Below are 115,343 nucleotides of genomic sequence, written 5' to 3'. Positions count from 1 at the left end.
AAGAAAGAATAAGCATCGCCGACCTGTTCGCCGGCAAGCCGGCTCCTACACAAATCCCGTAGGAGCCGGCTTGCCGGCGAACTGGCCGATAACAAGCTCAGCCTTCGAGCTCAGCCCAACGTTCGACCAGCGTATCCAGCTCGCCCTGCAGCGTCTCGAGCTTGGCCAGCACCGCTGAAGTCTCGCCGATCGGGCGCTGATAGAAGCCCGAAGCATTGATCTCTTGCTGTACCGTGGCCATCTTCTGCTCTACCGCATCGATCTGCCCAGGCAGTGCTTCCAGCTCACGCTGCAGCTTGTAGCTGAGCTTCTTCTTGCTGGCATCGGCGGCTGGCGCGGCGGCCGGCGCAGGCGCCTGCTCCTCCACTTGCTTTTCCACCACGGCGCTGTTGAGCTCGGACTTGCCGCCCTTGCTCTCGGTCACCCCCAGCAGCTTCGGCGAACCACCCTGGCGGATCCAGTCCTCGTAACCACCGACGTACTCGCGCACTCGCCCTTCACCCTCGAATACCAGGGTGCTGGTGACCACGTTGTCGAGGAAGGCACGGTCGTGGCTGACCATCAGCACCGTACCCTTGTAGTTCGACAGCACTTCCTCGAGCAGCTCGAGGGTTTCCACGTCCAGGTCGTTGGTCGGTTCGTCCAACACCAGCAAGTTGGCCGGCTTGCTGAACAGCTTGGCCAGCAACAGGCGCGCACGCTCGCCCCCCGACAGCGCCTTGACCGGCGTGCGGGCACGCTGGGGGCTGAACAGGAAGTCGCCAAGGTAGCTGAGCACGTGGCGGTTCTGGCCATCGATCTCGATGAAATCGCGACCTTCGGCCAGGTTGTCGATAACGGTCTTTTCCAGGTCGAGCTGGTGGCGCATCTGGTCGAAGTAGGCGACTTCCAGCTTGGTACCGCGCTCGACCTTGCCGGACGTCGGCTCCAGGTCACCCAGCATCAGCTTGAGCAGGGTGGTCTTGCCGGTACCGTTGGCGCCGAGCAGGCCGATACGGTCCTCGCGCTGCAGCACCATGGAGAAATCCTTGACCAGTTTCGGGCCATCCTTGTGCGCGAAACTGACATCCTCCAATACCATCACTTGCTTGCCAGACTTGTCCGCTACCTCGATCAGGATATTGGCCTTGCCCTGGCGTTCACGGCGCTCGCCGCGCTCCACGCGCAGGGCCTTCAATGCACGCACGCGGCCTTCGTTACGGGTGCGGCGAGCCTTGATGCCCTGGCGGATCCACACTTCTTCCTGGGCCAGGCGCTTGTCGAACAGCGCGTTGGCAGTCGCCTCGGCGGCCAGCTCGGCCTCCTTGTGCACCAGGAAGCTGGCGTAGTCGCCGTTCCAGTCGATCAGCCCGCCGCGATCCAGTTCGAGAATACGCGTGGCCAGGTTCTGCAGGAACGAACGGTCGTGGGTGATGAACAGCACGGCGCCGTTGAAACCGCTCAAAGCCTCTTCGAGCCAGGCAATGGCACCGATGTCCAGGTGGTTGGTTGGCTCGTCGAGCAGCAGCAGGTCGGGCTCGGACACCAGCGCCTGGGCCAGCAGCACGCGACGGCGCCAGCCACCGGACAGCTCGGCAAGGGTCTTGTCGGCGGGCAACTGCAGGCGGCTCAGGGTGCTTTCGACCACCTGCTGCAGGCGCCAACCGTCACGCGCCTCCAGCTCATGCTGGACGTGCATCAGCTTGTCGAGGTCGTCATCACTCTGAATGTTCTGGCTCAGGTGATGGTATTCGGCGAGCAGTTCACCGACGCCGTCCAGGCCGGCAGCGACCACATCGAACACACTGCGTTCGTCGGCCACCGGCAGCTCCTGCGGCAGCTCGCCGATCTTCAGGCCCGGGGCGCGCCAGATCTCGCCATCGTCAGGCTTCTGCTCGCCCTTGACCAGGCGCAGCATGCTCGACTTGCCTGTGCCATTGCGACCGATGATGCACACCCGCTCGCCACGGGCGATCTGCCAGGACACTTTGTCCAACAGCGGCATGGCGCCGAAGGCGAGGGACACATCGCTGAATTTGAGCAGGGTCATGATCATCTCCAAAAACCGGGCGCGCATTCTACCTGACTTGCCCCCTCGCGGCATCAGGCAAGTCGCCGCTGGCGGCACGACGTCGGATAACAACTCGATACAAGCACAGTGCTTTCACCCGCTGCCGGCAAACGGCTAAGCTAGGCAGTAATACCCAACAGTGCTGGCTTCGCCGTCACTCTCTTATGGTTCAACTGCCCGGACGTATCATGCGCAGCCGCCTGTTACAACTTGCTTCCTGCCTGCTGCTCGCCGCCACTACCGCGAGTGCCGCACAGGCCGTCGACATCACCCAACAGCGCCAGTACTACGACGAGGCCAAGCGCGCCCTGGCCAAGGGCGACAAAGGCCCTTACCTGCGCTATGCCCAGGCGCTGCGCGACTACCCGCTCACGCCTTACCTCACCTACGACGAGCTTACCGCCCGCCTGAAGACCGCCAGCAACGAGGAGATCGAAGGCTTCCTCGCCGCCCACGGCGACCTGCCCCAGGCCAACTGGATGAAGCTGCGCTGGTTGCGCTGGCTGGCCGAGCGCGGCGAGTGGAACACCTTCGTCAAGTACTACGACCCCAAGCTCAACTTCACCGAACTGGACTGCCTCAACGGCCAGTACCAACTGACCCACGGCCTGCGCGCGGAAGGCTTCGCCACCGCCGACAAGCTATGGAACGTCGGCAAGTCGCAACCAGCCACCTGCGACACGCTGTTCGGCATGTGGGCCGCCGAAGGCCAACTGACCGAAGCCAAGCGCTGGCAACGCTTGAAGCTCGCCGCCCAGGCGCGCAACTATGGGCTGGCCAACCAACTGGCGAAGACGCTCACCACCCTCACCTCCCAAGGCAAGCTGCTGATCGATGTGGCACAAAAGCCTGAACTGCTGAACCAGCCGTCGCGCTTCACCCCCGTCAACGAGGCCATGTCCGACGTGGTCAGCCTCGGCCTGCGCCGCCTGGCCCGCCAGGATCCGGACCAGGCCATGGCGCTGCTCGACGACTACGCCCAGCGCATGCATTTCTCCCGCGATGAGAAAGTCGCCATCGCCCGCGAAATCGGCCTGACCCTCGCGCGCCGCTACGACCCGCGCGCACTCGACCTGATGACCCGCTACGACCCCGAGCTGCGCGACAACACCGTCAGCGAATGGCGCCTGCGCCTGTTGTTGCGCCTGGGGCGCTGGGAAGATGCCTATGAGCTGACCAAGCGCCTGCCCCAGGACCTGGCCAGCAGCAACCGCTGGAAATACTGGCAGGCCCGCAGCCTGGAGCTGGCGCAACCGAACAACCCGCAGATCCCGCTGCTGTACAAGACCGTGGCTCGCGAGCGCGACTTCTATGGCTTCCTGGCCGCCGACCGGGCGCAGACACCCTACCAGCTGAACAACAAGCCGCTGGTGCTCAGCCAACAGCTGATCAACAAGGTCCGCAACACGCCCGGCGTACGCCGTGCCCTGGAGTTCCACGCCCGTGGCCAGGTAGTCGAGGGGCGCCGCGAGTGGTACCACGTCAGCCGCCACTTCAACCGCGACGAGATGGTGGCCCAGGCCCGTCTGGCCTACGAGATGCGCTGGTACTTCCCGGCTATCCGCACCATCAGCCAGGCCCAGTACTGGGATGACCTGGACATCCGTTTCCCGATGGCCCACCGCGACACCCTGGTGCGCGAAGCGAAGGTGCGCGGCCTGCATTCGAGCTGGGTGTTCGCCATCACCCGCCAGGAGAGCGCCTTCATGGAGGACGCCCGCTCCAGCGTAGGCGCCAGCGGCCTGATGCAACTGATGCCGGCTACCGCCAAAGAGACTGCGCGCAAGTTCAGCATCCCACTGGCGTCGCCGGCCCAGGTGTTCAACCCGGACAAGAACATCCAGCTCGGCGCCGCCTACCTGAGCCAGGTGCACAGCCAGTTCAACGGCAACCGCGTGTTGGCCTCGGCCGCCTACAACGCCGGCCCGGGTCGGGTACGCCAGTGGCTCAAGGGCGCCAAGCATTTGAGCTTCGACGTGTGGGTCGAGTCGATTCCGTTCGACGAGACGCGCCAGTACGTGCAGAACGTGCTGTCGTATTCGGTCATCTATGGGCAGAAGCTCAATTCACCGCAGCCGCTGGTGGATTGGCATGAGCGGTATTTCGACGATATGTGACCAGGCATGACGAGACCTCTGTAGGAGCGGCGTCAGCCGCGATCACCTGCGAAGCGGGTATCAGGCACCGCGGTGTTCGCATCGCGGCTGAAGCCGCTCCTACAGATACGACGCAGGCCTACTCGATGACCTGAACGCTCATCCCCACCTTTAGCTCACCCTCGTCGTCCACCGCCAGGTTCTGGCCGAACAGCACATCCCCTTCCCGCTCGCGGAAAGTCTTCAGAGTGGTCAAGGGTTCGCGGTCCGGGCTGCGCTCCCCGGTAGCCGGGTCCAGCGTGGTCAGGATGCAGCGCACGCTGGGCTTGAGCACACGGAAGGTCATGTCGCCGATGCGGATACGCTTCCAACCATCTTCAGCGAAAGCCTCTGCACCCTCGACAACAAGGTTCGGCCGAAAACGCAGCATTTCCATGGGCCGCCCGACGCGCCGACTCAGCTCATCGAGCGAAGCCTGGCCGATCAGCAACAGGGGAAAACCATCGGGAAAGGCTGCACGGTCGCTGTTCAAGCCGTAACCGCTAGGCAGGTAGCGTGCCCGCTGTTCGGGGCAATGCACCAGGCGCACCGGCTTGCCAAGCACCTCGCTCAACCAAGCGGCGGCGGCATCACCGGCATCGGGCACGCGCAAGGTGTCACGCCAGATCGTCACGCCACGCAAGGCGTCATCGGCAGCTGGCCGCGCCACCTGCAACGGCGCAAGCCCGGCCGTCTCGAGCCGTAACCCGCCATCCACCGCGTGAAGAGCCTTGACCTGGCCAAGCCGCGGCCAGGCGCGCTGGGTGAGGAAGCGGCCGTTTTCCGCCTCGACCACCATCCAGCGCCGATCGCCCTCCAGCCCCAGGTTGCCGACGGGTGAAACCTGCAGGCTCTGCGCCTGCGCCGACTTCACCGGATAGCGATACAACGCACTGAGAATCATCCTTGCCTGCCTTGCGCCCGTGAAAAAGCCAAGCTTATACCGGACGGCGCAGGCGTGCAGGCATCAGGCCGAGGCGTTGTCCATGCTCAAGCGCTGGCGCACCACATCCACCAGCCGGTCAGGCTGGAACTTGGAGAGGAAGTTGTCACAGCCGACTTTCTTCACCATGGACTCGTTGAAACTGCCCGACAACGAGGTGTGCAGCACCACATACAGGCCGCGCAGGCGTGGGTCGCTGCGGATCTCGGTGGTCAGGCGATAACCGTCCATCTCGGGCATTTCGGCGTCGGTGAAAATCATCAGCAGCTTTTCACAAACGTTCTCGCCCGCGTCGGCCCACCCCTTGAGCAGGCGCAAGGCCTTGAGGCCATCGCTGGCCACATGCAGCTTGACGCCCAGTTGCGACAGGGTGTCGCGCAACTGCGCCAGGGCCACGCTGGAGTCGTCCACCAGCAGCACCTCGCGGCCGCGGGCGCGTGCCAGCACCGGATCGTCCAATTTGTCACGGGAAACCTTGGCGCTGTAGGGGACGATCTCGGCCAGCACCTTTTCCACGTCGATGATTTCGACCAGCTTCTCGTCGACCTTGGTGATCGCGGTGAGGTAATGCTGACGACCGGCACTGGTCGGCGGCGGCATGATCGATTCCCAGTTCATGTTGACGATACGGTCGACCCCCCCCACCAGGAACGCCTGCACCGAGCGGTTGTACTCGGTCACGATGATGGTGCTGTCGGGGCTGGGCTGCAACGGGCGCATGCCAATGGCCTGGGAAAGATCGATCACTGGCAGGGTCTGGCCACGCAGATTGACCACGCCACAGACGAAGGAGTGCCGCTGCGGCATCAGGGTCAGCTTCGGCAGTTGCAGCACTTCCTGGACCTTGAACACGTTGATGGCGAACAGCTGACGACCCGCCAGGCGGAACATGAGGATTTCCAGGCGGTTCTCACCTACCAGTTGCGTGCGTTGGTCTACCGTGTCGAGAATGCCGGCCATGTGGACAACCCCCTGGCTTGAGTCGGGAAAAATGATTGCATCCACCTTGTATCGGCGGATACTCGCGTAGCTTGACCCCCGGTGGAAAAAGCTGCGCAGAGCGATTGATATCACTTTACCATCATGCTTTACTGCTGCCACACCTGCCGCTCTGCTACCCCCTCATCGAACGAGCCAGCCGAAACCACATCAGGGAAACCCCTAGTGGCAATCGGGTGCAACCTGATGTTCGCAATATCCATTAGCCATTAATGTGACGCCATTCTCAATGCATGAACGGAGTCAGGCTTTTGCTAGCGATCGTCTCGGTGTGGCCAACCCTTGCCCCGGCCCTGCACGCTGGAGCGTCATGATGGACAGCACGCCCCAGAACAGCACAGCCTTGCAGGACTTTTTGCTGGATGCACAGGACCTGCTCACGAAGTCCCAGGAATGCCTGCAGCACCTGGAGCTGATCGACAACGACCCGGATGCCTGCCAATGCCTGGGGGAGACGCTCGACCTCCTGGCCCGTCGAGCTGACACGCTCAGCTTGCTGGAAATCGCCCACTACACCCGCACCCTGCAACAATTGCTCGCGCCAGCGTGCAGTCAACGACACCTGCGCGGCGAAGCCCTGCCCGCACTGGATGCCTGCCTGACCCTGCTGGCGTGGCAACTGGAGCTGGTCGACCCACGCACAGGCCGGTTGGGCCTGGACATGCAAGAGCAGCACCTGCTACTCACCGAACTGGCCACCTCATTGGGGCAGCCGGCCACGCAACTGTGCGAACCGTGCCAGGAAGTCGGTCGTTTCTGCAGCCACCCACCTACGCACGAATTCGGTAGTGACGGCATCGGCGCCACATCGGATTGTGAACACTGAAGTACCGAACGAGCGACAACTTGGTGCCATCAACAACCAACTTGTAAAAGTTTCACGAGTACCCCCAAGTGTTTTTAGCAGGGCGCACGCTTAGTTGCCTTCACGGAAAGAAGCAGCAAACGGTACTGGCACTATGCTAGTTGCACCTTCGATGCCCGCACTCGGCGCCAGCCCAGAAAATCAGAGGTTTCAAGCAGTTGCACCGCCCGCGACCAAACTCGACCAAAGTGTTAACATGCGCACATTCGAACATGCGCACCTTGGATAATGGGCGATTGAACGCGTGCTCGGCGCTTGATTGAGAGCGGCACGCCAAACCTCTGGCCAGACCTGTGCAATGCCCACCAACAGCAATAATTCAGTGGCTCCCCTCTCTATGCTTCCACGCTTGAAGATCCTCCAGCGTAGCCGCTCCAGAGCTGTCCTGCTCCGATGGGCGACTTCGCTGCTGTGCGTGGTCTCGCTCATGGCGAACCTGCTGTGCTATCTCCGTGGCCAGCCACTGTCGGCCGAACTACTGCTGCTGCAATTGGCGGCAATGATCGGTGTGGGTTGGCATTTGCGTCACTGGGCACGCTCCATCAGTTTGCGCCCCGCCGAACTGGCCGACCGCATGCTCAAGGTGCAGGAAAGCGAACGGCAACGCCTGAGCCGTGAACTGCACGACGACATCGGCCAACTGCTGACCGCCGCCAAACTTCAAGTCGACTGGCTTCACCGCCGCGTGCCGGCCGAGCTGCAAGCTCACTGCGGCACCTTGCGTAGCACCTTGGACCATACGCTGAGCAACGTGCGCGACGTTTCCGCCATTCTCAACCCCCGGCAACTGGCCAGCCTGGGACTTGAGGCCAGCCTGCGCGCCCATCTGCTGCGCACCCTGGAAAACTGCGACGTGCACTGGAGCCTTGAGTGCAATCAGCGCCTGGGCGGCATCAGTGAAGACGTGGCAATGGCGGCCTTCCGCATTACACAAGAAGCCGTGACCAACATTCTGCGCCACGCCAACGCCCGCAACCTGATCATTCGCCTGCAACGCACGTCAGCCGGACTCGCCCTGACCATCCAGGACGACGGTCGCGGCTTCGTGCCTGCGCCAGACCCCGCCGAAGCCGGGCAGCGCGGCATGGCCGGGATGCTCGAGCGCGCAACCGCGCTGCAGGGCAGCCTGACTATTTCCAGCCGGCCCGACGAGGGCACCCAGATCAACGCCCTGTTCCCATGGCCGCCCCGCAGCCAGGAACGTGCCAGGACCCCCACCGTCAATGACCTGTAGATTGCTTCTGGTGGACGACCACTCCCTGATTCGAGCTGGCGTCCGCTCGCTGGTATCGGATATCCCCGGATATGCCGTGATCGGCGAGGCCGAGGATGGCAACCAGCTCCTCGACCATGTACTGCGCCTGAACCCCGATATCGTCCTGCTCGACATTTCCATGCGCTCGACCAGCGGGCTCGATGCACTTACGCAACTGCGCGCAAACGGTTGCACCTGCAAGGTCCTGATCCTGTCGATGCACACCGACCCGGATCTGATCATGCGCGCGCTTGAGAGTGGCGCCCATGGCTACCTGCTCAAGGACACCACTGGCAGCGAGTTGGAGCAGGCCCTGACGGCGCTGCGTAATGACGAGCGCTACCTCAGCCCGGCGATCGCCCACACCGTAATCAACCAGGCCCTGATACGCGCACAAAGTGGCAACGACTACCGCCAGCACCTGACCGCGCGCCAGCTGGAAATCCTGCGCCTGATCGTGCGCGGCAAGTCCACACGGGAGATCGCCGGCGGCCTGGGGCTGTCGATCAAGACGGTGGAGACCCACCGCTCGCAGATCATGAAGCGCCTGCAGATCTACGACGTGGCAGGCCTCGTGCTGTTCGCCGTGCGCGAGCGGATCATCAGCCTGGACGACTGAGCAATGGCGAGCCTGCGGGCAGATGCAGGCGCAAGGCCTTGGGCAGCGCCTCGAAGCGCAGGCTGTCGGCCTGCAGCGGCTCGCCATCGAGGTTGATATCCAACCCCTGCGAGCACTTGATTTCGACCCAGGGAAGCCGCGCCCGCACGAACAACTCCTCGCCCGCCAGCAAGCCGCGCAAGGCCCCGACCACTTCCTGTGGTGCGGGAAGAATGCCGATATCCAACAGGCCGTCATCGGCCTTGGCATCCGGGCACAGCACATGCCCGCCGCCCGCCTGCCGGCCATTGCCGATCCCCAGCGCCAGCAATGCTCCCTGCCAATGGAACCCTGGCCCCTGCAGCGTTACCGAGGCCGCCTGCAACTCACTGAAGCGCGACAGCCCCGTGAACAGGTAGGCTGCGGCCCCAAGCACCTTTTTCAGGTCTTCGGAGGTATTGGCCGTGACCTGGCTGCCAAATCCGCCGGTCGCCATGTTCAGGAACAACTGACCCCCCACCCGCCCCAGGTCGATACACTGTGCCGGCGCCTCCAGCAAGGCCAGGGCCGCGGCAGGCTCGAGCGGCACCCCGGCGGCCCTGGCGAAGTCATTGGCAGTGCCAAGCGGCAGCAGTGCCAGGCTGGCCTGGGTACGGGCAAGCCCCATGGCTTCAGCCACATCGCGCAGGGTGCCGTCGCCACCGCCGGCCACCAACCGACCATAGCCTTGCTCCAGTGCTTCATCCACCAGGCGCCGGGCATCGCCGGCTTCCCAGGTGAGGCGCACGTCCAGCCTCCAGCCACGCTCGCGCAACTCGCCGACCGCGGCGCGCACCTCGTCGTTGGTGGCCTGCTTGCCATGCAAGATCAGCATTGCCTTGCGTTCGCCCATCGTCGTGCTCCATGAAGAGGCCTGTGGTTATCTCGACCGCTGCAATTCGAGAATGACTCCTCGGTGCCGGCAAAACGATCAGGCGCCCTGCAATTGCCATTGAAAGCCTCGCGCATTGGGTGCATCATCCGACAAATATTTGGCCTTCACGGATGATGCCGCTCATAAAAGTCATTTAATTGACTTTCTGCTGCCAGATGCCTGACAGGTCGTGTTTCATTCATCGCGCTGTCCCTCAGCGCCTGATTTCGAGGCTTTGACTATGAGCGTACTGATCCCCTGCATCATCGCCGGCGGCGCCGGCACCCGATTGTGGCCAGTCTCCCGCGAGGCGATGCCCAAACCCTTCATGCGCTTGCCAGACGGCGTCAGCCTGCTGCAGAACACGTTCAACCGCGCCAGCCGCCTGCCCGGCGTGGAGCGCGTGCTTACGGTAACCAACCGAGAGGTGTTCTTCCGCACCCAGGACGAATACCGCCAGGTCAACCAACAGCGGCTCGCCCTCGACTTCATTCTCGAACCGTTCGGCCGCAACACGGCGCCAGCTATTGCCGCCGCTGCCGTGCAGTGCGCGCGCCTGTATGGCGAGGACAGCCTGCTGCTGGTGCTGCCCGCCGATCACCTGGTCGAGGACCAGGCGGCGTTCGAGGTCGCCGTCGCGCAGGCACGCAGGTTGGCCGAGCAGGGTTGGTTGACCACTTTCGGGCTACAACCAACCCGGGCCGAAACCGGTTTCGGCTACATCGAGCGAGGCCAGGCCATCGATGACGATGGTTATCAAGTCGCGCGCTTCGTCGAGAAACCCGACAGCGTCACCGCCGAAAACTACGTACAAGGCGGCCGACACCTGTGGAACGCCGGCATGTTCTGCCTGCGCGCGGGCAGCCTGCTGGACGCGCTGCATCAACATGCCCCGCACGTGCTGCAACATGTAGACGAATGCCTGGGGCAGAGCCCGTTCAAGGAAGGTGCGGGCCAATGGCAGGTGGAGCTCGACCCGGTCAGTTTCGAACAGGCGCCGGATATCTCGATCGACCACGCCCTGATGGAGCCCTCCAGCCAAGTGGCCGTGGTGCCCTGCGACATCGGCTGGAGCGATATCGGTTGCTGGGAAGCCGTGCGCGAACTGCGCCCCGCCGACGACCAGGGCAACCACTGCAACGGCGAGACCGTGCTGCACGACGTCAGCAACTGCTACATCGATTCGCCCCGCCGGCTGGTCGGCGCCGTGGGCCTGGACAACCTGATCATCATCGACACCCCCGATGCCCTGCTGATCGCCGACGCCGCACGCAGCCAGGAGGTCAAGGTGATCGCCCAGCAACTCAAGCAAAAGGGCCATGACGCCTATCGCCTGCACCGCTCGGTGAACCGCCCCTGGGGCCTGTACACCGTGCTCGAGGAAGGCCCAAGGTTCAAGATCAAGCGCATCATGGTGCGCCCGGGCGAATCGCTGTCGCTGCAGATGCACCACCACCGTAGCGAGCACTGGATCGTGGTCAGCGGCATGGCCTGCGTGACCAATGGCGAGGACGAATTCCTGCTCGACACCAACGAGTCGACCTTCATCAAGCCTGGCCGCAGCCACCGCCTGACTAATCCTGGCGTCATCGACCTGGTGATGATCGAGGTGCAAAGCGGCGAGTACCTGGGCGAAGACGACATCGTGCGCTTTACTGATATCTATGGACGCGCCCCGGCAGCCGCTCTCGGTTGACTGCCCTCGGGCGCGTTTTTTCTTCCAGGGCCATCAACGAGGAATCGGGGCCATGCGCATACTCTGGACACTGCCCTACCTGCCCTGGCCCACCACCAGCGGCAGCAAGACCCGGCAATACCACCTGCTGCGCGCACTGGCGCAGCGTGGTCACCGGATCACCTTGCTGGTGCAGTCGAAAATCCCGCTGGGCGAGGCCGCGCGCGAGGCCCTGGAGCCCTGGCTGGAACGCCTGATCGTACTGCCAAGACGCCCCGTGCACAGCCCACTCAACCTGCTCGCCTCCCCCATCATCGACTACCCCATGCGGGCGATCATCAATGGCCTCGCCCCCTGCCTGCGCCACCGATTCGAGCAACTGCTGGACGAACCCTGGGACGTGGTGCAGATCGAACACAGCTATAGCTTCCAACCCTTCGAGAAGGCCCTGCAGGCGCGTGGGTTGCCGTTCATGCTCAGCGAACACACCCTCGAATCGGTGATGGGTGCTGTCCGCCATGACCGCCTGCCCCTGTGGCTGCGCCCACTCAACGCTTTCGATCGCTGGCGCTACCGGCGCTGGGAGCAACGTGTGCTGCGCCAGCCCAGCGAGGTGGTGGCGGTCAACCCCCACGATGCCAATCTGATCGGACAGATCAGCGGGCGTCCGGTCAATGTGGTGGTCAGCGGCGTGGACTGCGACCACTACCAGGACATTCGCCCGGCGCTGCACAGCCAACGCCTGTTGTTCGTCGGTAATTTCGAATACGGCGCCAACCTCGAAGCGATCGAATGGGCGCTGGAGGAGATCCTGCCCCAGGTCTGGCTGAGCAACCCGGCGGTACGCCTGGCCATCGCCGGGCACGCCTTGCCCGCCAGCTGGAAACTGCACTGGAACGACCCGCGCATCGAATGGGTCGGCTACCGACCCGACCTGCGCGAGCTGCAACGGCGCTCGGCACTGTTCTTCGCGCCGCTGCGCCATGCGGGCGGCTCCAAGGTGAAGATTCTCGAAGCCATGGCCGCCGGCCTGCCGGTGATCACCACCAGCAGCGGTGTGTCAGGGTTGGCGGTCAACAATGGCGAACACTACCTGGGCAGCGACGACAGCGGCCAACTGGCACTGCTGGTCACCCAACTGCTCAATCAACCCTGGCGCATGTCTCAGTTGGGCGAGGCGGGTCGTCATTTCACCCGCCAGCGCCATGACTGGAGCGTCGCCGCGCAGCAACTGGAAAACGTGCACATGCGCCTGACCCAGCAGGCCACAGCCGGCGCGACAGCCCTCGGCGGGGCTAGCCCAGCAACTCGCTGAAGGGAATGAAAGGCACGGGATCCCCTTGGCGCGGCGTGCTGCCCTCGCGGACTTCCACCACGCCCTCGGCCCAGGCGGCACTGCGCAGCACGCCTGAACTCTGGTTCTTGTAGATGCGCACGCGGCCATCCTCGATACGCGCCCGCAGGTATTCCCGGCGAGTGCCCGCCTGAGGCCAGTCGAAACCGGCCGGCACGCTGAAGCGCAGCGGCGCGACATCAACCACACCCTGGCGGCGCAGCAAGTAAGGGCGGGTCAGCAGGCCGAAGGTGACCAGGGTCGACGCCGGATTGCCCGGCAAGCCGATGACCGGAACGCCCTGGTAATGCCCGAAGGTGAGCGGCTTGCCCGGTTTGATCGCCAGCTTCCACAACGCCAGCTCACCGGCCTCGCGCAGGGCCATGCCCAGGTAGTCGGCCTCCCCGACCGAGACGCCACCGGTGGAAAGGATCAGGTCGACATCACCCAGGCCAGCCAGGCACTGACGGGTGAGCGCCAGGTCATCGGCAAGGATGCCCGCATCCACCACTTCACAGCCCAGGCGCTGCAACCAGCTGACCAGCAGCCTGCGGTTGCTGTTGTAGATCTGCCCCGGCCCCAGCGGCAGGCCAGGCTCGACCAGTTCATCACCCGTCGACAACACAGCCACCCGTGGGCGACGCACCACTTCGAGCCGGGCAAAACCGAGGGTGGCGGCCAACCCCAACTGGATCGGCCCCAACCGGGTACCGGCGCTCATCACCTGCTCGCCGGCACGGGTTTCCTGCCCCCTGGGGCGCACATTCTGCTCAAGGACCAGCGACTCGAGAAAACGCACCCGACCATCGCCGAGCACCTCGGTGTTTTCCTGCATCTCGACGCAGTCGGCCCCCTCGGGCAGCGGCGCTCCCGTAAAGATGCGTGCACAGGTACCTGGCTGCAGCGGCGCCGGCGCATGGCCGGCGAAGATCCGCTGGCTGACCGGCAGCGGCTCGCCCTGCCAGTCCGCGAGGCGCAGGGCATAACCGTCCATGGCGCTGTTCGGCCAGGGCGGCAGGTCCAGCCCAGCCACCAGTTCCTGGGCCAGCACCCGGCCTTCGGCCACTGCGAGCTCGACCGTTTCGGTTTGCTGGATCGGCGCAGCCTCGGCCAATGCCAGCAAACGCTCCAGCGCCTCCTCCACCGGCATCAGTGGCCGGGCCTGCACGGCCTCAGCCACGGCTGTCGCAGGCCGCTGCCTGCTTCAGGTGAGGCACGAAGTTGCACGGCCGATGACGCGCGTCGAGCTGCTCGGCCAGGATGCCGTCCCAACCGGTGCGCACCGCATTGGTGGAGCCCGGCAGGCAGCACACCAGAGTGCCGTTGGCCAGGCCCGCCAGCGCACGGGATTGGATGGTGGAGGTGCCGATATCGGCCACCGAGATCTGCCGGAACAGCTCGCCGAAACCTTCCACCTGCTTGTCCAGCAGACAGGCCACGGCTTCCGGCGTGCTGTCACGGCCGGTAAACCCGGTGCCACCGGTGATCAGTACCACCTGGACCTGCTCGTCGGCGATCCAGGTGGCGACCTGGGCGCGGATCTTGTACAGATCGTCCTTGAGCAGCACGCGCGCGGCGAGCTGGTGGCCAGCCGCAGTGAGGCGGTCGACGAACAGCTGGCCGGAGGTATCAGTATCGAAGGTACGGGTGTCGCTGACCGTCAGCACGGCAATGTTCAGCGGCACGAAAGGGGTATCTGCCTTGGCTTTCATGAGGGTACGTCGCAGGGAACAGGGATGTGCGCTGTTATATCACACGCCAGCCCCGCCGTTGTTCTTGGTCAATCCCGGCGCGATGGCGCTATGCTGCACTTTTCAAGGAACTTGCGTGGACGCCCTGCGTCTCAATGTCATCTAGCACCCTCGCACTGGAGAAACACGATGATCCAACGGACCCTTCCCGCCTTCCTGCTCGCCCTGGGCCTCGGCGCCCTTGCCGGCTGCTCCTCGCCCACCGTCATCACCCTGAACGACGGCCGCGAGATCCAGGCGGTGGACACCCCCAGCTACGATGAAGACTCCGGCTTCTACGAGTTCGAACAGCTCGATGGCAAACGCACCCGCATCAACAAGGACCAGGTCCGTACCGTAAAGGACCTGTGACCGGCGCGGCTTTTTCACACAACCCCTTTTTGCAACAAGGGGTTGCGTGACAAAAAACGATGCAGTAGGATTTTGGCCATCGGAGTGTAGCGCAGCCAGGTAGCGCGTCTCGTTCGGGACGAGAAGGCCGCAGGTTCGAATCCTGTCTCTCCGACCAAATCCCGTCAAAAAACCCGCCTCGAGCGGGTTTTTTGTTGCCTGCACAAAAACACGATTTCGTAGGAGCCGGCTTGCCGGCGAACAGGGTTGTGCCCGGTTCGCCGGCAAGCCGGCTCCTACAACATGTCAGAGGGCCGTGTCCGGCAATACCGGCACGTACAGCAGTTGAAGGCGCGCACTGCTCCACTCGCGGGTCTTGTTGGTCAGCTCGAGGTCGTTGTTGAGCTTGCGCCCATAGGTCGGCACGATCTCTTTGAGCTTCGCCTGCCACTCTGGGGTCTTGATCTGATCCTTGAAGGTCTTCTCCAGCACGCTCAGCATGATCGGCGCGGCGGTCGAGGCACCTGGCGAGGCCCCCAGCAACGCGGCAATGCTGCCATCCTGGGCGGCCACCACTTCGGTACCGAACTGCAGCACGCCGCCGTGCTCAGGGTCCTTCTTGATCACCTGGACGCGCTGCCCCGCCTGGAGCAGTTTCCAGTCTTCGTTCTTGGCGTTGGGGAAGTACTCGCGCAGCGCCGCCATGCGGTCATCGAAGCTGAGCATCAGCTGGCCCATCAGGTAGGTGCTCAGGTCGATGTTGTCGATGCCGGCATGCATCATCGGGCTGATGTTGTGGCTGTTCAGCGAGGCGAACATGTCCAGCAGCGAGCCGTTCTTCAGGTACTTGGTGGAGAAGGTCGCGAACGGGCCGAACAGCAGCACCTCCTTGCCATCGATCACCCGGGTATCGAGGTGCGGCACCGACATCGGTGGCGCGCCGACCGAAGCCTTGCCGTAGAGCTTGGCCTTGTGACGGGCAACCAGGTCCGGGTTGTCGGTCATCAGGAACTGGCCACCCACCGGGAAGCCGGCGTAGCCCTCGGCTTCCGGGATGCCGGACTGCTGCAGCAGCTTGAGCGCGCCGCCACCGGCACCGATGAAGACGAACTTGGCCTTGACTGCAGTCTGCTTGCCGCCGTTGGCAAGGTCCGCCACCACCACGTTCCAGGTACCGTCCTGGTTGCGCGCGATATCCCGCACTTCATGGCCCAGGTGCAGTTTGACATTGGGGTTGCGGGTCATCGACGCAAAGAGCTGGCGGGTGATCTCGCCGAAATTCACGTCGGTGCCGATCGCCATGTGGGTGGCGGCAACCTTCTGCCCTGGATCACGCCCTTCCATCACCAGCGGCACCCACTTGCGGATCTGCTCGTGGTCCTCGGAGATCTCCATGCCACGGAACAGCGAACTGTGGCGCAGGGCCTCGACGCGCTTGTGCAGGAAGGCGACATTCTCGTCACCCCAGACGAAGCTCATGTGCGGCACGTTGTTGATGAACGCGCGCGGGTTGTTCAGCACGCCCTGTTCGACCTGGTAGGCCCAGAACTGCTTGGACACCTCGAACTGTTCGTTGACGTTGACCGCCTTGCTGATGTCGATGCCGCCGTCGGCACCGACACTGGTGTAGTTCAGCTCGCAGAAGGCCGAATGCCCGGTGCCGGCGTTGTTCCAGGCGTTGGAGCTTTCCTCGGCGACCTGGTCCATGCGCTCGTAGACGTCGACGGTCCAGTTCGGTTCCAGCTCGGTCAGGTAGGTCCCCAGGCTCGCGCTCATGATGCCGCCGCCTATCAGCAGGACATCGACGGTCTTTTCCGGCTCCGAGGGCTTGGAGCAGCCGATGACGCTCAGGCACAGGAGCGTCAGCAGGAGTTTTTTCATTAGCTCAATCCAATTGAAGTGAAGGACTGGCAGTCGTTGCCCCCGGTGTGCACGCCCGGATGTTGTTGTTCTGGTTCGCAGGAGTCTTGCGGGATCGGGGCACGATCGCCTGGGCCGTGGCCCGGGGCGCCGTAAAGCAGGGAGTGTGCCAGGTGTGGCGGGGCCAGTATCCACGCGGCAGGAGGGCCGCGCACAGGCCCGAATGATGGCGACAATCCGCCACATACCTGAGTATCTGGCGGATTCCCCACTCCTGTAGGAGCCAGCCTTGCTGGCGAACCAGGGCGGCACCGACGTCATGTCGATCGCCGGTTCGCCAGCAAGGCTGGCTCCTACAGGGGTTAGTGGAGTCAGCGGGTCAGGCGCGCGGTCACTTCACCCAGTTGCCCCGACAAACCATGCAGGTGCTGCCCGGCCTGCTCGGTGTGCTGCACCGCCTCCTGGTTGGCGGTGGCGATACGGGTGATCTCGACCAGGTTGCGGGAAATGTCCTCGGCGACGCTGGTCTGCTCTTCGGCGGCCGTGGCGATCTGCCGGTTCATGTCGCGGATCGCTTCCACCGCCGTGGTGATGCGCTGCAGCATCTGCCCGGCCTGCTGCACCTGCTCGGCACCCTCCTCGCTGCGCTGCTGGCCGCTTTCAATGGCCTTGACCGCCTCCACCGCGCCGGACTGCACCGCTTCGATGATCTGGTGGATCTCGGCGATCGACGCCGCGGTGCGTTGGGCCAGGCTGCGCACTTCGTCGGCAACCACCGCGAAACCACGCCCGGCCTCGCCGGCGCGGGCGGCCTCGATGGCGGCATTGAGCGCCAGCAGGTTGGTCTGCTCGGCAATGCCACGGATCACCTCGAGCACCTTGCCGATGCGCGTGCTGTCATTCTCCAGATGGCGAATCACCGCAGCCGTGCCGGCAATCTCGCGGTTGACCAGGGCAATGATATCGATGGTCTGCTGCATCACCCGATCACCCGCCTGGGCGCTGTGGTCGGCATCATCCGCCGCACGCGCCGCTTCAGCGGCATGGCGGGCCACTTCCTGGGCCGTGGCGGACATTTCGTGCATGGCGGTGGCAACCTGGTCGGTGCGCTGGAACTGGTCCTGGGTACCGTGGGCCATGTCACCGGCAATACTGCGCAGCCGGCCGCTGGCGCTCTCCAGCTCTTCGGCGTTGCCCTTGAGCCGGCCGACAGTGTCGGCGAGGAAATCACGCAAGGTGTTGGCCGCCAGTGCCAGCCGCCCCAGTTCGTCTTCGCGGTTGCTTTGCACCCGGGCGCCGAAACGGCCCTGGCTGAGCTGGGCGACGTAGTCGATGAGCTGGCGGATCGGCTCGACCAGGCTGCGGTTGACCAGCCACAGGCTGAACAGCCCCACCAGCACCGCCGAGGCCAGCATCACCAGCACACCCAGCCACACGGTGCGCTCGGCGCTGGCGCTGATGGCGCCCGCGCGACTACCGGCATCGGCCCGCAGCTGCTCGACCAGCGCGCTCATCTGGTCACTGGTGGCGCGGTCCACGCCCTTGACTGCCAGATCGCCCGCCACGGGGTCGCCGCCGGCGGCGAGGAAGGCCTGGCGCCCTTGTTCGTAAGCCGCGCCCAACTGGCGATGGCTGTCCTTGAGCTGCTCCAGGCGCCCCTTGAGCGCCGGATCGCCATTGGCGATCAGTTGCCCCAGCAATTGCTGCACCTGCTGCTCGCGCGCCTGGAACTGCTGCCAGTACTTGTCCAGCTCCGCCGGCTGGCGGCCGCGCAACAGCACGTTCTTCCACTCCTGCACCTGGATCTTGAACTGCAGGTTGGCCTCGTCGATCAGTTGCGAGGCACGCAACGGCCCGTCGACCAGCTCGGCGTAGCCACGCACGCTGGAGGACAGGAACTGGAAGCACACCAGCGCGATCAGCAGGATCGCCACCAGGCTGCCGCCAAGCAGGGAGAGAATTTGCACTCTGAGGGATTTACGCAACATTGCGGATCTCGGAACAAGGAAGTAGGGAAACGGCACACGCGAGCGCTGCCGGCAGAGACATCCTTGTCCTCGTTCTCGGGCCAAAAAAAAGCCGCCATCGGTCGATAGCAGCCAGGTCGAGCACTTACGCAACAGCTGATCCAGATAGTCTCAGGCAATTGCTACAGAAATGTTACAAATTCGCGACAAACTCACCGACCACTGAATTGCAGCGCCGCCAGCCGGGCATACAGCGGGCTGTCTTCGAGCAATTGCCGGTGTGTACCGAAGGCGACCAGACGGCCCTTGTCGATCACCGCGATACGGTCGGCATATTGCACCGTGGCCAGGCGATGGGCAATGACCAGCGTGGTGCGCCCGACCATCAGTCGTGGCAGTGCCTGCTGGATCAAATGTTCGCTTTGCGCATCAAGGGCACTGGTAGCTTCATCCAACAGCAGGACCGGTGCATTCACCAGCAATGCCCGGGCAATCGCCAGGCGTTGCCGCTGCCCACCGGACAGGCCACCACCGCCCTCGCCCAGCGGTGTCTGGTAGCCTTGGGGCAGTTGCACGATGAATTCGTGGGCATGGGCACTGCGTGCCGCAGCTTCGACGTCGGCGAAGCTGGCTTCGGGACGACCGTAACGGATATTGGCCTCCACGGTGCCACGGAACAGCGCGGGCTGCTGGGCCACCAGGGCGAACTGGGCCCGCAGCTCGGCGGGTGGCAGTGCGCTGATCGGCAGTCCGTCGAGCAGGATGCTGCCGGACTGTGGGTCGTAGAAGCGCAGCAGCAGGTCGAACAGGGTCGACTTGCCGGCACCCGAAGGCCCTACCAAGGCCACGGTCTGCCCGGGTTGAACCAGCAGGCTCAGGCCATCCACGGCGGCCACCGTGGGGCGTGATGGGTAAGCGAAACGCACCTCGTGCAGTTCGATGGCACCACGGGCACGCCCACCCGGCAGTCCATCCGGCTCGGCCGGCGGCAGAATCGCACTCTGCGCGGCCAACAGCTCGGCAATGCGCTCGGCAGCGCCCGCCGCCCGTTGCAACTCACCAATCACCTCGCTCAAGGTGCCGAAGGCGCTGCCGACGATCAGGCTATAGAACACGAATGCAGCCAGTTCACCGCCGGAGATCCGCCCGGCGATCACATCCATGCCACCCACCCACAGCATCACCCCCACCGCGCCGAGCACCAGTACGATCACCAGGGTGATCAGCCAGGCGCGCTGGACGATCCGCCGTCGTGCCACCTCAAACGCCGCCTCAACGGTCTCGGCGAACAAGGCACGGTCACGCGCCTCATGGTTGTAGGCCTGCACCGTCTTGATCTGGCCCAGGGTTTCGGCGACATAACTGCCGACATCGGCAACCCGGTCCTGGCTCTGGCGCGACAGGCTGCGCACCCGCCGGCCGAACAGCAGGATCGGCGCCAGCACCAGCGGCAGGGCCAGGACCACGATGCTGGTGAGCTTGGGGTTGGTGACGAACAGCAACAGCACACCGCCGATGACCATCAGGGCGTTACGCAGGAACATCGAAAGGGACGAGCCGATCACCGACTGCAGCAGTGTGGTGTCGGCGGTCAACCGTGACTGGATCTCCGAACTGCGGTTGTCCTCGAAGAACCCGGGGTGCAGAGCGACCAGGTGATCGAACACTGCCCGACGGATATCGGCGACGCAGCGCTCGCCGATCCAGGACACCAGGTAGAAGCGGGCGAAGGTGCCGACCGCCAGCGCCATCACCAGCAGCAGGAACAAACCGATGGTCTGGTTGAGCTGGTGGGGCGAGCGGGTCATGAAGCCCTGGTCGACCAGCAAGCGAATGCCCTGCCCCATCGACAAGGTGATCCCGGCAGTGACCACCAACGCCAGCAAGGCCAGCAGGGCCTGGCGACGGTAAGGGCGGATGAAGTGCCAACCCAGGTGCAGGGCACGGCGTTGGCGGGAGGAGATCGGTTCAGGCATGGCGAACGTCATTCGGCACAGGTGAGCGCAAAGACTACCACTCGTCCGCCTGGCGGGAACGCCTGGAAACCGCTGGCATCGCATCAAAGGCAGGTGAAACGGCTACTGGTCAGTCCCTAGATGGATTCGTTCTAACGTGTCACTGGAGCTTCGCCGTGGTTTCTGTTGGACTGTCCTGGCCGTGATATCCAAGGAACTGTCACAGGTTTTTCACGGCACGGACAGTATCCTGAGCTTGAACCTGAAGAGGAGACAGGACATGAGCTTGCAGCACAGCAACGAGACCCCGAAGGCGCAGAAACCGTCACAACGCCAGGTGTGCGGTTCGGTCATCGATGCCCAGGGCCGCGAAATACCGATTACCGAGCAGATGATCCAGAAAGCGTGCAAGGATCTTGAACAAAGCCGGGTCGAGAAAGTCCGCAAGGGCTGAAAGCCAGAACAAGCATTCACTGCAACCCGGCGCATGCGCCGGGTTTTTGTTGGGTTTCGTGTCGTGTGCACCCCCTCCTGCAGGAGCGACTTCAGCCACGAACACCGGCGCAGCCGGTGCCTATTACCGCGTCGCTTGCTTCGCGGCTGAAGCCGCTCCTACAGGCGACACGCTACGCCTACCAGCTCCGCCCCCAGTGCACTGACCATCTGCGCCAGTTGTGGTGCCTCACCGCGCAAGCCTACCGCCAGCCCTTCGATCTCCCGTCGCACCGGATAATGCTTGCGCAGCAGGTCGAATGCCGCACGCTGTTCAACCACGTCATCGCTCAGGCTGCGGCGCAAATCGGCATCGTCGCGGCGCGGGTCGTACACCGCTCGGCACAGGGTGGCCAGCGCCCAGGCCGGGTCTGCGTTGGCATCCAGTTCGATGCGCGCCAGCGAATGTGCCGGCAGCAGGTCGGCCAGGCGCACCTGCTCGGGCTCACCGCGCCAGCGGCAGAACGCCTGGTAGATCTGCGCCGTGCCACGCTGCTTGCCATCCAGGCTGTAGCCGGCGATGTGCGGGGTAGCCAGGGTGCACAGGTCGGCCAGCTGCAGGTCCACCTGCGGCTCGCCTTCCCAGACATCGAGCACCGCATGCACGTCCTCGCGGTCGAGCAGCAGGTCGCGCAGGGCCACGTTGTCCACCACAGGGCCACGGCTGGCGTTGATCAGCCAGGCACCGGGGCGCAGGCTTGCCAACCTTTGCGGGTCGAGCAGATGCCAGGTCGGATGTTCGCCACCGCGCTGCAGCGGCGTATGCAGGCTGATCACGTCGCACTGCGCAAGGATCGTCTCCAGGCTTACGAATTCGCCCGTTTCACTGGCCTCACGTACCGGGTCGCAGACCAGCACCTTCCAGCCCAGGCCATGCAGCACCCGCACCAGGCGCCCCCCCACCTCGCCCGCGCCCACCACGCCATAGACGCGCGTGTTCAGGTCGACACCCTCGAGTTCGGCCAGGGTCAGCAGGCTGCCGAGTACGTAGTCGACCACACCGCGGGCGTTGCATCCCGGGGCACTGCTCCACTGGATGCCGGCGTTGGCAAAGTAGTCGAGGTCCAGGTGATCGGTGCCGATGGTGCAGGTGCCGACGAAGCGCACCTTGCTGCCTTCGAGCAGTTGCCGGTCGACACGGGTCACCGAGCGCACCAGCAGCACGTCGGCGTCCTTGACGCTGGCGGCATCGATGGCACGCCCAGGATAACGGCGGATCTCGCCGAACCCGGCGAAGAAGGCATCGAGCAGCGGGATATTCTCGTCGGCAACTATCAGCATGGCGCTCTCCTGTCAGGGGAGCGCAGTGTAGCGCGATCGCGCGGGGCTCAGTCGGCCTTCTTGCGGATCCAGTACAGGTAGGTGCCGGCCTCTTCCTGCTGACCGAGCAGCTCGTGGCCGAGGAAGACACAGAACTTGGGAATGTCGCGGCGGGTCGACGGGTCGGTGGCAATCACCTTGAGCACGCCGCCGGCCGCCAGTTCGCGCACATGCTTGTGCAGCATCATCACCGGCTCCGGGCAGCTGAGGCCGGTGGCGTCGAGGGTCGCGTCGTGGGTCAGGTCGGTCATTGGGGGCTCCGCTAAATGAAAGGCATTGTGGCGCATCGCCGGATGGACTCCAAGGGCTCTCATGGATTTGGCACGACCTCACGATCGTTGTAGGAGCGGCTTCAGCCGCGATGCAGGCGACGCGTTGTCTGCCACCCGCTTCGCGGGTGATCGCGGCTGAAGCCGCTCCTACACAGAGGGCCCTGGCTCAGCGCGGCTTGAGGTCCAGCCGACGCAGGTGGCAGGTCACTTCCTCACGGTCGTGGTAAAGCTGCTTGCAGGCGATCGACACCTTGACCTTGCGCGCCTTGAACCCGGCCTCGATACGGTCGAGCAACTTGCGCACTTCGGCATGGCGTTGCTTCATCGGCAGCTTGAGGTTGACCACCGCCTCACGACACAACCCCTCGCCCAGCCAGGTCTCGATCAGCGACGCAGTGCGCGCGGGCTTCTCGACAATGTCGCAGACCATCCAGTCCACCGTCTGCTTCGGCTTCCAGGTGAAACCGTCGGCCATCAGGTGCGTCACCAGCCCAGTGTCCATCAGGCTCTCGGCCATCGGGCCGTTGTCGATGGCGGTCACCAGCATGCCGCGCTTGACCAGCTGGTAGGTCCAACCGCCTGGCGAGGCCCCCAGGTCGACACCGGTCATGTCGTCGTTCAGGCGCTGGTCCCACTGCTCGCGCGGGATGAATTGATGCCAGGCCTCCTCGAGCTTGAGGGTCGAGCGGCTGGGGGCCTCGCGGGGGAACTTCAGCCGTGGGATGCCCATCGGCCACAGGGACGAATTGTCCGCCTCGGCCAAGCCCAGGAACACACGCCGACCGCTGATGAACGTCAGCAACAGACGCGGGCGTCGGGCATCGTCGACCAGCCTGCCGGCCTTCTCCAGCGCCTTGCGCAGAGGCACCTCGAACTTGCGGCAGAAGGTCGACAGTTCCTTGCCTTCGTTGCTGTCGAGCACTTCCAGCCACAGACTGCCGCACACCGGCAGCTCGGCGAGGTGTTCCAGCAGCACGCTGATGCGGTCTGTCTCCGGGAGCTCGACGAAAGCCCCCCTCGCCCACTGGCGTGGGAAGATCAGCAGGGCAAAGCGCAGCTCATGCATCAACCGTTGCGCGCCGTCGGGCTCGGTGCAGACGAACTCGGCGCAAGCACTCTGCGGCTTGCCCTTGGCATAGCCGGCCACGCCAAGCTGGGCGGCGTGTTCGCTGATTTCGGCGCAGACCTCGCCCTCGAAGCCGGGCCGGCAATGCATGAACAGGGTATTCATTTCTCACTCCACATCGCTGGCGCAGGCGGCGCCAGGGCGGCGAATGATAAAGGAAGATCGGAACCGACGACATGCCCCATCGGTCCAGAAAAGGGGCAGGCCCGGCAAACGGGTCTAACCTGACTGTTCAGCCAGGTCCGTGCCGTGCGGACCGATCCAGAGCGGTGACACCGGCGAGCGACCTGCATCTGCCGGGCACCGGAGCACAAGGAGTTGTAGATGCCCTCGCTCGACAGCCTGAAAACCCTCAAGACCCTCGATGTGGCCGGCCATGCCTACCACTATTTCAGCCTCGCCGAGGCCGCCCGCCAATTGGGTGACCTGCAGCGCCTGCCCATGTCGCTGAAGGTGCTGCTGGAAAACCTGCTGCGCTGGGAAGATGGCAAGACCGTCACCGGCGACGACCTGCGCGCCCTGGCCAAGTGGCTGGCCGAGCGCCGCTCGGATCGCGAGATCCAGTACCGCCCGGCGCGGGTATTGATGCAGGACTTCACCGGCGTGCCCGCAGTGGTCGACCTGGCCGCCATGCGCGCCGCCATGGCCAAGGCCGGTGGCGACCCGCAGCGCATCAACCCGCTGTCGCCGGTGGACCTGGTGATCGACCACTCGGTGATGGTCGACCGTTATGCCAGCCCCAGCGCCTTCGCCCAGAACGTCGACATCGAGATGCAGCGCAACGGCGAGCGCTACGCCTTCCTGCGCTGGGGCCAGAGCGCCTTCGCCAACTTCCGCGTGGTGCCGCCGGGCACCGGCATCTGCCACCAGGTCAACCTGGAATACCTGGGCCGCACAGTCTGGACCAACGAGCAAGACGGGCGCACCTACGCCTTCCCCGATACGTTGGTCGGTACCGACTCGCACACCACCATGATCAACGGCCTGGGCGTGCTCGGCTGGGGCGTGGGCGGCATCGAGGCCGAGGCGGCCATGCTTGGTCAGCCGGTATCGATGCTGATCCCCGAGGTGATCGGTTTCAAGCTGACCGGCAAGCTGCGCGAAGGCATCACCGCCACCGACCTGGTGCTCACGGTCACGCAGATGCTGCGCAAGAAGGGGGTGGTGGGCAAGTTCGTCGAGTTCTACGGCGATGGCCTGGCCGACCTGCCACTGGCGGACCGCGCCACCATCGCCAACATGGCCCCGGAGTATGGCGCCACCTGTGGGTTCTTCCCGGTCGACCAGGTGACCCTGGACTACCTGCGCCTGTCCGGGCGCCCGGAGGCGACCGTGCAACTGGTCGAGGCCTATTGCAAGGTACAGGGGTTGTGGCGCCTGCCTGGCCAGGAACCCCTGTTCACCGACACCCTCGCCCTGGACATGCATGAAGTGGAAGCCAGCCTGGCCGGGCCCAAGCGCCCGCAGGACCGGGTGGCACTGGGCCAGGTCAGCCAGGCCTTCGACCACTTCATCGAACTGCAACCCAAGCCCCTGGCCAGGGAGGTCGGCCGCCTGGAAAGCGAAGGCGGCGGTGGCGTGGCAGTGGGCAACGCTGACCAGGCCGGCGAAATCGACTACGCCCATGGCGGCCAGACCCACACCCTGCGCGACGGCGCCGTGGTGATCGCCGCCATCACCTCCTGCACCAACACCTCCAACCCCAGCGTGATGATGGCTGCCGGCCTGGTGGCGAAGAAGGCCGTGGAGAAGGGCCTGCAGCGCAAACCTTGGGTCAAGAGCTCCCTGGCACCCGGATCGAAAGTGGTTACCGACTACTTCAAGGCCGCAGGCCTGACGCCCTACCTCGACCAACTTGGCTTCGACCTGGTCGGTTATGGCTGCACCACCTGCATCGGCAACTCCGGGCCGCTGGACGATGCCATAGAAAAAGCCATCGGCAGCGCCGACCTGACTGTCGCCTCGGTGCTATCGGGCAACCGCAACTTCGAGGGACGCGTGCATCCGCTGGTCAAGACCAACTGGCTGGCCTCGCCGCCCCTGGTGGTCGCCTACGCGCTGGCCGGCAGCGTGCGCGTGGACCTGACCCAGGACGCCCTGGGCACCGGCAAGGACGGCCAGCCCGTGTACCTGCGCGATATCTGGCCCAGCCAGCGGGAGATCGCCGAGGCGGTCGCCAATGTCGACACCCGCATGTTCCACAAGGAGTATGCCGAAGTGTTCGCCGGCGACGCCCAGTGGCAGGCCATCGCAGTGCCCAAGGCCGCCACCTATGCCTGGCAGGACGACTCCACCTATATCCAGCACCCGCCGTTCTTCGACGACATCGGCGGCCCGCCGCCGGAAGTCCGCGACATCCAGGGTGCGCGCATCCTCGCCCTGTTGGGCGATTCGGTGACCACCGACCATATCTCGCCAGCCGGCAACATCAAGGCCGACAGCCCGGCCGGGCGCTACCTGCGCGAGAAGGGCGTGGAGCCACGGGACTTCAACTCCTATGGTTCGCGGCGCGGCAACCACGAAGTGATGATGCGCGGCACCTTCGCCAACATCCGTATTCGCAACGAGATGCTGGGCGGCGAGGAAGGCGGCAATACCTTGTACGTGCCCAGCGGCGAGAAACTGTCGATCTATGACGCCGCCATGCGCTACCAACGGGATGGAACGCCACTGGTGGTGATTGCCGGGCAGGAGTACGGCACCGGCTCGAGCCGCGACTGGGCGGCCAAAGGTACCAACCTGCTGGGGGTCAAGGCCGTGCTGGCGGAGAGTTTCGAGCGTATCCACCGCTCGAACCTGGTCGGCATGGGTGTGCTGCCGTTGCAGTTCAAGGCCGGGTACGACCGCAAACGACTTGGCCTGACCGGCAAGGAACGCATCGATGTGCTGGGACTTTCGGAGGCGCAGATTCGCCCCGGCATGGACCTGCCCGTGCGCATTACCCGAGAGGATGGTCAAACGGTCCAAGTCGAGGTGCTGTGCCGGATCGACACACTGAATGAAGTGGAGTACTTCAAGTCGGGAGGGATCCTGCACTTTGTGCTGCGGCAATTGATCGCGGGGTGAAGGGCGATAGCCTTGCTGTGATCTCGAGATCGAGCGCCGACCGTGCGGCGCATCGCGGATGAATCCGCTCCTACAGGAGCGGATTCATCCGCGATAGCGATAGCAAGTGCCCTGAGGGCGCCCAGGTGAGTCCAACCCTCCACGGACTCACCGGCACAAGGAACTCCAATGCCCCTTCCCCACTGGATCGCCCTGCTCCTGCTCGGCCTCGGCTATACCCTCGCACTGACCTTCGGCAGCCTGGGCCTTGCCACCCTGCCCGCCTTGCTCGCCCTGCTGTGCAGCGCCTTGCTGGCACGTCGACGGGTACGCTGGCAGCAAACCCTCGGCCACGTCCTGTTCGTCGCCCTCGCCGTCGCCCTGGCACTGCACTGGCTACCGGGTTTCAACGGTGCCAGGGTGATCGACAAGGTCGTGCTCAGCGAAGGCGCCATCCCCTTCTCGATGTACCTGAACCTGGACAAGCCGCTGATCGGCGCCTGGCTGCTGCTGGCCTGCCCGTGGTTGGTGATGCTGCGCACACGCGGCTTGGCCACGAGCCTCGGCATGATCCTGCCACTGACGCTGCTCGCTTGCCTGGGCGGCGCCTGGTCGCTGGGCCTGGTGGCCTGGGCACCCAAGTGGCCGGACCAGGCCTGGCTGTGGCTGCTGAACAACCTGCTGCTGGTCAGCCTGACCGAGGAATTGTTGTTCCGCGGCTACATCCAGGGCGGCCTGCAACGTCTGTTCAAGCATGACGGCCTGGCGCTGATCGCCGCCGCGCTGCTGTTCGGCCTGGCGCACCTGGGCGGTGGCTGGCAGTGGTTCTACCTGGCCAGCCTGGCCGGGGTGGGGTATGGTCTGGCCTATCGCCATGGCGGGCTGACCGCAGCGGTGCTGTGCCATGTTGCTGTCAACCTGGTGCACTTCGCCGGTTTCAGCTACCCGATGCTGGCTCCGAGCTAAACAATCGGTCATGATCCGACCCAGTCGTCACAATCTATAAAGAAAACTGCAACATTGGCAGCAACTTACGCGATCATGCCGGCTTCGCTACTGCAGCCGCAGTATCGCCACCTTGCGCCAGGTCAATGGCAGTTAAATATTCATTCAATAAAACCAGAGGCTTGCCGATACCCGTCGAAAGCCTTGCGGATTGAACAGCCAATGCGTAACAACCAGCCGATTACCCAGAGAGAACGGACTTTCCCTGCCCAGCAGCGGTTGATCTCCACCACCAACGCCAAAGGCGTGATCACCTACTGCAACGACGCATTCATCGAGATCAGCGGTTTTTCCCGCGAGGAGCTGATGGGCGCGCCGCACAACCTGGTTCGCCACCCCGATGTGCCGCCGGCCGTATTCGCCCATATGTGGCAGACCCTCAAGCAGGGGCTGCCGTGGATGGGCATCGTCAAGAACCGTTGCAAGTCGGGCGACCACTACTGGGTGAACGCCTACGTCACCCCGGTGTTCGACAGCAACCAGGTGGTCGGCTACGAGTCGGTGCGGGTCAAGCCCACCGCCGAGCAGATCCGCCGTGCCGAAGCACTGTACCAACGCATCAACCAGGGCAAGTCGGCCATCCCGAAACGCGACAAATGGCTGCCGGTGCTGCAGGACTGGCTGCCGTTCATCCTCATCAGCCAGGTCGGCTTCCTGATCGGCAACTGGCTGGGCCACTCCTGGGGCTTCGCCCTGGCGGCCGGCCTGTCGGTTCCCCTGGGGCTGCTCGGCCTGGGCTGGCAGCAACGTGGCCTCAAGCGCCTGCTGCGCCTCGCTGAACAGACCACCTCCGACCCGCTGATCGCGCAGATGTACACCGACAGCCGTGGTGTCCAGGCTCGCCTGGAAATGGCCATGCTCAGCCAGGACGCACGGATGAAGACCTGCCTGACCCGCCTGCAGGACAGCGCCGAGCAACTGAGCGACCAGGCTCGCCAGTCCGACGCCCTCGCCCATCAGAGTTCCTCGGGCCTGGAGCGCCAGCGCGTGGAAACCGAGCAAGTGGCCGCCGCGGTCAATCAGATGGCCGCCACCACGCAAGAAGTGGCCAACCATGTGCAGCGCACCGCTGACGCCACGCAAGAAGCCAATCGCCTGACCAGCCAGGGCCGCCATATCGCCGGCGAGACCCGCGACGCGATTGAACGGCTGTCCGCCGCCGTGGGCGAGACCGGCCTGACCGTCACGCAACTGGCCAAGGATAGCGACGAGATCGGTGGCGTGGTCGATGTGATCAAAGGCATCGCCGACCAGACCAACCTGCTGGCACTCAACGCCGCTATCGAGGCTGCCCGTGCCGGCGAGATGGGCCGAGGCTTCGCGGTCGTCGCCGACGAAGTCCGCCAGCTTGCCCAACGCACCGCCGAGTCCACCGGACAGATTCACGGCCTGATCGCCAAGCTGCAGCAGACCGCCAACAACGCGGTGCAGACCATGGAGACCGGTCACCGCCAGGCCCAGGAAGGCGTCGAGCGCGTGATGGAGGCCGACCAGGCCCTGGTGGGTATCAGCGAAGCGGTGGCCAACATCACCGACATGGCCACCCAGATCGCCGCCGCCACCGAAGAACAGACCGCGGTGGCCGAAGAGATCAGCCGCAACATCAGCACCATCGCCGACCTGGCCGACCAGACCGCGGGCCAAGCCCAGCGTTCGGCGCTGCTCAGCGAAGAGCTGACCAGCACCGCGGGCACTCAATACTCGCTGGTGGAACGCTTCAACCGCTGAAAGCTGCAATCAAGCCCGCTCCCACGCAGATCATTGGTGGGAGCAACTGTCTTGCAGGGTGTTCGGAATTCACGCCTTCCCCTGTAGGAGCGGCCTTGTGCCGCCAAAGGGCTGCGTAGCGGCCCCAGGATTTCAGTGTCGAGAAAGATCGCCGGGGCCGCTTTGCGGCCCTTTCGCGGCACAAGGCCGCTCCTACAGGGGGCGCGCAAGGCTCAGGAGAGCGGGTTCACCCGCAATGCTTTTCACCAGTCAAGCGCCAACCTACTCTCGAAATACCGCTCCTCGCCACTCAACGGATCCTTGAAACGCAGGCTGTGCGCCAGCAGTTTCAGCGGCCGCGCGTAATCGTCCTGCTCATTGGCCAGTTGCGGATAGAACGGATCATTGCAGATAGCCGCGCCCAGTGAAGCCATGTGCACCCGCAACTGGTGGGTCTTGCCCGTCACTGGCGACAGGCCATAGCGCCACAGTTCGCCCTGTTTCTCCAGCACGCAGGCGTGGGTTTCGCTGTTATCGACCCCCTCGACCTCATGCATGCGGAAGAACGGCTCGCCATGCACCAGGCGGCTGCGGTGCACCAGGGGAAACACATGCTGCGGCATGGCCGCGGCGATTGCCTGATAGTGCTTGTCGATTCGCCGCTCCGGGAACAGGCGCTGGTAGGCGCCACGGCTCTGCGGGCTGGCGGAGAACAATACCAGACCGGCCGTGTGCCGATCGATGCGGTGCAGGGGAACCAGGTGCGGGTTGTCCAGGCGGCGGATCAGGCGGCGCAACAGCGTCTGCTCGACATATTCGCCGGTGGGAGTCACCGGCAGGAAATGCGGTTTGTCCGCGACCACCAGATGCTCGTCCACATGCAGGATCTCTTCCTGCACTGGAATCGGTTTCTCGTTGGGCACCTCGCGGAAGTAATGCAGACGCAGGCCTTGTTTATAGGGAAACTCGGCGGCGATCGCACGGCCTTCGCTGTCCAGCACCCGGCCACGGGCAAAGCGATCGAGCCACTGCTCGCGGGAGATACCCTTGAAGTGATCGCACAGGCAATCGAGCACCGTCGCCCAGCGACCTGGAGGCAGGCATACGGTACTGGCTTGCTGGAGGGCGGGGTTGAAAGGCGTGGTCATCGGCGGGCTCGCATCACAGGGGGGAGCATTATCCCCTAGCCCACGCGCCTCAACCAGCCTCGCTGGCCGGCTCACAGCGCGCCTTCAACCAGCGCAGCACCTGCACGGCGTCCCAGCGCCCCGGGTCATAGAGGGCATAGCTCAGGCCCTGATAGCCCACGACATCCAGCGGGCGATGAAAGCCCGCACGCTGGAACAACGCCTCGATCTCGGCGAAGCAGGTGTTGAAGTGAACCTTGCCGAAGGGCGTCTGGTCATCGGTGACGATGCCATCGAGTCGCAATTCCAGCACAGCGTCACGCACACGCTCAGGGGACATGTGGTTGATGCTGTACTTGAGTTGCTCGACATTGAGCATGGCTTCACCTCGATACTGTATTTATATACAGCATACGAAGTGAATCACCCTACCGTCAATCAGCGGCTCAACGCAGGAACGCCACCACTTGTTCGGCATCGAACGGCCAGCCCAGTTCCGCGCCGCTGTCGCAGCGGCGCAGCACCGGAATCAGCAGGCCGTACCGCTCGAACAGCGCCTCGCTATCCGCGATGTCGACCAGCTCGACCAGCAGGCCGTGCTCGACGAACGGCATCAGCATGGCTTCCGCCACTTCACACAGGTGGCACCCGAGGGTACCGAACAACTGGCATTCAGGGAGCATGAATGGGCCCGGAAATCATCTTCAAGGATGCTTATTCTAGGTCCAGACCCTGCAACCTGCACCTGTGCCAGGTCAATCCTGGCTGGTCGCGCCAATGCGGTGCAGCGACAGGTCGGCGCCCTGGAACTCCTGCTCGTGGCTAAGGCGCAGGCCATGCAACGCCTTGATCAGCCCGTACACGACAAAACCGCCGAGCAACGCCACCCCGATACCGGCCAGGCTGCCCAGCACCTGGCTCACCAGGCTGACACCACCCAGCCCGCCCAGCGCCGTCTGCCCGAACACGCCACAGGCGATCCCGCCCCAGACGCCACACAGGCCGTGGAGCGGCCACACCCCCAGCACATCGTCGATCTTCCAGCGGTTCTGTGCCGCGGTGAAGCACCAGACGAACAGGCCTCCCGCCACCAGCCCGACCACCAGCGCCCCCACCGGGTGCATCAGGTCGGAACCGGCGCAGACCGCCACCAACCCGGCCAGTGGACCGTTGTGCAGGAAGCCCGGGTCATTGCGCCCGACCAGCAAGGCCGACAAGGTGCCACCTACCATGGCCATCAACGAGTTGATCGCCACCAGCCCGCTCGCCCCCTGCAGGGTCTGCGCGCTCATGACGTTGAAGCCGAACCAGCCGATGATCAGGATCCAGGAGCCCAGCGCCAGGAACGGGATGCTCGACGGCGCGAAGGCTACCAGCCGGCCATCGCGATAACGACCGCGACGCGCCCCCAGCAGGATGACCGCCGCCAAGGCCAGCCACCCCCCCATGGCATGCACCACCACGGACCCGGCGAAGTCATGGAACGGTGCGCCGAAGCGTGCCTGCAGCCATGCCTGGATACCCAGGTTGCCATTCCACACCACCCCTTCGAAGAACGGATAGATGAACGCCACGATCAACGCGGTCGCGCACAACTGCGGTACGAAGCGTGCCCGCTCGGCAATCCCACCCGAAATGATCGCCGGGATCGCTGCGGCGAAGGTCAGCAGGAAGAAGCATTTGACCAAGGCGTAACCATGGTCGCGGGCCAGCTCGGCCGCCGGCTGCAGGAAGCTCACGCCATAGGCGATCCAGTAGCCGATGAAGAAGTACACCAGTGCCGAGATGGCGAAATCACTGAGAATCTTCGACAAGGCGTTGACCTGGTTCTTGTGACGCACCGTACCGACCTCGAGAAAGGCGAAGCCGGCATGCATGGCCAGGACCAGGATCGCTCCCATGAGGATGAACAAGGTGTTCGAGCCATGGACCAGGGAGTCCATCGCGCTGTGCATGTTTTCCATGAAGTGGCAGACCTGCAAAAAGGCACCAGGACAGTTCAAGAACCGGCATCCCTGCACCTAATCGGTGCCAGGCCCCTGCTCCATTTCAGTGAACGGGCGGGTGCCTGCGTGGTTTTTTCTTGGGTTTGTCGTGGATTGGGTTAAGGTTTGTCGGTGTCCGCGCGGCTGGCGCACGCTTTCAGCGCAGGCGCCGACAGGCACGCCCCGATTGATAGCAAGGGCCGTACCAGCCCCTGCCACTGAACCTTCCGCGCACGCCATTACTCGAAATAGCCATACACACCCACAGGGAGAGGCCCATCCATGGCCAGCAAATCGGCAAAGACTGCACAAGACATACTGATGGCTGACTTCCAGGCCCTGGTCCGCGACACCGAAAAGCTGCTCGCCGACACCGCCAACCTGGCGGGCGACCAGGCCGATGAACTGCGCGAGCAGATTCACGAGCGCCTGACACAGGCCCGCGAAACCTTGCAACTGACCCAGGACTCGGTGCGCCAGCGCGGCCAGGCCGCCCTCGGCAGCGCCGAGCAGTACGTACAGGAAAACCCCTGGCAGGCCATTGGCATCGCGGCTGGCGTCGGCCTGCTGATCGGCCTGTTGGCCAAGCGCTGAGAGGTGCCCATGGACAACGACGGCAACGGCGCCGCCACTTCCGGCAGACGCCTGGGTGCGGCGGTGCTGGGTTTGCTGCACAGCCATATCGAGCTGTTCGGTATCGAGTTGCAGGAACAGAAGGCTCGCACCCTGAGCCTGCTGCTGTTCGCCGGGCTCGCGCTGGTCTTCGCCCTGCTGCTGCTGACCGCCCTGTCCGGGCTGGTACTGGTGCTGCTGTGGGACAGCTATCGCCTGGCCGGGATCATCGGGCTGTGCGTGTTCTATGGCCTTGCCGCGCTGTACTGCGGCTTGCGTCTGAAAGCCGCGGTGTTCGACGAATCATCACCGTTCAGCGCCACGCTCGACGAGTTGGCCAAGGACAGGGAGCGCCTGCTGCCATGAACCTGCCTGAAATACCTGATACCCGAAACCCACGTGAACTGCGCAAGGCGTTGCTGCGCCTGCGCATGGAAATGCACCGCCAGCAGATTCGCCACGAATCCACCCAGCTGCTTGAACCGGTGCGCCGCTTGCGCGGCATGGGCAGTTCATTCGGCGAGGGCCTGGGCGTCCGGCATGGCTCGCTATGGGGCCTGGCCGCTGTCGTGGCGCTGGGTTTCCTCACGGGTAAAGGGGTGCGCAGTGGCAACTTGAGGCGCCTGCTGCGCCTGAGCTCCAGCCTGGCACCGCTGATCCGCCTGTTCCTGAGCAACGGCCAGCGCCCCTGAGCCCTGCGCGTCCGTGCTTGCACGGGCGCGCCAGACACTGGAAGCTATGCCGACTCAACGACGGGAGAACACGCCTTGGACTGGCATACCCTGCTGACCCGCGAACGCCTGGGCAAGGCCCTCGGCAGCTCCGAAGAGCTGGGCCGCAGCCCTTTCCACAAGGACCATGACCGCGTCATCTTCTCTGGCGCTTTCCGCCGCCTGGGGCGCAAGACCCAGGTGCACCCGGTCACCAGCAACGATCACATCCACACCCGCCTGACCCATTCGCTGGAAGTGAGCTGTGTCGGCCGCTCGCTGGGCATGCGCGTGGGCGAGACCCTGCGCGACAGGCTGCCCGACTGGTGCGAACCCAACGACCTGGGGATGATCGTGCAGTCTTCCTGCCTGGCCCACGACATTGGCAACCCTCCGTTTGGCCACTCCGGTGAAGACGCCATTCGCCACTGGTTCCAGCAAGCGGCCGGACGTGGCTGGCTGGACGACATGACGGATGACGAACGTGCCGACTTCCTGAATTTCGAAGGCAACGCCCAAGGTTTTCGCGTCCTCACCCAACTCGAATACCACCAGTTCGATGGTGGCATGCGCCTGACATACGCCACCCTCGGCGCCTATCTCAAGTACCCCTGGACCGCTCGCCACGCCGATGCCCTGGGCTACAAAAAACACAAGTTCGGTTGCTACCACAGCGAGCTGCCGCTGCTCGAGCAGATCGCCGGCAAGCTTGGCCTGCCTCAGCTTGAACACCAGCGCTGGGCCCGCCACCCCTTGGTCTACCTGATGGAGGCGGCCGACGATATCTGCTATGCCTTGATCGACCTCGAGGACGGCCTGGAAATGGGCCTGTTGCAGTACGCCGAAGTCGAGGCGCTGCTGCTCGACCTGGTCGGCGACGACCTGCCGGAAACCTATCGCCAGCTAGGGCCCGGAGCATCGCGCCGGCGCAAGCTGGCAATCCTGCGGGGCAAGGCGATCGAACACCTGACCAATGCCGCCGCCCTCGCCTTCGTCGAACAGCAGGATGCCCTGCTTGCCGGGAGGCTACCGGGCGACCTGGTCGAACACATGCACGGCCCGGCCCAGCGTTGCGTACTGCAAGCCAAGGACATGGCCCGCAAGAAAATCTTTCAGGACAAGCGCAAGACGCTTCAGGAGATCGGCGCCTACACCACCCTGGAAATCCTCCTCAATACCTTCTGCAGTGCCGCCCTGGAACAGCACGGCGGGCGCACACCCTCTTTCAAGAGCCAGCGCGTGCTGGACCTGATCGGCAACAACGCCCCCAATCCGCACGGCACCTTGCACGACGCCTACCTGCGCATGATCGACTTCATCGCTGGCATGACCGATGGCTATGCCAGCGAAATGGCCAGCGAGATGACCGGACGCTCCAGTCCGACATGACAGGCGCGCAGCAGTGATGACGGCCTAGGCCGTCAACACTGTATTAATCTGTAAGAAACTTCTTACCTCCTAGCGACAGGTCAAAACACAATTTCAATTTTTCGCAAAAACAACCAGAAACCCGAGCGACGAACTCCTTAACTTCTACACGCCCTGTAGCAAGATATCGATTTAGCTGTAAGTAATTTCCTATATATAGTTTTCGAACTAACCTTCCCTGCCCGCCGACATTCATCTGAGCTAATGTGCCGACTGTTTTCGTCACACCGAATGGAATGTTGAATATGCACTCAGTATTTATTGTCGACGACCACCCGGTAATCCGCCTGGCTATCCGGATGTTGCTGGAAAATCAAAATTACACAGTGATTGGCGAATCGGACAATGGCGTCGATGCCATGCAGATGATTCGCGAAACACGCCCGGACCTGGTGATCCTGGACATCAGCCTCCCCAAGCTCGACGGCCTGGAAATGCTGTCCCGCCTGCAGACCATGGCCATCCCCCTCAAAGTTCTGGTGCTGACCGCGCAATCGCCAGCACTGTTCGCGATCCGCTGCATGCACTCGGGGGCCGCCGGTTACGTCTGCAAACAGGAAGACCTGAGCGAGTTGCTCAGCGCCATAAAGGCGGTGCTTTCCGGCTATAACTACTTCCCCAGCCAGGCACTCAATCCGGCCCAGGTGGATCGAGGGCAGGAACTGGAACTGTTCCGCCAGGTGAACGACCGGGAGCTGATGGTCTTGCAACTTTTCGCGCAGGGCAGAAGCAACAAGGAAATTGCCAAGGGCATGTTCCTCAGCAACAAGACCGTCAGCACCTACAAGAAGCGCCTTATGCACAAACTGCGCGCAAACACGTTGGTGGAACTGATCGATATCGCCAAGCGCAACGCGTTAGTCTGAGGTCATGATGTGGAGGTACATTGCAACATCCCTGATTTGCCTGAGCCTCGGCACCCCCCTGCAGGGTGCCTGCGTATCCAATGAACCGGGCCAGACATACACTCTGCTCAGCCGCGCTTCACCGACATCGACCCAACCCACGCTCACCCCGGCCCAACGTGATTGGCTCACGACCCGTCAGGAACTGGTCCTGGGAACATCGGCACCGGATTATCCACCGTTCGACATTGCCACCCGTGGCAATGAGTACCAGGGGCTCACCGCAGACTACGCTGGCGTGATTGGCAACGCCCTGGGCCTGCCGGTCCGTGTGCAACGCTTCCCCAGTCGGGCCGCGGCGGTCGCTGCCTTGAAGAATGGCCAGATCGACCTGCTGGGAAGCGCCAATGGCTATGAAGCCTCGACGCAAGGCCTGGCCTTGTCACGGCCCTATGCCATCGACCAGCCGGTGCTGGTAACCCGCGAAGACGAAACACGCGCGCTGGATACAGGCCTGGAAGGCATGCGCCTGAGCATGCTCTACCACTACCTGCCGCCCGAAGAGATCAACGCCACCTACCCCCAAGCCGAGCTCCTGACCTTCGAGTCGTCCACCCAGGCCCTGAACGCGGTAGCCTTCGAGCAAGCCGACGTGTTCATCGGCGACACCGTGTCCACGCACTACCTGATCAGTCGTGGCCACCTGCCACGCCTGCGCATGGCCAATTTTGGCAAGCACGAGGCCGTTGGGTTCAGTTTTGCCTTGCGCGACGACGACAGGATGCTGCTGACGCTGGTCGATGCTGCGCTGGAAGCCCAGTCAAACAGTACACGCTTCGATATTTTCAAACGCTGGAGCGCCAGCAGTGGCAGCCTGTTGACTGATCGCAAACTGCAGTTGTCGCCACGGGAAGATCGCTGGCTGCGCGAGCATCCGGTAATGCGGGTGGTGGTCAATGATACCGCCGCCCCCCTGACCTTTTTCGACAACAATGACCGCCTGCGCGGTATCGTCGCCGACCTGCTCGAACTCATTCGCTTGCGCACCGGCCTGCGCTTCGACATCCAGCGCGCCAGTGGCGATGGTGACATGATCGAGCAACTTGAGTCCGGCCGTGCCGACATCATCGCCACCCATTCCATCGATACACGTCGCGGCAACGCCTTGCAGGTCAGCAGGCCCTATCTGGAAAGTGCCTACGTGCTGGTCGGCCGCAACGGAGCCAATCAACCCAGCACACTGAAGCTGCTCAAGGGCAAGCGCGTAGCCGTCCCTCGTGACAGCAGCGTGGCAGCGCTCCTGACCACCCAACATCCGCTGGTTCGTCAGGTCGCAACGGAGAGCGCCTACTACGCCACGGTATTGCTTGAAAGCGGTGCAGTGGATGCTGCGATCGCCACGCTGATCGATGCCAATCACATGGTGGCGACCAGCAGTGACCTGGTAATCCGCAGCACGGTCGGCACGGAGCCGGCAACCTTCTCGATGGCGACAACCTCCAATGCCGGCGAGCTGGCGTCGATACTCGACAAGGCACTGCTGAGCATATCCCCCGAAGAGCTCGGGGTGATCAACAGCCGTTGGCGGGACCACGGCATGCGCGATGACTCCTACTGGCGCCATTACCGCAAGGTCATCGTGCAGGTGGCAGGTGTCATCGGCATGCTACTGGTACTTGCACTGATCTGGAACGCACGCCTGCGCCGCCAGATCAAGCAACGTCAGCGAGCCGAGCGCGCCCTGAACGACCAACTGGAGTTCATGGGTGCCTTGCTCAACGGCACTCCCCACCCAATGTACGTTCGAGACCACGAAGGGCGTCTGCAGAGCTGCAACGACAGCTACCTGCAAGCGGTGGGCGCCAGCCCCGAGCAGGTCATCGGCAAGCGCCTGGAGGACACTCCATTCTGCGATGCTGATTACACCCGGCAGATCCAGGACGACTACCAACGCGTCATGGCGCAGGGTAAACCCATGATCATGGACCGCCCTTTGTACCTGAAAGGCCAGGAACTGACGATCTATCACTGGATCCTTCCCTACCGCGACTCGCTGGGCGAGATGCAAGGCATCATCGGCGGCTGGATCGACATCAGCGAACGCCGCAACCTGGTCCAGGACCTGCGCCTGGCCAAACAGCAGGCGGATGACGCGAACCGTGCCAAGAGCACCTTCCTCGCCACCATCAGCCATGAGATCCGCACACCGATGAACGCGTTGATCGGCATGCTGGAACTGGCCCTGCGCCGCGCAGAGCAGGGCCAGCTCGATCGACCTGCCTTGGAAATCGCCCACCACTCGGCCCAGGACCTGCTCGGCCTCATCGGCGATATCCTGGATATCGCTCGCATCGAATCCGGCCACCTGAACCTCGCGCCTGAACCCGTCGACCTGGCCATGCTGGTCGAGTCCGTCGGCCGGGTATTCGACGGCCTGGCCCGCCACAAAGGCCTGGCACTGAAGGTGGCCATCACCGACGCGGCGCGTTGTCATGTGATGCTTGATCCACTGCGGTTCAAACAGGTGCTGTCGAACCTGGTCAGCAACGCGATCAAGTTCACCGAGCAGGGGCAGGTACGCATCAGCGTGAAGCTGCGCAACGACAACGAACAAGTGTCCCCCACCCTTGACCTGGAGGTGCGTGACAGTGGAATCGGCATCCATGAGGAAGACATCCAGCGACTGTTCACGCCCTTCGCCCAGGCCAATCCCTACAGTGATGGCGCCCGTGCAGGCACCGGATTGGGGCTGGTCATCAGCCGCAACCTGTGCGCGATGATGGGGGGCGAACTGAGCCTGCAGAGCCTGCAAGGCGTGGGAACGCGCGTACGCCTCACCATGCCCCTGCACTGTGTAGCCCCCGTGGAGCCGCTCCCCCGCATGGCTACGAACATTGAACAGCCGGATGCGCGCCTGAAGACCCTGGTGATCGACGACCATCCCGCCAACTTGCTGCTCATGGCACAACAGTTGAGCTACCTGGGGCTGCGCCAGGAGAGCGCGCGCGATGGTCGCGAAGGGTTGCGCAAGTGGCGTGAAGGCTGTTTCGATGTATTGATCGTCGACTGCAACATGCCAGGCATGAATGGTTATGAACTGGCCCGGACAGTGCGCGCCGAAGAGCACCTGCACGGTCGCCCGCGCTGTACCATGCTCGGCTACACCGCCAACGCCCAACCTGAAGTGCGCCAACAATGCCTGGATGCAGGCATGGATGACTGCCTGCTCAAACCCATCGGCCTGCAACTGCTCGGCCAGCGCCTTGCGAGCATCGCTCGCCACGGCAGGCCGTGCAATGGTTGTGACGAGCCCGGGCATCGCTTCGACCTGGACGGCCTGAGCGCCATCGTCGGCGACAACGCCAACGACCGCGACCGTATACTGAGCACCTTGTACCAGAGCCTGCAGCAAGACCTGATCACACTGATGGCTATCGACCCACGGCAACAGGCGAATGAACTGGCGGCCCAGGCACACAAGATCCTCAGCGCGGCGAGGATGCTGGATGCGAGATCATTGATTCAGGCATGCGAAGCGCTCGAGGAACCTGATTTGTCCCAGGACGAGCTGAAAGTACGCCGTCAGGCATTGGCACGGCATATGCGCCGTGTGGAGAAAGCCCTGGCCAGGCAATTGTGCAGCCTGGCCGAGGCGGAGTAAGCGGCACAGCGACTGTGCCGCCTCCCGATCACGATGCCGGGTTGATCGGTTTTTCCGGGTACCAGGCGTCCAGCAGCGGGCTGACTTCGATGTTGGTCAGTTCGCTGCGGCCTTTGAGCCAGGCTTCGACAGCGGCACGCTGTTCTTCGGTGACCGAGCCACGCTCGGCCTTGCAGACCAGACCGAAATCGTCGCCGCCGACATAGTCCAGACCATTTGCATCCATGGCTTCAGCCAGGAAGGCGTCAAGGAAGGCATCGATGGCTTCATCGGACAGGTCTTCCTTGAAACCCAGGTTCAGTTCGAAACCCAGCTCCTGGAATTCATCCACGCACAGTTTCTTGCGCAGGCGACGGGAACGGTTGGTAGCCATGAAACAATCCTCTCAAGTATTTACGCGCGGCACTTTACCAGTTTCCAGCGCCCAGCGGCGCTTTTCCGTCGAATACAGCCCACCGACGCTAAGCTTGGGGCATAATGCGCACTCTATTCGTCCTGGGGTCATCATTTTCTTACAGCCCCGTTACCCTTTTCCCTCGCGCAGGGTTCATACCTTTATGATCAAGACGCTCCGCCCACTGCTGCTCGCCGGCGTGTTGCTGCCCCTGGCATTCCCCAGCCAGGCCGCCGCCGTCAACACCACCCTCCCGCCCAAGGTGCAACAGGCACTCAAGACCAACAAACTGCAGGACTCGGCGCTGTCGCTGGTGATGCTGCCACTGGATGGCCCCGGCACGGCCACGGTTTTCAACGCCGACGTCTCGGTCAACCCGGCCTCGACCATGAAGTTGATCACCACCTACGCCGCGCTGGAACTACTGGGCCCGACCTACCAGTGGAAGACCGAGTTCTATACCGATGGCACCCTGAGCAACGGCGTGCTCAACGGCAACCTGTACCTCAAGGGCGGCGGCGATCCCAAGCTGAACATGGAGAAACTCTGGCTGCTGATGCGTGACCTGCGTGCCAACGGTGTACGCACGGTGACCGGTGACCTGGTCCTGGACCGCAGTCACTTCGTGCAGCCCAACCTGCCACAGTTCGATGATGACGGCGGCGATATCAACAAGCCGTTTCTGGTCAAGCCTGACTCATTGCTGGTCAACCTCAAAGCCTTGCGCTTCGTGGCCCGTAACGACGGCGGCAAAGTGCTGGTATCGGTCGAGCCACCGATCGCCAGCATTCGCATCGACAATCAGGTCAAGGCAGTGGCCGGCAAGCAATGCTCAGGCGACGTGCGCTACAACCCGGTGCCGCAAGCCGACGGCGTCAGCGTGACCGTCACCGGGCAACTGGCTGACGGTTGCAACTCGCAGACCTATTTGTCGCTGCTGGACCACCCGACCTACGCCGCGGGTGCCGTGCGCGCCATCTGGAACGAACTGGGGGGCACTATTCAGGGCCGCGACCGCTTCGAGGACGTCCCCAAATCCGCCCGTCTGCTGGCCCGTGCTTTCTCGCCAGACCTGGTCGAAGTCATCCGCGACATCAACAAATACAGCAACAACACCATGGCGCAGCAGTTGTTCCTCAGCATCGGCGCGCAGTTCCGCACCGACGCCGACGGCGACGACGCCCGTGCCGCCCAACGCGTGGTGCGCCAGTGGCTGGCCAAGAAAGGCATCACCGCGCCCCACCTGGTGATGGAGAACGGCTCGGGCCTGTCCCGTGCCGAGCGCGTCAGCACCCGCGAAATGGCCGCACTGCTGCAGGCCGCCTGGAAGAGCCCCTACGCTGCCGAGTTCATCAGTTCGATGCCGCTGGTGGGCATGGATGGCACCATGCGTAAACGCCTGAAGCGCACGGCCATGAGCGGCGAAGGGCATATCAAGACCGGCACGCTCAATACCGTGCGGGCAATTGCCGGGTTCAGCCGCGACAGCAACGGCCATACCTGGGCGGTGGCGGCCATCCTCAACGACCCCAAGCCATGGGGCGCCTCGCAGGTGCTTGACCAGGTGCTGCTGGACCTCTATCGACAGCCCAAGGTCGGTAACGGCACCGTGGGCGTCATGCCCTGATGCCCGTCTGCCCCCACGAAGCGCCTTGCACGCTCGTGGGGGCATTTTCGGCCGCGCCTCAGATAAAGACTTGACCGCGCAGGTAGAGCGCGCCGCGCCCACTGATGATCACCCGTCCGTTCCCCGGTACCTCGCACTGCAACTGCCCCTTGCGCGCCCCACCCTGCTCACAGCGCAAGCTGGCCTTGCCCAGGCGCTCCGACCAGTAAGGTGCCAACGACGTATGTGCCGACCCGGTAACCGGGTCCTCGTTGACCCCCACCCGCGGCCCAAACCAACGCGTAACGAAATCAAATCCACGCCCTGGCGCCGTCACCGCGATCCCGCGCACATCGAACGCAGACAACGCGACGAAATCCGGCTTGAGTGGATCGAGCAGCGCCGCATCATCGATCACCAGCACATAGTCGTCTGTCCGATACAACGCACGGGCGCTTCCCAGACCCAAAGCTGACAACAAGCCTTCAGGGATATCAACGGCTACCGGCTGCTTGGCGGGGAAGTCCATGGCCAGCAGGCCATCGGCCCCACGGCTGACCCTGAGCTCACCGCTACGGGTATTGAAACGCAGCACTTCGGCCTGTTCACCCAACTGCTCGAACAACACCCAGGCGGCTGCCAGCGTCGCATGGCCACACAAGTCGACCTCGACGGCCGGGGTGAACCAGCGCAGCTCGAATGCCTCGCCGTTGCGCACGAAGTAGGCGGTCTCGGACAGGTTGTTCTCTTCGGCGATGCGCTGCAGCAGGTCATCCGGCAGCCACTGCTGCAAGGGAATCACCGCTGCTGGGTTGCCGCCGAACGGCTCGGAGGAAAACGCATCGACCTGGAAAATCTCGAGTTGCATGCAACGACTCCTTTCAAGCCCGACATAACGCCGGGTGGGTATCGGAAAACGGCTTATCCACGCACTGGGGTCAGTACCGGTTCGCCCGCGAAGAACGCCTGCAGGTTGCGCAGCACCAGGGCCACGGTATCACGGGCCGCCTCAGGGGACTGACCCGCGACGTGCGGGGTCAGCACGGTGTTGCCCAATGCCTTGAGCGCATCAGGCACGGCGGGTTCATCGTCGAAGACGTCCAGCGCGGCGCCGGCGAGCTGGCCCTGGCGCAAGGCAGCGACCAAGGCCTCGGTGTCCACCACGCTGGCGCGGGCGATATTGACCAGGTAACCCTCGGCGCCCAATGCCTCGAGCACCTGGGCATCGACCAGGTGGCGAGTTCCGTTGCCACCCGGGGTGGCGACCACCAGAACATCCACCGCGTCGGCCAGGTGCCGTGGGCTGTCGTACCAGGTGTAGGGCACATCCGCACGCGGGGTACGGCTGTGGTAGCTGACATGCATGTCGAAACCAAGGGCAGCGCGCCGGGCAATCGCCTGGCCCACCGCGCCAAGGCCGATGATCCCCATGCGCTTGCCGCTGACCGAGGGGCTGATCACCCGATGCCACTCACCACGGCGGGTGCTGGCATCGGCGCGGGGAATATCGCGCAGCAGCGCCAGCAACAGGGCCATGGCATGGTCGGCAACAGGACCGGCGTTGGCACCTGCGCCATTGGTGACGGTGATGCCCCGGGCCGCAGCGGCGACCAGGTCGACTTGCTCGTAACCGGCGCCGATCACACAGATGATCCTGAGGTTCACCAACGTGTCGATCTCGTCGGCGGTCAGGCCCAGTGGGCCGCGGGTGAGCACGGCATCTATCTGGTGGGCGTGACGGGCGATAGCGTCGGCACGCATCCGAGGTGAAGGGGCGCGGATCAGTCGGTAGCCGGCTCGCTCCAGCAAAGGCAGATAATCGTCAACGGTTTCCACCAGGACCAGGACTGTCTTGCTCATGCCACCTCCCGTTCAATGCGAAGGGACATTATGCGCAGGCAGTGGCGAGATGGGCTACCCGCGCAGGGTTCGAGCGAAACCTATTGGGCGAACGCGCGCCCCAGGCCACCCGGCACACCACTGCTGTCGGTCTCCTGCCAGGGTCCATTGGGGCTCAGCGACCAGCTCCAACCGTTGTTCCAGCGGTAGTAGGTGCGCTGGCGGTAGAAGGTGTTGGGTTGTTTCTCCAGCACGTAGACGCCCATCTTCGGGTCCCAATGGCTGGCGCCACCGGGTGGTGGCGCAAAACTGGCCGAGGTGCGCGGCATGGGTTTGGGCGTCGCAGCAGGCTGGCTTGGCTTGCTGCCCGGCAATGGCTTGGCCGCTGGCCCTTTGTGCTCGGGCACGGACTCGATCGGCGGCAGCGATTGCCGCTCGCCTGGCTGATGCACCGTGCACGCGGAAAGACCCAGGGCCAGGGTGATCAGGGTCAGGCGGACGGTGCTGTTCATGAGGCTGCTCTCTTATGAGTCGGGGCTGTCGATTACCAGGTGCTGGGGTACTCGCGTAGTGGTGGCCAGGGGCGCCCCCTGGGCTTTCCATTCACCACGGGTGGGAACACCGGCGCGCGAGACCCGGGCAACCAGTTGGACTTCAGCAAAGTCCGACAGTTTCATTTGCGGCATCATCGCATCGGCATCCGACAGCTCCACCTCGATGGGCAACTGCGCCACGGTGACACGCTTGGCGGCCAAGGGCATGGGTGGCCCATTGCTGGCACGGGCGAAGATGAACACCGTGTCATCCGGGCGCACCTTGTCCTTGAGCGCCGCAGCCAGTTCGACCCGCACCTTCAGACGCGCCGCCTCGGCCACCTTGCCACCGGAGGCCTTCAGTTTGTCCGCAGCGCGGTCGATACCGCCCTGCAGCGCGGCGCGCGAGGCGTCACCTTCCGGCAGTTGCGCGAGCAGGCGTTGCCAGAAATCGATGGCCTCCTGATAGCGCTCGCCCTCGAAGGCGGCGATACCTCGCAGGCCAAGGCTGGTGACCTCCCGTGGGTCAGCCTTCAGTGCTTCGTCGGTCAGTGCCAGCAGCTGTGCGCTCCATTGCTTGTCGGCAGCGAAGTACAACGCCTGGGCCCATTGCCCGAGCAGCTCGGGCTGACGCCCGGCCAGGGCCACGGCACGCTCGAAGGCCTTGGCGGCATCCGCCGGGCGCTGATCGGCCATGTACGCCCGACCGAGGAAGTACAACCCTTCGGCGGAGTCCGGCTGGGCCTTCACGGCACGCTCCAGACGCGCCGTCATTTCCTGCATCGATTGCGGCGCGCTGGCGAATTCCTGGGTCAATTCGACCTTGTCGGCGGCGCCGAAGTGCAGGTACAGCCCCAGCGCCATGGCAGGTACCAGCACCGATGCCAGCAGCGGAACCGCCTTGCCCAGATGGCCTTGAACGGACGCGTCGTTGCGCTCGGTGTCGGCCAGCAGTTCGCGGGCTGCCTCGTCACGGCCCCTGGCCAGCTGCCCGGCATCGAGCACACCCGCCTGCTGCTGGGCTGCCAGTTCGGCGACCCGCTCTTCATAGAGCGCCACATTGAGCGCGGTACGGTCCTGTTCGGCCTGCTGGCGGCGACGGCCGCGCAGGATGGGAATCAACAGGAATGCCAGGGCGGCGAGCAGCAACAGGCCCGCGCTGAGCCAGAATTCAGTCATGGTTGGTTTCTTTTTCCAGCAGTTTGGCGAGACGCTCGCGTTCAGCGGCGGACAGTTCCGGTGTGCCGGCCACGGCCTGGTTGCGACGGCGGCGGACGATCACCGCCAACACCACGAAACCACCGGCCAGCAGGATGCCCGGGCCGAACCACAGCAGCCAGGTACGCCCGCTGAGCGCCGGCTTGTAGCGCACGAAGTCGCCATAGCGGTCGACCATGAAGTCGACGATCTGCGGATTGCTCTTGCCCTCGCCGAGCATACGGAAGATCTCGCGGCGCAGGTCGGCGGCGATCGGCGCGTTGGAGTCGGCGATGTCCTGGTTCTGGCACTTGGGGCAGCGCAGCTCCTTGGTCAGTTGCTGGTATCGCTCACGCTCGGCTTCGTCGCGAAACTGATAGGTGTCGATGGCCGCCTTGGCCACGCCGGCCAGGCTCATGCCCAGCACGGCGGCTGCGAGCCAGCGCTTCATGGCCGGGCCTCGTCAACCAGGCCCTGGTACAGCGGTGCCAGCTGTTCGCGCCAGATCGTGGCGTCGACCACGCCCACGTGCTTGTAGCGGATGATGCCTTTCGCGTCGACCAGGAAGGTTTCCGGCGCGCCGTACACACCCAGGTCCAGGCCCAACGAGCCTTGCGGGTCGGCGATATTCAACTGGTATGGGTTGTGGAACTCGGCCAGCCATTTCAGCGCGGCGGCGTTGTCGTCCTTGTAGTTGACGCCGTGGATCACCACGCCCTGCTCGGCCAGCTGGTTGAGGTACGGGTGCTCGACCTTGCACGAGGGGCACCAGGTACCCCACACATTGACCAGCGCCGGGCGGCCGATCAGGTCGGCTTGGGTGAGCGTGCGGTCACCTTGCACGGTACCCAGGGAGAAGGCCGGGAACGGCTTGCCGATCATCGCCGAGGGCAACTCGTCGGGCTTGAGGAACAACCCCTTGTAGAGAAAGACCGCCACCAGCAGGAACACCGCCAGTGGCACTACCATGATCCAACGCTTCATGCAGTCGCTCCAGACACACCCAGTACATCACGCACCCGGGCTTTGACCTTGACGCGGTAGCGCCGGTCGAGGGCCGCCAGGAAACCGCCCAGCGCGGTCAACAGACCACCCAGCCAGATCCAGCGGACATAGGGTTTGATATGCACCCGCACCGCCCAGGCGCCGTTTTCCAGCGGCTCGCCCAGGGCGACATACAAGTCGCGGGTGAAGCCGGCGTCGATACCGGCCTCGGTCATCATCGATTGCTGCACGGTGTACAGGCGTTTCTCCGGGTGCAGCACGGTCACTTCGCGGCCGTCGCGCGAGACACGAACGGTGCCCTTGTCGGAGATGAAGTTCGGCCCCTCGAAGTGCTTCGCACCTTCGAACAGGAAGTGGTAGCCGCCCAGCTCGACGGCCTCGCCTGGCGCCATGCGCAGGTCGCGCTCGGCGCTGTTGTTGCTCGACAACACCACCCCCAGGGCGCACACCGCCAGGCCCAGGTGCGCCAGGTGCATGCCCCAATAGCTGCGATTGAGGGCGGCCAGGCCTTTGACCAGGCCCTTGTGGCGGGTCTTGTCGAGGATGTCGCGCACACCGCTGAACACCACCCAGGCGGACAGGGCGAACACGCTCAGGATCGGCCAGTCGAAGTCATCGACGATCAACCCGGCAACCGGCGCCAGCACCGCGCTGCCGACCAGCACCGGGGTCATCATGCTCGCCAGCCATTTGCCGGGCGTGTCCTTCCAGCGCACCACCACGCCTACGCCGAGCACCAGCATCAGCAACGCCATCAACGGCAGGAACAATGCGTTGAAGTACGGCGGGCCAACCGACAGCTTGGCGCCAGTCAGGGCATCGAGCACCAGCGGATACAGGGTGCCGAGCAGGATCGTCGACGCCGCCACCACCAGCACCAGGTTGTTGGCCAGCAGCAGGGTTTCACGGGACCACAGGGCGAAGCCGACCTGGCTCTTGACCACCGGCGCGCGCAGGGCGAACAGCGTCAGCGAGCCACCGACCACGAACAGCAGGAAGAACAGGATGAAGATGCCCCGCGATGGATCGGCGGCAAAGGCGTGCACCGAGGTCAGCACCCCGGAGCGGACCAGGAAGGTGCCCAGCAGGCTCAGGGAGAACGCGGCAATGGCCAGCAGCACGGTCCAGCTCTTGAACACACCGCGTTTCTCGGTGACCGCCAGCGAGTGGATCAACGCAGTGCCCACCAGCCAGGGCATGAACGAGGCGTTTTCCACCGGGTCCCAGAACCACCAGCCACCCCAGCCCAGCTCGTAGTAAGCCCACCACGAACCCAGGGTGATGCCCACACCGAGAAATGCCCAGGCTACGATGGTCCACGGCCGCGACCAGCGCGCCCAGGCCGCGTCCAGGCGCCCGCCGAGCAACGCCGCGATGGCGAAGGCAAAGGCTACGGAAAAGCCCACGTAGCCCATGTACAGCATCGGTGGGTGGACGATCAGGCCGAAGTCCTGCAACAACGGGTTGAGGTCGCGACCGTCGCCCGGCACCTGCGGCAGCAGGCGCTGGAACGGGTTGGAGGTGATGATCAGGAACGACAGGAAGCCCACGCTGATCATGCCCATCACTGCCAGCACCCGGGCCAGCATCACCTGCGGCAACTGGCGCGAGAACACCGAGACGGCGAAGGTCCAGCCACCGAGGATCAGTGCCCACAGCAGCAACGAGCCTTCGTGGGCGCCCCACACCGCACTGAACTTGTAGTACCAGGGCAAGGCGCTGTTGGAGTTGCTGGCCACATAGGATACCGAGAAGTTGTCGGTCATGAACGCATGCGTGAGGCAGGCGAAAGCGAAGGCGAGGAACGCGAACTGCCCCCAGGCCGCCGGACGCGCCAGGCCCATCCACAACGAATCACCGCGCCAGGCACCGAGCAACGGTACCGTGGCCTGCACGGCGGCAAAACAGATGGCCAGGATCATCGACAGCTGGCCCAGTTCAGGGATCACCAGGGCCGCATTCATGGCTTGGCCCCCGCGTCGCTGGCAGCCTGGCCGCTTTCCTTGAGCGCCTTGGTGACTTCGGGCGGCATGTATTTCTCATCGTGCTTGGCCAGCACTTCATCCGCTACCACCACGCCGTCGGCATTGAGCTTGCCGAGGGCGACGATGCCCTGCCCTTCGCGGAACAGGTCGGGGAGAATGCCACGGTAGGTGATCGGCACCGACTTGGTGTAGTCGGTGACCACGAAGCGCACGTCCAGCGAATCGGCCGAACGCTGCACCGAGCCTTTCTCGACCATGCCGCCGGCGCGGATGCGGGTATCCAGAGGCGCTTCGCCATTGGCGATCTGTGTCGGGGTGTAGAACAGGTTGATGTTCTGCTGCAGGGCGCTCAGGGCGAAGCCCACGGCCACGCCGACACCGACCAGCAGGCCGAGGATGAGGAACAGGCGTTTCTTGCGCTGCGGATTCAAGGTTTGCTCTCCCGGCGCAGACGGCGCGCCTCTTCTTGCAGGTAGCGACGGCGAGCCAGCAGTGGCGCGGCGACATTGAGCGCCAGCACCGCCAGGCAGATGCCGTAGGCCGACCACACGTACAGGCCATGGTGGCCCATGGCGAGGAAATCACTGAAGGAGGCGAAGCTCATCGTGCTGTCTCCCGACCCAGGCTGTTCATCACTTCATCCCTGACCCAACTGGCACGCGCCTCGCGCTTGAGCACTTCGAGGCGCATGCGCAGCAGCAGCACGGCGCCGAAGAAGCAGTAGAAACCCAGCGCCGTGAGCAGCAGCGGCAGCCACATCTCCACCGGCATGGCGGGTTTTTCGGTGAGGGTGAAGGTGGCGCCCTGGTGCAGGGTGTTCCACCACTCCACCGAATACTTGATGATCGGGATATTCACCACCCCGACGATGGCCAGCACTGCGCAGGCCTTGGCCGCGCTGTCACGGTTGCTGATGGCCTGGCCCAGGGCGATGATGCCGAAGTACAGGAACAGCAGGATGAGCATGGAAGTCAGGCGTGCATCCCAGACCCACCAGCTGCCCCAGGTGGGCTTGCCCCAGATCGCGCCGGTGACCAGCGCCACCGCGGTCATCCAGGCACCAATCGGTGCCGCGCACTGCAAGGCGACATCGGCCAGTTTCATCTTCCACACCAGGCCCACCACCCCGGCCACCGCCAGCAGCACATAGCAGGACTGCGCCAGCATCGCCGCCGGGACGTGGATATAGATGATGCGGAAACTGTCGCCCTGCTGGTAGTCCTGGGGGGCGAAGGCCAGGCCCCAGGTGATGCCGACCAGCAGCAACAGGATGGCGGCCACGGTCAGCCACGGCAGCATGCGGCCGCTGATGGCATAGAACCATTTGGGGGAGCCCAGCTTGTGGAACCACGTCCAACTCATTTTCATCAGGGTACATCCAGGGTATTGGCCGGGCTGCGGTGCCCGGGACTCGTTATTCGCCGACGCTGATCTTCAGGCCGGCCGCGATCGCAAAGGGTGCCAATGTCACAGCCAAGGCAGTCAGGCTGGCGAGCCAGAGCAGATGGCCGGTCGCCGGCATATTCTGCAACGCGGCCTGCAACGCGCCACTGCCCAGGATCAATACAGGGATATACAACGGCAGAATCAGCAACGCCAGCAGCAAACCGCCGCGCTTGAGACCGACCGTCAGCGCGGCGCCCACCGCGCCCAGCAAGCTCAGTACCGGCGTGCCCAGCAGCAGCGAGGCCAGCAGGACCGGCAGGCAACTGGCGGGCAGGCCGAGCATCAGCGCCAGCAATGGCGCCAACAATACCAGCGCCAGGCCGGAAAAGATCCAGTGCGCCAGTACCTTGGCCAGCACCAGTATGGCCAGTGGGTGCGGTGACAGCACCCACTGCTCCAGCGAACCATCCTCGAAATCACTGCGGAACAACCCGTCCAGCGACAGCAGCACGGCCAGCAATGCCGCGACCCAGACCAGTCCCGGAGACAAGGTTTGCAACAATTGCGTCTCGGGACCGACCGCCAGCGGGAATAAAGCAACGACGATGGCAAAGAACACCAGCGGGTTGGCCAGCTCCGCCGGACGGCGGAACAGCAGGCGCGCCTCGCGGCGCAGCAGAAGAAGGAATACGCTCATGCCGCCCACTGCCCCAGGTTCAGTTCGCGGTAGCCGGACGGCTTGCGTTCGAGGGTGTGGTGGGTGGTCAGCACCACGGTGCCACCCTGCTCGCAATGCGCCGCCAGGTGCGCCTCAAGCTGCGCCACACCCTGTTTGTCGAGGGCGGTGAAGGGCTCGTCGAGAATCCACAGCGGTGGGCTGTCCAGGTGCAGGCGGGCCAGGGCGACACGCCTTTGCTGGCCGGCGGACAGGGTGTGGCAAGGTACATCTTCGAATCCACGCAAACCGACAGCCTCCAAGGCGCGCCAGATGGCATCAGGGCTGGCCGGCTGATGCAGGGCGCAGAGCCAGGCGAGATTCTCCTCGGCAGTGAGCAGATCCTTGATACCTGCGGCGTGCCCGATCCATAGCAGGATGCTGGCCAGCGCATGACGCTGTTCAGCCAGGGGCTGGCCATTGAACAGGATGCGCCCGGCGGTCGGCTGCATCAGCCCGGCCAGCAAGCGCAGCAGGCTGGTCTTGCCACTGCCGTTGGGGCCGGCGATTTGCAACATGTCGCCGGGGCGCAGCTCGAAATCCAGGTGCTCGAACAGCAGTCGCCAGTCGCGCTCGCAGGCCAGGCCCACGGCTTGGAGGTGAAGGGTCACGGTTATGCCTTATGCGGTTGGGCTCATGTCCGGTGTCGCCTGCTTAGCGGGTAAACCCGCTCCTACAGGGATCATGCCGAACCTGTAGGAGCGGGTTTACCCGCGAAGCAAGCGACACCGATCATCAACCTAGTGTCTCAAGTGCCCCTGCTCGCTGCCGTTATACTGGCAGTGGCAGGCGGCGAGCATTATTGCACGCACTGCCCCGCTGCCAAGAGGGCTGGTCCGACAGGTTGTATACAATCATGACTGAAATCAATAGTCTCGGCGCACAAACTGCGCTAGCCCCCCAGGCGACCAAGGCCGCGATGACCGGCGAGCTGCTGCGCCTGCTGCAACCGCAGCCCGGCTTGCTGGCCCCAGGCGAGACCGCGCGTGCCGAAGTCATGTCGATGCGCCAAGTCGGCCCGGACTTCCAGATGTTGCTGCGCCTCACCCAGGCCAACGGCAACCAGACTCAGTTGCAGGCCAGTGCCGGTCAGCCCCTGCCCCAGGGCAGCCAGATCACGGTCAGCCAGACCGAGAGCAACCGCCTGGCGGTCATGGTGCAACAGGTCAATGCCAACAATATCGCCACCCTCACCCGCCTGGATACCAACCAGGTCCCGGTGGGGACGCTGCTGCAAGGCAAGGTCCTGACCAGCCAGGCACTGCCACGCAATGCAGGCGAGATCGCCAGCTTCCGCTCACTGGTGAGCCTGCTCAACAGTAGCCAGGCGGGCGCCACCCTGACCATCGACAGCCCACGCCCGCTACCTGTCGGCAGCCTGCTGAGCGCGTTGGTGCAAGGTGACCAGTCGTTGCGTTTTGTTCCTCTCAGTGGCCGTCAGGACCAATTGGCCATCGCCCAGCAACTGCTGACCCAGCAGGGCCAGCAGGCCTCACTGCCAAGCCTGCTCAACGCCCTGCAGCAAATCGCCACCTCGGGCGATGCCGGAACGCAGCTGCGCGCCAGTGCCGAGCGGCTGCTGGCCAGCTTGCCCGATGCCCGCCAGCTGGGCGATGCGAAGAACCTCGCGCAAGCCTTGAACGACAGCGGCGCCTTCCTCGAGGCCAAGCTGCTGGGCGGCCAGGTAAGCGGCGTGACAGCGGACCTGAAGACGCAATTGGTCAGGTTGGTCGCACAGTTGACCACCCCGATAACGGGCCAAACGCCCCCCCCCGCGCTGACCAGCACCTTGGCCCAGGCGTTGCCCGGCTTCGCCCGAAGTGCCCTGGGCATGCTTGGCCAGGTGACCCCACGCCAGCTACCCGGCGCCTTCCCCCTGCCCTCGCGCCTGTTGCAGAGCCTGGAAAACGAAGGCGACCTGCAACAGTTGCTGCGCCTGGCCGCCGCCGCGGTATCGCGCTTGCAAAGCCACGCGCTGTCCAGCCTGCAGCAATCGGGCCCGCTGGAGAACGGCAACCAGCAGACCACCTGGCAAACCGAAATCCCCATCCGCCACGGCCAGGACTTCATTCCCCTGCAAGTCAAGCTGCAGCGCGAGGAAACCCCGGAGCAGCAGGCCGAGCGTGAACGCGAAACCCGTGATCCGCTCGAAGCCGTCTGGCGCATCGAGCTAGCCTTCGACCTGTCACCACTCGGCCCGTTGCAGGTCCAGGCGCAATTGCTCCAAGGACGGCTGTCGGGACAACTGTGGGCGGAGCAGGAGCAGACCGCGCGCCTGATCGCCAACCAGCTCGGTGCGCTGCGCGAACGCCTGCTGGCGCGCGGCCTGGATGTCGGCGACCTGGAATGCCACCCAGGCACGCCACCACAAGGCCCTCGCACACGTCTGGAACAACGCTGGGTGGACGAAACCGCATGACCTACAAGCAACCCCGCCAGGCCATCGCCCTGAGCTACGACGGCCAACAAGCCCCGACCCTGAGTGCCAAGGGCGACGATGAGCTGGCCGAAGCCATCCTCGCCATCGCTCGCGAGCATGAAGTGCCGATCTACGAGAACGCCGAACTGGTGCGCCTGCTGGCGCGGCTGGAACTGGGCGAGCAGATCCCCGAGGCGCTGTACCTGACCATCGCCGAAATCATCGCCTTTGCCTGGCAGTTGCGTGGCAAGGTGCCGGTGGGCTTCGACGACCAGCCCGCGCCACCGCGGGATATCACGCCTGAACAGGTCTTCCTGCCAGCGGGCTCGGATACGCACTGACAGCGATTCTGTAGGAGCGGCTTTAGCCGCGATGCGGGCATCACGGTGCGTGGCACCCGCCTTGCGGGTGATCGCGGCTAAAGCCGCTCCTACAGTTGAACGCGGGCGGAACCTGCACTATCCAACTACCGCAAACACCCATACAAGTTGAGTCAACGTTACGCCTGATTCCCTCAATCAGGTCGACTCAACCATGCCTTCATCCTTCATCAACACCTTCGGCGTAGAACTTGTCCGCAATCATCTGCAGCACATACCTCGCCCCGACAAACACGCCGCCAAGGCCATCCGTGACTGGGCCACCCGTCAGGGGGTGAACCTGGACCCAGAGCAAACCGACGTCGTCACCCTGCATTACCGGGGCAACCAGGCAGTCGTCGCACAGCGTTTGTCCTTGACCGAGGCAGTACTTTCGAACTGGCAGGGCGAGACCGACAAGAACCTGGTCGGGCAGCTGTTCCCAGGCCACTGGTCCGGCACACTGCCATCCGGCCCACTGCAAATCGTCGATCATCTGCCCGCTCGCGGGCCACTGGAGAACGGCGCCGACTATTCGGTGTTCAATGGCCTGTTCCGCTGCACCAGCAACCGCCAATACGACACCACGACGCATCTGCCCGTGGATGTCGAGGCCATGCAGCGCTTCATCTGGGGCCTGGACTTCCACACCCGCTTCACCGCCATGCTGGACGACTACTGGCGCAGCAGCCTGTCCGGCCACCAACTGGCGATCCGCGTCAGTTTCGTCGCGGCCTGCAACAAGCAGGTGAGCGAAGGCTCGCTGAGCGATAGCGCACGCCAGCTGGCCTGGCAGGCCGCCGGCCTGATGCCCCGTGCGAACAGCCTGCGGATCAGGCCCCTGAACATCTACGGCTACGCCGCTACCGACCTGCTGTGCATCACCGACAACGCCCGACCGCAAGTGCTGCTCTACCTGCCCGGCAACGCCTCGCCACTGCATGAGTTCACCAACATGACCGCGCTTCAGGACTGGTTGGGCGAACAATGCCAGAACCCCGAAAAGCGCCAGCAACTGCGCCAGCACTTCAACTTGGCCGACACCCCGGACGGGCTGGACTTCAGTGGCCTGGACACCGCCCTCGAGGGCCTGGGCACCTACCCTGGCATCCACCACCGCTCGCCAAACCGGCCAGGGTTCACCACCGACGGCCGTTGGTCGCCCAGGGACTACGTCAACTACCGCCCAGAAAAATACAGCCCAGCAATCGAAGACGACCTGTTCGCGGCCCTGAGCCTGCGCCAACGCAAACGCAGCTATGCAGATGCCGACTTCATCATCACCAGCGACCACGAGGTGACCAAGGCGCGCTGGCGCGGCTATCTGGTCAGCACGATCAACCTGCTGGCACCCTTGGCCGTGGTGCTGCCGGAGCTGGCACCACTGCTTGCCATTGGCGGCATCGCCCAGTTCGCGGCGGGGATCGACCAGGCCATAAACGGCAAGACACTCGACGACAAGGCAGAGGGCGTGACGAACATCGAGTTCGGCCTGATGAACGCAGCGCCGCTCGCCCTGCGGCCATTGGCGGAGCCTCGCGTGCAATACCCCGTCAAAGGCAGGCGCTTCGTGTTTCCCAGCCGGGTGAATGACCAACTGGGCTATCCGCTAAGCCCGATCACACCTCCCGCAGTACCGGAACGCCAGTTGGTCGGCCTGTTCGGCTCGACGGTGCCCCCCTTGCCCGGCGGCGATGCCGACATCGCGCAGTGGCTGGTGCGCGTGCCCGTCTCCGAGGACTCGGAAGGACAACTTCAGTCCGTGTTGAACGGCTACAACACGCTGGTTCTCTACGACAGCGAACACGATGCCTTCATCCTCGAGTCCGAGGCTAACGAAGTGAGCCCAGCCTGCTATCAGGTATCGGCGCAAAGCCGCGGGCTGGTCGAGGTGGAGCCGCGCACCCGCGCCGTCACCGACTCGATGCGCACAAGCAGCCTGCGAGCCATGGGCGTGGATGTGCAGTTGCCCCTGGAGGTTCCACCCTTCGAGGCGCAGCTGCGCGCGCCGATTGCCCGGAAGATTTCGAGCATCTGGATTGGCGACAAAGTGATCGCCCCCAAGCTGTTGACCACGATCGCGCGCAACAGCCAGCGCGTCACCACCAGCCATTACACCTACCGGCTGTTCCTGTCCAACGCCAACGCCCAGGCCTTCAGTGAAAACCTGCGGTTACTGGCCGCGCAGGCACCGAATCTCGACGTCCTGACCCTGGAAGAACAGCCATTCTTCGCGAGGTTCCGCGACAGCAAGTACTTCGAGCAGTACCGCGATGCCGTTGGTGGCGCTGGCGCGAACTTCTCCTCGGCATCCGACATCCTGCGCTACCCCCTGCTCGCCGAGGAAGGCGGGTTGTACCTGGACGTCGACGACACCTTGGCCGCCGACCCTGCCCACCCAGAAAACCCGAGTCGCGCCGCAATCGACTCGGTCACCCTGGCCACCACACCGGACGGCCTGATACTGGGCGCCCCGATGAACAACGACTCCTTGGGGATGTACTGCCAGTACAACACCAACATGATCGGCAGCCACGCCGGCAACCCGACACTGCAGGCAGTTTCGGACGCCATGCACGAGCGCTACCTGGCCAACCGAGACTTCTACGACCACAGACCGGTGGTGGACAGCCCCGAGTTCGATGCCTACGCCCTGCGTCTGAGCCACATGACCGGGCCAGGCCTGCTGAACGATGTGATCGACCAGCGCTTGCCACGGCTACGGGCACTGCGCCAGGTCATTAACCTGCACGCCCTGCCGCAACATAACGCCATGTATCTGGTGGCCCCTGTGGAGGCCGCCTTGCGGGAGGCCGCGACAGGCGACATACCGCTCAACCAGGTGGCCGAAGTCGGCAATTTCCACTCCTGGGCCAGACCCTGATGCAGCAAGGGCGACCTGAAGGTCGCCCTTGCTTTACCTTCCCGGTGCAACTTGCACAACCACTCCCCCTCAGCCTGATGTAGTAACCCTATACAGCAGCTTGAGCCATTCGCTTCGCTACCGTGGTGCCTCATTTATCCAAACGGATCAGCTCTCATGGCTTCCACTTTCGTAAACGACGCGGGCGAACAATTCATCCGCGACCACCTGCAGAACATCCCCCGCCCCGACCGGCACGCTTCCAGCGCCATTCGTGAATGGGCCCTGAGACAGGGCCATAACCTTGACCCAGACCAGACCGACGTGGTCACCCTGCACTATCGTGGTAACCAGGCCGTCATCGTCCAACGCCTTTCTCTCACCCAGGCGGTGCTCCTGGACTGGCAAGGTGAAACCAACAAGAACCTGATCGGCCAGTTGTTCCCTGGCGGCTGGGCAGGCACGTTGCCAAACGGTCCGCTGACTATCGTCGAGCACCTGCCGGAACCAGGGCCGTTTGACAATAGCGCCCGTTTCTCGGTTTTCAACGGTCTGTTCCGCAGGTCTACCCCCGCCCGCTATGACAGCACCACGCACCTGCCAGTCGATGTCGAGGCAATGCAGCAGTTCATCTGGACACTGGATTTTCACAGCCGCTTCGTCGCCATGCTGGACAATTACTGGCAACAAGCGATGGACACTCACCGGCAGTCCCAGCAGATCAGCTTCATCGCCGCCTGCAACAAACAGGTCGAGGAAGGCTCGTTGAGCGACGCTGGCCGACAGCTTGCCTGGCAAGCTGCCGGGCTCGTGCCAAGCGCCCCCGATCTGAAGATCAGGCCCTTGAACGTTTATGGCTATGTCGCCACCGACCTGATTAGCATCGCTGACCAAGCACAGCAGCAAGTACTGCTTTATCTGCCAGGCAATGCATCGCCCTTCCATGAGTTCGACAGCATGGCCGCCATGAAGGACTGGTTCGGGGAACAATGCCGCAACACCGAAAAACGCCTGAGCCTGAGCCAGTATTTCAATCTGGCGGACATCCCCGACGGCCTTGAATTCAGCGGCCTGGATACCGCGCTGGACGGCCTTGGCGCCTATCCGGGCATTCACCATCGCTCACCCAACCGACCAGGCTTCACCATCGATGGCCGCTGGCCCCCCAGCGACTACGTCGACTACAAGGCCGACGAGTACAGCCCGCCGCTCGAAGGCGAACTGTTTGCCGCCCTCTCGCAGCGCCAGCGTGAACGCAGCTATGCCGATGCCGACTTCATCATCACCAGCAACGCGCAAGTGACCAAGGCACGCTGGCGTGGCTATCTGGAGGCTTCTCTCAACCTGCTGGCCCCTCTGGCGCTGCTGGCTCCGGAGCTCATCCCGTTACTGGCCGCCGGCGGCATGGCGCAATTCGGCCTGGGGATCGATCAGGCGATCAATGGCAAGACGCTCGAAGACAAAGCCGATGGAGTGGGCAACATCGAGTTCGGCCTGCTCAATGCCGCGCCGTTGCTCTTGCTGCCGGCGCACCGTCTACACGTTCTTTTCAATGGCAAAAGTCCACGATTCGTCACACCGCTACGACTGAACGATCAGTTGGGTTACCCCTTGAGCCCAATCAAACCACCCCGCCTGGCAGACGAGACGGCGGCAGATTTCTTCTCTTCCCCCACGTCCCGGGTGCGCCCGGTGCCTACAGAGCAAAGCCCGGTGGCCACACGAATCACCCGACTCGCCTTTGACGGGAGAAATGGCTACAGGGGAATGGGAGCGATCCTGAATGAACGCGAAGTCGAAGTGCTGTACGACACTGAATACGATGCGTTCATCCTCAAGTCGGATGCCAACAACGTGGCGCCGACCTATTATCAAGCCACCGCCGAAAGCTCCGAGCTGGTTGCCATTGACACAGCCAATCGCCCAGTCACGGACGAAATGCGCATGGGGACATTGCGCGCACTGGGCGTGGACTTGCAATTGCCCATCCAAATCCCCCAGGTTGACAGCGCGGAACTGGCGCCAATACCCAAACAGATTCTCAGCATCTGGGTAGGCGACAAAAGCATCCCCGATGACCTGCTGGAGATCGTCGCCGCCAACGTCAAAAGCCTGCGCAACACCAGGTACGCCTATCGGATGTACCTGTCGAATGCCGATTCGCAAGTGTACCAGCGGAACCTGGCGAGACTGGCCAGGTTCTCCGAGAAGCTGCAGGTACTGCCGCTGGAAGACCAACCCTTCTATATGGACTTCAAGGAAACCGAGTACTTCGAACAGTACCAACGGGCCCTCGAAGGAACGAACTACTCATCGGCCAGCGACGTGCTCCGGTACGCGTTGCTTGACTCGGAGGGCGGCATCTACATGGACGTCGACGACACCTTGCGCACCCTGGGCGACAATCCTGACGCCGACGCGGTGATCGACTCGACCCGCCTGGCCACGACACCCGATGGTCTTGTGCTGGGCGGCCCTGTGAACAACGAACTGCTGGACATGCACTGCGCCTACAACTCCAACATGATCGGCAGCCATGCGGACAACGCGACCCTGGGTATCATCCGCGAAATGATGCGCGAACGCTTCCTGGACAATCCGACGTTCTATGACACCCGGGCGTTGCGTGGCGAGGCCAACTACGAAGCCTACGCCAGGGAATTGAGCAGGATGACCGGACCTGGCTTGCTCAACGATGTGGTTGACCAGGAGCTGCCCAGGCTGCGCCTGCTGCGCCAGGTGACCAACCTGGAGTCAATCCCTCAGAACAACCCTCTGTTCCTCACGCAAGATTTGATCGACGCCCTCTCCCTGGCGAAGAAAAACGACCAGGCGCTGAGTAGCGTTGTGAAAATCGGCAACTACCATTCCTGGGGCAAAGCCTGATAGAAGTTGGGCGACTTGCGTCGCCCAAATCATCACTCGCCGCGGTGCAGCTTGCTCATCAGCTGCGCCTCGGCCTGGGTCAGCCCGCAGGTCTGGGTCAGCTCCTCGACGCTGGCCCCCATCCCCACCAGCTTGGCCGCTTGAGTAAAGGTGACGCTGTTGGGATCGCGCTGCTCCAGTTGCTGGAGCTTCTCGGGCAGTGGCGCCACCACCGCGCGCAGTTCATGGATGGCCTCGCCCATGCGCACGGTGCCGTTCTGGTAGTCGTCCAGGCGCTTGGCCAGGTCCTTGATGCGCTGGTCGCGCAGGGCATCGCCCTGGGCCTGCTGGGCGGCCAGCTCGCGCTGGCGCTTGCTGTAGTTGAGGAAGAACCACAGGCTCAGCGCCCAGAGCAGCGCCAGGAAGATAACAGCAACCTCGAAGATCAACTCAGATGTTCTCCAGCTCGGACCACTCTTCCTCGGTCATCATCTTGTCCAGCTCGACCAGGATCAGCAGCTCGCCGTTCTTGTTGCACACGCCCTGGATGAACTTGGCCGACTCTTCGTTACCGACGTTCGGCGCGGTCTCGATCTCCGACTGGCGCAGGTAGACCACTTCAGCGACGCTGTCGACGAGGATGCCGACCACCTGCTTGTCCGCCTCGATGATGACGATACGGGTGTTGTCGGTGACTTCGGTGGACATCAGGCCGAAGCGCTGGCGGGTGTCGATCACCGTCACCACGTTGCCGCGCAGGTTGATGATGCCCAGCACGTAGCTGGGGGCGCCCGGAACCGGGGCAATCTCGGTGTAGCGCAGGACTTCCTGCACCTGCATGACATTGATGCCGTAGGACTCGTTGTCCAGACGGAAGGTTACCCACTGCAGGATCGGATCTTCGGAACCTTGTGCAGACGACTTTTTCATTCCCCTAGCCCTCTAAACCCGCCATCGGCGGTGTGCTCTGTATTGCCGCGGCAGTAGCGGCGTTGATTCAGTTGTGTTTGGTGTTCATCTGCTTGACGGCACCGCTGGCGATCAGCTCGGCCAGCGCGGCGACATCCAGCAGCGCGCACATGTGCTCGATCACCGTGCCGGCCAGCCAGGGGCGCTGGCCACGCTGGCTGCGCCACTTGATCTCGTTCGGGTCCAGGCGCAGGGAGCGGCTGACCTGGTGCACGGCCAGCCCCCATTCGTAGCCCTGGACGGAAATGACGTATTGCAGCCCCTGGCGAAAATCATCGCGGTAACGGTCGGGCATGACCCAGCGCGCGGTATCCAGCACCTTCAGGTTGCCGGCCTGGCAGCTGAGGATGCCAAGGAACCAGTCCGGCTGGCCGAACAACGGCGTCAGCTCCTGGCCGGCCAGGCTGTAGATCGAGCCCAGGCACACCAGTGGCACCGCCAGGGTGAGCCCGGCTACATCGAACAGCAGGCATTCGAACGGCTCGGCTGCCCAGTCCGGGCGACCATCGACCGTGGCCGGTGGCACCGGTGCAGCAGGCGCAGGCAAGTGGACATCGACCAGCGGTGCGATGGGCTCGGCGGCCTGTACTTCGGTCAGGACCGGGATGCTGGCCTCGGCCACCACCTCAGTGTCGACCACACTGACGACCGGCTCAGGTACTGGCTGCACCGGTGGCAGGACAGTCGGCAGCACCTTGGCCTGGGGCTCGGCGAACGGCCGTGCCGCCACCGGCGCCGGGTTGGCGTGGCGCTTGGCATCCAGGGCCTGCTCTTCGCGGACCGCAGCCTCGAATTCGTCGCTGGGCGCCTCATCCGCCTCACCTGTCTCGTCTACCGTCGCGGCTTCAGGCGACTCGGGCAGGTCGAGCGTCTCGGTGGCCTCCTGCAACAGGCCGTCGAGGTAGGATTGCAGGGCCAGTTGCGGTTTGCTGGTGATGTGCGGTGCCGAGTTCATCAGGCCACCTGCAGCGCGGAACGGTAAGTGAGCAGATGCTTGAGCAACGCCCGGTAGGCGACCACGCCACGGCTCTTGCCGTCGAACTGCGACGGCGTGACACCGTTGCGGCTGGCGTCACGCAGGCGCGTATCGACCGGGATGTAGCCCTGCCAGACCTGGTCGCCGTAGGTGTCGCGCAGCACCTTGAGGGTGCCCAGCGAGGCCTGGGTGCGGCGGTCGAACAGGGTCGGGACGATCTGGTACGGCAAGGCCTGCTTGCGCGAGCGGTTGACCATGGCCAAGGTACCGACCATGCGCTCCAGCCCCTTGACCGCGAGAAATTCGGTCTGCACCGGGATCACCAGCTGCTGGCTGGCGGCCAGGGCGTTGACCATCAGCACGCCCAGCAGGGGCGGGCTGTCGATCAGGGCGAAGTCGAAATCCTGCCACAGCTGCGCCAGACTCTTGGCGATCACCAGGCCCAGGCCACTCTGGCCCGGCGACTGGCGCTCCAGCACGGCCAGCGCGGTGCTCGACGGCAGCAGCGAGATGCGCTCGTCGCTGGTGGGCAGCAGCAGCTGGCCCGGCAGGCCCTCGGGCACCGTGCCCTTGTGCAGGAACAGGTCGTAGCAGCTGTGCTCGAGCGCATCGGGGTTGTGCCCGAAGTAGCTGGTCATCGAACCGTGCGGGTCGAGGTCGACGACGACCACGCGCTTGCCCGCCTCGGCCAGCAGGCCAGCGAGGGCGATGGTGGTGGTGGTCTTGCCGACGCCACCCTTTTGATTGGCTACTGCCCAGACTCTCATCGTGCGTTGCTTCCTCCCGGTATGGCCGACAGCCTCGCCGGGAACGGTGTGAAATTCAATGACGGGGTTTTGACGGATTCAGCCCCCGGTCGACGGTGCTGGCGTGGCTGGTGCACTTTGTGTGCCAGCGCGGCGCATGGCGGCATCGGGGGTGGCATTGGCGCTGCCGCTGCCGGTCAGGCTGCGGCGCACTTCGAGGTTGCGCGAGATCACCAGCACCACGCGGCGGTTGCGCGCGCGGCCATCGGCGGTGTCGTTGCCGGCCACCGGCTGGTACTCGCCGTAGCCCACCGAAGCCATGCGCGCCGGGTTGACCCCTTCCATCGCCAGCAGGCGAACGATGCTCGCCGCCCGCGCCGACGACAGCTCCCAGTTGGTCGGGTACTGCGCGGTACGGATCGGCAGGTTGTCGGTGAAGCCCTCGACGTGCACCGGGTTGGCGAACGGCTTGAGGATCTTCGCCACCTTCTCGATGATCTCGAAGGCCACGTCGCTCGGCATGGCGTCGGCGCTGGCGAACAGCAGCGAGGAGTTGAGTTCGATCTCCACCCACAGCTCGTTGCCGCGCACGGTCATCTGGTTGGACTTGATCAGGTCGCCGAAGGCGTCGCGCACATCGTCGGTGATGGTCTTCAGCGGGTCGACGCTGGTCTGCGCCAGGCCTGCGTCGGTCTGCTCGCTGTCCTTGATCAGCGGCTCGGCCGGCTTGACACTCAGCGGCCGCTCATCACCGATGGGGATCGGCTTCATGCTGCGTTCAGGGTCGTTGAATACGCCGATCAGCGCCTGGGAGATTTGCTTGTACTTGCCCTCGTTGATCGACGAGATCGAGTACATGACCACGAAAAAGGCGAACAGCAAGGTAATGAAGTCGGCATACGACACCAGCCAGCGTTCGTGATTCTCGTGCTCTTCGGTTTTACGACGGCGGGCCATGGCTTACTCCATGAAGCCTTGCAGCTTCAGCTCGATCGAGCGCGGGTTCTCGCCTTCGGCGATCGACAGCAGGCCCTCGAGCAGCATTTCGCGGTAACGCGACTGGCGCAGGGTGACCGCCTTGAGCTTGTTGGCGATCGGCAACAAGATCAAGTTGGCGCTGGCCACACCATAGATGGTGGCGACGAAGGCCACGGCGATGCCGTTGCCCAGCTGCGACGGATCGGCCAGGTTGCCCATCACATGGATCAGGCCCATCACCGCACCGATGATACCGATGGTCGGCGCATAACCGCCCATGCTCTCGAACACCTTGGCCGCCTGGATGTCGCGGGCTTCCTGGGTCAGGAAGTCGACTTCAAGGATGCTGCGGATGGCTTCCGGCTCGGCGCCGTCCACCAGCAGTTGCAGGCCCTTGCGCGCATAGGGATCGGGCTCGGCATCGGCGACGCCTTCCAGGCCCAGCAGGCCTTCCTTGCGCGCCGTCAGGCTCCAGTTGACCACACGGTCGATGCCGCCGGCGAGGTCGACCCGTGGCGGGAAGAAGATCCAGCGCACAATCTGCAGTGCGCGCTTGAACGACGACAGCGGCGACTGCAGCAACGCTGCTGCCAGTGTGCCGCCCAGCACGATCAGGGCTGCCGGGCCGTTGATCAACGCACCGGCGTGACCACCCTCGAGGAAGTTGCCGCCGACGATGGCGACGAACGCGAGGATCAGGCCGATCAGGCTCAAGACATCCATCAGACGCACGCCTCGACCAGGTGCTTGCCGATCTCGTCCAGGCTGTACACGGCATCGGCCAGGTTGGCCTTGACGATGGCCATGGGCATGCCATAGATCACGCAGCTGGCTTCATCCTGGGCCCACACGGTGCTGCCGCCCTGCTTGAGCAGGCGCGCGCCTTCGCGGCCATCGGCGCCCATGCCGGTGAGTACCACCGACAGCACCTTGTCGCCATAGGATTTGGCGGCGGAACCGAAGGTGATGTCGACGCAAGGCTTGTAGTTCAGGCGCTCGTCACCCGGCAGGATCTTCACCGTGCCACGGCCGTCGACCATCATCTGCTTGCCACCCGGAGCCAGCAGCGCCAGGCCCGGGCGCAGCACGTCGCCGTCCTCGGCTTCCTTGACGCTGATCTTGCACAGCTTGTCCAGGCGCTCGGCGAAGGCCTTGGTGAAAGCCGCCGGCATGTGCTGGATGAGCACGATTGGCGCCGGGAATCCGGCGGGCAATTGCGTGAGCACCCGCTGCAGCGCCACCGGGCCACCGGTGGAGGTGCCAATGGCGACCAGCTTGTACGGCTTGCGCTTGGGCGCCGGCGAATGCGTGGCGGCCGGGGCTGCGGCACGGGCCGGGACGGCAGTGCGCGCAGGGGCGCTGCTGCTGAAACTGCTGGCCGGGGCATGGCTGCTGGCCGGTGCCGGCGCAGCGGCTGGCGCCGGGCTGGAATAGGCACTGAAACGGCGGTTGCTGCGGGAAATGGTATGGACCTTTTCGCACAGCAGCTGCTTGACCTTCTCCGGGTTGCGCGAGATGTCCTCGAAGTTCTTCGGCAGGTAGTCGACCGCGCCGGCATCCAGGGCGTCGAGGGTGACGCGGGCGCCTTCGTGGGTCAGCGAGGAGAACATCAGGACCGGCGTCGGGCAGCGCTGCATGATGTGCCGCACCGCGGTGATGCCATCCATCATGGGCATTTCATAGTCCATGGTGATGACATCGGGCTTGAGCGCCAACGCCTGGTCGATCGCTTCCTTGCCGTTGGTCGCGGTACCCACGACCTGGATCGTCGGGTCCGCCGAGAGAATTTCCGAGACACGGCGGCGGAAGAAACCGGAATCATCCACCACCAGGACCTTGACTGCCATAAACACTCCATTAGGTGGCGCACCCGCCAGGGCGCGCCACCGAAATCAAATACGCCGGGCGGCGTAACGCTTGAGCATGCTCGGAACGTCGAGGATCAGCGCGATACGACCGTCGCCGGTGATGGTCGCGCCGGACATGCCTGGCGTGCCCTGCAGCATCTTGCCCAACGGCTTGATCACCACTTCTTCCTGGCCGACCAGCTGGTCGACCACGAAACCGATGCGCTGGGTGCCGACCGACAGGATCACCACGTGACCTTCATGCTGCTCTTCGTGCTCGTGGTCCTGGACCAGCCAGCGCTTGAGGTAGAACAGCGGCAGCGCCTTGTCGCGCACGATCACCACTTCCTGGCCGTCGACCACATTGGTGCGTGACAGGTCGAGGTGGAAGATCTCGTTGACGTTGACCAGCGGGAAGGCGAACGCCTGGTTGGCCAGCATCACCATCAGCGTCGGCATGATCGCCAGGGTCAGCGGCACCTTGATGACGATCTTCGAGCCCTGGCCCTTGGCCGAGAAGATGTTGATCGAGCCGTTGAGCTGGGAAATCTTGGTCTTCACCACGTCCATGCCCACGCCGCGGCCGGACACGTCGGAAATCTCGGTCTTGGTCGAGAAGCCCGGGGCGAAGATCAGGTTGTAGCAGTCCGACTCGCTCAGGCGGTCGGCCGCGTCCTTGTCCATCAGGCCCTTTTCCACGGCCTTGGCGCGCAGGATGCTCGGGTCCATGCCCTTGCCGTCGTCGGAGATCGACAGCAGGATATGGTCGCCTTCCTGTTCGGCGGACAGCACCACCCGGCCCATGCGCGACTTGCCCGAGGCTTCGCGCTCGTCCGGCATCTCGACGCCATGGTCGACGGCGTTGCGCACCAAGTGCACCAACGGGTCGGCCAGCGCCTCGACCAGGTTCTTGTCCAGGTCGGTCTCTTCGCCGACCAGCTCCAGGTTGATCTCTTTCTTCAACTGGCGGGCCAGGTCGCGAACCAGGCGCGGGAAGCGCCCGAAGACCTTCTTGATCGGCTGCATGCGGGTCTTCATGACCGCGGTCTGCAGGTCGGCGGTGACCACGTCGAGGTTGGACACGGCCTTGGACATGGCTTCGTCGCCGCTGTTGAGCCCCAGGCGCACCAGGCGGTTACGCACCAGCACCAGTTCGCCGACCATGTTCATGATCTCGTCCAGGCGCGCGGTATCGACCCGCACCGTGGTTTCCGCTTCGCTGGCGCCGTGCTTTTCGGCGGCCGGTGCGGCGGCACGGGCTGGGGCGGCTGACGCGGCCGGGGCGGCTGGCTTGGCGGCAGCAGGGGCTGCAACCGGCGCGGGCTTGGCCACAGGCTTGGCCTCCACCTTGGCGGCGGCAGGCGCGGCTACGGCGGCGGCAGGCGTCTCGCTGGCGACGGCGTCGCCCGAGAATTTGCCTTTGCCGTGCAACTGGTCCAGCAATGCCTCGAATTCGTGCTCGCTGATCTCCTCGCCACCTGGCGCGGGCGATGCCGCGCTGGTCGCCGGCGCGGCGGCAGCCGGCAAGGCGTCCACGGCGAAGGTGCCCTTGCCGTGCAACTGATCGAGCAGCGACTCGAATTCGTCGTCGGTGATTTCGTCGCTGGCAGGCGCAGCGGCAGCCGCAGGCGCGCTCGGCGCGGCTTCCGCCGAGAACTGGCCCTTGCCATGCAGTTGATCGAGCAGCGATTCGAACTCGGCGTCGGTGATCTCGTCACCGCCGTTACCGACCTCTTCACCCTGCAGTTGCTCATGGACTTCGGCTTGCGCCTTGACCGCATCGAGCGAGTCGAGCAGTTGCTCGAACTCGGTGTCGGTGATGTCCGGCTCGGCTTCGGCCTGCGGGGCGGCCTCGATGACCGGCGCCGGAGCGGGTGCGCCACCTGGCTCGGCCAGGCGCGACAGTGCCGCCAGCAGTTCCGGCGTGGCCGGGGTGATGTCCGAACGCTCGCGAACCTGGCTGAACATGCTGTTGACCGTGTCGAGGGCCTCGAGCACCACGTCCATCAGTTCCGCGTCGACCCGGCGCTCACCTTTGCGCAGGATGTCGAACACGTTCTCGGCGATATGGCAGCACTCCACCAGCTCGTTGAGCTGAAGGAAGCCGGCGCCCCCTTTTACAGTGTGGAAACCGCGGAAAATCGCATTGAGCAGGTCCGCGTCATCGGGCCGGCTTTCCAGCTCGACCAGTTGCTCGGACAGTAGCTCGAGGATTTCGCCGGCTTCTACCAGGAAATCCTGAAGGATTTCTTCATCGGCGCCGAAGCTCATTAAACGTGCTCCTTAAAAACCCAGGCTGGATAGCAGATCGTCGACATCGTCCTGACCGGACACGACGTCTTCACGCTTATCGGCATGAATCTGCGGACCTTCACCCCGAGTCGGATGTTTTTCTTGATCTTTTTCAGCACGCAGCTGCTGGTGGTCATGTTCGATACCGGCAAAGCGGTCGACCTGGCTTGCCATCAGCACGAGCTTGAGCAGATTGCTTTCGACTTCGGTGACCAGCGTGGTCACCCGCTTGATCACCTGCCCGGTCAGGTCTTGGTAGTCCTGGGCCAGCAGAATGTCGTTGAGGTGGCCGGCGACCTTGCGATTGCCTTCGGCGCTGTGCGTCAGGAAACTGTCGACGCGCTTGACCAGTTCACGGAATTCCGGCGCCGCCACCTCGCGACGCATGAAGCGCTGCCAGTCGGCGGACAGGTCCTGGGCCTCGCTCGCGAGGTCGTTGAGCACGGGCGTGCTCTCCTCCACCAGGTCCATGGTGCGGTTGGCCGCGCCCTCGGTGAGGCGCACCACGTAGGAGAGGCGCTCGGTGGCATCGGTGATCTGCGAGACTTCCTCGGCCTGCGGCATGGCCGGGTCGATCTGGAAGCTGACGATTGCACTGTGCAGTTCACGGGTGAGCTTGCCGACTTCCTGATACAGGCCACGGTCGCGGGTCTGGTTCAGCTGGTGAATCAGCTGCACCGCCTCGCCAAACCGGCCGCGCTCGAGGCTCTCGACCAGTTCCTGGGCATGCTTCTTCAGGGTTGATTCGAACTCACCCAGAGAGTTGTTCTGTGACTCCATGGCGCCCCCTGACGTGACTCAGCCGTTGACGCGTTCGAAGATCTTCTCGATCTTTTCTTTGAGCACCTGGGCGGTGAATGGCTTGACCACATAGCCGTTGACCCCGGCCTGGGCCGCTTCGATGATCTGGTCGCGCTTGGCTTCGGCGGTCACCATCAGCACCGGCATGCCCTTGAGGCGGTCGTGTGCCCGCACCTTGCGCAGCAGGTCGATACCGGACATGCCTGGCATGTTCCAGTCGGTCACCAGGAAGTCGTAGTGGCCGTTCTCCAGCATCGGCAGCGCCGTGGTGCCATCGTCGGCTTCTTCGGTGTTGGTGAAGCCCAGGTCACGCAACAGGTTCTTGATGATCCGCCGCATCGTCGAAAAGTCGTCAACGATGAGGATTTTCATGTCTTTGTTCAATTAGACCTCCAAGCAGTCTTAAACGCGCTCGGCGCCGAGCGCGCAGTCAATCAATTCGGCACCACAAAAAAAAACGACTGCATCGAACCTGGGTTCAACGCGCCCGCCACTCACCCAACCGGCTGCGCAGACGTGCCGCGCACTGGCTGTGCAACTGGCTGACACGCGACTCGCTGACCCCCAGCACCTCGCCAATTTCCTTGAGGTTCAGCTCTTCGTCGTAGTACAGCGCCAGGACCAGGCGCTCGCGCTCCGGCAGGTTGGCGATCGCATCGGCCAGGGCGGACTGGAAGCGCTCGTCCTCCAGGTCCCGCGATGGCTCCAGCTGGCCGCTGGCTCCGTCCTCGTGCAGCCCTTCGTGTTCGCCGTCCTGCAGCAGGTCGTCGAAACTGAACAGGCGGCTGCCCAAGGTGTCGTTCAGAATCCCGTAGTAATCATCGAGACTCAATTGGAGTTCGGCAGCAACCTCGTGATCTTTAGCGTCGCGGCCGGTTCTTGCTTCAACCGAGCGAATCGCGTCACTGACCATGCGCGTGTTGCGGTGCACCGAGCGCGGTGCCCAGTCCCCCTTGCGCACCTCGTCGAGCATGGCGCCGCGGATGCGGATACCGGCATAGGTTTCGAAGCTCGCGCCCTTGCTGGCGTCGTATTTGTTGGCGACTTCCAGCAGGCCGATCATGCCAGCCTGGATCAGGTCCTCGACCTGCACGTTGGCCGGCAGGCGCGCCAGCAGGTGGTAGGCGATGCGCTTGACCAGTGGCGCGTAGCGTTCGACCAGCTCGTACTGGGCGTCTTTCGCCGCCTTGCTGTACATCTTGAAACCGCTCGCGTTCATAGCACTGGCCCCGCGCTGGTGGGCTGCACCAGACGCTCGACGAAAAACTCCAGGTGTCCGCGCGGGTTGGCAGGCAGCGGCCAGCTATCGACCTTCTGCGCGATGGCCTTGAAGGCCAGCGCGCACTTGGACCGTGGGAAGGCCTCGTAGACCGCCCGCTGCTTCTGCACCGCCTTGCGCACACATTCGTCGTAAGGCACGGCGCCGACGTATTGTAGGGCGACGTCGAGGAAGCGATCCGTGACCTTGGTCAACTTGGCAAACAGGTTGCGCCCTTCCTGCGGGCTCTGCGCCATGTTGGCCAGCACGCGGAAACGATTCATGCCGTAATCGCGGTTGAGCAGCTTGATCAGGGCGTAGGCGTCGGTGATCGAGGTGGGCTCGTCGCACACCACCAGCAGCACCTCTTGCGCGGCGCGGACAAAACTGACTACCGAGTCACCAATACCCGCAGCGGTGTCGATCACCAGCACGTCGAGGTTGTCGCCGATCTCGCTGAAGGCCTGGATCAGGCCGGCATGCTGGGCCGGCGCCAGGTGCACCATGCTCTGGGTGCCGGAAGCGGCCGGCACGATGCGCACGCCGCCTGGCCCCTGCAGCAGCACGTCGCGCAGCTCGCAACGCCCTTCGATGACGTCGGCCAGGGTGTGCTTGGGCGTCAGGCCCAGCAGCACATCGACATTGGCCAGGCCCAGGTCGGCGTCCAGCAGCATGACCCGGCGGCCTAGTTCGGCCAGCGCCAGGGACAGGTTCACTGAAACGTTAGTCTTGCCGACGCCACCTTTGCCACCGGTCACGGCGATCACCTGTACGGGATGCATGCTACCCATGTCTGTTCTTTACCTTGTCTCGCTTGGACCCAGGCCACAAGAGGGGCTGAACGCTCGAGGCCACGGACAGGCCGGGCAACCCCATGATGTAGGTACGTTGCACAGTATTCACCTTCAACCCGCACGCTTGCCGGGGTTGTGGTAGAGATCAGCGAACATGTCGGCCATGGCCTCTTCGCTGGGCTCGTCCTGCATCTGTACGCTTACCGCGCGGCTCACCAGCTGGTGTTTGCGCGGCAATTGCAGGTCGTCAGGAATGCGTGGCCCGTCGGTCAGGTAGGCCACCGGCAATTCATGACTGATGGCCAGGCTCAGCACTTCGCCGAGGCAAGCCGTTTCATCGAGTTTGGTCAGGATGCAACCGGCCAGGCCGCAGCGCTTGTAGCTGTGGTAGGCGGCGGTGAGCACCTGCTTCTGGCTGGTGGTGGCCAGCACCAGGTAGTTCTTGGCGGCGATGCCGCGCCCGGCCAGTGTCTCCAGCTGCATGCGCAGCGCCGGGTCGCTGGCCTGCAGGCCAGCGGTGTCGATCAGCACCACACGCTTGCGCAGCAGGGGTTCGAGGGCCTGGGCCAACGACTCGCCCGGGTCGACGTAGGTGACCGGCACGTTGAGGATGCGCCCAAGGGTCTTGAGCTGTTCCTGGGCGCCGATGCGGTAACTGTCCATGCTGACCAGCGCCAGGTTGTTCGCGCCGTACTTGAGCACATAGCGGGCGGCCAGCTTGGCCAGCGTGGTGGTCTTGCCCATGCCGGCCGGGCCGACCATGGCGATCACCCCGCCCTCTTCGATCGGTTCGATCTCGGGCACGTCGATCATCCGCGCCAGGTGCGCCAGGACCATGCGCCAGGCTTGGCGCGGCTCTTCGATTTCAGCCGTGAGCTCGAGCAGTTCGCGCGCCAGGCCACCGGAAAGGCCCAGACGCTGCAGGCGACGCCAGAGATTGGCCTGTTGCGGCTTGCTGCCTTGCAACTGGCTCCAGGCGAGGGAGCCGAGTTGCACCTCAAGCAGCTCGCGCAGGCCGCTCAGCTCGAAGCGCATGGCGTCGAACAGGCGCGGGTCTACCGCCGGCTGCGCGGGCGCGGCGACTGGCGCCGGCTCATCGACATGAGGCTCGACCAGCGGCTCGGAGGCCGTCAGCGACTGGCCGGCGAACAGCTGGCGATTACCCTCGCCCAGCTCGCTGCGGTCATTGATCTGCGCCTGGGCGGTGACGATGCGCGACTGCGTCTTGCGCAACTCGTCCTCGAGCTCGGCGTTGGGTACGCGTGGGGCCAGGGCGGACAGCTTGTAGTCCAGCGCGGCCGTCAACTCGACACCGCCAGCGATGCGCCGGTTGCCGATGATGGCGGCGTCGGAGCCGAGCTCATCCCGGACCAGCTTCATGGCCTGACGCATATCGGCGGCGAAAAAACGCTTAACTTGCATAACCCACTACCTCAGCCATTTGGGCCCACGGTGGCAACGATGGTGACTTGCTTGTTGTCAGGTATTTCCTGATACGCCAAAACATGCAAATTCGGTACAGCCAGGCGGCCGAAGCGCGACAGCATGGCCCGGATCGGGCCGGCCACCAGGAGGATGGCCGGCTGGCCCTGCATTTCCTGACGCTGGGCGGCCTCGATCAACGAACGCTGAAGCTTTTCGGCCATGCTTGGTTCAAGAAGAACACCATCTTCCTGACCCTGCCCGGCCCTTTGCAGACTATTGAGCAAGATCTGTTCCAACCTTGGCTCAAGGGTGATCACAGGCAGCTCGGACTCAACGCCGACAATGCTTTGCACGATGGCGCGACACAATCCGACCCGCACCACCGCCACCAGCGCGGCGGTATCTTGACTCTTCACGGCGTTGTTGGCGATGGCTTCGGCAATGCTGCGAATGTCACGCACCGGCACTTGCTCGGCAAGCAACGCCTGCAGGACCTTGAGCAGGCCCGACAAGGAAATGACACCCGGCACCACCTCTTCAGCCAGTTTCGGCGAGACCTTGGCCAGCACCTGCAGCAGTTGCTGGACCTCCTCGTGGCCGATCAGCTCATGGCAGTGCTTCTGCAGGATCTGGTTCAAGTGCGTGGCGACCACCGTACTGGCGTCCACCACCGTATAGCCCAGCGACTGCGCCTGCGCACGCTGGGCGATATCGATCCATACCGCTTCCAGGCCGAACGCCGGATCGCGGGCGGCGATACCGTTGAGGGAACCGAACACCTGCCCGGGGTTGATCGCCAGCTCGCGGTCGGGGTAGATCTCCGCCTCGGCGAGGATCACCCCCATCAGCGTCAGCCGATAGGCGCTGGGTTGCAAGTCGAGGTTGTCGCGGATATGCACGGTGGGCATGAGGAAGCCCAGGTCTTGCGAAAGCTTCTTGCGCACCCCTTTGATCCGCGCCAGCAATTGACCACCCTGGTTACGGTCGACCAGCGGAATCAGGCGATAGCCCACTTCCAGGCCGATCATGTCGATGGGGGTGACGTCATCCCAGCCCAGCTCCTTGGTTTCCAGCGCGCGCTGCGGCGATGGCAGCAGGTCTTGCTGGCGCTGCAATTCCTGCGCGGCCTCGACCTTGGCTTTCTGTTGCTTCTTCCACACCAGGTAGGCACCACCGGCAGCCAGCAGGCCAAGGCTGAGGAAGGCGATGTGCGGCATTCCCGGCACCAGGCCCATGACGATCATCAGGCCGGCAGACACCGCCAGGGCCTTGGGCGAATCGAACATCTGCCGGTTGATCAGCTTGCCCATGTCCTCGGAGCCCGAGGCACGGGTGACCATGATCGCGGCGGCGGTGGACAGCAGCAGTGATGGCAATTGCGCCACCAAACCGTCACCGATGGTCAGCAGGGCGTAGACCTTGCCGGCATCGGCAAAGGACATGTTGTGCTGCAGCATGCCGATGAGCATGCCGCCGATGAGGTTGATGAACAGGATCAGCAGGCCGGCGATGGCGTCGCCACGGACGAACTTGCTGGCACCGTCCATCGAGCCGTAGAACTCGGCTTCCTGGGCGACTTCGGCACGGCGGGACTTGGCCTGCGCCTGGTCGATCAGGCCGGCGTTGAGGTCGGCGTCGATGGCCATCTGCTTGCCGGGCATGGCGTCGAGGGTGAAGCGCGCGCTCACTTCGGAGATACGCCCGGCACCCTTGGTCACGACCACGAAGTTGATGATCATGAGGATGGCGAACACCACCGCACCCACGACATAGTTGCCGCCGATCACCACTTCGCCGAAGGCCTGGATCACCTTGCCCGCGGCGCCATGGCCTTCCTGGCCGTGGAGCATGACCACACGGGTGGAGGCGACGTTCAGCGCCAGGCGCAGCAGCGTGGCGACCAGCAGGATGGTGGGAAAGGCGGCAAAGTCCAGCGGGCGCAGGGCGTAGACGCAGACCAGCAGGACCACGATCGACAGGGCGATGTTGAAGGTGAAGAAGACGTCGAGCAGGAACGGCGGGATCGGCAACATCATCATTGCCAGCATCACCAGCAGCAGCAGCGGCACGCCGAGGTTGCCCCGGCCGAGACCGGCCAGGTTGTTGCGGGCGTTGCTGATTAACTGAGTGCGATCCACCGCGAGTCCTCTTCAAGCAAAAACTTTGACGCCTGCGTGGCGCCTGGCGCTGCCTTTGCAAGAAGCCTTCCAACTTTCTTGGGGGTGGGGAATTTTAGGAGCACGGGGCTTTGGATCGCGTGTTGGCGGACAGGTGCCAGGCGATGTTTTTGCAGGGATATTGAGACCGAGCGCCGCCTGTGCGGCGTATCGCGGATAAATCCGCTCCTACAGTGTACGCCGTGATTTATCGGTCGCCTGTAGGAGCGGATTCATCCGCGATGCACCGCGCAAGCGGCGCCCGAACCGACCAACCTCAACTATCGCGCCGCAAATCCTCGGGAATCGGCAGATCTTTCTTCAACGGCTCCGGCGCCTTGCCCTTGCCCGCCCGGTACTGGCGAATCTGGAACACATAGGCCAACACCTGCGCCACCGCCAGGTACAACCCCGCCGGAATCTCCTCTTCCAGCTCGGTGGAATAGTAGATCGCCCGCGCCAGCGCCGGCGACTCAAGGATCTGCACCTTGTGCTCGACCCCGATCTCCCGCATCTTCAGCGCCAGGAAGTCGGTACCCTTGGCCAGCAGCAACGGCGCCGCCCCGCCCTTCTCCGGGTCGTACTGCAACGCCACCGCATAGTGCGTCGGGTTGGTGATGATCACGTCAGCCTCCGGCACCGCCGCCATCATGCGCCGCTGCGAAGCCTCCCGCTGCAGCTGGCGAATACGCTGCTTCACCTCAGGCTTGCCTTCGGAGTCCTTGTACTCGTCACGCACTTCCTGCTTGGTCATCTTCAGTTTCTTGTGCGCCTGCCAGAGCTGGAACGGCACGTCCGCCGCTGCAATCAACAGCAAACCGGCCGCCATCCACAAGGCACTCCAGCCCACCACCTGCACGGCATGGATGACCGCCTGCTCCAGAGGTTCGTTGGCAATCGACAGCAGCGCCTGGCGGTCGCTGGCCAGGACCACCAGCGCCACCACCAGGATGACCAGGAACTTGGCCATGGCCTTGAGCAGCTCGGTCAGCGCATGCAGGGAAAACATGCGCTTGATCCCCGCCAACGGGTTCATCCGGCTGAACTTGGGCTGCAACAGGCTACCCGAGAACAGGAAACCACCCAGGGCGATGGGCGCGACAAAGGAGATCACGAACAGCAGGATCATCACCGGCTGCACCGACCAGATCGCCATCTTCCCAGACGCCAACAGGAACGCGCCCATGCTGCGCTCATCCACGATCACCTCACGGGTGAGGGTGAAATTCGCACGCATCAGCGTCATCAACGTTTCAGCCATCTGCCCACCGAACGCCAACAGCCCGCCAGCACCCGCCAGCGTCACCGCCACCGTGTTCAGCTCCTTGGACCGGGCGATCTCACCCTTCTCGCGCGCGTCGCGCTTGCGCTTGTCGGTGGGCTCTTCCGTCTTGTCCTGACCGCTTTCGCTCTCCGCCATGCTCAGCGCGCCCGTGCCAGTTCACGCAGCCACTGCAGCGCTTCGCTGGCCAGTGCCTGGTAGTGGGAAAGAATATCGGCCAGGCCGACCCAGAAGATGCCGAGCCCCAGCACCAGGGTCAGCGGGAAACCGATGGAAAAGATGTTCAACTGCGGCGCCGCCCGCGTCATCACGCCGAACGCGACGTTGACCACCAGCAGTGCGGCGATCGCCGGCAGGATCAGCAACAGCCCCGCGCCCAGCACCCAGCTCAGGCGCCCGGCCATCTCCCAGAAATGATTGACCACCAGCGCATTGCCCACCGGCAGGGTGGTGAAGCTTTCAGTGAGGATCTCGAATGCCACCAGGTGGCCGTTCATCACCAGGAACAGCACGCTCACCAGCATGGTCATGAACTGGCTGACCACCGCGACGTTGACGCCGTTGGCCGGGTCGACCATCGACGCAAAGGCCATGCCCATCTGCACCGCGACGATCTGCCCCGCCACCACGAAGGCCTGGAACAGCAGCTGCAGGGAGAAGCCGAACAACGCACCGACGATGATCTGCTCCCCGCACAGCAGCACACCGCGCAGGCTCAGCGGGTCGATCTCGGGAAGCGGCGGCAGGCCCGGCACGATCACCACGGTGATGGCCACGGCGGCGTACAGGCGCACCCGCGCCGGCAGCATCTTGGTGCCGAAGATCGGCATGGTCATCAACAGCGCCGTCACCCTGAACAACGGCAGGATGAAGGTGGCGACCCAGGTACCGATCTGCGTGTCGGTCAGCTCGAGCATCGCAGCGTCAACCGATCAGCTGTGGAATGCTGGTGTACAGGCCGATGAAGTACTCCATGAACTTCTGCACCAGCCACGGCCCGGCGACGATCAGCGTGATCAGCATCACCAGCAGGCGCGGCAGGAAGCTCAGGGTCTGCTCGTTGATCTGGGTGGCGGCCTGGAACATGGCCACCACCAGGCCCACCAACAGGCTCGGCACCACCAGCACCGCGACCATCAGGGTGGTCAGCCACAAGGCGTTGCGGAACAGGTCGACTGCAACTTCAGGTGTCATGCAAAACCCTCCTGGATGGCGTCAGACGCCACCGAAACTGCCGGCAAGGGTGCCCATGATCAGTGCCCAGCCATCGACCAGCACGAACAGCATGATCTTGAACGGCAACGAGATGATCAGCGGCGACAGCATCATCATGCCCATCGCCATCAGCACACTGGCAACCACCATGTCGATGATCAGGAACGGGATGAAGATCATGAAGCCAATCTGGAACGCAGTCTTGAGCTCCGAGGTGACGAACGCCGGCACCAGGATGGTCAGCGGCACCTGGTCGGGCCCGGCGATGTCGGTGCGCTTGGACAGGCGCATGAACAGGTCGAGGTCGCTCTGCCGGGTCTGTGCCAGCATGAAGTCCTTGAGCGGCCCCTGGGCCTTGTCGATAGCCTGCTGGGCCGTCATCTGCTCGGCCAGGTAAGGCTGGATGGCATCCTTGTTCACCCGCTCGAAGACCGGCGCCATGATGAACATGGTCAGGAACAGCGCCATGCCCGTGAGCACCTGGTTCGACGGCGTCTGCTGCAGGCCCAGGGCCTGGCGCAGGATGGAGAAGACGATGATGATCCGGGTGAAGCTGGTCATCAGGATGACGAACGCCGGAATAAAGCTCAGCGCCGTCATGATCATCAGGATCTGCAGGCTGACCGAGTACTCCTGCTGCCCGTCCGCACCACTGGACAAGGTGATGGCCGGGATCGACAGCGGGTCGGCGGCCAGGGCCAGCGGCGCGGCCAGCAGCAGCGCCAGGGTCAACAGCATGCGCAGGGCGCCCTTCATCACTTCTTGTCCTTATGATCCTTGCCCATCAGCTCGAGCAGCCGCTGGGCGAATTCCGGCGCGGCCTGGCGCGCACCGGCGGGCACCTCGACAGGTTCGGCAAGCACGTGCAAGGCTTCGATGCTGCCCGGGGTGTGGCCGATCAGGATCTGCTCCTTGCCGACCTGCACCAGCAACAGCCGGTCACGCGGGCCGATGGCACGGCTGCCGACGATCTCGATCACCGGCGCGCCGCGCTGCGCGGTACCCTGCATGCGCCGCAGCAACCAGGCCAGGAAGAAGATCAGGCCAACCACCAGCAACAGGCCGAAGACCATTTGCGCCAACTGCCCGCTCACGCTGCCCGAGCTCGCCGCCGACACCACCGGGGTGGCGGGCTCGGCGGCGATCACCGCCTCGCTGGCCAGCAGTGCTGCGAAGGCCGTGGCGGCCCGCACCATGCCCTTCACTCAGCGCAGCTTCTTGATACGTTCGCTGGGGCTGATCACGTCGGTCAGGCGAATGCCGAACTTCTCGTTGACCACCACCACCTCGCCGTGGGCGATCAGGGTGCCGTTGACCAGCACGTCCAGCGGCTCGCCGGCCAGGCGGTCGAGTTCGATCACCGAGCCCTGGTTGAGCTGCAGCAGGTTGCGGATGTTGATCTCGGTACTGCCCACTTCCATGGAAATGCTCACCGGAATATCCAGGATCACATCCAGGTTGGGGCCTTCGAGACTGACGTTCTCGTTGAGCTTGGGCGAGCTTGCGAACTCTTCCATCGGCAGGCGATCACCACCGGCGTGACCGGCGTCACCACCCAGCAGGGCATCGATATCGGCCTGCCCGGCATCGCCGGTTTCTTCGAGGGCCGCAGCCCACTCATCGGCCAGGGCCTGTTCCTCAGGGGAGCTGATCTCGTTTTCGTTAGCCATGATTTCCTCGACAACCTTTCAATACGTTTAGAGCGATCGACGCGCCATCAGCGGCGTTCGATCGGGTCGATGATCTGCAGCGCCAGGGTGCCCTTGTGCGAACCCAGTCGCGCCTTGAACGCCGGCACACCGTTGGCCCGCAGGACCAGGTGCTCGGGCAGCTCCACCGGGATCACGTCACCCGGCTGCATGTGCAGGATGTCGCGCAGCTTGAGCTGGCGACGGGCAACGGTGGCCGACATCGGCACCGCGACGTCCAGCACGTCCTCGCGCAGGGCCTTGACCCAGCGCTCGTCCTGGTCGTCCAGGTCGGACTGGAAGCCGGCATCGAGCATCTCGCGCACCGGCTCGATCATCGAGTACGGCATGGTCACGTGCAGGTCGCCGCCACCGCCATCAAGCTCGATGTGGAAGGTGGAGACCACCACCGCTTCGCTGGGGCCGACGATGTTGGCCATGGCCGGGTTGACCTCGGAGTTGATGTACTCGAAGTTGACCGGCATGATCGCCTGCCACGCCTCCTTGAGGTCGACGAAGCACTGGTCCAGCACCATGCGTACCACGCGCAGCTCGGTCGGGGTGAACTCACGCCCTTCGATCTTGGCGTGGCGGCCGTCGCCACCGAAGAAATTGTCCACCAGCTTGAACACCAGCTTGGCGTCGAGGATGAACAGCGCGGTACCGCGCAGCGGCTTGATCTTGACCAGGTTGAGGCTGGTGGGCACGTACAGCGAGTGCACGTACTCGCCGAACTTCATCACCTGCACGCCGCCCACGGCCACATCCGCGGAGCGGCGCAGCAGGTTGAACATGCTGATGCGGGTGTAGCGGGCAAAGCGCTCGTTGATCATTTCCAGGGTCGGCATGCGACCCCGCACGATACGGTCCTGACTGGTCAGGTCGTAGCTCTTGATGCTGCCGGGCTCGCCAGCACTTTCGGTTTGTACCAGACCATCGTCCACCCCATGCAGCAGGGCGTCGATCTCATCCTGGGACAGCAGGTCCTGCACGGCCATCTATGTGCTCCTACTGCAATACGAAATTGGTGAACAGCAGCTGGTCGACGACCGGCCTGCCGACTTCTTTCTGCGCCACTTCCTGAACCACCGCGGTGGCTTTCTGACGCAGCATCTCCTGCCCGACCGGGCTGCTGGCGAGGGTGTCGAAGCCCTGCCCGGAGAACATCATGACCAGGTTGTTGCGGATGACCGGCATGTGCACCTTCAGCGCTTCCAGGTCCGCCTGGCTACGCCCCTGCATGGTGATGCTCACCTGCATGTAGCGCTGGCGCCCGTTTTGGTTGAAGTTGACCACGAAGGCCGGTGCCAGGGGTTCATAGATCGCCGCCGCCTTGGCGTTGGCCTGGGCCGGATCCACGGCGGGCGCCGACTCGCTCTTGTGCATGAAGAACCAGGTCGCGCCCACCGACAGGCCGACCGCCAGCAGCAAGGCCAGTACCAGCAGCAGGATCAGCTTGAGTTTGCCTTTAGTGGCGGGGTCTTTCACTGCGTCGCTCTTCGCCATGCCAATAATCCGTCGTCCAACAAGGTTTCTAAGTAGGATGACGTGGCTTGAGCAAGTGTTATGCCAGATTTGTCTGTAGGAGCGGCTTTAGCCGCGATCACCCGCACAGCGGGTGTCAGGCACCGCGGTGAATGCATCGCGGCTGAAGCCGCTCCTACAGAGGCCCCTGGCGGAATCAGGCGTAGTAGTCGACCACACTGTCGCCGATGACGACCTGCTGCTCCACCGGACGGGCGGCGTCGGCCAACTCACCTGGCTCACCCTCACCGCGCTCGGCGCGACGGGCCGCGACACCAGAGAGGTTCGAGCCCCCCTGCTGCGCCTGCTGCTGTTGCTGCTGACCACGGGACTGGTCGGCGACACTGACATCAGGCTGGGCCAACCCCTGCTGGGTGAACAATTCGCGCAAACGGTGGGCCTGGCTGTCCAGGGCGTCGCGCACGCCCGCGTGACCACTGATGAAGTGGATCTGCGTGGGCTGGTCCGCCGCCACATTGACGCGGATGTCCAGACGCCCGAGCTCGGCAGGCTCAAGCTGGATATCGGCCGACTTGAGATTCTGGCTGGACAGGTACATGACCCGGTTCACCAACCCTTCGGTCCAGGCGCCCTGGTTCATCTGCAAAGGTTGCTGCAACGGGCTCGGCGTGACAGGCACGGCGTTGGCCGTCTTCGGCGTGGCCGCCTGGGTGAGGCTGGCCAGGCGATTGGCGAAGTCATCCACCCGCGTGTCGCTGCTGGCGCTCTTGAGATCCTTGAGGCCGTCATCGAGCAACCCGGCAAAGCCTTTTTCACCGTGCTCGGATCGGCCCGACTCGGCCTCGGCCTTCTCGGTCAGGTTCGCCAAGGTATTGACGGGCGCCTGATTGGTTTCCGCCGGCTGCTGCCCCTGGTCGGCGCGCGCGCTGCCGGCATGCGCCGAGGTGGTACCGCGCGCCTGGGCATTCTGCTCGAGCGCCAGGCGCAAGGTTGGCATATCGGCCAATGGGTCGACCTCCGGGTCGAACGCCGCCTGCGCAGGCTGCTCCTCGACCACAGGGCTTGGGGCTGCCGGAGCAGCAGGCGGCAATGGCGGCTGGACCGCAGCCTGCAGCACTGGCGCAACCGCCTCGGCTTGGGCCTGCAGCAACTGGGCGCCAGGCTGGGCGTCGGTCACCTGCCCGGCAACCAGGCTGGCATCCAGGAGCGCGGAAGCACCACTGTCGGCAGCCTCGTCACCGCCATCGGCAACGGGCGGCTTGTCCGTGGCGGGCAACTTCTTGCCGCCATCGGCAACCGCAGGCGCGGCATTGCCATCCTTGTTGCCGCTGGAAGCGTCGACCTTGTCCTTGGGTTTGGCTTGCCCCGAAGTGCTCGGGGAAACCTTGTCATCGCGCGCCGGGGCCGCGTCACGCCCCTGCCGGGCCATGACCTGATCGAAGCCCGCGCCTTGGTCACCCGCCGCCTGCAGCGGTTTGTCGGCCACGCTGGCGGCCGGACGCGCTGCCTTGCCCAGAAGGCCGGCTTGCAACAATGGATTGGATGCGACAGGCATTGAAAAGTCTCCGCGCCAGAAACATGAAAATTACGTCCAGGCAAAGACACGCAAAACTCGCGCCAGGTTTCCTAACCTGCGGAAATCTGTTGTCGTTCGTTGCGATAGAAGCGCTGCACCTCCAGATACTCCTGGTCGATGCGATTGATCAAGTCTTCGATACCGTACAGCGGCACCTGGCGCACGCGATCCTCCAGTTGCTGGCAGAGGCCGGCCAGACCCACCGCCCCCATGTTGCTGCTGCTGCCCTTGAAACTGTGCGCCGCCAAACCGAGCTCAGCGGCATCCTTGGCCTCATGCAGCTGGCTGAGGCGTCGCTCGGAGTCCTCGAGGAAAGTTTCCAGCAATTGCGGATAGCCGTCCTCCATGACCTCCCGAAGGTCACTGAGCACCTTGTGATCGATATGCACGTCCACCACTTGCTCACTCCTTGATCAAGCCTGTTTACACCCCAGCCCGAAGCTCGCGCCGGGCCGACCCTCGACTCACCACTCGAACTCCACCCGCGCCAGGCGCCCACCCTCGAGCCACTGAGCACGGCAACCCAGGCGGCGAACCAAGCCCAACCCACGCCCGCTGAACCCCTGCTCGACCGGCGCCAGCGCAAGCATCCGCCCGACATCGAACCCCGCACCGCTGTCGCGAACCTCGATCCTCAGATGCCCACCCTCACCGCGCGGCTCCACCAACAGGGCGATTTCGACAAACCCCTCGATGTCGTCCGCCAGGCGCTGGCCACGTTGACGATAGTACTCGGAGAAGCCCTGCGCGTCGCGCTTGAGGCTTGAGTCCAGCCCCAGCACACCGTGCTCCAGGGCATTGGAATACAACTCGCTCAACACGCTGTGCAGCATCCCGCTGACAGGCCGCAAGCCATGTATTTCCTGCAATAGCTGCACCAGGTAAGGCACTGGATTGAAACGCCTTAGGCTCTCGCCACGCAACGTGAAGTTCAACGCCCACTCCAGCGGGCTAGAGCGCCCGCTGTCGGAGTAGACCACGGCCTGCGGCACGGCATCCACCGGCGCCAGCATGCGGATGTCGCACAGGCTGATGTCATCCCGGGTCTGGCCACCGAAGCGCTCCAGCGCCTGCATGACCTCATCGAACAGCAGGGCGGGCTGGCGGTTTTCAGCCAGCACCTGGCGCAGGCGCCCCACCCCGAACAGGCATTCCCGCACGTCGCCGCTGTCGATCACGCCGTCAGACAGCAGGAACAGGCGTTCCCCCACGGCCAGCGGCATGACCTCGGTCGTGTCGTCGAACTGATCAGGTGCCAGGATCCCCAGGGGCAGATGACGCGAAGGCAATACCGCCAGCACCTCACCCTGCGCCGAAAGCTGGTAGCCATCCGGCATCCCGCCATTCCAGAGCTCCACCGTCCCACGCTGGAAGCTCAGGTTGAGCAGCAGCGCGCAACAGAACATGTCCACCGGCAAGATGCGCTTGAGCTTGGCGTTCATCTCGCGCAGCGTCTCGACCAGGCCGTAACCCTTGGCCGTCATGCCATAGAAGACTTCCGCCAGGGGCATGGCGCCGACCGCCGCCGGCAGGCCGTGCCCGGTGAAGTCCCCCAGTAGCACGTGCATATCGCCGGACGGCGTGAAGGCGGCCAGCAGCAGGTCACCGTTAAACAACGCATAAGGCGACTGCAGGTAGCGGATGTTCGACGCATTGAGGCAGCCGGAATGCGCGACTTTGTCGAACACGGCCTTGGCCACCCGCTGCTCGTTGAGCAGATGATGGTGATGGCGGGAGATCTGGTCGCGCTGCTCCAGCACCACGGCCTGCAACCGGCGCAAACGGTCCATGGCGCGAATCTTGGCGCCCAGGATCACTGCGCTGTAGGGCTTGGCCATGAAGTCGTCGCCCCCGGCCTCCAGGCAGCGCACCAGCCCCTCTTCTTCGTTGAGCGACGTGAGGAAGATGATCGGCACCAACGACTCGCCCGCCAGCGCCTTGATCTGTCGCGCCGCCTCGAAGCCGTCCATCACCGGCATCAACGCATCCAGCAACACCAATTGCGGCCGCTGTGCGGCAAACACCGCCACCGCCTGCTCGCCGTTCTCCGCCGTGATGACCTCATGCCCCTGGCGCCGCACGATCTGCGCCAGCAGCATGCGGTCCGCGGCGCCATCCTCGGCGATCAGCACGGTCAACGCCTGTTCGGCAGGCATGACAGCAATCAACTGATGTCGAACAGCTTTTCGAAATTGGAGATGGCCAGGATCTTGCGAACGTCAGGGCTGGCGTGGACCACGCGGATATCCGGCTCATCCCCCCCGACATGGTCACGCAGCAACAGCAGCATGCCCAACGCGGAGCTGTCCAGATAGGTGGCTTCTTTCAGATCAACGATCACCGAGTCCGGCTGGCGACGCTCGTAGGCGTCCCTGAATTCCTGATGCTTGCCGAAATCGAAACGACCCTTGACCTTGATCGTCAGCTGTTTCCCGTCCTGTGAAAAATCAGTCTCGACTGCCATGCCAGCGATTCCTTCGGTGATGGCGAATACAACATCTGAAGGTTTAGCAGCCAGCCCGGCACCCCGCAAGCCAAGCGATTTTTTCTCAAACTCACCTGTAGGAGCCAGCTTGCTGGCGAATCCGGACACCGCGGTTCGCCAGCAAGCTGACTCCTACAGGTGGGATTGGCGGGGCAGGCGCTGGGAAAGCTCGTCGAGCAGGCGCTGTTCGCGCTTGTCTTCGGCCCGCCGGGCCTCGTCCAGGTAGCGCTGCACCAGCTTGCGCAGCCCTTCCACCCGGGCATAGGCCTGCTGCCAGGTGTTGCGCGCGTTATTGAGGTTGTTCTGGTGCCAGGTCAGGCTCTGGCGCTGCTGGGTCATCGCGGTTTCCAGTTGCGCAAGGAAACGCTGGTAGTTCAGCAGCCAGCTACCATCGACCCCCTGCCCGCCGCGGTTGATCCACTGCATCTGATAGGCTTCGCGGAAACTCTCAAGCTCCGCCAGCTTGACCTGGGCATCACTGACCAGCCGCTGGAAATGCCCCACTCGCTGGGCAGCCTTGCGCTCGGCCTCTTCGGCCATCTCCACCACCGGCACCAGGCGTGCCGCGCGACTTGGCTGGGCCATGACCTATCAGCCCGCCGGCGGCGCGAAGACCGCGCCCAATTCTTCGCGGCTCTGGGCCATGCCGACGTTCTCGTCCAGGCCCTGGCGCAGGAAGTCCACCAGTTTAGGCTGCAGGGCGATGGCCAGGTCGGTCTCCACGTCACCACCGGCCACATAGGCGCCGACACTGATCAGGTCGCGGCTCTGCGACAGGCGCGACCACAGCTGCTTGAACTTCTGCGCCTGGCGCAGGTGGTCGGGGTCGACCACCTGGGGCATGACCCGGCTGATGGACGCTTCGATATCGATGGCCGGGTAGTGCCCTTCCTCGGCCAGGCGCCGCGACAGCACGAAGTGGCCGTCGAGCACACCCCGCGCCGAGTCGGCGATCGGGTCCTGCTGGTCATCGCCTTCGGACAGCACGGTATAGAACGCCGTGATCGAGCCGCCACCCGGCTCGCCATTACCCGCCCGCTCCACCAGCTTGGGCAGCTTGGCGAACACCGAAGGCGGATAGCCACGAGTGGCAGGCGGCTCGCCGATGGCCAGGGCGATCTCGCGCTGGGCCTGGGCGAAACGGGTCAGGGAGTCCATCAGCAACAGGACGTTCTTGCCCTTGTCGCGGAAATACTCGGCAATGCGCGTGCAGTACATGGCCGCGCGCAGCCGCATCAACGGAGCGTCGTCCGCCGGTGACGCAACCACGACCGAACGCTTGAGCCCTTCCTCGCCGAGGATGTGCTCGATGAATTCCTTCACTTCGCGACCACGCTCACCAATCAGCCCGACGACGATGATCTCGGCCTCGGTGAAACGGGTCATCATGCCCAGCAGCACCGACTTGCCGACACCGGTACCGGCGAACAGACCCAGGCGCTGGCCGCGCCCGACCGTCAGCAAGCCATTGATGCTGCGAATGCCGACATCCAGCGGCTGGCTGATGGGGTCGCGGTTGAGCGGGTTGATGACCGGGCCATCCATCGGCACCCAGTCCTCGGCCTTCATCCCACCCTTGCCATCCAGGGCCCGGCCGGCGCCGTCGAGCACCCGCCCGAGCATGCTCATGCCCATGGGCAGGCGGCCACTGTCATCCAGCGGCACCACCCGGGCACCCGGGGCCAGGCCGGCGATGCTGCCGACCGGCATGAGGAACACCTTGTCACCGGAGAAGCCCATCACTTCGGCCTCGACCTGCACCGGGTGATAGCTGTCATCGTTGATCACCAGGCAGCGGCTGCCCACGGCGGCGCGCAGGCCCTCGGCCTCCAGGGTCAACCCGACCATGCGCAGCAGGCGGCCTTCGACCACCGGCTGGTCCGGCAAGCGTATGGCGTCGGCGTAACCTTCGAGGCGCTTGCCGAAGCTGGTGCGATCAAGGCGCATCAGCGGCTCCCGGCTGGCCCTCGAGTTCGATGGCGATATCCGGCGCGGCAGGATGCAGCGAATGGTCGTGGGACTGGTCGAACAGCTGCGCCACGGCCTTCTCGATTCGCGTCTCCATGGTCGCGTCGATACGGCTGTGGGCGGTCTCGATGCGGCAGCCCCCCGGCAACAACGCCTCATCCTCGAGCAGCTTCCAGTTTTCCTCGTGGCGCTCGCGCAGGGCCTTGGCCAGTTCGAAATCCTGGGGGTTGAGATGAATGCGGATGTTGTCGGCCCCCATCGGCAGCAGCTTCAAGGCTTCGCGCAGGACATGGGTGATATGGCTGGAGTCGGTGCGCAGCTCGCGGCCGATGACCTGGCGCGCCATGTGCGCCACCAGTTGCACCATGCCTTTCTCGATTTGGGTATCTTGCTCGGCGATCGGTTCGAGCAGGTGGCCCATGAGCTGTTCCAGGCTCGCCAGCTTCGCCGCCAGGGCCACTTCGGCCTCCTGGCGCACCTTCAGCTGGGTGCTATGGAAACCTTCGCGCTCACCGGTGGCGAAGCCTTCGTTGTAGGCCTCCTGGCGGATGGCTTCGAGTTCTTCGAGGGTCAGTGGCTGGACTTCGTCCAACGGCACTTCCTCGATCTCCTCTTCGACGACCTCGGGCTCAGGCTCGGGCACCGGCTCAGGCTCAGGGTCGAAGCTGGGCAGCGCCCAGACGTCGACACCCTCGAGGTCGCGGGCGCGGATCAGGTCGCTGGGGTGTTCGGTGGTAGACATGCTCAAAACCTCTTTAGCGGCAGGCTTCAAGCTTCAAGCTACAAGCTTCAAGAAAAGGCAGCACTCGCTCGGCCCGCCGCCTCTTGTCGCTTACAGCTTGTAGCTTGCAGCTTGCAGCTTGCCGCTTAAATCATTTCCTCGGCACCCTTGCCACCAAGCACGATCTCGCCGGCCTCGGCCATGCGTCGGGCGATGGTGAGGATTTCCTTCTGCGCCGTTTCCACGTCGCTGACCCGCACCGGCCCTTTCGCCTCCAGGTCGTCGCGCAGCAGTTCCGAGGCGCGCTTGGACATGTTCTTGAAGACCTTGTCCTTGACCTTCTCGTCGGCACCCTTGAGCGACACCACCAGCACGTCGGAGGACACTTCGCGCAGCAGCGCCTGGATACCACGGTCGTCGACGTCGGCCAGGTTGTTGAAGACGAACATCAAGTCTTCGATCTGCTCCGACAGGTCGCTGTCGATCTCGCGGATCGCGTCCATCAGCGCGCCTTCCACCGAACTGTCGAGGAAGTTCATGATGTCGGCGGCGCGCTTGATGCCACCCAGGGTGGTGCGCGCGGCATTGGAGTTGCCGGAGAACTGCTTCTCGAGAATCTGGTTGAGTTCCTTGAGCGCCGCCGGCTGCACGGTATTGAGCGACGAGACGCGCAGGACGATGTCCAGGCGCACCTTGTGGTCGAAATTGCTCAGCACTTCACCGGCCTGGTCGGGGTCGAGGTAGGCGACCACGATGGCCTGGATCTGCGGGTGCTCATAGCGGATGACATCGGCCACGGCACGCGGCTCCATCCACTTGAGGCTGTCCAGGCCGCTGGTATTGCCACCCAGCAGGATGCGGTCGATCAGGCCGTTGGCCTTGTCCTCGCCGAGCGCCTGGTTGAGCATCTTGCGAATGTAGCCATCGGAGCCGACGCCCAGGCTGGTCTGGTCGCCGACGATCTCGACGAACTCGCTCATCACCTGCTCGACCTGCTCGCGATGGACGTTGCCCATCTGCGCCATGGCCACACCGACCCGCTGCACTTCCTTGGGCCCCATGTGGCGCAGTACCTGCGCGGCATCGGTCTCGCCGAGCGAGAGCAGGAGAATGGCCGCCTTGTCGACGCGGCTCAGCTTGGCGGTAATGGCTCGATTGTCACTCATCGGCGTTGATCCACTCTTTCACGACCTGGGCCACGCGGCCCGGGTCTTCGGCCACCAGGCCCTTGATTGCGTTGAGCTGTGCCTCGTAACCCTCGCTCGGGCTTGGCAACAGAATGCTTGTCGGGCCACCCAGGCTGACACGGTCGTTGGCCAGTTCGCCATCCAGACCGATCATGCCGCCCAGCTCCATGTCGCTGTCCGTGGCAGCTTGCTTGCCGCCACCTGTGATATTGGTGAGCACCGGACGCAGCACGCCGAACACCAGCACCAGGATGAACAACACGCCCAGCACTTGCTTGACGATGTCCCAGAACCATGGCTGCGAGTAGAACGGAATGTCGACCAGCTCGTCGCCACGGTCGGCGGCGAACGGCACGTTGATCACGGTCACGCTGTCGCCACGGCTGGCATCGAAGCCCACGGCGTCCTGCACCAGGCGGGTGAAGCGCGCCAGGTCCTCGGCACCCCACGGGGTGCGGGTGGCTTCGCCGCTGGCGGCGTCGAGCTTGACCTGGTCATCCACCACCACGGCCACCGACAGACGGGTCAGGCGACCCTGCTGCTGGCGGGTGTGGCTGATGGAGCGGTCCAGTTCGAAGTTCTTGGTGCTCTGCTGGCGCTTGTCGCTCGGGTACGGCGCGAGCATCGGCTGGCCGGTGGCCGGGTCCATGATCTGCTGGCCGTTGGAGTCAACCAGCGGCTGGCCTGGCTGGATGGCACCTGCAGGTGTCGCGGCCGTACGGGCGTTCTCAGGCGCGGAGGCGCCGGCCGGCGGCTGGTTGCTCAGGGCACCCGGCACACCTTGCGGGCCCTGGCTGCTGGAGCGCTGCTCGTTGACCGACTGCTCGCTGCGCAGTGCCGGCTGGTCGGGGTTGAACTGTTCGGAGGTGGACTCGACGGCGCTGAAGTCGACGTCGGCCGACACTTCGGCCTTGTAGCGGTCGTTGCCCAGCACCGGCTGCAGGATGTTGTGTACGCGCTGGGTGAGCAGGCCTTCCATGCGGCGGCTGTAGTCGAACTGTTTGCCGGCCATGGTCAGGGCGGTGTCCTGCAACTGGTCGGAGAGCAGGTTGCCCTTCTGGTCGACCACGGTCACCTGCGACTTGTCCAGTTCCGGAACGCTGGTGGCCACAAGATTGACGATGGCCATGACCTGGCCAGACTCGAGGGCGCGGCCCGGATACAGCTCGACCAGCACCGAGGCGCTTGGCTTGCGCTCGTCACGAACGAATACCGAGCTTTTCGGGATCGCCAGGTGCACGCGTGCGGCCTTGACATTGTTCAGGCTGGAAACGGTACGGGCCAGCTCACCTTCGAGGCTGCGGCGGTAGCGCGTGGTTTCCATGAACTGGCTGGTGCCCAGCCCCTGCTCTTTATCCAGCAGCTCGAAACCGACGTTGCCATCGCTCGGCGCCACGCCGGCGGCAGCCAGTTTCAGGCGCGCACGGGAGAGGTCGTCGGCCTTGACCAGCAGGGCGCCGGAGTTGGGCTCCACGTGATAGGGGATGTCGGCGGAGGCAAGCGTGTCCATCACTTGCTTGGTGTCCATGCCCGCAAGGCTGCCGTACAGCGGCCGGTAGTCCGGCTGCTGCGACCAGAGCACCACGGCAAAGCCGATGGCCACGCTGGCGGCCAGGCCGACCAGCAGGCCGACCTGACGCAGCATGGGCATCTGCGAGATGTTTTCCAGGAACGCCATGCCGAACAGCGGCGGCTTGGCCGCTGGCGGGCCACTTTTGGCGGGGGCGTTATCGACGACTGCTTCGGCCATGACTCACTCTCGCCCTTATACCGGCATCTGCATGATGTCCTGGTACGCCTGTACCAGCTTGTTGCGTACCTGGGTCAATGCCTGGAACGACACGGAGGCTTTCTGCGAAGCGATCATGACGTCAGTCAGGTCGACACCGCTCTTGCCAATTTCAAAGGCGTTGGCCAGCTGGTTCGAGGCCTGCTGGGTTTCATGCACCTTGCCAATCGCCTGGCCGAGCATGTCGGCGAAGCTGCTCTGCCCCGGCGCCAGTTCGGGCGCGGCAGCGGTCTTGGGCGTGGACATGGCTTCGGCCTTCATGGCGCGCATGTCCATCATCAGACGATTGAATTCAACACCTTGGGTCATGGACTTCTCTCTCCGGCGGCCGCATTTTTTTGACACTCATGCAGCGAATAGGCTGGGACTAGCAAGAGGAGTGCCAGCCCGCCCGTCATACATTCAAAACAGTTGGTCAGCCAAACAGGCTGGCTTCCACATCGAGCCCTGCATCACGCATCTGCGCCAGCTTGTAGCGCAAAGTGCGCGGGCTGATACCCAAGCGTTCGGCAGCCTCCTTGCGACGACCGCGCTCGGCACGCAAGGTGTCGATGATCATCTGGTATTCGTGGCGACGCATGTCGTCACCCAGCCCCATGGACTCAACCGCGCAGTCTTCGACCACTGGCGCGGCCCTGGCGGGAGCCGACAATGGAATGACGCCCGCCAGACAGAAATCCGCCGCCTCGATCACCCCGCCCTGCTGCAGGATCAGCGCCCGCTGCAGGGCGTTGTCCAGCTCGCGCACATTGCCCGGCCAGGCGTGCGCCTGCAGGCAAGCGCGGGCATCGGCGGACAGACGCACCGGCGCATGCCTCATCTTGCCGACATGCCGCGCCAGCAGGCGCTCGGCCAGCGGCAGGATGTCGCCCGGACGCTCGCGCAGGGCACGCCAGGCCAACGGAAACACCGACAGGCGATAGTAGAGGTCTTCACGGAAGCGCCCGGCAGCCACCTCGCCAAGCAGATCGCGGTTGGTGGTGGCCAGTACCCGGATGTCCAGGGCGATCGGCTTGCGCCCACCGACCCGCTCCACTTCGCGCTCCTGCAACACCCGCAGCAGCTTGGCCTGCAGCGCCAACGGCATTTCGGAAATCTCGTCGAGCAGCAAGGTGCCGCCATCGGCTTGTTCGAACTTGCCGGCCTGCGCGGCAATGGCCCCCGTGAAGGCCCCCTTCTCATGACCGAACAGTGTGGCTTCGAGCATGTTGTCGGGGATCGCCGCACAGTTGATCGCCACGAACGGCGCCGCTGCCCGTGGCGACTGCTGATGAATGAAGCGCGCCAGCACCTCCTTGCCGGTCCCCGACTCACCCGAGATCAGTACGGTGGAGTCGCTGCGCGCGACCCGCGCCGCCAACTCGAGCAGTTGCAGGCTGGCAGGCTCGCAGGCGACCGGCCCCTCTTCCTCGCCCACCTCGGGATGACCCGCTGCGTGTCGCTCCACCAGGCTGATCAGCGCCCTGGGCTCGAACGGCTTGACCAGGTAGTCGACCGCGCCCTGGCGCATGGCGTCGACCGCCCGCTCCACCGCGGCATGGGCCGTCATCAGCAGCACCGGCAGTTGCGGATGATGGCGCCCGAGTTGCGCCAGCAACTGATGACCATCCATGCCCGGCATGTTCACATCACTGACCACCAGGCTGAACGGCTCGCGCGCGACCGCTTGCAGCGCCTCCTCGGCCGAACCCACGGCAAGATGAGCGAAGCCGCCGATCTCCAGGGTGTCCGCCAGCGCCTGGCGCAACGTGCGGTCGTCCTCGACCAGCAGCACCTTGATGTCCATCAGTGCTCCCCTTTCGACGCCGCGGTGATCAATGGCAGGATCACTTGGGCACAGGTGCCACGGCCCGGCCTCGAACGTAGCCGCAATGCCCCCTGATGAGCACGCACCACAGCCTGGACGACCGCCAGGCCCAGCCCGGTACCGGTCGACTTGGTGGTCAGGAATGGCTCGCCCAGCCGTGCCAGGAGCTCGGCATCGATGCCGCTGCCGGCATCACTGACGCACAAATGCAGGTGCTGGTCGCGTCGATACAGGTGAACCTTGAGCCGCACCGCCCCCTCACTGGCCTGCACGGCGTTGTCGATCAGGTTGAGCAAAGCGCCCACCAGGGTGTCGCGATTGCACAGCAACTCGCCAAGGTGCACATCGCACTGCCAGCGCACCGACTGCCCCTGAACATGAACCTGCGCTGCCTGCTGCAACGCCTGGAACAATGCCTTGGGGGTCAGCCGATCGCTCAGCGGCAGCTCGCCACGGGCAAACACCAGCATGTCACGGACCTGGTGCTCCAGTTCGTGCAGGCGCTCCTTCAGGCTCCCGGCAAAGCGCTGCCGGGTATCGTCCGACAAGGTTTTTTCGCTGTCGGCCAGATGGCTGGCATAGAGCATCGCCGCCGACAATGGGGTACGGATCTGGTGCGCCAGCGAGGCCACCATGCGGCCGAGCGACGACAGGCGTTCATGGCGCGAGAGCTGGTCCTGCAGGCGACGGGTTTCAGTCAGATCGGTCAGCAGTACCAACTGCCCGGGCTCGGCATCCAGCGAGCGCGTGGCGATCGACAGGCGACGACCGTCACGCAGCGACACCTCATGGCCGTCATCCTTGCGCGGCGCGAAGCTGCGCGCGATCACCTGGCGCCAGAGCTCGCCAACCAACGGCTCGCCCAGCAGGTCGCACGCGGCCGGATTGGCCTCGCGCACATAGCCCTGCGCATCGATCACGATCACCCCGCCCGGCAGCAGGTCCAGCAGGTTCTGCAAACGATTGGCCACCCGCTCCTTCTCGCCCAGCTCCGCCATGCGCTGGGCACTGACCACCGCCAGCTCACCCTTGAGCTCACTGACGCGCGCCTCGAGCATGCTGTAGGACTCGCTGAGCTGGGAGGAAACCTGGTTGAACAGGGCGAACGCCTGCTCAAGACCCTGTCGGCTTTCCTGCTCGACCGGGGTGCGCCCCTGCGGATCGGGGACTCGGGACATGTGGGCGGCCTGGGGCATCGTGCTCTCTCGCGTGGCTGACCGTCAAAAACGGTGTATTGCCAGCGATATAGCAATACGCGTGCCGGAGGTGGCGAGAGACAACCGGGGAGCATTCGCACAGACGGCCGCGAGACCGCTGGCCACGGGGCTTTGCACCCCTTCGAAAGGTAAGGATATTGCATCCGCGGGGCTGTCCATAGCCCTCGACGGATACCGCAGGCGTCAATCCTCCGCCTGCTCCTCGCCACCCTGGCGACTCATGCCGTACTTGCGCATCTTCTCCACCAGCGTGGTACGACGGATACGCAGCCGCTCCGCGGCGCGCGCAACGATGCCATTGGCGTCATCCAGCGCCTGCTGGATCAGCCCCTGCTCAAGGCCGCCGAGATAGTCCTTCAGGTCGAGCCCTTCCGGCGGCAGCATGGCATGGCTGGCGAAGTTCGGCGTGTTGCCGTTGATCGCCACGCGCTCCTCGAGGTCGCTGCGCAGGCTGTCCACCAACTGCTCGTCCTCGTCATCGACATAGCGGAATTTCTTTGGAAGTTCCGACACGCCGATCACCCCATAGGGGTGCATGATCGCCATGCGTTCGACCAGGTTGGCCAGTTCACGCACGTTGCCCGGCCAGCCATGACGGCACAGCGACATGATCGCCGCCGAATTGAAACGGATCGAGCCGCGCTTCTCGTGCTCCATGCGCGAGATCAGCTCGTTCATCAGCAGCGGGATATCCTCGACTCGCTCGCGCAGTGGCGCCATCTCGATAGGGAAGACATTCAACCGGTAGTAGAGGTCTTCGCGGAAGGTCCCATCCTCGATCATGCTCTCGAGGTTCTTGTGGGTCGCGGCGATGATGCGCACATCGATGCTCTGGGTCTTGTTGCTACCCACCCGCTCGAAGGTACGCTCCTGCAACACACGCAGCAGCTTGACCTGCATGGGCAGCGGCATGTCGCCGATCTCGTCGAGGAACAGCGTGCCACCGTTGGCCAGCTCGAAGCGCCCGGCGCGGCTGGTGATCGCCCCGGTGAACGCGCCCTTTTCGTGACCGAACAGCTCGCTCTCGAGCAGTTCCGCCGGGATCGCCCCGCAGTTGACCGGTACGAACGGCGCTTCGCGACGCTTGGAGTGGTAGTGCAGGTTGCGCGCCACCACCTCCTTGCCGGTACCGGACTCCCCCAGGATCAGCACGCTGGCGTCGGTATCGGCCACTTGCTGCATCATCTGCCGCACATGCTGGATGGCACGGCTGGTGCCCACCAGGCTGCGGAACAGGTTGGGCTCGCGCTGACGGCCACGTTCGCGGGCCTGGTCGTACATCTCGCGATAGACCTGGGCACGGTGCAGCGAGTCGAGCAACTGGCTGTAGCTCGGCGGCATTTCGAGGTTGGAGAGCACCCGGCGACGCAGGTCTTCGGGGAACTCGGCAGAAGAAATTTCACCCAAAAGCAGAACCGGAAGGAACTCATCCCATCCAGCCACTGTCTTAAGGAGCCCCAGCACACTGGCTGGAGCATTCACGGTGCCGATCAGTACGCACAGCACTTCACGGCTCGAGCTCAACGACTCGACGGCTTGCTGCCAGTCCTGACTGGAACAGGACAGGTTTTCTTCGCCGAGGAAGTTCAGCACCACTGCCAGATCGCGGCGGCGGGCGCTGTCGTCATCGATCAGGAGGATTTTGGTTTCACGCCACATGCAATAGCAACTTCCCTAGTCATATCGGCGCCCTGAGGGCATGCTCGACATCATTCCGACTGAATGGTCAGTGTTCGGACGTCTGAAATTCGAAAACAGCCACTAGTAAAGTCAAAAAACCGCACACAGTCAAATTTATGGCGCGCTGGTTTTTACATCATCTGTGGTCAAGAGAACAGATGGTATACCTTTGCGGCATTTTCCGCCTGACGGATCTGCGTCATCTCGTCGACTATTGATTGACGCTCGCCACTTGCAATCTCGATCAGTTGCCGATAGACCCCCAGCAACTGCTCCAGGCTACCGCGCACCTCATCTTCGTTGATCGCCGCCTCCGCGACGATATCCTCGACGCAGACGCGGCACTCCAGATCGAGCTCGCCGATGGCGTCCCAGTCACGACTGGCCAGCGCGGCCAGCAAGGCCTCGCGGGTCTGTTCGATACGCTCGACTACCTCGCTCATGACATCTCTCCCGATTCAGGGCGTCGGCTGTTGATCGCCGATCGCATCCCAGCCTTCCTTGACGGTGATCAGCAGGCGCGCCACTTCATCGATGATCGCCGGATCGCTCTTTACGTTCGCCTCGATCAGGCGACGGCTCATGTAGGTATACAGGTTGTCCAGGTCCGCCAGGCTGTCGGCATGGTTTTCCAGGTCCAGCCCTTCACGCAGGCCGCCGATGATATCGATGGCCTTGCCGATCAGAATGCCGCGCTGGGCAATGTCATTGCGCGCGATCGCGCCCTTGGCCTGGGCCAGGCGGTCGAGGCCGCCCTGCATGAGCATCTGCACCAGGCGGTGCGGGCTGGCCTCGGACGTCTGCGCCGCGCCATTGACTTTCTGGTACTGCCGAAGGGCCAACATCGGGTTCATGGATCTACCTCGTTGCAGCGAAAAAGGTGCATATACCCTTGTATCGCCGTCACGTCAAAAAACTTTAGCCGTCAAACAATGAAGCCCGGGGCACCTGTTCGGTGCCGCCGGGCTTTGTCAGCAGCGATCAGTTACTTCTTCGCCTGGGCGTTGATCGCCTCGAAGATGGAGACGATCTGCTCGCCCTGCTTCTTCACCTTCGCCAGCGCCGCATCCAGGGCCGCGTACTTCTTGGTCAGCGACGCAGTCAGGGTCTCGGTGCGACGATCCAGGGCCGCCTGCTGGTCGAGCAGGCTCTTGGCCGCCTTGTCCAGGTTGCTCTTGCGCGAATCCAGCGAACCACCCGTCGAGTTGTACGGGTCGATCGCCTTGTTCATGCGCTCGAACAGGCCGTTGGTGCCGGTGAACAGCTGCTGGATATCCGGGCCGAGCTTCTTGTCGTTCAGCGCCGAGGAGAACTTGGTGCTGTTGAACTCCAGCGTACCGTCCTTCTGGGTGTTGATACCCAGCTGGCTCAGCGTGGTCAGCCTGTCGCCGTTACCGACTTCGGCCAGCACCTTGCGCACATCGCCCAGCAACGAACGCGTGGTCGGGTCGTTGGTCAACGGGCCCAGGCTGGTGACGTTGCCACTGGAGTCCTTGGTCGGCGTGGTCAAGGCCGTGACGGCCTTTTGCAGCGTGTTGTAGGCATCGACGAACGACTGCACCGACTTGCGCAGCCCATCGTTGTCCAGCGCCACGGTCACCTTGGCGCCGGTGGCCGCACCAGGAGCGGTAACACCCGTGAGCTCCAGGGTCAGGCCGCTGATCGCGTTATCGACCGTGTTCTTGGGGCTGGTCAGCTTCAGGCCGTCAATCGTGAACTCGGCATCCTGCGCTTTATCGGTGATGTAGCCTGCACCAGTACCGGAAATCTTCTGGGTGCCATCGATGGCCAGTTCCGGGATGCCACTGACGGAAATATCACTACCCGCGCCCGTGGTGGTGGAACCGAACACCAGGCGCGAACCACCCGCCTCGTTGATGATGTTGGCGGTGATGCCCTTGGCGCTCATTTCCTTGTTGATCTGGTCACGCACGCTCTGCAGCGTGGCGCCGCTGGCGACAGTGATCTTGTAATCCTTGCCGCCCTGGCTGATGGTCATCTCGCCGGCACTGATCGCCGAAGAGGCGCCACCGGCGAATTGCTGGCTGGCGACCTTGGAAGACGTGGCAAGCTTGTCGACCCTGATGTCGTAGGTGCCGGGCACCGCGGTGTTGCTCGACTTGACCTTGACCACGTTTTCATTCGCGGAAGTACCCGCGAAGGCGTTGAAGGAGGGAGCATCCTTGTCGTTGAGCTTCTTCATGGCATCCTGGAATGCCGTCAACGCGCTACGCAGGGAGCCGATACCCGAGAGCATCGCCGAGTTGTTGCTCGACTGCCGGGCAATCTGATTGGACTTGGCCGAGGTGTCGGCCTTCACCAACGCATCGACGATCTTGCCAATCTCGAGCCCGTAGCCCTGGCCCGTGCTTGGAATAATGGGGCTTGCCATGCTGTTGTCCCTCTCATCAACGCGTCAGCCCCACTCCTGCAAGGCTGACATGATTCACATCATTGGGTGTTCGCCGCCGGTCAGACCTTGGCGTCGAACAGAACACTTTTGACATCGCTGAGGCTGTGGGCGATACGCAGGGCTTCTTCCGAAGGAAGTTGCCGGATCAGCTCACCGGTCTCGCTGGCGATGACTTTGACCACGATCTTGCCAGATTCTTCGTCAGTGACGAACTCCAGATTGCGTCGGGTCTCTTTCAGGAATTTCTCGATCTCGGAGACGGCATCCTTGACCTTGTCGGTGGCATTCACCTTGACCGGGTCTTTTTTCTGCTCGCCATCCGGGGAAACCTCGGTCGACCGGGTAACCGGTTTCTCGGCAACCTGCTCGGCCGTACGTGCGGCCGGGTAAGACAGGTTCAGCTTGAGGCTCATATCCATGTCTACCACCTCACAATGAAAAGGCGGGGAAGCGCCCGAAGGGCACTCCCCCGCCATCAGCTATCAGGCAGATTAGCCCAGCAGCTTCAGGACTGCCGATGGCAGCTGGTTGGCTTGAGCCAGAACCGAGGTCGAAGCTTGCTGCAGGGTCTGCTGCTTGGTCAGCTGGGCAGTTTCAGCAGCGAAGTCGGTGTCCTGTACACGGCCACGAGCGGCTTCGGCGTTCTCGTTGATGTTCTGCAGGTTGTTGATGGTGCTGGTCAGACGGTTCTGGTTGGCACCCAGGTCGGCACGGGTGGCGTTGATCGCGTCCAGAGCGCTACCGATAGCGTCCATGGCGGCGCTGAAGGTGGCTTCGGCGGCGGTGCTGTTGGCACCGGTGATGCTCTTGCCAGCCAGAGCGGTCAGGGCAGCGCCAGTACCGGTGGTTTTCATGGCAGCGCTGAGGGTGATGGTGATCTGGTTGGCGGTACCGGTGTTGGAGCCGACCTGGAAGGTCATGGCGCCAGCGGAACCGTCCAGCAGGTTCTTGCCGTTCAGCTGGGTGCTGTCAGCGATACGGTCGATCTCTTTCAGCATCGACTGGAACTCTTTGTCCAGAGCGTCACGGTCGGTCTGGCTGTTGGAGTCGTTTCGCGATTGCAGGGCCAGTTCGCGCATACGCTGCAGGATGTTGGTCTGCTCTTGCATCGCGCCTTCAGCGGTCTGGGCGATGGAGATACCGTCGTTGGCGTTTTTGATAGCCATGGTCTGACCACGGATCTGCGAGGTCATGCGGGTAGCGATCTGCAGGCCGGCGGCGTCGTCTTTGGCGCTGTTGATTTTCAGGCCGGAGGACAGACGGGTCATCGAAGTGCTCAGTGCGTCGGAAGCACGGTTCAGGTTCTTCTGAACGCCCAGAGAGGTGGTGTTGGTGTTTACAGTCAAAGCCATGACGAATTCCTCGTTGGATTGGGTACTACGGCTTCCGGCCTTGGCAATTCGCCGGTTATGTGGCCTAGAGAACCTTCGTAATGGTTATCGTCGTCGGGGCAGTTTGCTTTAGCGCCTTTTGCGAATTTTTTTACTGGCACCCTGCCACCTCAATGAAATCAAGGCTTTGACGCCAGAAATCCATCACGCGAAAGGCCTTGCGGTAGAGCGATACGCCCCGAATCACAGGCACAAAAAAAGCGCCGACCGGATTGCGGTGGGCGCTTTCTTTAATGGCAAGCAGGTCAGTCGGCGCGCTCGATGATCGCCGAACCCCACGACAGGCCGACGCCGAAGCCACTGAGCGCCACACGCTTGTGCTGCGAGCCGAGCACGTGTTTCTCCAGCAGCAGCGGGATGCTCGACGACACGGTATTGCCGGTTTCGAGCATGTCCTTGACGAATTTAGCCCGGTGCGCACCGTCGTCGAAACGCTGGGAGACGGCGTCGACGATCGCCGCGCTGCCCTGGTGCAGGCAGAACAGGTCGATCTGCTCGGCGCGCAGCTGGCTCACGTCGAGCAACTGCTGCAGGTGCGCAGGCACCTTGACCAGGGCGAAGTTGTAGACCTGACGGCCGTTCATGAAGAACTTGCCATCGGTGGTGCGCAGGTGTTCGGCACCGGCGCCATCGCTGCCGAACAGCGACTTGCCCAGCTGCCAGGCAGCACCCTCGCCCATCCAGGTCGCGGTGGCGGCATCGCCGAACAGCATGGTGGTATTGCGGTCTTCGGGGTCGACGATCTTCGAATAGGGGTCGGCGGTGATCAACAGACCGTTCTTCAGGCCCGCGGCCTCCATGAAGCCTTTCATGGCATACAGGCCATAGACATAGCCGGAGCAACCCAGGGAGACATCGAATGCCGCGACTTGCGTGGACAGGCCCAGCTTGTGCTGGACGATGGCGGCTGTGTGCGGCAAGCCTTCGGCATCACCGTTCTGGGTGACGACGATCACCACATCGACACTGGCCGGATCGAATGCCGGGTTGGCGGCGAACAGCGCCTTGGCGGCCTCGACACACAGGTCCGAGGTTTCCTGGGTGCCATCCTTGCGCGGCAGGAAGGTCGAACCGATCTTGCCGAAGATGAAATCCTGATCCTTGCCGAATTTCGCGCCCTGGGCGTAGTTGTCTACCCCTTCAGTCGGCAGGTAACTGGCGATGCTTTTAATGCCAATCATATGGCTTCCCGTTCAGTAACAGCGAAGTAGCCACGGCGCCCACAACAGCAAAACGCCAGGGAATCCGGGGGTTTCCGGTCCCTGTGCGGTTTTTTCGGATGCGCGACGGCGGCTCCAGGTTTTCGACAATATAACAGTGAAGATGCGCGTAGTGACTCTGAAGTCACGCGCAATTTGTCGAATGGCCGGAAGTACGGCTCGAGCGGTCGCACACAGAGCGCCTCGGCGGCACTCGGCACAGGCGGACTGAACGAGGCATGCACCCTCGATCGGTCCGCCGCACGCCTCTCAGTCAGGCAGCCAGGCGCGTCGCCAGGCGTCCAGGCGCTCACCTTCGAGCAGCCACTGCGCGCGCACCGCCGCCTGCAAAGCGTCGCCCAGCGCAGCGGACGCATCACGGTCCGACAGGTGCAGGCGAATCGCCTGGAGCCAGTCGGCGGCCTGGTTGTCCACCCGCGACAGCGGCAGGGCATCGCCACCGGTGAAGCCCGGCACCCGGCTGCAGATCACCGGATGGCCGCAGGCGGCATGCTGCAGGATACGCATGTCACCGGAGCAGGCGTTGCCCAAAGACTGCGCCATGGGCACGAGCGCCAGGTCGAGGTTCAAGTCGGCCAGGGCCATGCCCAGCTGATACGGCTCGACCTGCGGACGTACCTCGCTGACAAACGGCCTGAGGCTGGCCGGGCACTCACCCAGCACCACCCATTCGACTTCACCGGCCAATGCCGGTACCACATCGGCCAACAGCGCATCGTCCTTGCCGGCCTGCCAGCCCAGCCGCGGCAGCGCGCTCACGCGCCGCTCGCCCTTCAGTCGCCCCCAACTGTCCGGCAAGCCCGCTTCCACCACCCGCACATCGTCGTGCTGCCCCTGCAGCAACTCGGCCAAGGCAGGCGTGGGCACCAGCACCCGGTCGACCTGCATCAGGCCGATGCGCAGGCGCTGCAACAGTTGCTCGGCATCGAAGTCAGCCGCCAGCCGCATTTGCGGCAGGTAGCCATCCAGGTCGTAGACCTTGAACGCCTGGGAGAAAGCACTCAGGCGACGCAACGCCTGCAGCCCGGCATCATCCAGAGGACGCTGCAGGACAACACTGGTGGGTGCGAAACGCTCCAGCTCCACGGGCGTCAGCAAGCCAGTGATGGCGGCGCCTTCGGCCTGGCCGCCCTCGCACAGCGCCGCCAGCGGATGAACCAGGCGCGAAAGCGCCTCGCCCGGCTGCTCGGATACGCAGGCCAGCACCCTCGTTGCCCTGCCCTGCAACGGATGCCAGCTCAGGTCGTTGCTGTCCAGGCCGAAGCCCTTGCCGCGCCGCAACGACAAGTTGCTGTTGTACGCCGGATCATGGGCCAGTTGCGCCAGCCAGCGCGCATACAGCGCATCCTCCTGCTCGGCACTGGCGTGAGCCGCCAGCGGCGCCTCCGACAGCAACCGCGCGTAGGGCGTGAAAACGTTCAGGTAACCGGCCTCGCGCAGGCGCAGGCACAGGTCGACATCGATCCAGGGCTCGAGCAGCGGGTCGGTGTCGAAACCACCGGCTTCGAGGAACAGTTCCCGCCTCAGCATCAGGCAACCGCCCCCGACCGCCGAGCAATTCTGATCGAAGCCAAGCCTGCCCATGTAGCCTGCGGCCTGGGCCGGCAATCCGCTGAAGGCGCCTGCGGCGCTCCCGCCCAGGCCCAGCACCAGGCCAGCCTGACGCACCGCGCCATCACCGCTGAGCAGCTTGCCCCCCACCACCCCCACTTCGGCGCGCTGGCCGTGGTTGAGCAATGCCGGCAACCAATCGCCATCCAGCACCGCGTTGCGCCCATCGAGCCAGACCAGGTATTCGCCACGCGCCTCCTGGGCGGCCGCATTGAACAGGGCCGCCCGTGGCTGGCCGGGCATGAAGCGCAGCACCTGGAAGCGCCCCTCGCCGATACGCTCGACCATCTCCAGCCACTCCAGCAAGGCGGGATCGTCATTGCCGGGCTCGACCAGCAGCACCTCGTACTCGGGATGGGTCGTCTGCGTCAGCAGGCTTTCCAGGCAACGCTGGAACTGCACCAACTGCCCATCGAGGTGGACCAGGATGCTGACCGATGCCTGGCGCGCGTGGCCATAGTCGATGCGATAGCCGCCCTCCTGCGCGATCACCGCTGCCTGGTCATAGCCCCGCATGCCCAGGTGCCGCTCGATGACCACGCGCTCGTCGTCACCCACTTGCGCGTGCCCGGCCAGGGCAATCAACAGTGGCTCGGCGACATGCCCTACGCACCCCAACCCATGCTCAGCGAGCAGGCCGAGCTGATAGCCCAGCTCGAAGGCCTGGCCATGCCCCGCCATGAAACCACCTGCTTGCAGCAGCGCATCGCGACGGTAGAGCCAATGGCGGGACAGACCCGCGGGATTGGCCAACAGCAAGTCCAGATTCAGGTCCGGGCGCAAGGCGATATCAACCACGCCGTCGGCCTGGCGCAGGCCTTCGTCGCCGTAGACCGCCAGGCAGCCCGGCGGGGCATCGAGCAGGTTCACCGCCATCGCCAGCAGGCCACTGGCGATCAAGGTCTCGCCCGCCTCGACCAGCAGGCACCAGCCCCCCGTGCTTCGTTCCAGCACCGCATTGATCGCCGGCAGCGGCTGGCGTGGATCACAGGCCTGCCACTGGACATTGACGCGGCCAGGGTCGTGCTCGCCCAGCACATGCACCTGAAGGTTGCGATACAAGCCGCGATCCAGGCTTTCCAGCGTATGCAGCAAGGCCGCCCGGTCACCTCGATCAAGCACCAGCACCGCAAGGCTCGGTGCCTGCGGCCCGGCCAGGCATTCGTTCAGGCGCGCCAGTTGCCCAGGCCGCGGGTAGCGTTGACGCAGCCAGTCGAGCATGCCGCGTCGATTGCCGGCCGCCTCGCGACTGGCCGCCGCCTGGGTCTTGGCGATGAAGGTGTCCAGCTGCTGCCAGAACGACGCCGTACGCTCCACATAACGCTGCAAGGCGCCGCCGACGCTCGCCCGGGCCCGCTCGAGCGCATCGGGCTGGTCGAACATGGCGAAACCGACACTGCCGAAGAAACTGGTGTCGAGCACCTGCTGGTCCACCCCGTACCCCGGCATGAAGATCACCGGGCAGCCGCACAGCGCGGCAATCACGCAGGTCATGGACCATTCGTAGGTGTACAGCACCTCGGCCCGACGGAATACATCGGCCAGCTCCGGCAAGGTCAAGGCATTGGCCACGCGCAGCAACTGGATATCGACAGGCAGTTGCGTGTAGTCGATCTGCTCGAGCGGGTGCCTGTTCTGGTAGAGGTAGGCCCCTTCGCGCACGGTGCCCGCTGGCGCGGCGGTGAACAGCGAGATGTCGAGGGCCGGCAGGCAAAGCAGGTCGACGTTGACATCGCCACGCGCCTCGGCCAGGCGCTCGGCGTAATAGAAGATCAGGTCGTCGGCCGTCGCCTCCATGCCCTTGCCGGTGATGAAGCTTTCGAAGTTCAGCATGTAGCGCGCCACCACCGAACAGCCGAGCGGGTTGCCGCTGGTCACCTCGGGGTAGATCGCGATCGGCACCTTGCCCTGCGCCAGGTGACGCTGGACGACCGCAGGATCGTGCAAAGGCGTCTTGAGATCCGGGTTGACCACATCGGTGCCGCAGATGTACGCCTCGCGCCCACTGAGGTTGAGCATATGGCAGAGGTAGTGCATCGAGACGATGCCGGACGAGGTGTCGCGGTAGGCGGGCGCAAGGAGGTAGTAAGGGTGCTCGGGCTTGGCAAACATCAGCCGCAGGCGTGACAACGCCTGTTCGAGCGAGTGAGCGTCCAACTGCGCAGCGTTCGACATCGGGTACGGACTCCAGGGTCAGGGCAAGCAGGGCGCCATCCGTGCGGCCTGACCGTACCTGTGGCGCCCTGTCAATAATTTGCCGGCATCAATGAAAAAGCCGGGCTGAGCCCGGCTTTTTTGCAATTAGCGCGCCATTCAATCCAGCTGCGCCAACCATTGCGGCCCTGCGCTGCGACCGGCATCGTGCACCGGCTGATCCAGGCGCGCGAAGCCCTGGAACGCCGCGGGCCAACGCTCGGCCAGCGCCGGCGCCAGGCCAGCCGCTTCAGCCGGCAGGCCACTGGCGAGCAGTTGCGCGCGCGGGGTCCACACCACCATCAAACCCAACTGGCTGACGGCCAGGCACAGGTCGATGCCCGAGGCCTGCACACCACCACAATGCTCAAGGGCTTCGCGGCTGAGCATCAAGCACTCATCGGAAACCGCCGGGCAACCGCGGACCGACAACGGCCATTGCGCCTTGGCGACCTGCTCGAAGGGCAAACGCTGCCACGGGGCATGGACCTGCGGCCCGGCAAGCAATTCATAACCGGCATGCACCAGCGTGCCGTCCGCCGCCCAGAGGCTGGCGCCGACAACACCGACTTCCGGGCGCTGCGCCTCGTTGAGCAGCGACTCGATCCATGCCGGGGTGATCACCTGGCAACGCTCCGACAGCAGCACCAGGTAGTCGCCCCGGGCCTGGGTGGCCGCCAGGTCGAGCAGCTGTGCCCGGGAGGCGCCGGCCTCGCCGGCCACCAGGCGCAGGCGACTGCCAAAGGCCTGGGCCAGGTCGGCCAGCGCCTCGGCCTGCTGCCCCGGCAGCGCCAGCACCACCTCGTAACGCGGGTAGCGCGTACGCTGGAAGATACCGGCCAGGCAGGCCTGCAGCCGCGCCTGGTCGCCCTCGCCCACCAGCAGGATGCTGACCAGCGGCGTGGCGCTGTGGCGGAAGTCGACGGTCAGCCCGGCAGCCCCTTGTCCACCGACCTGGGCGCGATAGCCCAGCTGGGTGAGGTGCCGATTGAGCACCTTCTGCGCTTCCTCGATAAGCGCCGGCGCAGGCTGCTGGCTGATCACCAGGTATTCGTCCATGTGCGCCAGGCTGCCCGCGCCGTGCTTCTCGACCAGGCGCAGCAACAGGTCGTATTCCAGTGCATGGCGATTGGACTCGCTGTACCCGTCCAGGTCGAGCACCGCCTGGCGACGCACCAGCCAATGCCGGGACATCAGCCCAGGCTGGCTGCGCAGCAGGTCGAGGTCGCTGCCTGGGCGGCGCACGACCAGCAGGCGCCCCTCGTCGTCACGCTGGACTTCGTCAGCGGCGATGGCCTGGCAGGCGGGCGCCTGGGCCAGCTCGACCGACAGGCGCAGCAGGCCGCCGGCCAGCAGCACATCGCCGGCCTCGAGCAGCATCAGCCACTCGCTCGGCAATTGCCGCACGACCTGGTTCAGGTGCGTCGCCCAGTTGCTTTCGGTGACCTGGATGAAATGCAGGGTATCGCGTGGCGTGGTGATCGCCGGTGGCTTGCCCGCCTTGAGCACAACCAGCTTGAAGTTGCGCACGCCGCTGGCCAGCAGGCTGTCGAACGTCGTCTGCAGGGCCAGGTCGTCGTGCTCCAGGTCAAGCACGACGAAGGCGATCTGCGGCGCCGGGTGGCTGGCCAGATGCTCAAGCACTCGCTGGCGCGCGGCGGCGTCCGGCGTGGCCGCGTCGATGGCGGCGAGCACGCGACCCGACGGCGTCCCGCCCAGCTGATCGCGCGTATCGATGCCGGGCACCTCGCCCAGGCGTGCCATCCAGTCGCTCAGCTCGCGGGCCTGATTGACATTGTCGTCGGCGGTCAGCGTCGATGCCAGGCGCTGGCACGCTTCGAGATTGAACAGCCCCAGGCGCATTGCCTGCCAGTAGCGCAGCTGCAGCGTCTCGGCGGTGTCGTTGGGGTGCACGATCAACAGGTCGCGCTGGCGAACCCAGGCGCCTTCCAGTGCATGCTGGTGGCGCGCGCCGGTCGGCCAGGCGTGGCAGAGGAATTCCAGCGCGTTCAGGCGCTCGAACAGCGGGCCATTGTAGTAAGGCATCTGCACGCACTGGCGTGGCTCGAACTCGCGCTCCGGCGCGTCGCTGATGCTTTTCCACGGCGAGGTGAACAGCAACGGCAGCGCCCCTTGGCTCCAGGTGTCGCGCACGAAGCGATTGAGCGCGGTGAAGCCATCGTCACTGGCAAAGGCGCCCTGCTGCTCAGCATCCCACTGACGCAGAATCCGCACCACCTGAACCAGGCGCTCTTCGCGCTCGGCCTGGGTCAGGGTGTCGGGCAGCGCCTCGCAGACCACGTCGGTCTGGTCGAGGTGGGCGACCTCGCCCTGCAGCAGGATCGCGCAGGCCAAGGCCACACACCATCCGGCAGGGTCCAGCCCTTGCGGCAACCCGGCCAGCGCCGCCTGCAGGGTCGAGACACGCAGTACCGCGCGCCAGGCCTGCTGTTCGGCGCTGGCGTAGTGGCGCAGGCGCTCCAGCGCACCCTGCCCGGCCTGTGCGGCGAACGGCGTGCCGACCTGGTGATAGCTCAGCTCACCGTTGCCGACCGTATAGGCCAGGGCATGCCCCTGCGCGGCCACGGCCTGCGGCTGGGCTTGCAGGCAGCGGGCGGCATTGTCCAGCGCCGCTGCCAGGACGAAGTCGGCATCCAGGGCCAGGCACACGAACGGCGTGCCGACCTGCGCCACGGCCGACGCCAGGCGCTCGCCCAGTTGGGCACCCGACTCGCTGCCCTGCACCGGCTCCAGGCCAAGGCACGGCACCCCGGCCTGGCGATAGTAGTGGAGCGCGCGGGCGCGGTGATCGGCCTGGTCATGCCCCAGCAGGACAACGGTCACTTCGTTACGCGAGCCGATTGCAGTTTCGGTCATAAGGCACCTGTTCAGATTGTCGGTTTCAGTCAGCCAGCCAGGCGTTGGCCCAGTGCTGCAGATGGTGTTCGTTCAGTACGTAGTCGCGCAGCACGGCTTCGCGCAGCGCATCCCCCTGGCGGTAACTGGCCAGCGGATCGCTCAGGTGCATGCGGATCGCCTCCAGCCATTGCTCGGTGGTGTTTTCGCGGACCCGGGTGCACGGCAGGTAGCCGGCATAGGCCTTGGTGTCGGTGCAGATCACCGGGAAACCGCACGCGCCGTACTCGAGCAGGCGCAGGTTGCTCTTGCAGTCGTTGAACAGGTTCTGCTCCAGCGGCGCCAGTGCCAGGTCGAGGTTGAGGCCGGCCAGCTTGCGCGGATACTCGGTGAACGAGATGCCCGCGTGGAACTCTTTCACATAGGGCCGCAGGATCTCCGGGCACATGCCGAAGAACACCCAGTCGACCTCGCCGGCCAGGGTCTTGATCACTTCCAGCAGCAGTTCCAGGTCACCACGGTGGCTGGTGCCCCCCGCCCAGCCGACCCGTGGCCGCGCGCTGCTCTGGCGCTGGCTGACCAGCCCCGTCCACAACGGCGCGGCGAGCATGTTGGGCACCACGCGGATGTCCTGGTGCATGCTCGAAAGGGCATCGGCCAACGGCTCGGTGGACACCACCACCCGGTCGCACAGGGAAATGGCGCGGCCGACCAGTTCACGTATGTTGCTCGGCATGTTGCGCGCGTGGTCGTTCTTCTTCGGTGGCTCGATGATGTAGTCATCCAGCTCGTAGATGCGCCGCGCATTGGAAAAGCGTTTGTACTGCTCGATATCCTTGACGTTCGCTGGCGTGTAGCGGCACTGCAGGATCATCACATCGGGCTTTTCCCGTTCGAGCTCGACCAGCCCTGGAGCGCTGAAATCGATTCGCCCCTGGATCCATCCCCCCTGCTCCAGGTCGGTGAACGGCTGGACCACACGGTATTGCCCAGTCGCGTTGGTGCTGCTGGGCAGCGCCAGTACCGACGGCATGGCGCGGGCGATGAACGGGTCCCAGCCACCGCGCAGGCCTGGCTCGAAATTGAAGTTCGGCAGCTTCAGGCTGAGGTGGCGATTGTAGGCCGGGTCGAGCGCGATCCACGCCATCCAGCGCTCGTGCAGCAGGTCGCGGTCGGCTTGCAGGTTCGGCGTCGCGGCCTGCTCGAGCGCAGGCACCGGCAACCGGGCCACACGCGAGTACGGTGTCCACACCGCAAGATAGCCTGCCGTCCGCGCACGCAGGCACAGGTCGGCATCGAACAGGGAACCTTGCAGGTGGGCCGCATCCAGCCCACCCAGTTCGGCGAACAGGTCACGCCGCACCAGCAGGCAGTCGAGGCTCAGCGCACTCCAGTTCTGCACCAGGCGCAGGCGGTTCATGTAGCCGTCCGCACTCGTCGCACAGCCGAGGAACGGGCTGCCCGCGGTCCCTTGCATGCCCAGCACCAGGCCGGCGGAAACGATCGTGCCTTTGTCGTCGAACAGCTTGGGGCCGACCATGCCGACTTCCGGGCGCTGCCCCAGGTGCATCAGCTCGACGAGCCACTGGTCGTCGAACAGCACGCAGCCGGCATCCAGCAGCAACAGGTAATCGCCACGGGCCTGCAGGCTGCCTTCGTTGAGACTTTGGGCCAGACCCTGGGCGGCCACCTCGACTACTCGCAGCTGATCGCTGCCCAGCCCTTGCAACCCGATCAACCAGGCACGTACCTCGGCCGAAGTGTCGGCACTGGCGATCAGCAGCAGCTCGAAGTCGCGGTACGCCGTGTTCGTGAGCAGCGACTCGACGCAGCGTGTCAGTACCGCCAGGTCGGCGCCGGCATGGATGAGGATCGACACACCGGCGGCCTGCGCATGGTGATAGGTAACCCGGGTCATCATGCTGCCTTCGATGCCGGACACCTGGGCTTCCACACCCAGGCGTCGCAGGTGGGCCTCCAGCACACGCGGGGCTTGAACATGCCCGCTCGGCTCGGCGAGCCAGTCGGCATAGCGGTACTGGCACTGCACGAGCACTTCGGCGATGTGCTCCACCACCTGCAGGCCATGGGCCTCGACCAGCCGCCACAGCAGGTCGTGGGGCGCCAGGCCGTCGAAGCCGACGTCGAAGCCGCCTAGCTCGCGCAGCGCCGCGCAGTCGAACGCCAGCAGGCGGCCGACGTAGGGCAGGCTGCGCATCAGGTCGAGGTTGAAGTCCGGCTTGAAGATCGGCGCCGAGGGCGCGAGGTTGTCGTTGCTGCCTTCATCGAGGTACAGGCACAGGCCCTCGCCCCGCAGCGCCATGCGCTCGGCCATGATCACCAGGGCGTGGGTGTGCAGGCGATCACCCGCGTGCAACAGGAACAGCCAATCAGCCTGGCCGTCAGCGGCAAGCCACTGGTTGAGCAGGTCGAAACCGGCGCCGCGACGCGTCAGGTAGCGCACGTTATCCCGCACCACCAGCTCGAAGCCCTCGGGCGCGAGCACCAGGATGCAACGGGCCGGGAAGGATTGCTGGGCGAGGCTGTCCAGGGTGATGCGCAAGGCCTTTTCATCGCCATCGCGGCAGGACACCACTGCCGCGATGCGCGGCTGGGTGGGCCATTGCTCGATACGCTTGGGCAGCAGGCGCTCCTGCCCCGCGGACAGGCGACGGTATTCCAGCCATTCGGCGTAGAGCTCGTCGAAACTCAGGCTGAGGGTGCCGACCTGCTGGTTGAAGTTGGCCATCTGCGCGGTGAACAGACGGCGAAGATCGAGCTCGTCCCATTTCTGCCCAGGGTCGGCGACGTAGTCGGCCAGCGGCAGGTAGCGCACCCAGCCCTCGGCCGGCGCGGCTTCGCCGGTACGTCCCTGGAGCATCTGCAGCAGCCAATCGGTCTCGGCATCGAACACCTTGACCATGCTGCTCTGGTGGCTCAGGCGCCCGGGGTGTACGCGCTCCAGGCTCAAGACCTGATCGAGGCTGCACAGGTGCCCGCGGCGCAACAGGCAGGCGTAGAGCGCCAAGTCCAGGCGTGCGGCGAACCCTTGCCCTTCCTGCACCAGGGTCGGCAGGTAAGCCTCGACCTGTTCGCGACGGAACAATGCATGGCTGAGCCCGCCGAACAGATTGACGCCGTTGTCGGAGATACCCTCCAGCAAGTCGTTGCCATTGAGCACCGCGCTGCACATGGAGATGACGAAGTTCAGCGAACGCGACGGCAGCAGTACATCGTCGGCGGCACACAGCAGGCGCTGGCAGATGACCATGCTGACTTGAGGCAAATCGCCCAGCATCGCGGCCTGCTGGCTGATGCACGCCCCGAACAGCGTATCGTCGTCACAGAGGAACTTGATGAACTCGCCGGACGAATGCTCCAGGCACACCAGCAGGTTGCGGGCAAAGCCTTGCCGCGCAGGGTTGCGCACATAGCGCACAGGCACGTGGGTGGTGGCGCGCAGCTCATCGCAGATCGTCTCGACCTGCGCATCCGGGCTGTCGTCGCAGACGACGACCTCCAGGTTCGCGTAGTCCTGGGCAATCGCGCTGGCCAGCGTGCTGCGGAAGAATTCGGGGTTGTACGCGGGGATGGCGATACTGACGAGGGGTTGGGCGCTCACGGGTACTCACTCAAAGCAATTGATCGATGCCACCTGGCTCGCCCCTGCCCCGGCCCGGCATCCTGCCATGGCCGGTGCCATGGCCGAGCCGCCTCGCGTCCCAGCAGGTAGCGAGGCGGCCCTTGCGGGTGATCACCCCGCTCGGCACAGCATCGTGATTCAGATGTAGTTGACCAGCGACAAGCCGGCGATCTTGGCAAAGGACTGCATCGAAGCCTGGAGCATGTTGGTCTGCATCTGCAGGCGCAACATCACGGTCGCCGGGTCGACCTCGCGGATCGAGCTCTGGGTCTTGGTATTTTCGGTGCTCAGCGCCTCGTTGGTCTCGGCCTGGATGTCCAGGGCCTGGCCGCGACCACCGATGGAACTGATCGACGAAGCCACCTGGTTGGTCGCACTGGCGACGTTGCCGATGGCCGAGTCCAGGGAGGCCAGGAAGTTCTGGCGGGCTGCCGGGTCCTTGTCCATCGGCACGGACAGCGCGGTGCGCAACTGGCTGATGGTCTGCAGGATGTTCTGGGTCTGGTGGGTGTCCACCTGGACCCCGAACGAGTCACCCGCGGCCGGCGCGCCGGACAGCTGGAAGCTCACGCCGGACGCGGTGGCGGTCGTGCCCGACAGCGTGCCGGTGGAGATCGGCCGGCTGTTGGCCGACATCGGCGCCGAGTACAGCTCGAAGTCGGTCGGGCTGGTGAACTTGAGCACCGCGCCACCGCCTGGGAACGAGGCGTTGTACTGCGCCTGGTTGGTGATGCTGGCACCGGTGACCTGGGTCGTGGAGCTGTTGCCCGGGCTGCGGCTGCCGGTGATTGTGTCCGGCTTGGACTGCAGCGTGAACGTGTGGCCGGCAATGGCGGCGTCCGGGTTGGCTTCGTCACCCGGCTTGAAGTCGATCTTCAGGCGCAGGTCGACGCCACGGAAAGACACCGAAGTGTTCACGCCTTTCGGGTCGAAGTTTCCGCCCTGGCTGGCCTCCAGCGTCACGTCGTTGCCGCTGGCATCGAGGATCTTGTACTGGGTGCTGCTGGTGAACTGGACGCTGTACGGCTCGCCGCTGCGGAAGCGGTCGTTGTAGGCAACGCTGCCGGAAACCTGGCCATTGGACAGGCTGACACGGCCATCGTCCACGGCTGGCGAGGTGAGCTTGGTCTGGCTGCGGCTGGTGTTCAGCGCCTGCTCGAACGCATCGTAGCCCGTCTCGTTGGCGGCCAGGCTGAGCATGTCACCCACCTGCAGCTTCAGCTGGCTCTGGTCGCCCTGGTAGCTGTAGGAACCATCGCTGTTACGGACATACGGCTGGGTGTCGCCCTTGGAGCCGGAGAACAGGTACTTGCCGTTCTCGTCCTTGCTGTTCATCAGCGAGAACAGCTGCTCTTCCAGCGCCGCCAGCTCGGAGGCGTTGGCCTTGCGGTCGGCGTCGGTGAAACCGGCGTTGCCGGAAGTGACCGCCAGCTCGTTGACCCGTTGCAACACGGCACCGATCGAGTTGAGGGTGGCTTCGCTGGTGCCCAGGGCATTGCGTACGTTGGTGATGTTGCCCTTGTACTGGTCGAGCATGTTCTGCTGCTGCTCGAGCTGCAGCAGGCGCGCAGCGCCGACCGGATCGTCGGCGGCGGTACGCACGCGAATGCCGTCGCTGGACTGCTCCTGGCTCTTGACCGTGTTGGCCAAGCCGCGCTGGTAGTTGGCGCTGCTGGTGTTGTAGAACTGCGAAGTGGAGATGCGCATGATCTACGGCTCCTTAAAGACTGTTGATCAAGGTGGCGAAGGTTTCCTGGGCCGCCTTGATGATCTGCGACGACGCGGTGTAGTACTGCTGGAACTTGACCAGGTTGCCGACCTCTTCGTCGACCGACACACCGGACGCGGTATTGCGGCTATCCAGCGCCGAGGCCTGCAGGGCATTGGTGGCGTCGGCGTCCATGCTCGCCTGGGAGGCCTTGCCACCGACGTTGGACACCAGCTTGGCGTAGGCATCGGTCATGCTGATGCCCTTGCCGTCGGCCCCCACCTCGACCGTGGACTTGGTCTGCAGGCCGATCACCGACTGGGCATTGCGGTTGTCCGCCGAGCCGGAGCCGGTCAACGAGACGGTGAAGCTGTCACCGTTCTTCGGCGCGCCGGTGATGTCCATCTCGAAGTTGAACTTCTTCTGCACGCCACTGGCGTCATTGATCGGGTTGCCACTGCCATCGACCATCGGTACGGACAACTGCAGCTTGTTGTTCTGGCCAGGGACGATAGTGCCGCTGCCGATGTTGTTGCCCTGGGCGTCGAACATCGTGTACGCCTGGGGCGAGGTCTCGTTGCCGAACACCAGCTTGACCGGGGTCGAGTACTTCAGGCCGGCCTGCAAGTCGCTGCGCTGGGTGGCGTCGTAGATGTCCAGCTTGGACGTCAGCGTGGGCTGGGTGATCTGCCCGGTGCCCTTGTTGCCCGAACCGTTGACGGCGGTCAGCGGCGCTGCGAATGCCAGGCGCTTGGGGTCGGTGAGCGTCGAGTCGATGGTCCCGGCGGCGTTGCGCGTCGGGGTGATCTTGAAGCTGTCGCCGACACTGGGGGCGCCGCCATTGAGTGCCAGGCTGAAACCATCGATCACCGGCGGCGGGTTGGTGCTTAGGTCGAAGTTGCCCATGTCTTTGCCGTCGGGCAACCGGCGCACGCTGTAGCCGGTGGCGCTGGTGAAGGTCACCTGGTAGTCGTTGGTCGACAGCTTGCCGGTGTCCTTGATGGTCACGTTCAGGTTGCCGGTGGCCGGGTTGTTGCCCAGCTTGGGCACGCTGCGCTCGCTGATGGCCTTGGCGCTGTTGATGTCGCCGAACAGCAGCGCACCGAATTCACCATTCTTGTCGATACCCTGGGCCAGCTGGCTGTTGATCGCGTCAGACACGACCAGGGCAACCCGCCCCAGCTCATTCAGGGCCGGGTCGAGGGTGTCCTTGCGGTAGCGGATCAGGCCGCCCATCTCGCCACCGGTGGTGCTGTCGGTGATGTCCATCTTGGTGCTGCCGCGGTTGAGCACCAGGCTCATGCGCGTCGGGTCGGTCGGGCTGGGCGCGGTTTCCAGCGTCTGCGTGCCAGTGCCCAGCACCAGCGACTGGCCGTTCTTCAGGTAGATGTCGTAGTTGCCTTCGCGCTCGACCACGTCCACGCCGATCAACTTGTTTAACTCGCGCACCGCGCCGTCGCGCTGGTCGAGCAGGTCGTTGGGCTGGCCGGTGATGGCCGACATCCTCACGATCTGCTGGTTGTAGCTAGCGATGGTGGACGTGAGATTGTTCACCTGGTCGGCGATCGACTTCATGTTCGAGTTGATGTTGCTGTTCTGCTGGTTCATCTGCGCCGACAAGGCGTTGAAGCGCTTGGCGAGGGTCTGCGCGCTGGTCAGCAGCAACTGGCGGGAGGCATCTTCGGTGGGCTTGGCCGAGGCGTCCTGGGCGGCGGTGAAGAAGCTCTTCAACGCGGCGGTGATGCCGGTGTCGTTGCCATACAGGGCCTTGTCCAGCGGCGCGACCTGGTTCAGGTACGAGGACGCATCGGAGGACAGCGAGGTGGTGGTGCGCAGCTGGTTCTCGAGGAACGAGTTGTACACCCGGCGCACGTCGGCCAGCGTGGTGCCGGTACCGATGAACACCTGGCCGGTCTGCTGGCTACCCTTGGTCTTCTGGACGATCTGCTGGCGAGAGTAACTTTCGACATCGGCGTTGGCGATGTTGTTACCCAGGGTGTACATCCCGGACTGGGCGGCACCCAGGCCCGACATACCGATATTGATCAAACTCGCCATGGTTCCCTGCCCTTAAAGTTGCGTGGTGGTACCGAGCATTGCGTAGCTCTGTTCCGACTTCATCTGTCTTGCGATCTGCGAGATCTTGCTGGCGTAGTTCGGGTCGGTGGCATAACCGGCCTTCTGCAGCTCTCGCACGAATTGTTCTGGTTTATCGGCAGCCTTCACCGCATCTTGATAGCGCGAATTGTTCTGCAGCAGGCTGACCAGGTCGTGGAAGCTGTCCTGGTAACTGTCGTAGGAGCGGAACGCCGCCGTTTCCTTGACGAACTGGCCGTTGCGGAACTCGCTGGTGATCGCCCGCGCCTCGCCGCCCTGCCAGCTGCCGGTGGCCTTGATGCCGAACAGGTTGTGGCTGCTGCTGCCGTCGGGGTTGCGCATGACCGACTTGCCCCAGCCGGTTTCCAGCGCGGCCTGGGCCACCAGGTAACGCGGGTCGATGCCGATGCGCTTGGCGGCCTGCTCGGCCATCGGCAGCATGGTGGCGACGAAGGCGTCGCTGTCGGCGAAGGCTTTCTTCGGCGCCAGCGGCGGCTGCGCGCGACCGAGGATCTGCAGCTTGGCGTCCGGCGCGGCGAACGTGCGTGCCGGCGCCCAGTCGCGCATGGCCACGCCACCGGCCGGAATATCGGCGCGGCGCGGCAAGGCGCTGTTGGTAGTCGCCGCGGCACTGCCGGCGGATGGCACGATGCCGGCCAGCAGGCGATCGGTCAGCTTGCCCGGCAAGGCCAGGCGTCGGGAATTCAGTGCAGCCACATCATTGCGCGCGGCGGCATCCTCGACGGCGCGCTCCGGCGCCGCCACCTTCGAGGCCCACAGCGCCGGCGCCGCCCCCTCGATACGCGGGAACGGGCTGGTGTTGGGGTGCACGGCCTTGTTCTTCGACAGCTGGCGCACCAGCACGTCCTGCAGGCCGATACCACCACCCTCGCGGGACATGCTCACGGCCAGCTGCTGGTCGTACATGTCGCGGTACTGCTTGACCGTGTCGCTGTTCATCGGGTCGTCTTCGGAGGCCATCACATCGGTGGCCTTGCGCGACGCCTTGAGCATTTCGCTGACAAACAGCGACTCGAACTCCTTGGCCACCTTGCGCACGTTGGCGTCGCTGTCGCGATCACCATACTTGAGCGAGCTCAGGCGGCTGAGGTCGGTGTAGGCGCCGCTGTCGGCGGGCGTGGACACCAGGCTCTTCGAATTCATCCGTGGCGTCCTCAGATCACGATCAGGTCGGCTTGCAACGCGCCGGCCTGCTTCAGGGCTTCGAGGATCGCCATCAGGTCGCTCGGCGCCGCGCCAACCTGGTTCACCGCCCGCACGATCTCATCCAGCGTGGTGCCTGGGCCGAACTTGAACATCGGCTTGGCTTCCTGCTGGGCGTTGACCCGCGAACGAGGCACCACGGCTGTCTGGCCATTGGAGAACGGCCCCGGCTGGCTGACGATCGGGTCTTCGGTGATGGTCACGGTCAGGCTGCCATGGGTGACCGCCGCTGGCGACACCTTGACGTTCTGGCCAATGACGATGGTACCGGTACGCGAGTTGATGATGACCTTGGCCACCGCCTGGCCCGGGTCGATCTCCAGGTTCTCGAGGATCGACAGGTAGTCGACGCGCTGGCTCGGGTCCATCGGCGCGGTGACCCGCACCGAACCACCGTCGAGCGCCTGGGCCACGCCTGGGCCGAGCAGTTCGTTGACCTTGTCGACGATGCGCTTGGCGGTGGTGAAGTCCGGACGATTGAGGTTGAGGGTGAGGCTGTTGCCCTGGTTGAAGCCGCTGGGTACCGCGCGCTCGACGGAAGCACCGCCCGGAATTCGGCCGGCCGACGGAACGTTGACGGTGATCTTCGAGCCGTCACGGCCCTCGGCGTCGAAACCGCCGACCACCAGGTTGCCCTGGGCGATCGCATAGACGTTGCCGTCGATCCCCTTGAGCGGGGTCATCAGCAGGCTGCCGCCACGCAGGCTCTTGGAGTTGCCGATCGACGACACGGTGATGTCGACCACCTGGCCCGGCTTGGCGAAGGCCGGCAGGTCGGCATGCACCGACACCGCGGCGACGTTCTTCAGCTGCACGTTGCCCGACCCTGGCGGCACCTTGATGCCGAACTGCGACAGCATGTTGTTGAAGGTCTGCAGGGTGAACGGCGTCTGGGTGGTCTGGTCACCCGTGCCGTTGAGCCCCACCACCAGGCCGTAGCCGATCAGCTGGTTGGCGCGCACGCCGGAAATGCTGGCGATATCCTTCAAGCGCTCGGCGTGGGCACCGAACGCGCAGGACATCAGGAGTGTCGCGGCAATCAACCGCCTAGCGTTGAACATGGTCATCCGTACTCAGAAGGGCCAGAGCGGGCTGATGAAGAAACGGTCCAGCCAACCGGGCTGGCTGGCATCGGCGAACGAGCCGGTGCCCGAATAGGTGATGCGCGCGTCGGCCACACGGGTGGACGGCACGGTGTTGTCGGTGGCGATGTCGTCGGCGCGAACCAGGCCGGCGATACGCACCAGCTCCTCGCCGGTGTTCAGGGTCATCCACTTCTCGCCGCGCACGGCGATGATGCCGTTGGGCAGCACTTCGGCCACGGTGACGGTGATCGAGCCGGTCAGGGTGTTGCCCTGGGTGGCCTTGCTGTCGCCCTTGGTGGTGCGGTCGCCGCTGTAGCCGGCCTCCAGCGACAGGTCGCCGCCGCCGAACGGGTTGTTGGTGTTCGGGCTGCTACCGAACAGCGAAGTCAGGCCGATGTCGGCCTTGCTGTTCTTCTGGATCTGCGAGCCG

Annotated in this window: 101 protein-coding genes, 1 tRNA gene and 1 pseudogene (2 of these 103 cut by a window edge); 24 read left to right on the top strand and 79 right to left on the bottom strand. The window is 64.2% G+C overall.

Annotated elements, in window-relative coordinates; translation table 11 throughout:
• Positions 1-12, top strand: partial view of a universal stress protein gene (locus tag NGM28_RS12810; protein WP_213657660.1) — the 3' portion only. The gene continues 429 nt to the left of window position 1, outside the view; the window shows 12 of its 441 coding nt (coding positions 430-441); its start codon lies beyond the left edge, outside the window; the stop codon is at positions 10-12.
• Between the two features lie 85 nt (positions 13-97).
• Here the strand turns inward: NGM28_RS12810 and NGM28_RS12805 are convergent, their stop codons facing one another.
• Positions 98-2,029 (bottom strand): ATP-binding cassette domain-containing protein, encoded by a 1,932-nt coding sequence (locus NGM28_RS12805; protein ID WP_252090401.1) that lies wholly within the window; start codon positions 2,027-2,029, stop codon positions 98-100.
• 209 nt (positions 2,030-2,238) lie between these two features.
• Here NGM28_RS12805 and NGM28_RS12800 point away from each other — a divergent pair, with 209 nt between their 5' ends.
• Positions 2,239-4,167: a transglycosylase SLT domain-containing protein gene (locus NGM28_RS12800; RefSeq protein WP_240065393.1), complete on the top strand. Its 1,929-nt coding sequence runs from the start codon at positions 2,239-2,241 to the stop codon at positions 4,165-4,167.
• Positions 4,168-4,285: 118 nt separating this feature from the next.
• On the opposite strand, the gene NGM28_RS12795 is transcribed toward NGM28_RS12800, so the two are convergent.
• Positions 4,286-5,089, bottom strand: coding sequence for an MOSC domain-containing protein (locus NGM28_RS12795; RefSeq protein ID WP_252090400.1), 804 nt, complete (start codon positions 5,087-5,089; stop codon positions 4,286-4,288).
• A gap of 63 nt (positions 5,090-5,152) precedes the next feature.
• On the bottom strand, positions 5,153-6,088 hold the full coding sequence (locus NGM28_RS12790; protein WP_240065395.1) for a chemotaxis protein CheV: 936 nt from the start codon (positions 6,086-6,088) through the stop codon (positions 5,153-5,155).
• Between the two features lie 352 nt (positions 6,089-6,440).
• On the opposite strand from NGM28_RS12790, the gene NGM28_RS12785 reads away from it, so the two are divergent.
• The 3 genes from NGM28_RS12785 (at position 6,441) to NGM28_RS12775 (ending at position 8,866) form a co-directional block, all read left to right on the top strand.
• Positions 6,441-6,953 (top strand): histidine kinase, encoded by a 513-nt coding sequence (locus tag NGM28_RS12785; protein WP_252090399.1) that lies wholly within the window; start codon positions 6,441-6,443, stop codon positions 6,951-6,953.
• 376 nt (positions 6,954-7,329) lie between these two features.
• Positions 7,330-8,226: a sensor histidine kinase gene (locus tag NGM28_RS12780; RefSeq protein WP_240065397.1), complete on the top strand. Its 897-nt coding sequence runs from the start codon at positions 7,330-7,332 to the stop codon at positions 8,224-8,226.
• On the top strand, positions 8,216-8,866 hold the full coding sequence (locus NGM28_RS12775) for a response regulator (protein WP_011534835.1): 651 nt from the start codon (positions 8,216-8,218) through the stop codon (positions 8,864-8,866). Before NGM28_RS12780 ends, NGM28_RS12775 begins: the two co-directional genes overlap by 11 nt.
• On the opposite strand, the gene yegS is transcribed toward NGM28_RS12775, so the two are convergent.
• Positions 8,850-9,737 (bottom strand): lipid kinase YegS, encoded by an 888-nt coding sequence (gene yegS, locus NGM28_RS12770; protein WP_252090398.1) that lies wholly within the window; start codon positions 9,735-9,737, stop codon positions 8,850-8,852. The two genes, NGM28_RS12775 and yegS, sit on opposite strands and share 17 nt — an antisense overlap.
• A 262-nt stretch (positions 9,738-9,999) precedes the next feature.
• On the opposite strand from yegS, the gene NGM28_RS12765 reads away from it, so the two are divergent.
• Positions 10,000-11,454 (top strand): mannose-1-phosphate guanylyltransferase/mannose-6-phosphate isomerase, encoded by a 1,455-nt coding sequence (locus NGM28_RS12765; protein WP_252090397.1) that lies wholly within the window; start codon positions 10,000-10,002, stop codon positions 11,452-11,454.
• Between the two features lie 52 nt (positions 11,455-11,506).
• Positions 11,507-12,748: a glycosyltransferase family 4 protein gene (locus NGM28_RS12760; protein WP_240065400.1), complete on the top strand. Its 1,242-nt coding sequence runs from the start codon at positions 11,507-11,509 to the stop codon at positions 12,746-12,748.
• Here NGM28_RS12760 and NGM28_RS12755 read toward each other — a convergent pair.
• Positions 12,729-13,916: a molybdopterin molybdotransferase MoeA gene (locus tag NGM28_RS12755; protein WP_240065407.1), complete on the bottom strand. Its 1,188-nt coding sequence runs from the start codon at positions 13,914-13,916 to the stop codon at positions 12,729-12,731. The two genes, NGM28_RS12760 and NGM28_RS12755, sit on opposite strands and share 20 nt — an antisense overlap.
• Before the next feature lie 22 nt (positions 13,917-13,938).
• A complete protein-coding gene (gene moaB, locus NGM28_RS12750) occupies positions 13,939-14,478 on the bottom strand; it encodes a molybdenum cofactor biosynthesis protein B (protein ID WP_240065401.1) in 540 nt (179 codons plus the stop codon).
• A 168-nt stretch (positions 14,479-14,646) separates the two neighbouring features.
• Here moaB and NGM28_RS12745 point away from each other — a divergent pair, with 168 nt between their 5' ends.
• On the top strand, positions 14,647-14,868 hold the full coding sequence (locus NGM28_RS12745; protein ID WP_011534841.1) for a YgdI/YgdR family lipoprotein: 222 nt from the start codon (positions 14,647-14,649) through the stop codon (positions 14,866-14,868).
• A gap of 80 nt (positions 14,869-14,948) precedes the next feature.
• Positions 14,949-15,025 (top strand) — tRNA-Pro (locus NGM28_RS12740).
• A 128-nt stretch (positions 15,026-15,153) separates the two neighbouring features.
• Here NGM28_RS12740 and mqo read toward each other — a convergent pair.
• From mqo to NGM28_RS12725, 4 genes and pseudogenes are all read right to left on the bottom strand, one after another.
• Positions 15,154-16,728 carry a malate dehydrogenase (quinone) gene (mqo, locus tag NGM28_RS12735; protein ID WP_252090396.1) on the bottom strand — a complete coding sequence of 525 codons (1,575 nt, stop codon included), beginning with the start codon at positions 16,726-16,728 and terminating at the stop codon, positions 15,154-15,156.
• Between the two features lie 350 nt (positions 16,729-17,078).
• Entirely contained in the window at positions 17,079-17,783 is a 705-nt protein-coding gene (locus NGM28_RS28980) for a methyl-accepting chemotaxis protein (RefSeq protein ID WP_373694300.1), read from the bottom strand.
• A gap of 228 nt (positions 17,784-18,011) precedes the next feature.
• A pseudogene (locus tag NGM28_RS28975) lies at positions 18,012-18,122 on the bottom strand (hypothetical protein); the annotation flags it as partial.
• A gap of 764 nt (positions 18,123-18,886) precedes the next feature.
• Positions 18,887-20,650 (bottom strand): ABC transporter transmembrane domain-containing protein, encoded by a 1,764-nt coding sequence (locus NGM28_RS12725; RefSeq protein ID WP_252090394.1) that lies wholly within the window; start codon positions 20,648-20,650, stop codon positions 18,887-18,889.
• 259 nt (positions 20,651-20,909) lie between these two features.
• Between NGM28_RS12725 and NGM28_RS12720 the strand changes: the two genes are divergently transcribed.
• Positions 20,910-21,083: a PA1571 family protein gene (locus tag NGM28_RS12720; protein ID WP_240064233.1), complete on the top strand. Its 174-nt coding sequence runs from the start codon at positions 20,910-20,912 to the stop codon at positions 21,081-21,083.
• Positions 21,084-21,241: 158 nt separating this feature from the next.
• Here NGM28_RS12720 and pdxB read toward each other — a convergent pair whose 3' ends face one another.
• From pdxB to rlmM, 3 genes are all read right to left on the bottom strand, one after another.
• Complete coding sequence (gene pdxB / locus NGM28_RS12715; RefSeq protein WP_252090393.1) at positions 21,242-22,402, bottom strand: 4-phosphoerythronate dehydrogenase PdxB; 1,161 nt, start codon at positions 22,400-22,402, stop codon at positions 21,242-21,244.
• Between the two features lie 47 nt (positions 22,403-22,449).
• Positions 22,450-22,683: a sulfurtransferase TusA gene (gene tusA / locus NGM28_RS12710; RefSeq protein WP_240064365.1), complete on the bottom strand. Its 234-nt coding sequence runs from the start codon at positions 22,681-22,683 to the stop codon at positions 22,450-22,452.
• Positions 22,684-22,879: 196 nt separating this feature from the next.
• Positions 22,880-23,944 carry a 23S rRNA (cytidine(2498)-2'-O)-methyltransferase RlmM gene (rlmM, locus tag NGM28_RS12705; RefSeq protein WP_252090392.1) on the bottom strand — a complete coding sequence of 355 codons (1,065 nt, stop codon included), beginning with the start codon at positions 23,942-23,944 and terminating at the stop codon, positions 22,880-22,882.
• A 219-nt stretch (positions 23,945-24,163) separates the two neighbouring features.
• Between rlmM and acnA the strand changes: the two genes are divergently transcribed.
• The 3 genes from acnA to NGM28_RS12690 all read left to right on the top strand — a co-directional run bounded on the left by acnA (position 24,164) and on the right by NGM28_RS12690 (position 29,617).
• Positions 24,164-26,905 carry an aconitate hydratase AcnA gene (acnA, locus tag NGM28_RS12700; protein ID WP_252090391.1) on the top strand — a complete coding sequence of 914 codons (2,742 nt, stop codon included), beginning with the start codon at positions 24,164-24,166 and terminating at the stop codon, positions 26,903-26,905.
• A 168-nt stretch (positions 26,906-27,073) separates the two neighbouring features.
• A complete protein-coding gene (locus NGM28_RS12695) occupies positions 27,074-27,850 on the top strand; it encodes a CPBP family intramembrane glutamic endopeptidase (RefSeq protein ID WP_252090390.1) in 777 nt (258 codons plus the stop codon).
• A 201-nt stretch (positions 27,851-28,051) separates the two neighbouring features.
• Entirely contained in the window at positions 28,052-29,617 is a 1,566-nt protein-coding gene (locus NGM28_RS12690; RefSeq protein ID WP_240064238.1) for a methyl-accepting chemotaxis protein, read from the top strand.
• A gap of 242 nt (positions 29,618-29,859) precedes the next feature.
• Here the strand turns inward: NGM28_RS12690 and NGM28_RS12685 are convergent, their stop codons facing one another.
• The 4 genes from NGM28_RS12685 to NGM28_RS12670 all read right to left on the bottom strand — a co-directional run bounded on the left by NGM28_RS12685 (position 29,860) and on the right by NGM28_RS12670 (position 32,687).
• Positions 29,860-30,744, bottom strand: coding sequence for a pseudouridine synthase (locus NGM28_RS12685; protein WP_252090389.1), 885 nt, complete (start codon positions 30,742-30,744; stop codon positions 29,860-29,862).
• Positions 30,745-30,793: 49 nt separating this feature from the next.
• Entirely contained in the window at positions 30,794-31,102 is a 309-nt protein-coding gene (locus tag NGM28_RS12680) for a hypothetical protein (protein ID WP_011534853.1), read from the bottom strand.
• Positions 31,103-31,169: 67 nt separating this feature from the next.
• A complete protein-coding gene (locus tag NGM28_RS12675) occupies positions 31,170-31,406 on the bottom strand; it encodes a glutaredoxin family protein (protein WP_240064240.1) in 237 nt (78 codons plus the stop codon).
• 72 nt (positions 31,407-31,478) lie between these two features.
• The gene (locus NGM28_RS12670; protein WP_252090388.1) at positions 31,479-32,687 is read right to left on the bottom strand and encodes an ammonium transporter; all 1,209 of its coding nucleotides are present in this window, start codon (positions 32,685-32,687) and stop codon (positions 31,479-31,481) included.
• Between the two features lie 303 nt (positions 32,688-32,990).
• Here NGM28_RS12670 and NGM28_RS12665 point away from each other — a divergent pair, with 303 nt between their 5' ends.
• The 6 genes from NGM28_RS12665 (at position 32,991) to NGM28_RS12640 (ending at position 39,964) form a co-directional block, all read left to right on the top strand.
• Entirely contained in the window at positions 32,991-33,302 is a 312-nt protein-coding gene (locus tag NGM28_RS12665) for an ElaB/YgaM/YqjD family protein (RefSeq protein WP_153785158.1), read from the top strand.
• A gap of 9 nt (positions 33,303-33,311) precedes the next feature.
• On the top strand, positions 33,312-33,686 hold the full coding sequence (locus NGM28_RS12660; protein ID WP_213657682.1) for a phage holin family protein: 375 nt from the start codon (positions 33,312-33,314) through the stop codon (positions 33,684-33,686).
• Positions 33,683-34,012 carry a hypothetical protein gene (locus NGM28_RS12655; RefSeq protein WP_240064242.1) on the top strand — a complete coding sequence of 110 codons (330 nt, stop codon included), beginning with the start codon at positions 33,683-33,685 and terminating at the stop codon, positions 34,010-34,012. Before NGM28_RS12660 ends, NGM28_RS12655 begins: the two co-directional genes overlap by 4 nt.
• 75 nt (positions 34,013-34,087) lie before the next feature.
• Positions 34,088-35,419, top strand: coding sequence for a deoxyguanosinetriphosphate triphosphohydrolase (locus NGM28_RS12650; RefSeq protein WP_240064243.1), 1,332 nt, complete (start codon positions 34,088-34,090; stop codon positions 35,417-35,419).
• Positions 35,420-35,703: 284 nt separating this feature from the next.
• On the top strand, positions 35,704-36,324 hold the full coding sequence (locus NGM28_RS12645) for a response regulator transcription factor (RefSeq protein ID WP_240064366.1): 621 nt from the start codon (positions 35,704-35,706) through the stop codon (positions 36,322-36,324).
• Between the two features lie 7 nt (positions 36,325-36,331).
• Positions 36,332-39,964, top strand: coding sequence for a transporter substrate-binding domain-containing protein (locus tag NGM28_RS12640; RefSeq protein ID WP_252090387.1), 3,633 nt, complete (start codon positions 36,332-36,334; stop codon positions 39,962-39,964).
• 28 nt (positions 39,965-39,992) lie between these two features.
• Here NGM28_RS12640 and NGM28_RS12635 read toward each other — a convergent pair whose 3' ends face one another.
• Positions 39,993-40,337, bottom strand: coding sequence for a YggL family protein (locus tag NGM28_RS12635; RefSeq protein WP_213657687.1), 345 nt, complete (start codon positions 40,335-40,337; stop codon positions 39,993-39,995).
• 184 nt (positions 40,338-40,521) lie between these two features.
• Here NGM28_RS12635 and dacB point away from each other — a divergent pair, with 184 nt between their 5' ends.
• Positions 40,522-41,985 (top strand): D-alanyl-D-alanine carboxypeptidase/D-alanyl-D-alanine endopeptidase, encoded by a 1,464-nt coding sequence (dacB, locus tag NGM28_RS12630; protein ID WP_240064245.1) that lies wholly within the window; start codon positions 40,522-40,524, stop codon positions 41,983-41,985.
• Between the two features lie 58 nt (positions 41,986-42,043).
• Here dacB and NGM28_RS12625 read toward each other — a convergent pair whose 3' ends face one another.
• The 12 genes from NGM28_RS12625 to ccmA form a co-directional block, all read right to left on the bottom strand.
• Complete coding sequence (locus NGM28_RS12625) at positions 42,044-42,832, bottom strand: PhzF family phenazine biosynthesis protein (RefSeq protein WP_240064246.1); 789 nt, start codon at positions 42,830-42,832, stop codon at positions 42,044-42,046.
• Positions 42,833-42,885: 53 nt separating this feature from the next.
• Positions 42,886-43,824, bottom strand: a complete 939-nt coding sequence (locus tag NGM28_RS12620) for a 2-hydroxyacid dehydrogenase (protein WP_240064247.1) — start codon at positions 43,822-43,824, stop codon at positions 42,886-42,888.
• 80 nt (positions 43,825-43,904) lie between these two features.
• Positions 43,905-44,315, bottom strand: coding sequence for a hypothetical protein (locus NGM28_RS12615; protein WP_240064248.1), 411 nt, complete (start codon positions 44,313-44,315; stop codon positions 43,905-43,907).
• A 12-nt stretch (positions 44,316-44,327) separates the two neighbouring features.
• Positions 44,328-45,515: a c-type cytochrome biogenesis protein CcmI gene (gene ccmI / locus NGM28_RS12610; protein WP_240064249.1), complete on the bottom strand. Its 1,188-nt coding sequence runs from the start codon at positions 45,513-45,515 to the stop codon at positions 44,328-44,330.
• Entirely contained in the window at positions 45,508-45,984 is a 477-nt protein-coding gene (locus NGM28_RS12605) for a cytochrome c-type biogenesis protein (RefSeq protein WP_213657693.1), read from the bottom strand. The genes ccmI and NGM28_RS12605 overlap by 8 nt, the downstream gene beginning before the upstream one ends.
• Positions 45,981-46,517, bottom strand: coding sequence for a DsbE family thiol:disulfide interchange protein (locus tag NGM28_RS12600; RefSeq protein WP_252090386.1), 537 nt, complete (start codon positions 46,515-46,517; stop codon positions 45,981-45,983). Before NGM28_RS12600 ends, NGM28_RS12605 begins: the two co-directional genes overlap by 4 nt.
• The gene (locus NGM28_RS12595) at positions 46,514-48,487 is read right to left on the bottom strand and encodes a heme lyase CcmF/NrfE family subunit (protein WP_252090456.1); all 1,974 of its coding nucleotides are present in this window, start codon (positions 48,485-48,487) and stop codon (positions 46,514-46,516) included. Before NGM28_RS12595 ends, NGM28_RS12600 begins: the two co-directional genes overlap by 4 nt.
• 11 nt (positions 48,488-48,498) lie before the next feature.
• Positions 48,499-48,954: a cytochrome c maturation protein CcmE gene (gene ccmE / locus NGM28_RS12590; protein WP_240064252.1), complete on the bottom strand. Its 456-nt coding sequence runs from the start codon at positions 48,952-48,954 to the stop codon at positions 48,499-48,501.
• Positions 48,951-49,127, bottom strand: coding sequence for a heme exporter protein CcmD (ccmD, locus tag NGM28_RS12585; protein ID WP_011534872.1), 177 nt, complete (start codon positions 49,125-49,127; stop codon positions 48,951-48,953). The genes ccmE and ccmD overlap by 4 nt, the downstream gene beginning before the upstream one ends.
• Positions 49,124-49,891 carry a heme ABC transporter permease gene (locus NGM28_RS12580; protein WP_011534873.1) on the bottom strand — a complete coding sequence of 256 codons (768 nt, stop codon included), beginning with the start codon at positions 49,889-49,891 and terminating at the stop codon, positions 49,124-49,126. Before NGM28_RS12580 ends, ccmD begins: the two co-directional genes overlap by 4 nt.
• Before the next feature lie 46 nt (positions 49,892-49,937).
• Positions 49,938-50,606 carry a heme exporter protein CcmB gene (ccmB, locus tag NGM28_RS12575; protein WP_240064253.1) on the bottom strand — a complete coding sequence of 223 codons (669 nt, stop codon included), beginning with the start codon at positions 50,604-50,606 and terminating at the stop codon, positions 49,938-49,940.
• Complete coding sequence (gene ccmA, locus NGM28_RS12570; RefSeq protein ID WP_240064254.1) at positions 50,603-51,235, bottom strand: cytochrome c biogenesis heme-transporting ATPase CcmA; 633 nt, start codon at positions 51,233-51,235, stop codon at positions 50,603-50,605. Before ccmA ends, ccmB begins: the two co-directional genes overlap by 4 nt.
• A gap of 245 nt (positions 51,236-51,480) precedes the next feature.
• Between ccmA and NGM28_RS12565 the strand changes: the two genes are divergently transcribed.
• The 4 genes from NGM28_RS12565 (at position 51,481) to NGM28_RS12550 (ending at position 59,151) form a co-directional block, all read left to right on the top strand.
• Positions 51,481-53,043 (top strand): flagellar hook-length control protein FliK, encoded by a 1,563-nt coding sequence (locus NGM28_RS12565; protein ID WP_252090385.1) that lies wholly within the window; start codon positions 51,481-51,483, stop codon positions 53,041-53,043.
• Positions 53,040-53,384 carry an EscU/YscU/HrcU family type III secretion system export apparatus switch protein gene (locus NGM28_RS12560; RefSeq protein WP_240064256.1) on the top strand — a complete coding sequence of 115 codons (345 nt, stop codon included), beginning with the start codon at positions 53,040-53,042 and terminating at the stop codon, positions 53,382-53,384. The genes NGM28_RS12565 and NGM28_RS12560 overlap by 4 nt, the downstream gene beginning before the upstream one ends.
• Positions 53,385-53,577: 193 nt before the next feature.
• Entirely contained in the window at positions 53,578-56,286 is a 2,709-nt protein-coding gene (locus NGM28_RS12555) for a dermonecrotic toxin domain-containing protein (RefSeq protein ID WP_252090384.1), read from the top strand.
• Positions 56,287-56,442: 156 nt separating this feature from the next.
• Positions 56,443-59,151, top strand: coding sequence for a dermonecrotic toxin domain-containing protein (locus tag NGM28_RS12550; RefSeq protein ID WP_252090383.1), 2,709 nt, complete (start codon positions 56,443-56,445; stop codon positions 59,149-59,151).
• Between the two features lie 32 nt (positions 59,152-59,183).
• Here NGM28_RS12550 and NGM28_RS12545 read toward each other — a convergent pair whose 3' ends face one another.
• From NGM28_RS12545 to flgH, 49 genes are all read right to left on the bottom strand, one after another.
• Positions 59,184-59,579: a DUF2802 domain-containing protein gene (locus NGM28_RS12545; RefSeq protein ID WP_213657702.1), complete on the bottom strand. Its 396-nt coding sequence runs from the start codon at positions 59,577-59,579 to the stop codon at positions 59,184-59,186.
• A 1-nt stretch (position 59,580) separates the two neighbouring features.
• On the bottom strand, positions 59,581-60,060 hold the full coding sequence (locus NGM28_RS12540) for a chemotaxis protein CheW (RefSeq protein ID WP_213657703.1): 480 nt from the start codon (positions 60,058-60,060) through the stop codon (positions 59,581-59,583).
• A gap of 67 nt (positions 60,061-60,127) precedes the next feature.
• Complete coding sequence (locus NGM28_RS12535; RefSeq protein WP_252090382.1) at positions 60,128-61,054, bottom strand: CheW domain-containing protein; 927 nt, start codon at positions 61,052-61,054, stop codon at positions 60,128-60,130.
• The gene (locus NGM28_RS12530) at positions 61,054-61,842 is read right to left on the bottom strand and encodes a ParA family protein (RefSeq protein ID WP_011534882.1); all 789 of its coding nucleotides are present in this window, start codon (positions 61,840-61,842) and stop codon (positions 61,054-61,056) included. The genes NGM28_RS12535 and NGM28_RS12530 overlap by 1 nt, the downstream gene beginning before the upstream one ends.
• A gap of 78 nt (positions 61,843-61,920) precedes the next feature.
• The gene (gene motD, locus NGM28_RS12525; RefSeq protein WP_213657705.1) at positions 61,921-62,778 is read right to left on the bottom strand and encodes a flagellar motor protein MotD; all 858 of its coding nucleotides are present in this window, start codon (positions 62,776-62,778) and stop codon (positions 61,921-61,923) included.
• A 3-nt stretch (positions 62,779-62,781) separates the two neighbouring features.
• Complete coding sequence (locus NGM28_RS12520; protein ID WP_011534884.1) at positions 62,782-63,522, bottom strand: flagellar motor protein; 741 nt, start codon at positions 63,520-63,522, stop codon at positions 62,782-62,784.
• Positions 63,522-64,646: a protein-glutamate methylesterase/protein-glutamine glutaminase gene (locus NGM28_RS12515; RefSeq protein ID WP_240064259.1), complete on the bottom strand. Its 1,125-nt coding sequence runs from the start codon at positions 64,644-64,646 to the stop codon at positions 63,522-63,524. The genes NGM28_RS12520 and NGM28_RS12515 overlap by 1 nt, the downstream gene beginning before the upstream one ends.
• Before the next feature lie 45 nt (positions 64,647-64,691).
• Positions 64,692-66,917 (bottom strand): chemotaxis protein CheA, encoded by a 2,226-nt coding sequence (locus NGM28_RS12510; protein ID WP_252090381.1) that lies wholly within the window; start codon positions 66,915-66,917, stop codon positions 64,692-64,694.
• 12 nt (positions 66,918-66,929) lie between these two features.
• Entirely contained in the window at positions 66,930-67,718 is a 789-nt protein-coding gene (locus tag NGM28_RS12505; RefSeq protein ID WP_011534887.1) for a protein phosphatase CheZ, read from the bottom strand.
• Positions 67,719-67,736: 18 nt separating this feature from the next.
• Positions 67,737-68,111 (bottom strand): chemotaxis response regulator CheY, encoded by a 375-nt coding sequence (locus NGM28_RS12500; protein ID WP_011534888.1) that lies wholly within the window; start codon positions 68,109-68,111, stop codon positions 67,737-67,739.
• A 106-nt stretch (positions 68,112-68,217) separates the two neighbouring features.
• Positions 68,218-68,958, bottom strand: a complete 741-nt coding sequence (gene fliA, locus NGM28_RS12495; RefSeq protein WP_011534889.1) for an RNA polymerase sigma factor FliA — start codon at positions 68,956-68,958, stop codon at positions 68,218-68,220.
• Complete coding sequence (fleN, locus tag NGM28_RS12490; RefSeq protein ID WP_011534890.1) at positions 68,955-69,788, bottom strand: flagellar synthesis regulator FleN; 834 nt, start codon at positions 69,786-69,788, stop codon at positions 68,955-68,957. The genes fliA and fleN overlap by 4 nt, the downstream gene beginning before the upstream one ends.
• 114 nt (positions 69,789-69,902) lie before the next feature.
• The gene (flhF, locus tag NGM28_RS12485) at positions 69,903-71,213 is read right to left on the bottom strand and encodes a flagellar biosynthesis GTPase FlhF (protein ID WP_252090380.1); all 1,311 of its coding nucleotides are present in this window, start codon (positions 71,211-71,213) and stop codon (positions 69,903-69,905) included.
• Between the two features lie 11 nt (positions 71,214-71,224).
• A complete protein-coding gene (gene flhA, locus NGM28_RS12480; RefSeq protein ID WP_240064261.1) occupies positions 71,225-73,354 on the bottom strand; it encodes a flagellar biosynthesis protein FlhA in 2,130 nt (709 codons plus the stop codon).
• Positions 73,355-73,649: 295 nt separating this feature from the next.
• Complete coding sequence (gene flhB, locus NGM28_RS12475; RefSeq protein ID WP_240064262.1) at positions 73,650-74,792, bottom strand: flagellar biosynthesis protein FlhB; 1,143 nt, start codon at positions 74,790-74,792, stop codon at positions 73,650-73,652.
• A 2-nt stretch (positions 74,793-74,794) separates the two neighbouring features.
• Positions 74,795-75,571 carry a flagellar biosynthetic protein FliR gene (gene fliR / locus NGM28_RS12470; RefSeq protein WP_011534894.1) on the bottom strand — a complete coding sequence of 259 codons (777 nt, stop codon included), beginning with the start codon at positions 75,569-75,571 and terminating at the stop codon, positions 74,795-74,797.
• Positions 75,572-75,578: 7 nt separating this feature from the next.
• The gene (gene fliQ / locus NGM28_RS12465; protein WP_011534895.1) at positions 75,579-75,848 is read right to left on the bottom strand and encodes a flagellar biosynthesis protein FliQ; all 270 of its coding nucleotides are present in this window, start codon (positions 75,846-75,848) and stop codon (positions 75,579-75,581) included.
• A gap of 21 nt (positions 75,849-75,869) precedes the next feature.
• Positions 75,870-76,625 carry a flagellar type III secretion system pore protein FliP gene (fliP, locus tag NGM28_RS12460; protein ID WP_240064263.1) on the bottom strand — a complete coding sequence of 252 codons (756 nt, stop codon included), beginning with the start codon at positions 76,623-76,625 and terminating at the stop codon, positions 75,870-75,872.
• Positions 76,625-77,074, bottom strand: a complete 450-nt coding sequence (gene fliO, locus NGM28_RS12455; protein WP_240064264.1) for a flagellar biosynthetic protein FliO — start codon at positions 77,072-77,074, stop codon at positions 76,625-76,627. Before fliO ends, fliP begins: the two co-directional genes overlap by 1 nt.
• Entirely contained in the window at positions 77,075-77,539 is a 465-nt protein-coding gene (fliN, locus tag NGM28_RS12450) for a flagellar motor switch protein FliN (protein WP_011534898.1), read from the bottom strand. It abuts the gene before it with no gap.
• A 47-nt stretch (positions 77,540-77,586) separates the two neighbouring features.
• On the bottom strand, positions 77,587-78,555 hold the full coding sequence (gene fliM, locus NGM28_RS12445) for a flagellar motor switch protein FliM (protein WP_011534899.1): 969 nt from the start codon (positions 78,553-78,555) through the stop codon (positions 77,587-77,589).
• A gap of 10 nt (positions 78,556-78,565) precedes the next feature.
• The gene (gene fliL, locus NGM28_RS12440; protein WP_213657713.1) at positions 78,566-79,063 is read right to left on the bottom strand and encodes a flagellar basal body-associated protein FliL; all 498 of its coding nucleotides are present in this window, start codon (positions 79,061-79,063) and stop codon (positions 78,566-78,568) included.
• A gap of 175 nt (positions 79,064-79,238) precedes the next feature.
• Entirely contained in the window at positions 79,239-80,597 is a 1,359-nt protein-coding gene (locus tag NGM28_RS12435) for a flagellar hook-length control protein FliK (protein WP_252090379.1), read from the bottom strand.
• 71 nt (positions 80,598-80,668) lie between these two features.
• Entirely contained in the window at positions 80,669-81,016 is a 348-nt protein-coding gene (locus NGM28_RS12430; RefSeq protein ID WP_240064266.1) for an Hpt domain-containing protein, read from the bottom strand.
• A 66-nt stretch (positions 81,017-81,082) separates the two neighbouring features.
• On the bottom strand, positions 81,083-82,774 hold the full coding sequence (locus NGM28_RS12425) for a fused response regulator/phosphatase (RefSeq protein WP_240064267.1): 1,692 nt from the start codon (positions 82,772-82,774) through the stop codon (positions 81,083-81,085).
• An 8-nt stretch (positions 82,775-82,782) separates the two neighbouring features.
• On the bottom strand, positions 82,783-83,082 hold the full coding sequence (locus tag NGM28_RS12420; protein ID WP_011534904.1) for an STAS domain-containing protein: 300 nt from the start codon (positions 83,080-83,082) through the stop codon (positions 82,783-82,785).
• A 153-nt stretch (positions 83,083-83,235) separates the two neighbouring features.
• On the bottom strand, positions 83,236-83,688 hold the full coding sequence (gene fliJ / locus NGM28_RS12415; protein WP_240064268.1) for a flagellar export protein FliJ: 453 nt from the start codon (positions 83,686-83,688) through the stop codon (positions 83,236-83,238).
• Between the two features lie 6 nt (positions 83,689-83,694).
• Positions 83,695-85,050, bottom strand: coding sequence for a flagellar protein export ATPase FliI (gene fliI / locus NGM28_RS12410; RefSeq protein WP_240064269.1), 1,356 nt, complete (start codon positions 85,048-85,050; stop codon positions 83,695-83,697).
• Complete coding sequence (gene fliH / locus NGM28_RS12405) at positions 85,040-85,813, bottom strand: flagellar assembly protein FliH (protein ID WP_240064270.1); 774 nt, start codon at positions 85,811-85,813, stop codon at positions 85,040-85,042. The genes fliI and fliH overlap by 11 nt, the downstream gene beginning before the upstream one ends.
• 125 nt (positions 85,814-85,938) lie before the next feature.
• Positions 85,939-86,958 carry a flagellar motor switch protein FliG gene (gene fliG / locus NGM28_RS12400; protein ID WP_011534908.1) on the bottom strand — a complete coding sequence of 340 codons (1,020 nt, stop codon included), beginning with the start codon at positions 86,956-86,958 and terminating at the stop codon, positions 85,939-85,941.
• A complete protein-coding gene (gene fliF, locus NGM28_RS12395; protein ID WP_240064271.1) occupies positions 86,951-88,729 on the bottom strand; it encodes a flagellar basal-body MS-ring/collar protein FliF in 1,779 nt (592 codons plus the stop codon). The genes fliG and fliF overlap by 8 nt, the downstream gene beginning before the upstream one ends.
• A gap of 15 nt (positions 88,730-88,744) precedes the next feature.
• The gene (gene fliE, locus NGM28_RS12390; protein ID WP_240064272.1) at positions 88,745-89,077 is read right to left on the bottom strand and encodes a flagellar hook-basal body complex protein FliE; all 333 of its coding nucleotides are present in this window, start codon (positions 89,075-89,077) and stop codon (positions 88,745-88,747) included.
• 106 nt (positions 89,078-89,183) lie between these two features.
• Positions 89,184-90,554, bottom strand: a complete 1,371-nt coding sequence (locus NGM28_RS12385; RefSeq protein WP_240064273.1) for a sigma-54-dependent transcriptional regulator — start codon at positions 90,552-90,554, stop codon at positions 89,184-89,186.
• Complete coding sequence (locus NGM28_RS12380) at positions 90,554-91,771, bottom strand: sensor histidine kinase (RefSeq protein WP_502943851.1); 1,218 nt, start codon at positions 91,769-91,771, stop codon at positions 90,554-90,556. Before NGM28_RS12380 ends, NGM28_RS12385 begins: the two co-directional genes overlap by 1 nt.
• Before the next feature lie 204 nt (positions 91,772-91,975).
• Positions 91,976-93,451, bottom strand: a complete 1,476-nt coding sequence (gene fleQ, locus NGM28_RS12375) for a transcriptional regulator FleQ (RefSeq protein WP_213657724.1) — start codon at positions 93,449-93,451, stop codon at positions 91,976-91,978.
• A gap of 167 nt (positions 93,452-93,618) precedes the next feature.
• On the bottom strand, positions 93,619-93,915 hold the full coding sequence (locus NGM28_RS12370) for a flagellar protein FliT (protein ID WP_213657725.1): 297 nt from the start codon (positions 93,913-93,915) through the stop codon (positions 93,619-93,621).
• Between the two features lie 15 nt (positions 93,916-93,930).
• A complete protein-coding gene (gene fliS / locus NGM28_RS12365) occupies positions 93,931-94,326 on the bottom strand; it encodes a flagellar export chaperone FliS (RefSeq protein WP_011534915.1) in 396 nt (131 codons plus the stop codon).
• Between the two features lie 131 nt (positions 94,327-94,457).
• The gene (fliD, locus tag NGM28_RS12360) at positions 94,458-95,864 is read right to left on the bottom strand and encodes a flagellar filament capping protein FliD (RefSeq protein ID WP_240064275.1); all 1,407 of its coding nucleotides are present in this window, start codon (positions 95,862-95,864) and stop codon (positions 94,458-94,460) included.
• A gap of 80 nt (positions 95,865-95,944) precedes the next feature.
• Positions 95,945-96,304, bottom strand: a complete 360-nt coding sequence (locus NGM28_RS12355) for a flagellar protein FlaG (RefSeq protein ID WP_011534917.1) — start codon at positions 96,302-96,304, stop codon at positions 95,945-95,947.
• Positions 96,305-96,376: 72 nt separating this feature from the next.
• Positions 96,377-97,237: a flagellin domain-containing protein gene (locus NGM28_RS12350; protein WP_011534918.1), complete on the bottom strand. Its 861-nt coding sequence runs from the start codon at positions 97,235-97,237 to the stop codon at positions 96,377-96,379.
• A gap of 284 nt (positions 97,238-97,521) precedes the next feature.
• On the bottom strand, positions 97,522-98,457 hold the full coding sequence (locus NGM28_RS12345; RefSeq protein WP_240064276.1) for a ketoacyl-ACP synthase III: 936 nt from the start codon (positions 98,455-98,457) through the stop codon (positions 97,522-97,524).
• A 288-nt stretch (positions 98,458-98,745) separates the two neighbouring features.
• Positions 98,746-102,282 carry a glycosyltransferase gene (locus NGM28_RS12340; protein ID WP_252090377.1) on the bottom strand — a complete coding sequence of 1,179 codons (3,537 nt, stop codon included), beginning with the start codon at positions 102,280-102,282 and terminating at the stop codon, positions 98,746-98,748.
• 138 nt (positions 102,283-102,420) lie between these two features.
• The gene (locus tag NGM28_RS12335) at positions 102,421-105,177 is read right to left on the bottom strand and encodes a glycosyltransferase family 2 protein (protein ID WP_252090376.1); all 2,757 of its coding nucleotides are present in this window, start codon (positions 105,175-105,177) and stop codon (positions 102,421-102,423) included.
• Positions 105,178-105,202: 25 nt separating this feature from the next.
• Entirely contained in the window at positions 105,203-108,778 is a 3,576-nt protein-coding gene (locus tag NGM28_RS12330; protein ID WP_252090375.1) for a glycosyltransferase, read from the bottom strand.
• A 159-nt stretch (positions 108,779-108,937) separates the two neighbouring features.
• Positions 108,938-110,506 carry a flagellar hook-associated protein 3 gene (locus tag NGM28_RS12325; protein WP_240064280.1) on the bottom strand — a complete coding sequence of 523 codons (1,569 nt, stop codon included), beginning with the start codon at positions 110,504-110,506 and terminating at the stop codon, positions 108,938-108,940.
• Positions 110,507-110,519: 13 nt separating this feature from the next.
• The gene (gene flgK, locus NGM28_RS12320) at positions 110,520-112,565 is read right to left on the bottom strand and encodes a flagellar hook-associated protein FlgK (protein WP_240064281.1); all 2,046 of its coding nucleotides are present in this window, start codon (positions 112,563-112,565) and stop codon (positions 110,520-110,522) included.
• Positions 112,566-112,577: 12 nt separating this feature from the next.
• Positions 112,578-113,768: a flagellar assembly peptidoglycan hydrolase FlgJ gene (gene flgJ / locus NGM28_RS12315; protein WP_252090374.1), complete on the bottom strand. Its 1,191-nt coding sequence runs from the start codon at positions 113,766-113,768 to the stop codon at positions 112,578-112,580.
• Between the two features lie 11 nt (positions 113,769-113,779).
• Positions 113,780-114,889: a flagellar basal body P-ring protein FlgI gene (locus NGM28_RS12310; RefSeq protein ID WP_430624195.1), complete on the bottom strand. Its 1,110-nt coding sequence runs from the start codon at positions 114,887-114,889 to the stop codon at positions 113,780-113,782.
• A 12-nt stretch (positions 114,890-114,901) separates the two neighbouring features.
• A protein-coding gene (gene flgH / locus NGM28_RS12305) for a flagellar basal body L-ring protein FlgH (protein ID WP_240064284.1) crosses the window boundary here: on the bottom strand, positions 114,902-115,343 show its 3' portion. 254 nt of this gene lie beyond the right edge of the window; 442 of the gene's 696 nt are visible here — the last part of the coding sequence; the start codon falls outside the window, past its right edge; it ends in the stop codon at positions 114,902-114,904.

The organism is Pseudomonas sp. MWU13-3659 (assembly GCF_023757525.1).
GTDB classification, from domain to species: domain Bacteria; phylum Pseudomonadota; class Gammaproteobacteria; order Pseudomonadales; family Pseudomonadaceae; genus Aquipseudomonas; species Aquipseudomonas entomophila_E.
The sequence above is the reverse complement of the archived record's forward strand: the minus strand, read 5'-3'. Positions and strand labels throughout refer to the sequence as shown.

Coding starts and splice junctions, on each gene's coding strand:
- NGM28_RS12805 (WP_252090401.1), bottom strand. CDS start 2,029: ATGACCCTGCTCAAATTCAGCGATGTGTCCCTCGCCTTCGGCGCCATG.
- NGM28_RS12800 (WP_240065393.1), top strand. CDS start 2,239: ATGCGCAGCCGCCTGTTACAACTTGCTTCCTGCCTGCTGCTCGCCGCC.
- NGM28_RS12795 (WP_252090400.1), bottom strand. CDS start 5,089: ATGATTCTCAGTGCGTTGTATCGCTATCCGGTGAAGTCGGCGCAGGCG.
- NGM28_RS12790 (WP_240065395.1), bottom strand. CDS start 6,088: ATGGCCGGCATTCTCGACACGGTAGACCAACGCACGCAACTGGTAGGT.
- NGM28_RS12785 (WP_252090399.1), top strand. CDS start 6,441: ATGGACAGCACGCCCCAGAACAGCACAGCCTTGCAGGACTTTTTGCTG.
- NGM28_RS12780 (WP_240065397.1), top strand. CDS start 7,330: ATGCTTCCACGCTTGAAGATCCTCCAGCGTAGCCGCTCCAGAGCTGTC.
- NGM28_RS12775 (WP_011534835.1), top strand. CDS start 8,216: ATGACCTGTAGATTGCTTCTGGTGGACGACCACTCCCTGATTCGAGCT.
- yegS (WP_252090398.1), bottom strand. CDS start 9,737: ATGGGCGAACGCAAGGCAATGCTGATCTTGCATGGCAAGCAGGCCACC.
- NGM28_RS12765 (WP_252090397.1), top strand. CDS start 10,000: ATGAGCGTACTGATCCCCTGCATCATCGCCGGCGGCGCCGGCACCCGA.
- NGM28_RS12760 (WP_240065400.1), top strand. CDS start 11,507: ATGCGCATACTCTGGACACTGCCCTACCTGCCCTGGCCCACCACCAGC.
- NGM28_RS12755 (WP_240065407.1), bottom strand. CDS start 13,916: ATGCCGGTGGAGGAGGCGCTGGAGCGTTTGCTGGCATTGGCCGAGGCT.
- moaB (WP_240065401.1), bottom strand. CDS start 14,478: ATGAAAGCCAAGGCAGATACCCCTTTCGTGCCGCTGAACATTGCCGTG.
- NGM28_RS12745 (WP_011534841.1), top strand. CDS start 14,647: ATGATCCAACGGACCCTTCCCGCCTTCCTGCTCGCCCTGGGCCTCGGC.
- mqo (WP_252090396.1), bottom strand. CDS start 16,728: ATGAAAAAACTCCTGCTGACGCTCCTGTGCCTGAGCGTCATCGGCTGC.
- NGM28_RS28980 (WP_373694300.1), bottom strand. CDS start 17,783: ATGTCCGCCACGGCCCAGGAAGTGGCCCGCCATGCCGCTGAAGCGGCG.
- NGM28_RS12725 (WP_252090394.1), bottom strand. CDS start 20,650: ATGCCTGAACCGATCTCCTCCCGCCAACGCCGTGCCCTGCACCTGGGT.
- NGM28_RS12720 (WP_240064233.1), top strand. CDS start 20,910: ATGAGCTTGCAGCACAGCAACGAGACCCCGAAGGCGCAGAAACCGTCA.
- pdxB (WP_252090393.1), bottom strand. CDS start 22,402: ATGCTGATAGTTGCCGACGAGAATATCCCGCTGCTCGATGCCTTCTTC.
- rlmM (WP_252090392.1), bottom strand. CDS start 23,944: ATGAATACCCTGTTCATGCATTGCCGGCCCGGCTTCGAGGGCGAGGTC.
- acnA (WP_252090391.1), top strand. CDS start 24,164: ATGCCCTCGCTCGACAGCCTGAAAACCCTCAAGACCCTCGATGTGGCC.
- NGM28_RS12695 (WP_252090390.1), top strand. CDS start 27,074: ATGCCCCTTCCCCACTGGATCGCCCTGCTCCTGCTCGGCCTCGGCTAT.
- NGM28_RS12690 (WP_240064238.1), top strand. CDS start 28,052: ATGCGTAACAACCAGCCGATTACCCAGAGAGAACGGACTTTCCCTGCC.
- NGM28_RS12685 (WP_252090389.1), bottom strand. CDS start 30,744: ATGACCACGCCTTTCAACCCCGCCCTCCAGCAAGCCAGTACCGTATGC.
- NGM28_RS12680 (WP_011534853.1), bottom strand. CDS start 31,102: ATGCTCAATGTCGAGCAACTCAAGTACAGCATCAACCACATGTCCCCT.
- NGM28_RS12675 (WP_240064240.1), bottom strand. CDS start 31,406: ATGCTCCCTGAATGCCAGTTGTTCGGTACCCTCGGGTGCCACCTGTGT.
- NGM28_RS12670 (WP_252090388.1), bottom strand. CDS start 32,687: ATGGAAAACATGCACAGCGCGATGGACTCCCTGGTCCATGGCTCGAAC.
- NGM28_RS12665 (WP_153785158.1), top strand. CDS start 32,991: ATGGCCAGCAAATCGGCAAAGACTGCACAAGACATACTGATGGCTGAC.
- NGM28_RS12660 (WP_213657682.1), top strand. CDS start 33,312: ATGGACAACGACGGCAACGGCGCCGCCACTTCCGGCAGACGCCTGGGT.
- NGM28_RS12655 (WP_240064242.1), top strand. CDS start 33,683: ATGAACCTGCCTGAAATACCTGATACCCGAAACCCACGTGAACTGCGC.
- NGM28_RS12645 (WP_240064366.1), top strand. CDS start 35,704: ATGCACTCAGTATTTATTGTCGACGACCACCCGGTAATCCGCCTGGCT.
- NGM28_RS12640 (WP_252090387.1), top strand. CDS start 36,332: ATGTGGAGGTACATTGCAACATCCCTGATTTGCCTGAGCCTCGGCACC.
- NGM28_RS12635 (WP_213657687.1), bottom strand. CDS start 40,337: ATGGCTACCAACCGTTCCCGTCGCCTGCGCAAGAAACTGTGCGTGGAT.
- dacB (WP_240064245.1), top strand. CDS start 40,522: ATGATCAAGACGCTCCGCCCACTGCTGCTCGCCGGCGTGTTGCTGCCC.
- NGM28_RS12625 (WP_240064246.1), bottom strand. CDS start 42,832: ATGCAACTCGAGATTTTCCAGGTCGATGCGTTTTCCTCCGAGCCGTTC.
- NGM28_RS12620 (WP_240064247.1), bottom strand. CDS start 43,824: ATGAGCAAGACAGTCCTGGTCCTGGTGGAAACCGTTGACGATTATCTG.
- NGM28_RS12615 (WP_240064248.1), bottom strand. CDS start 44,315: ATGAACAGCACCGTCCGCCTGACCCTGATCACCCTGGCCCTGGGTCTT.
- ccmI (WP_240064249.1), bottom strand. CDS start 45,515: ATGACTGAATTCTGGCTCAGCGCGGGCCTGTTGCTGCTCGCCGCCCTG.
- NGM28_RS12605 (WP_213657693.1), bottom strand. CDS start 45,984: ATGAAGCGCTGGCTCGCAGCCGCCGTGCTGGGCATGAGCCTGGCCGGC.
- NGM28_RS12600 (WP_252090386.1), bottom strand. CDS start 46,517: ATGAAGCGTTGGATCATGGTAGTGCCACTGGCGGTGTTCCTGCTGGTG.
- ccmD (WP_011534872.1), bottom strand. CDS start 49,127: ATGAGCTTCGCCTCCTTCAGTGATTTCCTCGCCATGGGCCACCATGGC.
- NGM28_RS12580 (WP_011534873.1), bottom strand. CDS start 49,891: ATGAAAATGAGTTGGACGTGGTTCCACAAGCTGGGCTCCCCCAAATGG.
- ccmB (WP_240064253.1), bottom strand. CDS start 50,606: ATGAGCGTATTCCTTCTTCTGCTGCGCCGCGAGGCGCGCCTGCTGTTC.
- NGM28_RS12565 (WP_252090385.1), top strand. CDS start 51,481: ATGACTGAAATCAATAGTCTCGGCGCACAAACTGCGCTAGCCCCCCAG.
- NGM28_RS12560 (WP_240064256.1), top strand. CDS start 53,040: ATGACCTACAAGCAACCCCGCCAGGCCATCGCCCTGAGCTACGACGGC.
- NGM28_RS12555 (WP_252090384.1), top strand. CDS start 53,578: ATGCCTTCATCCTTCATCAACACCTTCGGCGTAGAACTTGTCCGCAAT.
- NGM28_RS12550 (WP_252090383.1), top strand. CDS start 56,443: ATGGCTTCCACTTTCGTAAACGACGCGGGCGAACAATTCATCCGCGAC.
- NGM28_RS12540 (WP_213657703.1), bottom strand. CDS start 60,060: ATGAAAAAGTCGTCTGCACAAGGTTCCGAAGATCCGATCCTGCAGTGG.
- NGM28_RS12535 (WP_252090382.1), bottom strand. CDS start 61,054: ATGAACTCGGCACCGCACATCACCAGCAAACCGCAACTGGCCCTGCAA.
- NGM28_RS12530 (WP_011534882.1), bottom strand. CDS start 61,842: ATGAGAGTCTGGGCAGTAGCCAATCAAAAGGGTGGCGTCGGCAAGACC.
- motD (WP_213657705.1), bottom strand. CDS start 62,778: ATGGCCCGCCGTCGTAAAACCGAAGAGCACGAGAATCACGAACGCTGG.
- NGM28_RS12520 (WP_011534884.1), bottom strand. CDS start 63,522: ATGGATGTCTTGAGCCTGATCGGCCTGATCCTCGCGTTCGTCGCCATC.
- NGM28_RS12515 (WP_240064259.1), bottom strand. CDS start 64,646: ATGGCAGTCAAGGTCCTGGTGGTGGATGATTCCGGTTTCTTCCGCCGC.
- NGM28_RS12510 (WP_252090381.1), bottom strand. CDS start 66,917: ATGAGCTTCGGCGCCGATGAAGAAATCCTTCAGGATTTCCTGGTAGAA.
- NGM28_RS12505 (WP_011534887.1), bottom strand. CDS start 67,718: ATGGAGTCACAGAACAACTCTCTGGGTGAGTTCGAATCAACCCTGAAG.
- NGM28_RS12500 (WP_011534888.1), bottom strand. CDS start 68,111: ATGAAAATCCTCATCGTTGACGACTTTTCGACGATGCGGCGGATCATC.
- fliA (WP_011534889.1), bottom strand. CDS start 68,958: ATGAACGCGAGCGGTTTCAAGATGTACAGCAAGGCGGCGAAAGACGCC.
- fleN (WP_011534890.1), bottom strand. CDS start 69,788: ATGGGTAGCATGCATCCCGTACAGGTGATCGCCGTGACCGGTGGCAAA.
- flhF (WP_252090380.1), bottom strand. CDS start 71,213: ATGCAAGTTAAGCGTTTTTTCGCCGCCGATATGCGTCAGGCCATGAAG.
- flhB (WP_240064262.1), bottom strand. CDS start 74,792: ATGGCGGAGAGCGAAAGCGGTCAGGACAAGACGGAAGAGCCCACCGAC.
- fliR (WP_011534894.1), bottom strand. CDS start 75,571: ATGCTCGAGCTGACCGACACGCAGATCGGTACCTGGGTCGCCACCTTC.
- fliQ (WP_011534895.1), bottom strand. CDS start 75,848: ATGACACCTGAAGTTGCAGTCGACCTGTTCCGCAACGCCTTGTGGCTG.
- fliP (WP_240064263.1), bottom strand. CDS start 76,625: ATGAAGGGCGCCCTGCGCATGCTGTTGACCCTGGCGCTGCTGCTGGCC.
- fliN (WP_011534898.1), bottom strand. CDS start 77,539: ATGGCTAACGAAAACGAGATCAGCTCCCCTGAGGAACAGGCCCTGGCC.
- fliM (WP_011534899.1), bottom strand. CDS start 78,555: ATGGCCGTGCAGGACCTGCTGTCCCAGGATGAGATCGACGCCCTGCTG.
- fliL (WP_213657713.1), bottom strand. CDS start 79,063: ATGGCGAAGAGCGACGCAGTGAAAGACCCCGCCACTAAAGGCAAACTC.
- NGM28_RS12435 (WP_252090379.1), bottom strand. CDS start 80,597: ATGCCTGTCGCATCCAATCCATTGTTGCAAGCCGGCCTTCTGGGCAAG.
- NGM28_RS12425 (WP_240064267.1), bottom strand. CDS start 82,774: ATGCCTGCCGAACAGGCGTTGACCGTGCTGATCGCCGAGGATGGCGCC.
- NGM28_RS12420 (WP_011534904.1), bottom strand. CDS start 83,082: ATGGCAGTCGAGACTGATTTTTCACAGGACGGGAAACAGCTGACGATC.
- fliJ (WP_240064268.1), bottom strand. CDS start 83,688: ATGGCCCAGCCAAGTCGCGCGGCACGCCTGGTGCCGGTGGTGGAGATG.
- fliI (WP_240064269.1), bottom strand. CDS start 85,050: ATGCGCCTTGATCGCACCAGCTTCGGCAAGCGCCTCGAAGGTTACGCC.
- fliH (WP_240064270.1), bottom strand. CDS start 85,813: ATGTCTACCACCGAACACCCCAGCGACCTGATCCGCGCCCGCGACCTC.
- fliG (WP_011534908.1), bottom strand. CDS start 86,958: ATGAGTGACAATCGAGCCATTACCGCCAAGCTGAGCCGCGTCGACAAG.
- fliF (WP_240064271.1), bottom strand. CDS start 88,729: ATGGCCGAAGCAGTCGTCGATAACGCCCCCGCCAAAAGTGGCCCGCCA.
- fliE (WP_240064272.1), bottom strand. CDS start 89,077: ATGACCCAAGGTGTTGAATTCAATCGTCTGATGATGGACATGCGCGCC.
- NGM28_RS12385 (WP_240064273.1), bottom strand. CDS start 90,554: ATGGACATCAAGGTGCTGCTGGTCGAGGACGACCGCACGTTGCGCCAG.
- NGM28_RS12380 (WP_502943851.1), bottom strand. CDS start 91,771: ATGCCCCAGGCCGCCCACATGTCCCGAGTCCCCGATCCGCAGGGGCGC.
- fleQ (WP_213657724.1), bottom strand. CDS start 93,451: ATGTGGCGTGAAACCAAAATCCTCCTGATCGATGACGACAGCGCCCGC.
- NGM28_RS12370 (WP_213657725.1), bottom strand. CDS start 93,915: ATGAGCGAGGTAGTCGAGCGTATCGAACAGACCCGCGAGGCCTTGCTG.
- fliS (WP_011534915.1), bottom strand. CDS start 94,326: ATGAACCCGATGTTGGCCCTTCGGCAGTACCAGAAAGTCAATGGCGCG.
- fliD (WP_240064275.1), bottom strand. CDS start 95,864: ATGGCAAGCCCCATTATTCCAAGCACGGGCCAGGGCTACGGGCTCGAG.
- NGM28_RS12355 (WP_011534917.1), bottom strand. CDS start 96,304: ATGGATATGAGCCTCAAGCTGAACCTGTCTTACCCGGCCGCACGTACG.
- NGM28_RS12350 (WP_011534918.1), bottom strand. CDS start 97,237: ATGGCTTTGACTGTAAACACCAACACCACCTCTCTGGGCGTTCAGAAG.
- NGM28_RS12345 (WP_240064276.1), bottom strand. CDS start 98,457: ATGATTGGCATTAAAAGCATCGCCAGTTACCTGCCGACTGAAGGGGTA.
- NGM28_RS12340 (WP_252090377.1), bottom strand. CDS start 102,282: ATGTCGAACGCTGCGCAGTTGGACGCTCACTCGCTCGAACAGGCGTTG.
- NGM28_RS12335 (WP_252090376.1), bottom strand. CDS start 105,177: ATGACCGAAACTGCAATCGGCTCGCGTAACGAAGTGACCGTTGTCCTG.
- NGM28_RS12325 (WP_240064280.1), bottom strand. CDS start 110,506: ATGCGCATCTCCACTTCGCAGTTCTACAACACCAGCAGCGCCAACTAC.
- flgK (WP_240064281.1), bottom strand. CDS start 112,565: ATGGCGAGTTTGATCAATATCGGTATGTCGGGCCTGGGTGCCGCCCAG.
- flgJ (WP_252090374.1), bottom strand. CDS start 113,768: ATGAATTCGAAGAGCCTGGTGTCCACGCCCGCCGACAGCGGCGCCTAC.
- NGM28_RS12310 (WP_430624195.1), bottom strand. CDS start 114,889: ATGTTCAACGCTAGGCGGTTGATTGCCGCGACACTCCTGATGTCCTGC.